Below are 115,343 nucleotides of genomic sequence, written 5' to 3' on the forward strand. Positions count from 1 at the left end.
GCTTCCAGCTTGCATGGGAACGTAACGGCGTGCGTTGGATTAACGACTCGAAAGCAACCAACGTCGGTAGCACAGAGGCGGCGCTGAACGGCTTGAAAGTGGAAGGTACATTGCACCTGTTATTGGGTGGCGATGGTAAATCTGCGGATTTCTCGTCCCTCAGCCAGTATCTGCAAGGCTCCGCAATTCGACTCTATTGTTTTGGCCGCGATGGAGCTGAACTTGCGTCACTGCGCCCTGATGTTGCCGAGCAAACTGAAACCATGGCTGAGGCGATGAAATTGATTGCCACCCGTGTCCAACCCGGTGACATGGTTCTGTTATCACCAGCATGCGCCAGCCTCGATCAGTTCAAAAACTTTGAACAGCGTGGCGACCAGTTTACTCAACTTGCGAAGGAGCTTGGCTGATGCGCTTATCTCTCCCTCGCCTGCGAATGCCACGAGTGCCAGGATTTGCCATCCTGAGCTGGCTGGCGTCGGCAGTTAAAGGCTGGGTGATGGGCACCAAAGAAGCCGACTCAAATAACATCGTAATGTATGACCGCACGATGCTATGGCTGACTTTCGGGCTGGCGGCAGTCGGTTTCATTATGGTGACTTCTGCCTCCATGCCTGTAGGGCAGCGTCTGGCGAATGATCCGTTCCTGTTTGCCAAACGTGACGGTTTGTACATCATCCTGGCGTTTGCATTAGCGATGGTCACACTGCGTTTGCCGATGGATTTCTGGCAGCGCCACAGTACTGCAATGCTGCTGTTATCCATTGCGATGTTATTGATTGTACTGGTGGTCGGTAGCTCGGTTAACGGTGCGTCGCGTTGGATTGCATTCGGCCCATTACGTATTCAGCCTGCAGAATTCACGAAGTTGTCGCTGTTCTGTTATCTCGCCAACTACCTGGTTCGTAAGGTAGATGAAGTGCGTAATAACCTACGCGGCTTCCTCAAACCGATGGGTGTGATCCTGGTATTAGCGGTGCTGCTTCTGGCGCAGCCTGACTTAGGTACGGTTGTTGTGTTGTTTGTGACGACACTGGCAATGCTGTTCCTGGCAGGGGCAAAACTTTGGCAGTTCCTGGCCATCATCGGCATGGGGATTTCTGCCGTCGTGCTGCTGATCCTCGCCGAACCGTATCGTATCCGCCGCGTAACGTCCTTCTGGAATCCGTGGGATGACCCGTTTGGCAGTGGATACCAGTTGACACAATCTCTGATGGCATTCGGTCGCGGGGAATTGTGGGGGCAGGGATTAGGTAATTCGGTTCAAAAACTCGAATATTTGCCGGAAGCACATACCGACTTCATCTTCTCTATCATCGGAGAGGAGCTCGGATATATCGGTGTGGTGCTGGCTTTATTGATGGTATTCTTCGTCGCTTTTCGTGCGATGTCCATCGGTAAACGTGCGTTAGAAATGGACCAGCGTTTTGCGGGCTTTTTGGGCTGCTCAATCGGGGTTTGGTTTAGTTTCCAGGCGCTGGTAAACGTTGGTGCGGCCGCAGGTATGTTGCCAACCAAAGGCCTGACTTTGCCGCTTATCAGTTACGGTGGTTCGAGCCTGTTAATAATGTCTACAGCAATCATGATGTTGCTGCGAATTGATTATGAAACACGTCTGGCTAAAGCTCAGGCGTTTACGAAGGGTGTGCGATGAATAATCAAACCCGGCGGTTAATGGTGATGGCGGGCGGGACTGGCGGGCATGTGTTCCCGGGTCTTGCTGTCGCGCATCACTTAATGGCTCAGGGCTGGCAAGTGCGCTGGCTCGGAACCGCCGATCGTATGGAAGCAGATTTAGTTCCGAAGCATGGAATCGAGATCGACTTTATTCGTATTTCAGGTTTGCGTGGTAAAGGCCTGAAGGCAATGTTGCTGGCTCCGGTGCGTATTTTCAACGCCTGGCGTCAGGCGCGGGCCATCATGAAAGCCTATCGCCCGGATGTGGTACTCGGAATGGGGGGTTATGTTTCAGGCCCTGGCGGCCTTGCGGCATGGTCACTCGGTATTCCGGTGGTATTGCATGAGCAAAATGGCATTGCTGGTTTAACCAATAAATGGTTGTCAAAAATTGCCAAAAAGGTCATGCAGGCGTTCCCTGGCGCCTTTCCGAATGCGGACGTAGTGGGTAATCCGGTGCGTACCGATGTATTAGCGCTGCCATTACCACAAGAACGTTTTGCGGGTCGTGAAGGCCCAGTCCGAGTTTTAGTGGTGGGTGGTTCGCAGGGCGCTCGGGTACTGAACCAGACGATGCCGCAAGTGGCGGGTCGTTTGGGCGATGCCATTACTATCTGGCACCAGTCAGGTAAAGGTGGCGAAGAGTTTGTTAAGAAAGGCTATGCAGAAGCCGGGCAGCCTCAGCACAAAGTGACCGAATTTATTGATGATATGGCTGGCGCATATGCGTGGGCTGATGTCGTGGTGTGTCGCTCCGGTGCATTAACCGTCAGCGAAGTCGCGGCCGCAGGTTTACCTGCATTGTTTGTTCCCTTCCAGCACAAAGATCGGCAGCAATACTGGAATGCGCTGCCGTTGGAAAAGGCTGGAGCGGCAAAAATACTGGAGCAACCGCAGTTTACCGTGGATGCCGTTACCCAAACTCTCGCCGGGTGGGACAGAGCGACGTTATTGGCAATGGCCAAGCGTGCGCGTGCTGCATCTATTCCTGATGCCACAGAGCGGGTAGCAAAAGAAGTGAGCGCCGCAGCACTGGCGTAATCATTGTGGGCGGACTGTTGCCCATGAATATTTGAAGTAATGGCGTTTGACGCTGCAGGTTAGAGAATGAATACACAACAACTGGCGAAACTGCGTTCTATCGTGCCCGAGATGCGTCGCGTCCGGCATATTCACTTTGTTGGCATCGGCGGCGCCGGTATGGGCGGTATTGCTGAAGTTTTAGCTAATGAAGGTTATCAAATCAGCGGGTCTGATTTGGCACCGAACCCGGTCACTCAGCAGTTGTCGGCGCTAGGCGCCACGATTTATTTCAACCATCGCCCTGAAAATGTGTTGGATGCGAGCGTTGTGGTGGTATCCACCGCAATCTCAATGGATAACCCGGAAATTGTTGCCGCTCATGAAGCGCGTATCCCGGTTATTCGTCGTGCTGAAATGCTGGCCGAGTTGATGCGTTTTCGTCACGGCATCGCTATTGCGGGTACGCACGGCAAAACAACCACTACGGCGATGGTTTCCAGTATTTATGCAGAAGCAGGGCTTGATCCTACTTTTGTGAACGGTGGCCTGGTTAAAGCCGCGGGAACCCATGCTCGCCTGGGTCACAGCCGTTACCTGATTGCTGAAGCAGATGAAAGTGATGCGTCATTCCTTCATCTGCAACCGATGGTTTCAGTGGTAACGAATATCGAAGCTGACCACATGGATACCTACCAGGGCGACTTCGAGAATTTAAAGCAGACGTTTATTAACTTCCTGCACAACCTGCCGTTTTATGGTCTGGCTGTGATGTGTGTAGACGATCCAGTTATTCGTGAATTGCTGCCACGTGTGGGCCGCAAGATCACCACTTACGGTTTCAGCGAAGATGCAGATGTTCGCATTGAAAACTACCAGCAGAAAGGGCCGCAAGGGCATTTCACGATTGTGCGTCAGGATAAACCTGCTCTGCATGTGACACTGAATGCGCCGGGTCGCCACAACGCGTTAAACGCGGCGGCAGCGGTCTCTGTTGCGACAGAAGAAGGCATTGATGATGAGGACATTCTGCGCGCGCTGGAGAGCTTCCAGGGAACCGGGCGTCGCTTTGATTTCCTCGGTGAATATCCGTTAGCGCCAGTAAATGGTAAAGAAGGCAGTGCCATGCTGGTGGATGACTACGGTCACCATCCGACAGAAGTGGATGCCACCATTAAAGCGGCTCGTGCAGGTTGGCCGGATAAAAATCTGGTGATGATCTTCCAGCCGCACCGTTATACGCGTACCCGTGATCTGTACGACGACTTTGCTAACGTATTGTCGCAAGTGGATTCCTTGTTGATGCTGGACGTTTATGCTGCGGGTGAAGCGGCTATTCCTGGCGCTGACAGCCGTTCATTGTGCCGTACTATCCGTGGACGCGGAAAAGTTGATCCCATTCTGGTGCCGGATGCGAATCAGATCGCTGATATGTTGTCTCCGATCTTGTCGGGAAATGATTTGATCCTGGTGCAAGGTGCAGGAAATGTCGGGAAAGTTGCCAGAAACCTGGCTGAATGCAAATTGCAGTCCCACACTAAGGAGGGAGACCAACATGGCTGAGAAAATCGCTGTCCTGCTGGGCGGGACTTCCGCTGAGCGTGAGGTGTCATTGCAATCAGGTGCTGCGGTACTCGCAGGCCTGCGTGAAGCTGGAATTGATGCGCACGAAGTTGACCCGAAAGACACACCAGTCACTGAGCTGAAAGCGCAGGGTTTCGACAAAGTCTTCATTGCCTTACACGGCCGTGGTGGAGAAGACGGCACCCTGCAAGGGTTGCTGGAATTTCTGAAATTGCCTTATACCGGCAGCGGCGTGATGGCTTCATCTATCTCCATGGATAAGCTGCGTACCAAATTGCTGTGGAAAGGTGCTGATTTACCTGTCGCTCCGTGGGTTGCACTCACGCGCCGTGATGTCGAAGCCGGTATTTCTGCAACCACAGTAGAACAGATTGCAGGCTTAGGGATGCCAGTCATCGTTAAGCCAAGCCGTGAAGGCTCAAGCGTGGGTATGTCTAAGGTTGATAATGTTTCAGCCCTGCCTGCAGCGCTTGAATTGGCCTTTGAACACGACGAAGAAATTCTGATCGAGAAGTGGCTCAGTGGCCCTGAGTACACGGTTGCGATTGTTGGCGAAGAAATATTACCGTCAATTCGTATCCAACCCGCTGGAATTTTCTATGATTATGAGGCGAAGTATCTCTCTGATGAGACACAATATTTCTGCCCGGGCGGTTTAATCGAGCAACGCGAGCAAGAATTACAGGCTTTAGTGCTGCAAGCCTGGCAAGTTTTGGGGTGCAGCGGTTGGGGACGCGTAGACGTCATGCTGGATAGTGACGGCCAGTTTTATTTACTGGAAGTGAACACTTCTCCGGGCATGACCAGCCACAGTCTGGTGCCAATGGCGGCACGTCAGGCTGGGATGACATTCTCGCAACTGGTAGTGCGGATTCTGGAGTTGGCAGACTGATATGTCGCAAGCAGCTCTGAATACGCGTAATCGCCAGGAAGAAGAAGAAACCAGTTCTCGTCGCAGTAACGGTGGGCGACTGGCCGGGATTATTTTCCTGAGCGCAGTACTGTTTACGGTATTTATCGGCGGCTGGATTGTGGTCGGCTGGATGGAAGATGCACAGCGGTTGCCATTGTCTAAGTTAGTGGTTACTGGTGAACGGCATTACACCCGTAACGATGATATTCGCCAGTCAATTCTGGCACTGGGGCCACCGGGCACCTTTATGACCCAGGATGTGAATATCATCCAGCAGCAAATTGAACGTTTGCCATGGATCAAGCAGGCGAGCGTGAGAAAGCAATGGCCAGACGAATTGAAGATTCATCTGGTTGAATATGTGCCTATAGCGCGCTGGAATGATCAACATATGATTGATGCGCAAGGAAATGCGTTCAGTGTTCCAGCAGAAAGAGCCACAAAGCAGACTTTACCTATGTTATCCGGGCCAGAAGGCAGTGAAGGTGAAGTCTTGCAAGGTTACCGCGCAATGGGCGACGTGCTGGCAAAGGATAAATTTACATTGAAAGAAGCGGCAATGACCGCTCGGCGCTCCTGGCAATTGACGCTAAATAATGGCATCAAACTTAATTTAGGTCGGGGCGAAACAATGAAACGCCTGAGTCGTTTTGTAGAACTTTACCCGGTTCTGCAGCAGCAAGAGCAAGCCGACAATAAAAGGATTAGTTATGTCGACCTGCGTTATGACTCCGGCGCGGCGGTAGGTTGGCAGCCCGCTCCCGTAGAGGAATCTAATCCTAATCAGCAACAGAATCAGGCACAGGCAGAATAACAATGATCAAGGCGACGGACAGAAAACTGGTAGTAGGACTGGAGATCGGTACCGCAAAGGTTGCCGCTTTAGTAGGGGAAGTTCTGCCTGACGGTATGGTCAATATTATTGGCGTGGGTAGTTGCCCATCGCGTGGTATGGACAAAGGTGGCGTAAACGATCTCGAATCAGTCGTAAAATGCGTTCAGCGCGCGATTGATCAGGCCGAATTAATGGCGGATTGCCAGATATCTTCGGTCTACCTTGCGCTGTCAGGTAAACATATTAGCTGTCAAAACGAGATTGGCATGGTGCCAATTTCCGAAGAAGAAGTGACGCAGGAAGACGTTGAGAACGTTGTTCACACCGCGAAATCAGTACGCGTACGTGACGAGCATCGTGTTTTGCACGTAATCCCGCAAGAATATGCAATTGACTACCAGGAAGGCATCAAAAATCCTGTAGGTTTATCTGGTGTGCGCATGCAGGCTAAAGTGCACTTGATTACCTGCCATAACGACATGGCTAAAAACATCGTCAAAGCTGTTGAACGATGTGGTCTGAAAGTTGACCAACTGATCTTTGCAGGACTTGCTGCAAGCTATGCAGTTTTGACTGAAGATGAGCGTGAATTAGGGGTCTGCGTAGTCGATGTCGGTGGTGGTACAATGGATATTGCGGTCTACACTGGCGGCGCGTTGCGCCACACCAAAGTTATTCCTTATGCAGGGAACGTGGTAACCAGTGATATCGCTTATGCCTTCGGCACACCGCCGAGTGATGCAGAAGCCATTAAAGTGCGTCATGGCTGCGCTCTGGGTTCGATTGTTGGTAAAGATGAAAACGTTGAAGTGCCAAGCGTAGGCGGGCGTCCGCCACGTAGCCTGCAACGTCAGACGCTCGCAGAAGTTATCGAGCCACGTTATACCGAACTTCTGAATCTGGTAAACGAAGAGATTTTGCAATTACAAGAACAACTTCGCCAGCAAGGTGTGAAGCACCACCTGGCGGCGGGGATTGTACTAACGGGCGGCGCGGCGCAAATTGAAGGGCTGGCAGCCTGTGCGCAACGTGTGTTCCATACGCAAGTTCGTATTGGACAACCGTTAAATATTACAGGCCTGACTGATTATGCCCAGGAGTCTTATTACTCCACAGCAGTCGGCTTGCTGCACTACGGGAAAGAAACACATCTCAGTGGTGAAGCAGAAGTGGAAAAACGCTCCTCTGTCGGCTCATGGATTAAGCGAATCAACAGCTGGCTGAGAAAAGAGTTTTAATTTTTATAAGAGACCAGACAAAATTAGTGGTCTCAGGCGACAGGCACAAAACGGAGAGAAACTATGTTTGAACCTATGGAACTGACCAACGACGCGGTGATTAAAGTCATCGGCGTCGGTGGTGGCGGCGGCAATGCCGTTGAACACATGGTGCGTGAACGCATCGAGGGTGTTGAATTCTTTGCAGTGAATACCGACGCTCAGGCGTTACGCAAAACTGCTGTAGGCCAGACAATCCAGATTGGTAATGGAATTACCAAAGGTCTGGGCGCTGGAGCGAACCCTGAAGTGGGTCGTACCGCTGCGGAAGAAGACCGCGACGCGTTACGTGCAGCCCTTGAAGGCGCAGACATGGTATTTATCGCCGCAGGTATGGGTGGCGGTACTGGTACAGGTGCAGCACCTGTCGTGGCTGAAGTTGCTAAAGACTTAGGCATTCTGACCGTTGCCGTCGTGACCAAGCCTTTCAACTTTGAAGGCAAGAAGCGCATGGCTTTCGCGGAGCAGGGTATTGCCGAGCTGTCTAAGCATGTTGACTCCTTGATCACCATTCCTAACGACAAATTACTGAAAGTACTGGGTCGCGGTATCTCTTTGCTTGACGCTTTTGGCGCAGCAAACGATGTACTGAAAGGCGCAGTGCAGGGTATCGCAGAGTTGATTACCCGTCCGGGTCTGATGAACGTCGACTTCGCAGACGTGCGCACCGTAATGTCCGAAATGGGTTATGCCATGATGGGCTCTGGTGTTGCAAGTGGTGAAGACCGTGCAGAAGAAGCTGCTGAAATGGCAATTTCCAGCCCGCTGTTGGAAGATATCGATCTTTCTGGCGCACGTGGTGTTCTGGTCAACATTACTGCTGGCTTCGACCTGCGTCTGGACGAGTTTGAAACTGTGGGTAACACCATCCGTGCGTTCGCATCTGATAATGCCACCGTGGTTATCGGTACTTCTCTGGACCCAGAGATGAACGACGAACTGCGTGTTACTGTTGTTGCAACCGGTATTGGTATGGACAAACGTCCAGAAATCACCCTGGTGACCAACAAACAAACTCAGCAACCTGTCATGGATCGCTACCAGCAGCACGGTATGGCTCCGCTTCAGCAAGAGCAAAAACCTGTTGCCAAAGTAGTTAACGACAACACGCCACAAACGACGAAAGAACCTGATTATCTGGATATTCCAGCGTTCCTGCGTAAGCAAGCTGATTAAGAATAAACCGGAAGTTGGGGATCTCAGCTCTTTGTGCTAAACTGGTCCACCGATTGTGATATACACTTCGGTTGGATAGGTAATTTGGCGAGATTATACGATGATCAAACAAAGGACATTAAAACGTATCGTTCAGGCGACTGGCGTCGGTTTACATACCGGCAAGAAAGTCACACTGACGTTGCGCCCTGCGCCGGCAAATACCGGGGTCATCTATCGTCGCACCGACTTGAATCCTCCGGTAGATTTTCCGGCAGATGCCAAATCTGTGCGTGATACCATGCTCTGTACTTGCCTGGTGAACGAGCACGATGTGCGGATTTCTACCGTTGAGCACCTGAACGCCGCCCTGGCTGGGTTAGGTATTGATAACATCATTATTGAAGTCAATGCCCCAGAAATCCCAATTATGGACGGTAGTGCAGCGCCATTCGTCTACCTGCTGCTTGATGCCGGGATTGACGAATTAAACTGTGCGAAGAAATTTGTACGCGTCAAAGAAACGGTTCGCGTTGAAGACGGCGACAAATGGGCTGAGTTCAAGCCGTACAATGGTTTCTCGTTGGATTTCACCATCGACTTTAACCACCCGGCGATTGATGCCAGTACTCAACGTTACAGCATGAACTTTTCTGCCGACGCATTTATGCGCCAGATCAGTCGTGCTCGTACTTTCGGTTTCATGCGTGATATCGAATATCTGCAGTCCCGTGGTTTGTGCCTGGGCGGCAGCTTCGATTGTGCCATCGTTGTTGACGATTATCGCGTACTGAACGAAGACGGTTTGCGTTTTGAAGACGAATTCGTTCGTCACAAAATGCTCGATGCGATTGGTGACTTGTTCATGTGCGGCCATAACATTATCGGCGCGTTTACCGCCTATAAGTCAGGTCATGCACTGAATAACAAATTGCTTCAGGCGGTTCTGGCGAAGCAGGAAGCCTGGGAATGGGCAACCTTCGAAGACGATGCCGAACTTCCGTTAGCGTTCAAAGCACCAAAAATGGTTCTGGCATAACACCAGAATTATTTATTGCGACTGGTTTCATTGGTACTCTCTCCGGCCAATGATGCCAGTCGTTCTATTATTGCCTTCAATTTCTCAGGGCTACGTTCAGCCACCATTCTTAATGCCTCAGCACTTTGCTGGCTCAACACTCTGTTAACCCCTTCAGTTTTTCCTTTCGCTGTCTGAATGCTGTTTTCTTGTACTGATTCTTGCCCAATTGCAGCCAGTGATGGATTAATCCTGATGTCGATTGATGTCAATGATGGTAATATTTGCGCACGTAATGCACTCAATAGTGTGGCTTGTTCATAGCGTAAGCGCATCAGCCAACTAGCATTTGCAGTTTCAAGTACGAGAATGCCTTGTCGAAAATTTGCGACCCGGCACCAGGGATGTAGTTGAGCGGGTAATATTCCTTTCACCGCCCTGTTGAGCCGAAGTAGCGCAGTGGCACGTTGTTGCACGTTTTGCAGCACGCTTTCGGCACCAGCATCATCGAACAAATGATCTAAAGATTGTGGGCGACTATCACGCATACATAATGCTCCGGCGGAAAAAGTGATTGGTATTCTAAATCGTTGGCGACAGTTTGGCAGACGTTATTTCTGGCCGCATCTCTTATTGGGGATGGTCGCGGCGAGTTTTGGCATGCCTGCGCTCAGCCAAAATACCGAACCTACAGCCCCGGCAGAAACCTCTACCAGCAGTCACGACTACCTGAACAAAGTCAGCTTTAATAGTCTGGCATTATTGCAGGAAAGTACCCGACGACCATCATTTAGTGTCGATTACTGGCATCAACATGCGATTCGTACAGTAATACGCCACCTTTCTTTTGCTATGGTGCCTCAAACACTACCGGTCGCGGAAGAGAGCTTGCCACTTCAGGCACATAAACTCGCTTTACTGGATACGCTCACCGCGTTACTCACCCAGGAAAGCAAACCGCCCGTAATTGTGCGCCACATTGCGCTTTGGCAACCGCCAGCTGTCGAGACTTTTAGTCCTGCCATCTGGATTAGCCAGGTTCACGGTATTCGCGCCGGTCCACTACGCCTCAGCTAAAACCATTCCCTTTAATTATAACGTTATTTTAGCTCTACCCTGACGGTAGGCGTTTGAGAATTTATTATGCTAATCAAATTATTAACTAAAGTTTTCGGTAGCCGTAACGACCGTACACTACGTCGTATGCGTAAAGTTGTAACTCTTATCAACAGCATGGAACCGGAAATTGAAAAGCTTTCCGATGACGAATTAAAAGCAAAAACCGGTGAATTCCGTGCGCGCCTTGAAAAAGGCGAAGTGCTGGAAAACCTGATCCCAGAAGCTTTTGCTGTGGTTCGGGAAGCAAGTAAGCGTGTGTTCGGTATGCGTCACTTCGACGTACAGCTTCTTGGCGGTATGGTACTTAATGATCGTTGTATCGCGGAAATGCGTACAGGTGAAGGTAAAACCCTGACTGCAACTCTACCTGCATACCTGAACGCATTAAGCGGTCGTGGTGTTCACGTTGTTACCGTGAACGACTATCTGGCCCAGCGTGATGCGGAAAACAACCGTCCGTTGTTTGAGTACCTTGGCCTGAGTGTCGGCATCAACTTGCCTGGCATGCCTGCACCGGCAAAACGCGAAGCGTATGCGGCAGACATTACTTACGGTACTAACAACGAATACGGTTTTGACTACCTGCGTGACAACATGGCGTTCAGCCCTGAAGAACGCGTACAGCGCAAACTGCACTATGCGTTGGTGGATGAGGTTGACTCAATCCTTATCGATGAAGCGCGTACTCCACTGATCATCTCCGGCCCGGCTGAAGATAGCTCTGAGATGTACCGCAAAGTAAACGAAATCATCCCAAGCCTGATCCGTCAGGAAAAAGAAGATTCAGATACTTTCCAGGGTGAAGGTCACTTCTCCGTTGACGAAAAATCTCGTCAGGTAAACATTACTGAACGTGGTCTGGTACTGGTTGAAGAGTTACTGGTACGCGAAGGTATCATGGAAGAAGGCGAGTCATTGTACTCCCCAACTAACATTATGCTGATGCACCACGTGACTGCCGCGCTGCGCGCACACGTATTGTTCACCCGTGACGTTGACTACATCGTAAAAGATGGCGAAGTCATCATCGTTGATGAGCACACAGGCCGTACCATGCAAGGTCGCCGTTGGTCTGATGGCCTGCACCAGGCTGTTGAAGCCAAAGAAGGTGTAGATATCCAGAACGAAAACCAGACTCTGGCCTCTATTACCTTCCAGAACTACTTCCGCCTGTATGAAAAACTGGCAGGTATGACGGGTACTGCGGACACCGAAGCCTTCGAATTCAGCTCTATCTACAAACTCGATACCATCGTTGTGCCAACTAACCGCCCAATGATTCGTAAAGACATGCCAGATTTGGTCTACATGACTGAAATGGATAAAATTGCGGCGATTATCGAAGATATTAAAGAACGTACCACTAATGGCCAGCCAGTGCTGGTGGGTACGATTTCTATCGAGAAATCGGAAGTCGTTTCTGCTGAACTGACCAAAGCGGGTATCAAGCACAACGTTCTGAACGCCAAATTCCACGCCAACGAAGCAGGCATTGTTGCTCAGGCCGGCTATCCGGCAGCCGTGACAATTGCAACTAACATGGCGGGTCGTGGTACGGATATCGTGTTGGGTGGCAGCTGGCAGTCAGAAGTGGCTGAGCTTGAGAACCCAACTCCAGAGCAAATTGCACAAATTAAAGCTGACTGGCAGATTCGTCATGACGCAGTTCTGGCATCTGGCGGTCTGCATATTATCGGTACTGAACGTCACGAATCTCGTCGTATCGATAACCAGTTGCGTGGCCGTTCTGGTCGCCAGGGGGACGCGGGTTCATCTCGTTTCTATCTGTCGATGGAAGATTCACTGATGCGTATTTTCGCATCGGATCGTGTCTCCGGCATGATGCGCAAACTGGGTATGAAACCGGGTGAAGCGATTGAACACCCATGGGTTACTAAAGCGATTGCTAACGCACAGCGTAAAGTTGAAAGCCGTAACTTTGATATCCGTAAACAACTTCTTGAATATGATGATGTGGCGAACGATCAGCGTCGTGCCATTTACACCCAGCGTAACGAATTACTGGATGTGAGCGACGTAAGCGAAACCATCAACAGCATTCGCGAAGATGTGTTCAAAGTGACTATTGATGCGCATATTCCACCACAATCCCTGGAAGAAATGTGGGATGTTGAAGGTCTGGAAGAGCGTCTGAAAAACGATTTCGATCTTGAACTGCCAATTAAAGAGTGGCTGGATAAAGAGCCTGAGCTGCACGAAGAAACACTGCGCGAGCGTATTTTGGAAAACGCTATCGAAGTGTATAAGCGTAAAGAAGAAGTGGTTGGCATTGAAATGATGCGTCACTTCGAAAAAGGCGTCATGCTGCAAACTCTTGATTCGCTTTGGAAAGAGCATTTGGCGGCCATGGATTATCTGCGTCAGGGTATTCACTTACGTGGCTACGCGCAAAAAGATCCTAAGCAAGAATACAAGCGTGAATCTTTCGCCATGTTTGCATCTATGCTCGAAGCTCTGAAATATGAAGTGATCAGTACGCTGAGCAAAGTACAGGTTCGTATGCCTGAAGAAGTAGAAGCGATGGAACAACAACGCCGAGAAGAAGCTGAGCGTTTAGCGCAGATGCAGCAACTGAGTCACCAGGATGACGAGACGATCGCCGCACAAGAGTTGGCTTCAGAAACGGGTGAACGCAAAGTGGGCCGTAACGACCCATGCCCATGTGGTTCCGGTAAAAAATACAAACAGTGTCATGGCCGTTTAAGCTAAGCACTTAATTGTCGATGAAGGCGCAGCTTGCTGCGCCTTTTTTATATGGAGTACCTGCACAAAAATGAAACAATTAGAAATCGCCGTGGGCATTATCCGTAACCCTAAGAGCGAAATTTTTATTACCCAGCGAGCCGCTGATGCTCATATGGCGAACAAGCTTGAATTTCCCGGTGGGAAAATCGAAGCGGGTGAAACGCCAGAGCAGGCGTTAGTCCGTGAACTTCAGGAAGAAACAGGTATTACAGCGACTGAATTTACGCTGTTTGAGAAACTAGCCTATCAGTTCCCGGACAGGCATATCACGTTGTGGTTTTTCCTGGTGGAAAGTTGGGAAGGCGAGCCGTGGGGTAAAGAAGGACAACCGGGTCAATGGATTGCGCAAAATGCGCTGGTGGCTGCAGATTTTCCACCAGCCAATGAACCGGTTATTACCAAACTAGTCATTGACGAACGACAGCAACGTTAACGCAGGTCTTCTTCACTCCAGCCGTCGCTGTCTGACAAATCGCCGCTGCTCGGAATTCGTTTTTCCTCGGCGGCCCATTCACCTAAATCAATCAGCTGGCAGCGTTTGCTACAAAATGGTCGGTACGGGCTAGTTTCATTCCAGATAACTGTTTTACCGCAGCCAGGGCAATTTACACTAATGGATTCAGACACGTTAGCTCCTCAGCAGCATGCAAGTTCGAAATCAAGACGTTCGGGGATGACCCCATTTTCGCTATCAAGTGGTAAGAAACGGATCGCAAAACGGCTTTTATGACCAGATACCTGCGGGTACAACTGACAAGACAAATCCAGCTTTAACCGCAACAAATCGGCGTCATCGCCGTTATCCTGATAAAAACCATTCAAGCTAGTTTGCTTACGGAATGGAGCAGAATTACGAATAATATCCAACACCAGATTCAAAGATTGTTTTAACGGCTGCAGACTCGCCAACCACTGATTAATCTGTGCATCACGCTGTGCTTGCGGGGAATACAGCCAGATATGCAATGTCGGTAAATCAAAGCTACAGCATCCGCCAGGAATGCTAAGACGCTGACGAACCAGGGCGATCAGACGATCTTCGCGCAAAGCCTGTCCTAAACGTGGCGCCGCCATTAACAGGCTGCCATGTTCTTTAAGTTGGCTACGCAGTGAGTCGATTCGCTGCATATCTACACCCGGAACTTCCGCCCAACTCAGTAATTTGCGCTGCTGGCGCTCAAGCTCTTTAAGAATATCGGTACGAATTTCACCGCGCTCAAAGACATCCAGCAGATCGCCGACGTTGCGGAAGAAGTGTAGCGCTTTGGAAGTGTTCTCTACCGGTAATGAACTTTCGAGTTGTTGAATTAAGAACTCGATACGCAGCCAGGTACGCATTTTTTCATTCAATGGGTGCTCAAAAAGAATCTGGGTGCTCATTATTCATTTTCCTGCTGTGCGGCCTGCGACGCCAATTCCAGGTACTGGCGGTGCAGACGGTCAACATGTGCGGCCACCTTTTCGGGGGCACCATCATTATTAATTACATCATCGGCAGCGTTCAAACGTGCCTCGCGTGTCGCTTGTGCAGCGATAATTTGTTGTGCATGTTCACGACTGACTTTATCGCGCGCAATAGTACGTGCGATTTGCACTTCTGGCGACACATCAACGACCAAAACGCGATCGGCTTTTTGTTGCAGATTATTTTCGACTAATAACGGAACAACCCATAGTACATAAGGAGATAGTGCCTGGTTGATTTCAGTTTGGGTTCGCTGATGAATAAGCGGGTGCAGTAAAGCATTAAGCCACTGCTTTTCCGCTGGAGAAGAAAAGATTCTTTCACGAAGAACCCGGCGATTCAGAGTGCCATCCTGAAAGAGGATCTCTGGACCGAAATGTTCAGAAATAATGTTAAGGGCAGGCTGTCCCGGCTCAACGACCTGGCGCGCAATGATATCCGCGTCGACAACGGTAATACCTAATCGGGAAAAGTTATCAGCGACAGTGCTTTTTCCGCTGCCAATCCCACCCGTTAATGCCACCGTATAAACCATAAAAACCAGACCCTAAAGCGATTACACATTTCTTAGGTAAATTTTAACGATTGTAGCGTAAAAAAGACTGTTTTCGCAGTCTTGCAGCGGTATTAATAGTGCGTATGATAGCGTCACTGGAATTGGTGTCTAAATCACCAATTGCGTTCACGCGTCCTTCGCCATTCGACCCAGGAATCTGCAACATGCGTATTGAAGAAGATTTGAAGTTAGGTTTTAAAGACGTTCTTATTCGTCCAAAACGTTCCACTCTGAAAAGCCGCTCTGATGTAGAGCTTGAGCGCCAGTTCACTTTCAAACACTCCGGTATTGCATGGTCAGGTGTTCCGATCATTGCTGCTAACATGGACACCGTTGGTACATTCGGCATGGCCAAGGCTCTGGCTTCGTTTGATATCCTCACCGCCGTTCATAAGCACTACTCTTTTGAAGAGTGGAGCGACTTCGTGAAATCCACACCAGAAAGCATCCTGAAATTTGTCATGGTTTCAACCGGTACATCAGACGCTGATTTCGAGAAAACCAAACAAATTCTGAACCTTAACCCAGCGCTGCAATTTATCTGCATCGATGTGGCAAATGGTTATTCTGAGCACTTCACTCAGTTTGTTTCCAAAGCGCGTGATGCGTGGCCAAATAAAGTTATCTGTGCAGGTAACGTTGTGACGGGTGAAATGTGCGAAGAGCTGGTTCTTTCCGGCGCGGACATCGTCAAAGTCGGTATCGGTCCGGGTTCTGTTTGTACTACTCGTGTCAAAACCGGTGTTGGCTACCCGCAGCTTTCCGCTGTTATTGAATGTGCTGATGCAGCGCATGGCCTTGGTGGCCAGATTGTTAGCGACGGCGGTTGTACTATGCCAGGCGATGTGGCTAAAGCCTTCGGTGGCGGCGCAGATTTCGTGATGCTGGGCGGTATGCTGGCAGGTCATGACGAAAGCGGCGGCACAATCGTTGAAGAAAACGGTGAGAAATTCATGCTGTTCTACGGCATGAGCTCCGAGTCTGCAATGACTCGCCACGTGGGTGGTGTTGCAAAATACCGTGCTGCTGAAGGCAAAACCGTTAAGCTGCCATTGCGTGGCCCTGTAGAAAACACCGCTCGCGACATTTTGGGCGGCCTGCGTTCTGCCTGTACTTATGTTGGTGCTTCTCGTTTGAAAGAGCTGACCAAACGCACCACGTTCATTCGTGTGAATGAGCAGGAAAACCGCGTTTTCAATAGCCTCTAAGCTATTGACGATAGTCGGCGTGGCTTCGTCCACGCCGTCATCCTGCGCTCATCGCATCTCCTAACTGGAAAATCGGCAGATACATCGCGATGACCAGCGTTCCAATGATCACTCCCACAACTAACATCATTATTGGCTCAAGAGCAGCGGCAAGGTTATCTGCCAGTTCTTCGGTATGGCTATGATGCCAGGTTGCGAGTTTTTCCAGCATCAAATCTAAAGCTCCTGATTCCTCCCCGATACGCACAAGCTGGCAGCACAAAGATGTAAAGCACCCACTCTGTGAGAGCGCATGCCAAAGCGGAATACCCTCAGTCACTTTGACGCTTATCTGCGAGATAATCTTTTTCCACATCAATTGCGTTAGGGTGTTTTCAATCGCTTCGAGGCCTTGTAATAGCGGGATCCCTGCCTGTTGAGCCAATGATAATGTGGTGTAGATTTGACTTAGGATTTGCCCTCGCCAAAGGGGGGCAACAAGAGGAATACGCAGCAATAGTTTCTGTTCATATTCTTGCCAGTGTGGTTTTTTCTTTCGCAAAAAATAACCACTTGATACGAGTGCACTACCTGCCAGAAACCACCACACTCCTTGCGTCGTTACCCAATGCGAAACAGCCATTACAGCTAGCGTAATTGCCGGTAATGGAGCATTGAAAGAGCGGTAGATATTGGCAAACTCAGGCAGTACAAAACCCATCATTCCGACAGTCACTACCAACGCGACTACCATAATAAACAGCGGGTATCGCAGTGCTTTCATCACTTTTTTGCGCAGTCGGTAAAGCTTTTCTTGCTGGTCAGCCAGCCGTTTACAGCATTCATCCAGCTTCCCTGTTAACTCACCGATATGAATCAGAGCAATAAAGAGTGCGGGGAAAATGCCCGGCCATTGCTGTAATGCTGAGGAAAAGGGAATACCGTTGGATACGCGTTGTTCCAGGTCTTTCAGCAGCGCTCGCCATTCATCGAATGGATGCTGCTGGGCTATGAGTAACAGCCCGTCAGATAATGATATTCCCGCCTGAAGCAGCGTGGCGAGTTGGCGAAAAACCTGGATTTTTTGCTGAATATGCCAGCAACCGCTGCGAACACTGGATGTTTTTCGCAGTTGCAAAAGTTGAAGATTGGCATTAAGCAATTGCTCACTAACTGAGGCAACATCATCAGCCAGCAAAGCGCCTTGTTGCATCTGGCCATGCTGATCGACGGCTTTCCAGCGCCAGAGAACAAACTTAGCCATGGGGAACACCAAGTACCCGGTACAGCTCCTCTATTGTCGTGAGTCCTTGTTCTACAGCCTCGCAGCCACGTTCGAAAAGGGTCTTCATACCGAGTTTGCGTGCCAGGGTCTCGATCTCGGTTGCAGAAATGCCCCGAGCGATCGCTGATTGTAGAGAAGGGTCGACAAGGAGTATTTCAAACAAAGCGCTTCGACCGTAGAAACCGCAATAACACCTTTTGCAGCCAACCGCCCGCCAATGGGGCAGAGCATTTCCCCAAAGTGTTGAGGGAAGAATGATGTCATCAGGGAGTTGCTGCTTGCAGTGGGGACAGAGTTTACGTACTAATCGTTGTGCCACCACGATGTTTAACGCAGAAGCCAGCATCCAGCGCTCGACGCCCATTTGTTCAAGTCGCACGACTGTTTCAGCCGTGGAATTGGTATGCAACGTTGAAAGCACCAGATGCCCGGTTTGCGCGGCTTTGATAGCTATCTCTGCGGTATCTCCATCCCGGATTTCACCCACCATGATGATATCCGGGTCCTGGCGCAGTAATGCGCGTAACACGCTCTGAAAACTCAGCCCCGCTTTACTGTTAATTTGCGTTTGATTAAGCCCATGCATCGGGATTTCTATCGGGTCTTCAACGCTACACACATTGCTCGATATCTGGTTGAGGATTTTCAAAGCGCTGTAAAGCGTGATGGTTTTTCCACTTCCTGTGGGGCCAGTGACCAGAATCATGCCTTGTGGATTGGCAAGCGCACGCTGAAATCGGGTGCAGTCGTCAGACGACATGCCCAACTGCGTTAACTCAAAAGTTTGTTCTGTCTGTGACATTAAACGTAAGACAACTTTTTCGCCGTGATAGACCGGCAAGGTTGCGATGCGAAATGAACATTTATGTTGCTCAATTTCTATCGCCATTTGCCCGTCCTGCGGAAGTCGACGCTCCGCGATATCAAGATTACCTAGAACTTTTAGCCGTGCGGTTAGTGGTGCCGCCAGATGCGTGGGCAGCAGGGGCTGCAATTGCAACACACCATCGACGCGAAAACGAATCTGATACCCTTGCTCCATGGGCTCAAAGTGAATATCTGATGCTCTCAGTTGTATCGCTTTTAGCAGCGTTTCCTCGAGCAGTTGTACCACTGGAGCCGTGTTTTCTTGCGGTTCATCCGGGCTGGTTGGCAGTCGTGAATGCCGGGCTTTTTCGAGTTGCTCAGTCGGCCAGTATTCGACGTTGACCGGTTTATCGCAGATGAAACGTAAAGCTTCAAAGAACTGAGCCGGTGGGTTAGGGGCAATAGCGATATGTAGCGCTGGATCTTCTGCAAGCAATAACGCCTGATACTGGTTACAGAGTGCGAGGATCTGCTGATTGATCATGGTTTAATTTACCGCCTGATTGTTATCAAAGCGGAACACTTCTTCGCATGCTTGTTGGAGGGAACCACCGTTGGTTGCTGCACAAGTTCGTGACCAACCTTCCACACCTTCCGCATCACTCCAGCGAGGAGTTAGCGAAACGGTGAGCCCGTTCAGACTTTCTTGTCCTGTAAGTGTGATAACGCCTTGTTCAATGCTCATACCGCTCACGTAGCGCGTGGTTTTCGGCGAGGGAATACCATTGCTGCCGGCATCGCACTCACTGATTCCCCCTCGTTCAATCGCACAAAGCTCTACCGCAGTGCGATAAGGGACAAAGGTTTGCAACATGTCGGTGAGCGCAGCTTTGCGTAAGTAACCCTGATACGCAGGAATACCAATGGCGCTAAGAATCGCAATAATGCCGATGACGACCATCAGCTCAATAAGTGTGAATCCTTGTTGTTTGTTCATGTGCCGCTCCTGATTGAGATGGCGGCACTTTGCTCCGTTTAAATCACTCAGGCGAGGGCGATTTCAGGTATCAGGAAGCAGGGTTCCAGGGGTTTTAATAGGTTTGCAGGAAGTCACAAAGAAAATGCGAGCAGTGACGAAAGAAGAAGAAAAAGGCAGAGTTTTTTTTACGTCCTCTGCCTGTCAGGAATTAGCGGAAACGCATGGAGAGATCGAGTGCGCGGATATGCTTGGTCAGTGCGCCAACCGAGATAAAATCGACGCCAGTTTCGGCAAATTTACGGATAGTTTCTTTGGTGACGTTACCGGAAACTTCCAGCTGCGCTTTACCTTGAGTGATTGCAACAGCCTGGCGCATATCCTGAACGGTGAAGTTATCGAGCATGATAATGTCCGCTCCGGCGTGCAGCGCTTGTTCCAGCTCCTCCAGCGATTCAACCTCGACTTCCACAGGAACATCCGGATGGAACCAGAAAGCCTTTTCTACTGCCTGACGGATAGAGCCGGAAGAGATGATGTGGTTTTCTTTAATCAGGAATGCATCCGATAGCCCGAGACGGTGGTTGCTTCCGCCACCGCACAATACGGCGTATTTCAGTGCAGTTCGCAGCCCTGGCAGGGTTTTTCGGGTATCAAGCAATTGCGTTTGGGTTCCTGCCAGCAAGTCGACATAAGTGCGTACTTCGCTGGCAACGCCCGAGAGTGTTTGCACAAAATTCAACGCAGTACGCTCGCCGGTTAACAGCACGCGTGACGGACCGGTCAATTCAAAAAGTGGCTGATCGGCAGTTACTGTCTGGCCATCTTCCACGTGCCAGACCACTTTTACGTCGCCTCCTAACTGAGTAAAGACCTCTTCGACCCAGCGCTTACCACAGAAAACGCCATCTTCACGGGTGATTACCACGGCATGAGAACGATGTTCAGCATCCAGCAATTGCGCGGTTATATCGTTATTGGGGTCAACATCACCACCGAGATCTTCGCGCAGAGCCTGGGAAACGGCTTCTGGAATATCAAGGTTAATACGTTCGAGAAGCTCGTCACGTCGGCGGTCAGGGTTGTAACGGCGAGGTGGCATGATAAAACTCCGAAATGGCTTAGTTAATGTCGAAACATGCTACATTGATGCGACCTCAAGTACCACTCTAAGGAGACCGCGAATGCAGCTAAAAAACGGCTGGCTGGTGGGTGTAAAGCACGTTCCTTCCCCACATTTCGATTGCCGACCGGAGGATGAAACACCTTCGCTGCTGGTGGTGCATAACATCAGTTTGCCACCAGGTGAATTTGGTGGGCCATGGATTGATGCGTTGTTTACTGGAACGCTGAACGCTGAAGCTCATCCGTACTTCGCGGGTATCGCGCATCTGCGAGTTTCAGCGCATTGTCTTATTCGCCGTGATGGTGAAATCGTGCAGTATGTTCCTTTTGATAAGCGAGCCTGGCATGCTGGTGTTTCTTTGTATCAGGGGCGCGAGCGCTGCAACGATTTTTCCATTGGTATTGAGCTGGAGGGCACCGATACGCTGCCCTATACTGATAAGCAATATCAACAGCTTACTGCGATTACTGATACCCTGGTTCGCGCGTGGCCGGCAATTGCTGATCATATGACGGGACATTGTGATATTGCACCGGAACGTAAAACTGACCCTGGTCCTGCATTTGACTGGGCGCGTTTTCGCCATTCGGTCGAGGTAACGTCAAATAAGGAGATGAAATGACGCTGTTTACATTACTGCTGGTGATGATTTGGGAGCGGCTGTTCAAGCTTGGCGAACACTGGCAGTTAGATCACCGTCTGGAAGCGCTTTTTCGGCGGGTAAAACACTTTTCGTTGATGCGCACAATCCTGATGACCGCTGTATGTATGCTGGTGGTTTTCCTGTGTATCCGCGCGCTTCAAGGCCTGTTCTTTAATGTCCCGCTATTAGTTTTCTGGATTGCGCTTGGCGTGTTGTGCATTGGCGCAGGCCAGGTACGTCTGCATTACCATGCTTATTTGCAGGCAGCGAGTCATGACGACAGCCACGCGCGCGACGCGATGGCGAGCGAACTGACGCTTATTCACGGGATCCCACCAGATTGCGACGAACGTGAATATCTGAAGGAACTGCAAAACGCGCTGCTGTGGATTAACTTCCGTTTTTATCTGGCTCCGCTTTTCTGGTTTATTGTCGGCGGTGTGTGGGGACCGGTCACGCTTACGGGCTATGCTTTCTTACGTGCGTGGCAAACCTGGCTTGCTCGCCACCATTCCCCGCAAGAACGTTTGCACTCAGGGATTGATGCCATTTTGCATATTCTGGACTGGATCCCGGTACGCCTGTTTGGCGTTGCGTATGCGTTACTTGGCCACGGTGAAAGAGCGTTGCCCGCGTGGTTTGCTTCACTGGCGGACAGGCATACCTCGCAGTATCAGGTATTAACGCAACTGGCTCAGTATTCACTCGCACGCGAACCGCATCTCGATAAAATCAAAACGCCGAAAGCCGCAGTTTCGATGGCGAAGAAAACGTCATTGGTGATTTTGGTGGTGGTGGCCTTGCTGACGATTTACGGCACTCTGGTTTAATGCTCTTTATTTAAAGGGATTCCCGGCAAGCGTTACGCCACCGGGTACCTCAAACTTAAACCTCGATAGTAAAGTGCGAATAAAAACCCACGCCAGGTTGTGCAACCGCCTGGCGTGAAGCGGCGAAAATCCCCACTTTTGCGCCAACCCATTTACCTTTTCCGGCAGCAAAACAAGGCGTGACGCTTTGCCAGTCAGTACCATTTTCGCTAAAACAGAAATGACAAATTCCGCCAGGTTTCGCATCCACCTTTAGCCAAAGTGGCGTGTTTTGCGGCCAGTCGGCAATATCACGTTGTTGTTGATGAAGTACCCCGGTATCGCTCATCCAGGCGGAGATAAAAGTAATTTTGCGTTTTCCTTCACACTGCTCAAGCGCCAGCGCCGCGTAGCGTTCGCCGTAAATTATCAGGCCGCTGAGTTCACCCGGTTGAACGAAAGCTGCCTCTAGTCTGGTGGTTGCGCTGAACTCACGTGCAGGGAATTTTTGCAGTAGCAGATTTGGCTGAGCGTACAACGCCTGCACGCCCTGGTATTCCGTCATGGTCTGGCAGGTTAGTGCCAGCATATTTGTGGCGGATTGTAGCCATTTTTGCTGAGGATGAGCCTGCCATTGCCACTGTAGTCCTGGAATTCCATCAGTAAAATCATCACTGGTTTGTGGCTGTTCAGCGCCTTGTTGCTTTGTTGCAATCGACGGGAGTGGATGTTCGATGACGGGCTGCCAGGTTTCATGCAGCGTTTGTTTTTCACCGATAGTTGGCCACCCATCATTCTGCCAGCGCATGGGTTGTAAATGTACAATGCGTCCGTAGAGGTCAGCATCCTGAAAATGGACAAACCAACATTCTCCGCTTTCAAGTTCAACAAAGCCGCCCTGATGCGGGCCATTAACATGAGTTTCTCCCTGTTGTAATACTATTTGCGTTTCCCATGGGCCTTGTAGGTTTCGCGCGCGTAGTACGCATTGCCAACCCGTTTCTACGCCACCTGCGGGAGCAAAAATGTAATACCAGCCGTTGCGTTTATAGAACTTTGGCCCCTCAAGCGTGGGCAGATCCAGTGCACCATCATAGATAATTTGCTCGTCGCTTATCAGTGAACGGCCATCTGGTGACATCTCAATAAGTTGCAATTGATGTTTTTTCCCGGAGCGACTGTGGGCAAAAGCATGAACCAGCCAGGCTCGCCCGTCTTCGTCCCAAAGCGGGCAGGGGTCAATCCAACCTTTCGCGGCTTTCACGCAGTGTGGCGCGCTCCATTCTCCATGGGGATCTTCCGTAAACGACATGAAAATGCCTTCATCTGGTGTGCTGAAAAATACCCAGAACTTACCATCGTGATAGCGAACCGACGGTGCCCAGACGCCTTTTCCCGGTTGCACGGTGTCGTAAGTATTGTTCTCAAAGCGAGAAAATACGTGGTTGATAATTTTCCAGTTTACTAAGTCTTTCGAATGCAGAATGGGAAGCGCGGGAAAATGGTTAAAACTCGATGAAACCATATAAAAATCATCGCCTGCGCGTACAATATCTGGATCTGAATAATCTGCATGGAGAATTGGGTTTTTGTAATATCCAGGGCGAGTTGTGATTTTAACCATGATTATTAGCACCTGTGGAAATTAAAGCGGGTGTAACTTCTGGGGTGTTTATTTCTTCGGCTTGTTCACGATGAGCGAGATCACGCTGAATTTGACTCATCATTTTATCATCGAGAGTATAGAAGCGGCTTAGCCAGTAAAGAATGAAATAGGAAATAGACGGGCCGATGGTTAATAAACCAATAATACCATTGGTAGCAAGCATTGTTTGCGTTGGATTACCCGCCTGATATCCAAACCATCCGAGGGAGAAACCGACAAATGCCCCAGCAACAGCCATGCCCATTTTTAATGCAAATAGGTTTCCGGAGAACGATAACCCTGTAATTCGTCGACCAAACTTCCATTCGCCGTAATCTGCCGCATTAGCCATCATGTTCCATTTGAAAGGTTGATACATCTGATGGAAGAATCCCACCAGGAAATAAAGTGGGAAAACGACGGCAAGCCAGGTTGGTGGAACAAAGAACATCACCACACCGATAACAACCAGCAATAAGTTAATATTTTTAAATAACGATACAGCACGATAGCGTTGTGCCAAATAACCTGCGGCGATGCTGCCGATAATAGTGCCAACCACACTTGTGGAAACAAATGCGGATTTCATCGCGGTTCCAGCAGCACTTTCGATACCGCCGAGCATCAGGTAAGTGGCGTAGTACAATGTTGCTGCACTGCGCATTACGCCTGCCATACTTGAGAAAAAGGTGATCACTGCCACGATACGCCACTGGTCATTCGCCAGCAAAATTCGCAGGTCATCCATCATACTACTGTTGGTTTCAACTTTTGGGCGAACACGTTCAGAGGTACTAAAGAAGCAGAAAAATAGCATGATGACGGCGAGTGTTCCCATAATCGCCATGGTTGCCTGAAAGCCGAATTGTTTATTTTCTTTACCCAGCCAGTCGACTAAAAATAATGTTGCGACAGAAACAACTAATCCGGCGAGTGATGAAATAGTGAAGCGATAAGATTGGGCTGATAAACGGTCTTTTTCATCGGTGGTAATCACGCCACCCAGTGCACAATACGGAATGTTAATAAAGGTGTAGCAAAGCATTAATAACGTATAGGTAATATAAGCATAAAGCAGCTTTCCTGATTCACCAAAATCCGGTGTGGTGAAGGTTAATACCGCCAGCACCGCATAAGGAATTGCAAACCAAATTAGCCATGGTCGGAAATGCCCCCAGCGTGTTCTCACCCGGTCAGCAACTAATCCGGTAAGTGGGTCGGTAATTGCATCAAGCACGCGGGTAACCAGGAACATTATTCCCACTGCAGCAGCGGATAGCCCGTAAATATCAGTATAGAAATACGTTAAAAACATGGTGACTGAGGAATACACTATTCCACAGGCAGCATCGCCCATACCGAAGCCAATTTTTTCGGCAACGGAGAGTTTCCTTGCTGTACTCATTTTATTTCTCCAGCATTGAGTGTGTTATTTATTCACTCTATGGACTGGTGGTTTATTACGCTATTGTGATATTTGCTCCGGGAGTTATGTTTTTTACTGATTGAGAAAGTTGTCACATAACAAGAATAAATTGGTCTAACAGAAATCACTCCAATTTTGGTTACTTCAAACCAAAAAAATCCCTTCCGTTTGGAAGGGACTGATAAAGATTTTAGCGGTTGTCTGCAGGCGGTATGCCAAACACTGGCATACCGTTTTCATCCCACTCGATTGTTTTCAGGCGTGTATGACGATTCGGGTCATACAGGGGATCGCCTTCAATTTCGGTGTAATTCCGGGCGTGATACACCAGCACATCTTTCCCATCTTTGTTTTTGGTAAAGCTGTTATGGCCTGGGCCAAATTGCTTGTTTTCATAACTGGTAGTAAAGACAGGTTGTGATGATTTATGCCAGTTTGCTGGGTCGGTTGGGTCAGCATTCAGGTTTATCCACAGCAATCCAATACAGTAATTTTCGTCGGTGGCGCTGGCTGAATAGCTGACGAAAAGTTTATCGCCGTGAACCACCACTGCTGGACCTTCGTTAACCAGAAAGCCTCTGCATTCCCAGTCTAGCTCGGGCTTACTCAACATCACAGGCGTGCCTTTGATAGCCCACGGCGTTTCCAGTTCGGCCAGATAGATATTCGAGTTACCGGCAATGTCAGGGTCTTTCTGCGCCCATAAATACCACTGCTTGCCTTGATGATTGAAGGTGGTGGCATCAAGACAGAAGCTGTCGAACTGCGTTTTCACCTGACCTTTTTCACCCCATTTCCCGGTGAGCGGGTCTGCATCGGCACACTCCAGCGCAAACATGCGGTGCTGGAACATATTTAACTTATCCAGCTCTTGCGTATGGGTCGCGGCAAAATAGATGTACCACTTGCCGTTGATATGATGCAGTTCCGGCGCCCAAATCAGTTTACTCATGGGGCCGCTTTCGGGCTTGCGCCACACCACGGAGGGCTGCGCATTGGGCAACTCATTCAATGTTGGCGCGTAACGAATCTCAAGCCTGTCATACTCCGGCACTGACGCAATAAAGTAGTAACCATCGCCATGCTGCAAAATAAACGGGTCAGCACGCTGTTCAATAAAGGGATTAGGCCATTGCTCCTGGTTCATAACGCTTCCTTAAAGTTTGGCTTCAACAGGTTTGCTGTCGTGATATTCATTCAATTCGCGGTAGTTGGTGCGACGCTTTTCAAGGTCTGCCTGAATACGTTGCATCATTTCACGGTCAACTTTTAACAGACGCACCACGCCTGCGGTAATCAGGTATCCAACGCCTGGGATGATGGTAAACAACATCACAATACCGTTAATTGATTCAGGACTTTGCTGTTTAGCTCCGGCATCGTAGCCGTACCATGAAAGCAGGAAGCCAACCATTGCGCCAGCAATCGCTAGCCCTAATTTCAGGAAGAATAAGTTACCGGAGAAGCTGATACCGGTGATGCGTTTACCAGTTTTCCACTCGCCATAGTCATCAACGTCAGCCATCAGCGACCAGTGCAGCGGCGATGGGATTTGGTGCAGGATGTTGAGCAGGAAGTACATCACCACAATCAGCGTGGTGGCATGCGGGTCGAGGAAGTAGAACCCGCTGGAGAAAATCGCCAGGACGATGTTGGTCCAGAAGAACACTTTCAGTTTGCAGATGCGGTCGGTCAGCACTTTCGCCAGCATACTGCCGCCCATCATGCCGACTACGCCGAGGCTGATAAACAAGGTGGCGAAGCTGGTGCTTTGCCCCATGACCCAGGTGACGTAGTACATGGTTGCCGCCATACGGATAAAACCAGGGCAGACGTTGCACAGCGTCAGAAGCAGGATGCGCACCCACTGATCGTTTTTCCACACATCTTTCAGATCAGCTTTCAGATCGTCATTGCTTGGTACTGCCGGACGAACACGCTCTCTGACGGTGGAGAAGCAGAACAGGAACATACACATGCCCAGTACCGCCAGAACGCCCATTGCCATCTGATAACCTTTGGCTTTGTCGCCGCCGCCAAACCAATCAACCATCGGCAACAGGGAAAGCGAAAGAATCAGCGTCGCAATGCCAACCATCACAAAGCGATACGACTGGCAGGCCACGCGTTCTTTTGGATCGTTGGTAATCACGCTTCCCAGCGAGCAATAGGGAATGTTGATTGCGGTATAGGTTAATGAGAGCAGGAAGTAAGTGACGAAGGCATAGATAACTTTGCTGCTGTAAGCCCAGTCAGGTGTGGTAAACATCAGGTAACTGAAGAAGGCAAAGGGTGCCGCCATCCATAAAATCCATGGACGAAAACGCCCCCATCGGGTCTGAGTTCTATCCGCAATAGCGCCCATAATAGGGTCGGTTATCGCATCAATCACCCTGATGGAAAGTAGCATAACCCCCACTAGCGCTGGGGCAAGTCCAAAAATATCGGTATAAAAATAGTTAACAAACAACATAATGGCGCCAAAGATGATGTTGCATCCGGCATCACCCATCCCGTAGCCAATCTTTTCTTTAATTGATAATTTGCCGCTTTCCATTGGAAATGCTCCTGACCAGTATATGGACAAGAGTATTGGCAGAATAAGTCGGAATTGCACAGCAGAGAACCGTCACAGAGATGGACGATCCTGCCGTCGAGGGTGAAATGTGAGGCAGATAACAAAGCGCCCCGATGAGCGAAGGCTCGATCGGGGCGCTTTTAGCAGAAGAGATAATTACACTTTAACGCTTTTCAGGTTCTTCTGCTTGATGAAGTAACCAATGCCGAGGATCACAACCCAAACCGGAATCAGCCATACGGAGATGGCCATGCCTGGGGTGATTGCCATGATAACCAGCACTGCTGCCATAAACAGCAGGCAGAGGTAGTTACCCATCGGGTAGAACAGCGCTGGGAAGCGAGTTTTCACGCCTTGTTGCTGTTTTGCACGACGGAACTTGATGTGCGCAAGGCTAATCATCGCCCAGTTAATCACCAGTGCAGAGACAACCAGCGCCATCAGCAGGCCAAAGGCTTCTGCTGGTGCCAGGTAGTTGATCAATACACACAACGCGGTGAACAGCGCAGAAACCAGGATGGTGTTAACTGGAACGCCACGCTTATCGACTTTCTGGAATGCTTTCGGCGCATTGCCTTGTTGAGCCAGGCCAAACAGCATACGGCTGTTGCAGTAAACACAGCTGTTATAAACGGACAGTGCGGCGGTCAGCACGACCACGTTGAGCGCGTTTGCGACAAAAGTATCACCCAGTTCATGGAAGATCAGTACGAACGGGCTGGTATCAGCGGTAACGCGAGTCCACGGCATCAGAGACAGCAGAACGGCCAGGGAGCCCACATAGAAAATCAGAATACGGTAGATAACCTGATTGGTCGCTTTAGGAATACTGACCTGCGGGTTATCGGCTTCGGCAGCAGTAATGCCCACCAGTTCCAGTCCACCGAAGGAGAACATGATAATGGCCATCATCATTACCAGCCCGGTCCAGCCATGTGGCAAGAACCCGCCTTGTTCCCAAAGGTTACGCACGGTCGCTTGTGGGCCAGCATGGCCGCCAAACAGCAACCAGGCACCAAACACAATCATGGCAACAACAGCGATGACTTTAATGATGGCAAACCAAAACTCCATCTCACCAAACACTTTTACGTTAGTCAGGTTAATGGCGTTGATCACGACAAAGAAGACAGCAGCAGAAGCCCAGGTTGGGATTTCCGGATACCAGAATTGAATGTATTTACCGACGGCGGTCAATTCTGCCATGGCAACTAATATATACAGCACCCAGTAGTTCCAGCCAGAAGCGAAACCGGCGAAACCACCCCAATATTTGTAAGCAAAGTGGCTAAATGAACCTGCCACAGGCTCTTCAACGACCATTTCGCCTAACTGGCGCATGATCAAGAAGGCAATAAAGCCTGCAATCGCATAACCAAGAATAATCCCTGGTCCGGCGGACTGGATAACAGACGCACTGCCAAGAAACAGGCCTGTCCCAATTGCTCCACCCAGCGCGATGAGCTGTATATGGCGGTTTTTAAGGCCGCGTTTAAGCGTGTCGCCTTGTTCCATCGTTTAACCTCATGTGGTCATATTCAGGGCGCTGAACGCGCCTCTGTAAGTTTGTGATTCCGTAATGTGTAGTCTTTATTTTACGGTTTTTAATTCCAGTATTTTGCAAACCAGACTTCCGCAGCGCAAAGAATAGTGGTAAGCGCCAGTGTTTGCACCTGCTTTCTATTCTTGTCGTGACGAGTTGAATAAAAAGAAATCAATCGTCAGATCGATCACGTTATTTATTTCGCATGTTATTTCTTCAATTTAAGCGAGATCGTTGAATTAATATTCATATTTTAAACTGATGAATCGGTTCAATTTGCAAGAAAAGGCACTTTTTGCTGTTTCGTAAAAGTTAAATGCGTCTGCATGTGAGTAAATGTGACATTTGTGCAAGGTTACAACTTTGAAACGTCATTTCTGTAATGTTGTTAAAATGTGCCGGGTTTAATGATTTCAATCAAAACCAATATGGACAGAAGGTGAATACTTTGTTACTTTAGCGTCAAGAATGTGAAATTGGTCATACCAATTGACTTTGCCCGAATAATTTCAAGTTTGAAGGGCATAAGCGCTAATGGCAGAAACAGGGAACACATGGCCTACAGCAAAATCCGCCAACCAAAATTATCCGATGTGATTGAGCAGCAGTTGGAGTTTCTCATCCTCGAGGGAACCTTGCGTCCCGGCGAAAAACTCCCACCAGAACGCGAATTGGCGAAACAATTCGACGTTTCTCGTCCTTCACTGCGCGAGGCCATTCAGCGTCTCGAAGCGAAAGGACTCCTGCTTCGTCGTCAGGGCGGCGGTACTTTTGTCCAGAACAGTCTTTGGCAAAGTTTAAGCGACCCGCTGGTCGAACTGCTGTCTGACCATCCTGAATCCCAGTTTGATCTGCTCGAAACCCGCCACGCACTTGAAGGTATCGCGGCGTATTACGCGGCATTGCGTGGTACGGACGAAGATCTCAAACGTATTGGCGACTGCCATTTTGCTATTCAACAAGCGCAAGAATCTGGTGACCTGGACGCTGAGTCCGATGCGGTTATGCAGTATCAAATCGCCGTGACGGAAGCCGCCCACAACGTTGTGCTACTACACTTGTTGCGCTGCATGTCACCGATGCTCGAACAAAACGTTCGTCAGAATTTTGAATTGCTCTATGCGCGCCGTGAAATGCTGGCGCAAGTGAGCAGCCATCGCGCCAGCATTTTTGCGGCGATTATGGCTCGCCAGCCGGAGCAGGCGCGCGAAGCGTCGCACCGTCACCTGGCATTTATCGAAGAAATATTGCTGGATCGCAGCCGCGAACAGAGTCGTCGAGAACGTTCTCTGCGGCGCTTACAGCAACGTAAGGAATAAGAGTCTGAAATTTCAGGTTCTCAAAAGCGCCAATTTTTAGAGCGCGGCAACTAAACGCAGAACCTGTCTTATTGTGTTTTTCCAAGGAAAGCACAATGGGACAGGTTCCAGATAATCAACGTATTAGACACAGATAAGGAATACCACCCATGTCAGAACGTTTCCCAAATGACGTGGATCCGATCGAAACTCGCGACTGGCAACAGGCGATCGAATCGGTCATCCGTGAAGAAGGTGTTGAGCGCGCACAGTACCTGATTGATCAGTTACTGAGCGAAGCCCGTAAAGGTGGAGTTAAAATCGCAGCAGGTTCTGCAGCCCGCCAGTACGTAAACTCCATCGCCGTTGAAGATGAACCGGAATACCCGGGGAATCTGGAGCTGGAACGCCGTATTCGTTCTGCTATCCGTTGGAACGCCATCATGACCGTCCTGCGTGCGTCTAAAAAAGACCTCGATCTGGGCGGCCATATGTCCTCTTTCCAGTCTTCTGCAACCGTGTATGACGTGTGTTTCAACCACTTCTTCCGCGCACGCAATGCGAAAGATGGCGGCGATCTGGTGTACTTCCAGGGCCACATCTCCCCAGGCGTTTACGCACGTGCTTTCCTTGAAGGCCGCCTGACCGAAGACCAGATGAACAATTTCCGTCAGGAAGTTCACGGTAATGGTCTGTCCTCTTATCCGCACCCGAAATTGATGCCTGAATTCTGGCAGTTCCCGACCGTATCTATGGGGCTGGGTCCAATCGGTGCAATCTATCAGGCTAAATTCCAGAAATACCTGGAACACCGTGGCCTGAAAGACACCTCCGCACAGCGCGTTTATGCGTTCCTGGGCGACGGTGAAATGGATGAGCCAGAATCTAAAGGTGCGATCACCATCGCTACCCGTGAAAAACTGGACAACCTGTGCTTCATCATCAACTGTAACTTGCAGCGTCTTGATGGCCCAGTAACCGGTAACGGCAAAATCATTAACGAACTGGAAGGTATCTTTGCGGGTGCTGGCTGGAACGTGATTAAAGTGATTTGGGGCTCTCGTTGGGACGAACTGCTGCGTAAAGATACCAGCGGCAAACTGTTGCAACTGATGGGCGAAACCGTTGACGGTGACTACCAGACCTTCAAATCCAAAAACGGTGCATACGTTCGCGAGCACTTCTTCGGTCGTTATCCAGAAACTGCTGCACTGGTTAAAGATATGTCCGACGATGAGATTTGGGCACTGAACCGTGGCGGCCACGATCCGAAGAAAATCTACGCTGCACTGCGAAATGCACAAGAAACCAAAGGCAAAGCAACTGTAATCCTTGCTCATACCGTTAAAGGTTATGGCATGGGTGAAACTGCCGAAGGTAAAAACATCGCGCACCAGGTTAAGAAAATGAACATGGACGGCGTGCGTTATGTCCGCGACCGTTTCAATGTGCCTGTTGCTGATGCTGATATCGAAAAACTGCCATACATTAAGTTCGAAGAAGGCAGCGAAGAGTACAAATATCTGCATGGTCAGCGCGAAAAACTGAACGGCTACCTGCCGACTCGTCTGCCTAAATTCACCGAGAAACTGGAACTGCCAACACTTGCAGACTTCAGCTCTCTGTTAGATGAGCAGAACAAAGAAATCTCCACCACTATCGCTTTCGTTCGTGCCCTGAACGTAATGCTGAAGAACCCGTCTATCAAAGACCGTTTGGTTCCAATCATTGCCGATGAAGCGCGTACTTTCGGTATGGAAGGTCTGTTCCGTCAGATTGGTATTTACAGCCCGAACGGCCAGCAGTACACCCCGCAGGACCGTGAGCAGGTTGCTTACTATAAAGAAGACGAGAAAGGCCAGATCCTGCAAGAAGGTATCAACGAGCTGGGCGCAGGTTCTTCCTGGCTGGCTGCTGCGACCTCTTACAGCACCAACGATCTGCCAATGATCCCGTTCTACATCTACTACTCCATGTTCGGTTTCCAGCGTATCGGCGACCTGTGCTGGGCAGCGGGTGACCAACAGGCGCGTGGCTTCCTGGTCGGCGGGACTTCCGGTCGTACGACTCTGAACGGTGAAGGTCTGCAGCATGAAGATGGCCACAGCCATATTCAGTCTCTGACTATCCCTAACTGTATCTCTTACGATCCAGCTTACGCTTACGAAGTTGCAGTCATCATGCATGACGGCCTGGTGCGTATGTATGGTGAAGCGCAAGAGAACATTTACTACTACATCACTACGCTGAACGAAAACTACCACATGCCAGCCATGCCAGAAGGCGCGGAAGAAGGCATCCGTAAAGGTATCTACAAACTGGAAACAGTTGAAGGTAGCAAAGGTAAAGTTCAGCTGATGGGCTCCGGTTCTATCCTGCGTCACGTACGTGAAGCAGCACAGATCCTGGCTAAAGATTACGGCGTTGGCTCTGATGTGTTCAGCGTAACTTCCTTCACTGAACTGGCGCGTGATGGCCAGGACTGTGAGCGCTGGAACATGTTGCACCCAACTGCAGAACCACGTGTACCGTACGTTGCTCAGATTCTGAGTGATGCACCAGCAGTGGCATCTACTGACTATATGAAACTGTTCGCTGAGCAGATCCGTAACTTCATCCCGGCAAGCGATTACCGCGTACTGGGTACTGATGGCTTCGGTCGTTCAGACAGCCGCGAAAACCTGCGTCACCACTTTGAAGTGGACGCATCTTATGTGGTTGTTGCGGCACTTGGCGAACTGGCTAAACGTGGCGAAATCGATAAGAAAGTGGTGGCAGACGCTATCACCAAATTCAACATCGATGCAGATAAAGTCAACCCGCGTCTGGCATAAGAGGTAAAGAATAAAATGGCTATCGAAATCAAGGTACCGGACATCGGTGCAGACGAAGTTGAAGTGACCGAAATCATGGTGAAAGTGGGCGACAAGGTTGAAGTTGACCAGTCCATCATCTCCGTGGAAGGTGACAAGGCTTCAATGGAAGTCCCTTCTCCGCAAGCAGGCGTGGTCAAAGAGATCAAAGTTGCGGTTGGTGACAAAGTTGAAACCGGCAAACTGGTTATGATTTTCGAATCCGCCGAAGGTGCAGCGCAAGCTGCACCAGCTCCGGCTGAAGAGAAGAAAGAAGCAGCGCCAGCGGCCGCTCCGGCAGCAGCTGCGGCTAAAGAAGTGAACGTGCCAGACATCGGCGGTGACGAAGTAGAAGTTACCGAGATTATGGTTAAAGTTGGCGACAAAGTAGAAGCAGAGCAATCTCTTATCACCGTTGAAGGTGACAAAGCTTCTATGGAAGTCCCGGCACCGTTCGCAGGCGTTGTAAAAGAAATCAAAATCAACACTGGCGACAAAGTGTCTACCGGTTCTTTGATTATGGTCTTCGAAGTAGCGGGTGCTGCACCGGCTGCTACAGAAACTAAAGCTGAAGCGGCTCCGGCTGCTGCACCTGCGGCTTCTGGCTCAAAAGAAGTTAACGTGCCAGACATCGGCGGTGACGAAGTTGAAGTGACTGAAGTGATGGTTAAAGTGGGCGACAAAGTTGCCGCTGAACAGTCACTGATCACCGTAGAAGGCGATAAAGCCTCTATGGAAGTCCCGGCTCCGTTCGCAGGCGTTGTAAAAGAAATCAAAATCAACACGGGCGACAAAGTGTCTACCGGTTCTCTGATTATGGTCTTTGAAGTGGAAGGCGCTGCACCAGCAGCTCCTGCCGCTAAGCAAGAAGCAGCAGCTCCGGCTCCTGCGGCAGCAGCTCAGAAACCAACTGCGGCACCAGCGCAGGCCTCCGGCAAAACTGAATTCGCTGAAAACGACGCATACGTTCATGCCACCCCACTGATTCGCCGTCTGGCGCGTGAGTTCGGTGTGAACCTGGCGAAAGTGAAAGGGACTGGCCGTAAAGGTCGTATCCTGCGCGAAGACGTTCAGACTTACGTGAAAGATGCTGTTAAGCGTGCAGAAACTGCACCGGCTGCGGCAACGGGCGGCGGTCTGCCTGGCATGCTGCCATGGCCGAAAGTTGACTTCAGCAAGTTTGGCGAAATCGAAGAAGTTGAACTGGGCCGTATCCAGAAAATCTCTGGTGCGAACCTGAGCCGTAACTGGGTGATGATCCCGCACGTTACGCACTTCGACAAAACGGATATCACCGATCTGGAAGCGTTCCGTAAACAGCAGAATGACGAAGCTGCCAAGCGCAAGCTGGACGTGAAGTTCACGCCTGTCGTGTTCATCATGAAAGCGGTAGCTGCTGCTCTTGAGCAAATGCCTCGCTTCAACAGCTCCCTGTCAGAAGACGGCCAGAAGCTGACGCTGAAGAAATACATCAACATCGGTGTGGCGGTTGATACGCCAAACGGTCTGGTTGTTCCGGTCTTCAAAGATGTGAACAAGAAGAGCATCTCTGAGCTGTCCCGCGAACTGATGGCTATTTCTAAGAAAGCTCGCGATGGCAAGCTGACTGCTGGCGAAATGCAGGGCGGTTGCTTCACTATCTCTAGCCTGGGCGGTATCGGGACGACTCACTTCGCGCCAATCGTTAATGCGCCGGAAGTGGCCATCCTGGGTGTCTCCAAGTCTGCTATCGAGCCGGTCTGGAATGGTAAAGAGTTCACTCCGCGTCTGATGATGCCGATGTCTCTTTCCTTCGACCACCGCGTGATTGACGGTGCTGATGGTGCACGCTTTATCACCATCATCAACAACACGCTGGCCGATATTCGCCGCCTGGTGATGTAAGCCAAAAAGCCGACCCTTCGGTCGGCTTTTTTCTGGTAATCTCGTGATGCAGTTCGAGATTATCTGATGCAAAGGACAATTCGCTTGCCGTTTTTGTTTCAAAATTGTTAACAATTTTGTAGACTGCAGGCGGAGAATAATAAAGAGGTCATGATGAGTACTGAAATCAAAACTCAGGTCGTCGTACTTGGGGCAGGCCCGGCAGGTTACTCTGCTGCTTTCCGTTGCGCTGATTTAGGTCTGGAGACCGTCATTGTAGAACGTTACAGCACCCTCGGCGGTGTTTGTCTGAACGTTGGCTGTATCCCTTCTAAAGCCCTGCTGCACGTTGCTAAAGTTATCGAAGAAGCAAAAGCTTTGGCTGAGCACGGCATTGTTTTCGGCGAACCGAAAACTGACATCGACAAAATCCGTACCTGGAAAGAAAAGGTTATCAACCAGTTGACTGGTGGCCTGTCTGGTATGGCGAAAGGTCGTAAAGTTAAAGTGGTGAATGGCCTGGGTAAATTTACCGGCGCTAACACCCTGGTTGTTGAAGGTGAAAATGGTCCAACGACTATCACTTTCGACAACGCAATTATCGCGGCGGGTTCTCGTCCGATTCAGTTGCCATTTATTCCGCATGAAGATCCACGCGTATGGGATTCTACCGACGCACTGGAACTGAAAGCCGTACCAAAACGCATGCTGGTTATGGGTGGCGGTATCATCGGTCTGGAAATGGGTACTGTGTACCATGCGCTGGGTTCAGAGATTGACGTGGTTGAAATGTTCGACCAGGTTATCCCGGCTGCCGACAAAGACGTGGTGAAAGTCTTCACTAAACGTATCAGCAAGCAATTCAACCTGATGCTGGAAACCAAAGTGACTGCCGTTGAAGCCAAAGAAGATGGCATCTACGTCACAATGGAAGGCAAAAAAGCTCCAGCTGAACCACAGCGTTACGACGCGGTTCTGGTTGCAATCGGTCGCGTACCTAACGGTAAGCTGCTGGATGCGGGTGCTGCTGGCGTTGAAGTTGACGACCGTGGTTTCATCCGTACTGACAAGCAAATGCGCACTAACGTGCCGCACATCTACGCTATCGGCGATATCGTCGGCCAGCCAATGCTTGCTCATAAAGGTGTTCACGAAGGCCACGTTGCCGCTGAAGTTATCGCGGGCATGAAGCACTACTTCGACCCGAAAGTGATTCCTTCAATCGCGTACACTGAGCCAGAAGTTGCATGGGTTGGTTTGACCGAGAAAGAAGCGAAAGAAAAAGGCATCAGCTACGAAACCGCCACCTTCCCGTGGGCTGCTTCTGGCCGTGCTATCGCTTCCGATTGCGCAGACGGTATGACCAAACTGATTTTCGACAAAGAAACTCACCGTGTTATCGGTGGTGCGATTGTCGGGACTAACGGCGGCGAGCTGTTGGGCGAAATCGGTCTGGCTATCGAAATGGGTTGTGACGCTGAAGACATCGCGCTCACCATCCACGCGCACCCGACTCTGCACGAGTCTGTAGGTCTGGCTGCTGAGATCTTTGAAGGTAGCATCACCGACCTGCCAAACCCGAAAGCGAAAAAGAAGTAATCGCCTGATGGTAAAAAACCCGCCGAGGCGGGTTTTTTATTGGGTTACTGTTGCTCTTCCTGCCAGCTTTTATCCGGATTGAATTCTTTTATTTCCTGCACTTTCTCAGCCGTCTCTTCCCCTAAATCTTTTTGATAAACCACGCCCTGGTTATTCACCATAAAGGTTGCGACGCCAGTTTCCCCATATTCAACAGGCCAGGCGATTAACGCAAAACCTTCCGTCATTTTTCCGTCGCTAATATAGTTCTTAGCACCACCCGGAGCGTCAGCCCCCTGAGCCGTCAGGATCCGGAAATGGTAGCCGTGATAGCCCATGCCAGGTTGTACCGGGCTGAAGCTTGGGCCGAGAGGGCTGGGCGCTTCACCTGGCACTGCGGGCCAGTACAATCCATCTTTCTTGCCTTCGGTGCTGACAAACTTCTGCGCGTACTGCTGGTCTAGCTGATAATAATCCTGCTGCGCCGCAACGTAGGCTTGTACGGCCTGAATGGCAGAAAGTTCGTTCAGACCGATAGTGCGGGTAAGAATTTCATCTGCCGCTCGCTGCATGTCGAAATGCCAGCCCGCCTGTGTTTTCACCATCGGAATCGGCAACTGCCAGTTTTCTTGTCCGACATTCAAATGCGCGGTTTCACCTTGTTCCTCAATGTTGTGGCTGACTTTCCAGTCACGAACAAAACGGGCGACGGCTTCAGGATCGGCTTTTTCATCGGGCAGATATTGCCGCCAGTTATCACCCAGCACTTCCGTCAGCGCCGCTTCATCCTGGCTTATCACTGCCGTGGCAAATGATTGGGCCGCTAACTCAGGTGTGTTGAATAACTGCTGTGCCTGAACGAAAGCAGGCAGCATAAGCATTACTAACGCACTTAACTTCATACGATTTTTCATGATGCCTCCTTTTAGCGGCGATTAAATTCACGATGACCGGAACTGTGTTCTCTTGACGGGCTACGTTGCTCACGATGAGCCGATGAGCGATTCAGACTTTGCTGCCCACGCTGGTTTTGCGCCTGCCAGGAAGGAGAGCGGCTGTCATTCCCACTAAACGCATTCGGACGCGATACCGCACGTTGTGTCTGGCCGAGATTGTTACTGCTGCGGTGTTGCTGAGCCGTTTCGCGACGCTGTTGTTGCTGCGGTGAAGTCTGACGATGTTCTTGCGATTTCACATTATCGCGACGCTGTTGTTGCTGTGCTGTCGGGTTGTGCAACTGAGTTTTAGCCGTGTCCCGGCGTTGCTGCTGATTCGCGGATTGGTTGAACTGTTGCTTCGCAGTATTGCGGCGTGAATCCGCATTTTGCGAATCATATCCACGGTAATTATTGCGCTGGGCAATCTGATTCAATTGTTGCGATGAAGCCTTACGTTGGGCATCACGAGAAGCTAATTGCGGCGCTGCCGCATCAATTCTCCCCTTGTTTTGCTGCAACTGTGTGGCTGCAGCTTGTCGTTGGGCATCACGGTTAACGGGCGCTCTTTGAGTGGAACTCAAACCGCCTGCGACGTTGGTCTGATGGTAGCGCTGGGCAACATTGCTGTTGTTATATGGCACACCATTTCGATAAGCCGGGTTATGTTGCCAGGCAATATTATTGCGATCCTGAATATTTTGCCCGGAGATACGGTTGAAGTTATTAACGTTGTTAATATTGATGTTATTGCCGTTGCCGCCACCATGGTAATCATCATGATGGTGATAATCGTCATCATCCCAGTCGATATTGCTGAATATCGCATAGGTGGTTGCAATACCCAGGCTGAACCCAAGGCCATTCACAAAGCTGTTGCTGAATTGTTCCCCTGGAGGTGGTGGGAGATACGTCGGCGGATAAGCGGTATTCGGCCAGGTGCCATATACCGTGGATGGATTGTAGGTCGGGACATACACCACTTGCGGGTCAGTCGGCTCGATTTTAATCACCGTCTGCGCTGGAGCTGCTGCGACGGTTTTTGATGAAGACGAAGAGGAGCCGGAACTCGCAGGCGCTGCGACCGTTGTATTCTGGTTCACCGTGACAGGCGTACTCGTGACCGTTTGTTGTGGCGTAGTTTTTAAAGCGCCGGTTTGCTGCGCCAGCAAACGCAACTTCTGCACTGAATCCATCAAATCTTGCGGCTGGGCTAAAAATGCATCCCCCAGATTTTGTACCCATTCCGGATTTTCACCCATCGAGGCCATTAACTGTGGGAAGGCGACAAGAGATTTTACGCTCGGATCCCATGGTTGATTTGCCACGGCCTGAATCGCGGCATCCCCCTCAAGTTTTGGGTTATCACGCGACCATTGCACCGCCTGAACCACGTTCGCAGGGTAAGTTGCCGCCATTAATACCTGAGACAAAAGTGGGTCAGGGTAAAGCGCTACAGGTGCAACCCATTGGTCGAGTTGAGCCGTGCTGTAGGCCGGTTGCGCGACTGCCGCTGCGGTTGGTGCAGGCGTTGTAGCTGGAGCCGTTGGTGCCGCTGGAGCCGGTTGTGTGGTCTGTGCCGCGGGTGTTGTTACAGGCGATGTCTGGCTTTTCACATACACAACGCCAGATGCCGCTAAAATTCCGACACTGCAAATGAGAGCAAGAATATGGGGCTTAAAGGGCAACTTCATTTAACTTCTCCTGGTATTCAGAAGTAGAGAGCTATGCCGTAAGGCGGCTGTGTCTGGCGAGTATAGGGAGCTGATAGTTTAATTTTTGACTTAAACGGTGATTCTTGCCGTAAATGTTGTCCGAAACCGTGAAATATTATTTCTGGCTATACAAATTCTGTACAAAACCCCGTGTCTGAACGTCGTTTTTTTGCGTCATTAGGTCATATCGAAAAGTAATGTTTTGTCCTTAACGATTCAGCAAGTATTTAATGTTGCTTTTTTGTAAACACATTCACCCCCCCTGAAAATCCTGCTATGCTGCCCGTCGCGGTACCGGGCATTTATCCTACAAACTGCTGTCTCACAGGAGCGTGAAGAGAATAGCCGGAACCGAAATGACAATGAGAGCGAGGAGAACCGTCGTGCTAGAAGAATACCGTAAGCACGTAGCCGAACGTGCTGCAGATGGGATTGTTCCAAAACCTTTAGAAGCATCCCAAATGGCCGCACTGGTCGAGCTGCTGAAATCCCCGCCAGCGGGTGAAGAAGAATTCCTTTTAGATCTTATTACCAATCGTGTTCCGCCAGGCGTTGATGAAGCCGCCTATGTTAAAGCCGGTTTCCTGGCTGCCCTCACTAAAGGTGAGGCGACCTCCCCGTTAATCTCCCCAGAGAAAGCTGTAGAACTGCTTGGCACTATGCAAGGTGGCTACAACATTCATCCGCTGATTGATGCGCTGGATAACGAAAAGCTGGCACCGATTGCCGCTAAAGCACTGTCCCACACGTTGCTGATGTTCGATAACTTCTACGATGTGGAAGAAAAAGCAAAAGCAGGTAATGCCCACGCGCAACAAGTGCTGAAATCCTGGGCTGACGCCGAATGGTTCCTGTCTCGTCCAAAACTGGCTGAGAAAATCACTGTTACCGTATTTAAAGTCACCGGCGAAACGAATACCGATGACTTGTCTCCAGCGCCTGATGCCTGGTCACGTCCGGACATTCCTCTGCACGCATTAGCGATGCTGAAAAATGCCCGTGAAGGTATCGAACCGGATCAGCCTGGAAGCGTTGGCCCGATCAAACAGATCGAAGCGTTAAACAAAAAAGGTTTCCCGCTGGCTTATGTGGGCGACGTAGTGGGTACCGGTTCTTCGCGTAAATCTGCGACTAACTCCGTGCTGTGGTTCATGGGCGATGACATCCCGAACGTGCCGAACAAGCGCGGCGGCGGTGTGGTGCTCGGCGGCAAAATTGCGCCAATCTTCTTTAACACCATGGAAGATGCGGGTGCGCTGCCAATCGAAGTTGACGTAAACGACCTGAACATGGGCGATGTCATTGATATCTATCCATACAAAGGCGAAGTGCGTAACCACGAAACCAACGACGTTATCGCAAACTTCGAGTTGAAAACTGACGTGTTGCTGGACGAAGTTCGTGCCGGTGGCCGTATTCCGCTGATCATCGGTCGCGGTCTTACGACTAAAGCACGTGAAGCGTTGGATCTGCCACGCAGCGAAGTCTTCGTGCAGGCGAAAGATGTTGTCGCCAGTACTCGCGGCTTCTCTCTGGCGCAGAAAATGGTTGGCCGCGCCTGTGGCGTGGACGGCATTCGCCCGAACCAGTACTGCGAACCAAAAATGACGTCTGTCGGTTCTCAGGACACCACCGGTCCAATGACCCGTGATGAGCTGAAAGACCTCGCGTGCCTGGGCTTCTCGGCTGACCTGGTGATGCAGTCCTTCTGCCACACTGCCGCTTATCCTAAGCCTGTGGATGTGAATACTCACCACACACTGCCTGACTTCATCATGAACCGTGGCGGCGTCTCGCTGCGTCCGGGCGATGGTGTTATCCACTCCTGGCTGAACCGTATGCTGCTGCCGGATACCGTTGGGACTGGCGGTGACTCCCACACCCGTTTCCCAATTGGTATTTCCTTCCCGGCGGGCTCTGGTCTGGTTGCGTTTGCTGCGGCAACTGGCGTGATGCCACTGGATATGCCTGAATCTGTGCTGGTGCGCTTCAAAGGCAAAATGCAGCCGGGGATTACTCTGCGCGACCTGGTTCACGCGATCCCGCTGTATGCCATTAAACAAGGCCTGCTGACCGTTGAGAAGAAAGGTAAGAAAAACATCTTCTCTGGTCGCATCCTGGAAATCGAAGGCCTGCCAACGCTGAAAGTCGAGCAGGCGTTTGAGCTGACCGATGCTTCCGCTGAACGTTCTGCTGCCGGCTGTACCATTAAGTTGGATCGCGAGCCGATCGAAGAATACCTGAGCTCTAACATTGTGCTGCTGAAGTGGATGATCGCAGAAGGTTACGGCGATCGTCGTACGCTTGAGCGCCGTATTCAGGGCATGGAAAAATGGCTGGCGGATCCTCAGTTGCTGGAAGCCGATGCCGATGCGGAATACGCAGAGATCATCGAAATTGATCTGAACGATATCAAAGAGCCAATTCTGTGTGCGCCAAACGATCCTGACGATGCACGTCTGCTGTCTGATGTTCAGGGCGAGAAAATCGACGAAGTGTTTATCGGTTCTTGCATGACTAACATCGGCCACTTCCGTGCGGCAGGTAAACTGCTCGATAGCCACAAAGGCCAGCTGCCGACTCGTCTGTGGGTTGCGCCACCAACGCGTATGGATGCCGCTCAGTTGACTGAGGAAGGCTACTACAGCGTGTTTGGTAAGAGCGGTGCGCGTATCGAAATCCCTGGCTGTTCACTGTGCATGGGTAACCAGGCGCGTGTGGCAGATGGTTCAACCGTGGTTTCAACGTCTACGCGTAATTTCCCTAACCGTTTAGGTACTGGCGCTAACGTCTACCTGGCATCCGCAGAGCTGGCCGCAGTGGCTTCACTGCTGGGCAAACTGCCAACTCCTGACGAATACCAGACCTTTATGGCGCAGGTTGATAAGACGGCTGTTGATACTTACCGTTACCTGAACTTTGACAAACTTTCTCAGTACACCGAGAAAGCAGACGGTGTGATTTTCCAGACTGCGGTATAACATTTACCCAATCTGCGACAAGGGAGGCTTAGGCCTCCCTTTTTATTTGCCACCCATGGACCTGAACGCTGTTTTTCGCCGACTTTGCTGCGATACTTACTCTATACGCTAAGGGGGACTGCATTTCCCCAGGCAAGGTAGAGGAAAACACCATGGAATATGAATTTTTGCGTGATGTCACCGGGTTGGTGAAAGTGCGTATGTCGATGGGGCACGAAGTGGTGGGCCATTGGTTTAATGAAGAAGTAAAAGACAATCTCGGGCTGCTCGACGAAGTCGAAGAGGCGGTAAATTCAGTCAAAGGTAGCGAACGCCAGTGGCAACGTGTCGGGCATGAATACACAGTGTTGCTCGATGGTGAAGAAGTGATGATTCGTGCCAATCAACTGGAAATTTCAGGTGATGAAATGGAAGAGGGGATGAACTACTACGATGAAGAAAGCTTGTCCTTCTGCGGCGTTGAAGATTTTATGCAAGTCATAGTGGCCTATCGCGAGTTTTTGAGCCAGCGATAAAAAAGCAGGCCCTTGCGGGCCTGAATGCTGAACAGTATTACTTGGTTTTTTTAATCACATCAACGACCCGGATGCTGTAAGTCATGGTGGCACCCGGTGGGATTTTCGGCGGTAATCCTTTACTGCCATAGGCAAGATCCGGTGGGACGACAACGGTAATACTACCGTGGTTGCCCAGACGTTTAAGCGGGCCGCTAAAAATTGGCGGGTAAGCGCTCAATGGCTGTGACCAGACTTTGCCTGCCGCATCCATATCGGTAATGACCGTACCGTCTGTTAGCGTCTCTTTCATTACGATAACCACGGTATCTTCTGGTTCAATCGCTTCCTGGCCTGCGTAATCAATCTTGCTGTAGACGCCTTCTTTGAACTCAACGCCTTTTTGTTTAGCAAATTTCTGCTGGTACAGTTTCCCTTCTTTAATCGACTGGCTCTCTGCTTTAGACAGGTTTTCGTACAAAGCCTGAGAGGCCGCGGCGAGAGATTTATTCCGCGTGCTTTCATCAAGTGCCAGCGTGCCTTTAAACACATCGCTTATGCCCAATAGGGCGGCATCCCGATCAACCTTCACACCCTGTGCTTCACGGGTATTTAGCTCCTGTAGAACATCATTCCCAAGCGAGACACCAATAGAGTAAGCCTGTTGTTGAGGCACGAGCTTTAAATCCACCACGGCGGATTTTTTTGCGGCTTCATCTTTGAACTGACTAAAATCGCTGGTGATTTTTGCCAGTTCGGCTTCCTTCGCTTTCACCGCCAGGCTTTCTTGATTCAACTGCTCTTGCAGGGCGCTAACTTGCGTTGAATGCTGTTGCTGATTGTCGTTGAGTTTTTGGGTCAGGGTATCAAGCTGAGTGCCTTTTTCTTTGAGTTGCGCCTCGAGTAATGCTGATTGTTTCTGCACATCTGCAAGTTCAGTATTTTGCAGCTTTTGGGCGCCAAGCTGCGTTTGTAAGGCTTTAATCTGTGTCGTCAGCTCTTCTTCTTTTTGTGAGAACGTTTCCTCTTGCGCATTTTTATCCGCAAGTTGCATCTGAAGTTGACGAATGGTGGCATCTTTTTGCGTTAGCCAACCTTGTTGCTGGGAATATTTGGTATCAAGCGAACTTTTCTTATCGCTTGCCTGGACCCGTTTCTGGGTTTTCGGAGCAACCTGGACAGATCCAGAAGAGGGTTTGCCCTGTTCTTGCTGAGCATAATTCAGAATGGCCGGGACAGAATTATCGAAATTAGAACTCGCCGTAATAACAGCTAACGGATCTTCTTCCGCATTGGCGGGGTGACTTAACCCGTACAGGAAAGTAATTGCCAACGGTACATGCAATATTAAAGAATGACGTTTCATCGGATAGCACTCTCACCGCGTTGCACTAAGCTGTCCATTAATTCCTTATCAATATCGGCACACAATTTCACACTCTTAAAGTGATACATAGAGTCAATGGCCTGGCGTGTGGTATCACCAACTTGCCCGCGCACTGCATTATATTGTGAGGCGGCGCTTACAAGGGAATTAAAGTCATTACTTAATTTACGCGCACGGTTTGGATTCACTTTCTGTAATGAATCAAGTGCCATGCGACAAAAGGTGATTTGTTCTTGTTGAGGTGTTTTCACCGTAGGCTGAGTGATGCTTTCAATATTCGGCGCGGGCTGAATAGTCTGTATTGCTTGTGTTTTTGCAATGGGCTTTGCTTGCTGTGAGGGCGAGGCACTACAACCGCTGACCAACATGAGAACCATAGTTGCAATCGCCGGGCAAAAAACGTTGATGGCGTTTTTAATTGTCATGGTCACGTCTATCCATCCTTAGGTATTATTATAAAAATTATGCAGATTCCCATAGCAGTTAATAAACTCTGGCGATGAGTTTAAATGACATGGTTTTTTATATGAATAAATAGCCTGGTGTAGGTTAGGAATGTCTTCACCTAATTAATAATTAAAAAGCACTCTGTAATATTACTCTTATTAAAATTGTCTTCAATTAACTACTTGCAAGAACAAGGATAACTCTTTTTTATTTTTACGCAATTGGCTGCATGTTTTTTAGGAAATTGTTATATATCGACGTACGGAATTGACAAAAATAGCCGCTTTAGAGCGGCTATAATTTCCTGATGCGTTTTAAAAAGACGGGTTACTTCACGTAGGCGAGCAAACTTAACGAGTCACGGGCAAGGGATTTACATTTGTTCGCGGTAGGGATGGCAATACCACTTAAGTCACGATAACTATCTTCACCGAGCGCCTTCATATTAAAGGTGTCGTAATTGCTCAAATCCCACTGGTTTTGCTGGGCAAAAAAGACCAGTGCACGACGAATTTGTCCGTTCGGCAGATTTTGGTAGCCACAATCGTTTTTCAGGAACACAAACACAGCAGTAAGATCGGCCATATCTTCTGCTTCAGACTCGCTAAGTGCCTGACTGCTGGTGGAAAAAGCCATCAACAAGCCCAGGATTAATGCCCTAACTCCCATCTTCATCACATCTACCACTTTTTATCAGATACGAAACGTTAACACAGTTAAATATGGTGCGACGAGATTTATTATCTGCCCTGCAACCCGTATAAAACTTGACCTTCCCCTAAGGGCAGAGTTTATGCTCACTATCACGCCTGCTAATGAAAGGAACTGAATATGCAACGCCGTGATTTTCTAAAATATTCTGCTGCTATTGGCGCTTTTAGCGCGCTGCCGCTCTGGAGTAAAGCGGCACTGGCTGCCGACAGACCCGCATTACCGATCCCCGGAATTCTCGCCCCTGATGCAAAGAATAGCATCCGTTTAGCCGTGCAAGCGGGCAAAAGCACTTTTAATGGCAAGACGGCCACCACGTGGGGCTATAACGGCAATTTACTTGGGCCGGCTTTGCAACTGACGCAGGGCGAAGAAGTCACGGTCGAGATTAATAACCAACTTGCTGAAGAAACTACGGTTCACTGGCATGGATTGGAAGTTCCTGGTGATGTCGATGGTGGGCCACAAGGCGTGATCGCCGCTGGTGGCAAACGCACCGTGAAATTCACTCCGCAGCAACGTGCCGCCACTTGCTGGTTCCACCCGCATCAACATGGCAAAACTGGCCATCAGGTGGCTATGGGGCTGGCGGGGCTGGTGCTGATTGACGATCCTGAAAGCCGTGCGCTGCGTTTGCCAAAACAGTGGGGCATTGACGATGTGCCATTAATTATTCAGGACAAACGTTTTGCGGCTGACGGCCAAATTGACTACCAACTGGACGTAATGAGTGCTGCGGTCGGTTGGTTTGGCGATACGTTGCTGTGCAACGGCGCGGTGTATCCGCAACATGCTAACCCGCGCGGCTGGCTGCGTTTACGTCTGCTCAATGGCTGTAATGCCCGTTCTCTGAATATTGCCGCCAGCGACAATCGCCCACTGTATGTGATTGGCAGCGACGGTGGCTTACTGGCGGAGCCGGTAAAAGTGACCGAACTGCCAATGCTGATGGGCGAGCGTTTCGAAGTGCTGGTCGATACCCGCGACGGCAAAGCGTTCGATATCGTCACACTCCCGGTTAAACAAATGGGTATGACGGTTGCGCCGTTCGACAAACCGCAGCCTGTGGTGCGTATTCAACCGCTGATTATTGCCGCATCCGGCGATATGCCTGACAAGCTGGCTAACGTTCCCGCAATTCCTGCTACGGATGGTATTACCGAGCGTTGGTTACAGCTGATGATGGACCCGATGCTGGACATGATGGGGATGCAAGCGCTGATGGACAAATATGGCCAGCAGGCGATGGCGGGCATGAACATGGCAGGGCATGGCAGCATGATGGGCAATATGGACCACGGAAAGATGGACCATGGCAAAATGAATCATGGTGGTATGAATCACGGCCAGCAGGGCTTTGACTTCCATAATGCCAATAAGATTAACGGCAAAGCATTTGATATGAACACGCCTGCGTTTGCGGTCGAGAAAGGCAAGTACGAGAAATGGACGATTTCCGGTGAAGGCGACATGATGCTGCACCCGTTCCATATTCACGGCACGCAGTTCCGCATTCTGAGCGAAAATGGTAAGTCGGTTGAGGCTCACCGTCAGGGCTGGAAAGACACGGTTCGTGTGGAAGGCGGGCGTAGTGAAGTGTTAGTGCGCTTTGAACATGCGGCTGCGAAAGAGCAGGCCTATATGGCGCATTGCCATCTGCTGGAACATGAAGATACCGGCATGATGCTTGGGTTTACGGTGGCGTAGCGATTACGCCCTCACCCTAACCCTCTCCCACAGGAGAGGGAATTGGTTTCTCCTTCTCCAGGGGGAGAAGGACGGGATGAGGGCGTAACCCACTAAATTACTTCGCGTCCGGCAAAGCGTAAGCGACGATGTAATCGCCCATCTTCGTTCCAAACGAACCATGGCCGCCCGCAGAAATGACCACGTACTGTTTGCCATTCACTTCATAAGTCATCGGCGTTGCCTGTCCACCAGCTGGCAGACGTGCTTCCCACAGCTTGTCACCGTTGCTCATATTGTACGCACGCAGGTAGTTATCTGCGGTTGCGCCAATAAACAACACGTTCCCGGCGGTAGAAATTGGGCCGCCAAGCATCGGCATCCCCATTTTAAACGGCAGTGGGAGCGGTGAGCTGTCGCGAACAGTACCGATACGTTTCTTCCACACCACTTCGTTGGTTTTCAAATCTACCGCAGAAATGTAGCCCCATGCCGGTTGCTTACACGGCAAACCAAACGGAGAGAGGAACGGATTCAGCGTCACGCCATATGGTACGCCGTACTGTGGCTGGATGCCCGTTTCAGTGCCTGAACCCTTGGCATCTTTCGGCGGCTCCATCGGGTTGCCAGGGCCGCGAGGCATCAGCCTGGAAACAAACGGCAGCGCCATTGGGTTGGCAATCGCAACCTGACGATTCGGGTCAACCGAAATCCCACCCCATTCGAACATCCCCAGGTTACCTGGGAACACAAGTGTGCCTTGCTCAGACGGTGGTGTGAAAATGCCTTCATAGCGCAGCTTGTGGAAGATAATGCGGCAGACCATCTGGTCGTACAGCGTGGCACCCCACATATCCGCACCGCTCAGGTCTTTCTTCGGACGGAAACTCAAATCCGAGAACGGCTGAGTTGGCGTCACGTAATCGCCTTTTGCAGCACCTTGTGGCACTGGTTTTTCCGGAGCTGGAACCACCAGTTTGCCGTCACGGCGGTCGAGCACAAAAATATTACCGGTTTTCGCAGGCGCGTAGATAACCGGAACGGTTTCGCCTTTAACGGTAATATCCGCAAGCGTTGGCTGCGATGGCATGTCCATATCCCACAAGTCATGGTGAACTGTTTGATAAGACCAGGCCAGTTTGCCGGTGGTGGCGTTCAGCGCCAGAATGCTGCTGGCATAACGCTCCTGTTCCGGTGTGCGGTTCCCGCCCCAGATATCTGGCGTGGTAACACCCATCGGCAGGTACACCAAATCAAGCTTCGCGTCGTAGGCCGCAGGTGCCCAGGAGTTTGGCGAGTTAATGGTGAAGTGGTGTTCATCGCCCGGAACGGTATTCGGGTCTTTCGCACCCGGGTCGAATGCCCACAGCAGCTTGCCGCTGTTCACATCAAAGCCACGAATCACACCAGACGGCTCGCGCGTCGAGTAGTTATCCGTCACAGCACCTGCAATCACGATCACTTTATCGGTGATGATTGGCGGCGAAGTCGGCTCATACATACCCGGCGTGGTGACCGGCATGTTGGTTTGCAGATTCAGAATGCCTTTGTTAGCAAAGCTTTCGCACAGCTGACCGTTATCGGCATTAATCGCAAACAGGCGGCCATCATTCACCGGAAGAATGATTCGACGTGGGCAGTCTGAAACCAAATCCGGGCTTGAGTTAGCCGCTGTCGCTTCGTGATAAGAAACGCCACGGCAGGTCACGTGCTGGAACGAAGGGTTGGTATCCAGACGCGGATCGAACTTCCACTTCTGCTTACCGGTGGCGGCATCCAGTGCAAATAATTGCTGGTGCGCAGTACACAGGTACAGCGTGTCGCGGATTTTAATCGGGGTCACTTCGTTCGTGATTTCACCCGGATCGGTAGGGCGCTTCACATCACCGGTCTGGAAGGTCCACGCTTCTTTAAGCTCACCGACGTTTTTATCGTTGATCTGCTTTAAAGGGGAGTAGCGTTGGCCTTCCTGGTTGCGACCATACGCAGGCCAGTCGGCATCCGGAATGGTGGCGCTCGCCGCCGGAGGCGTTTGAGCATCAGCACTGAGCGTGCCGTTGATCTCTTGCGGGTCGTTAAATACCGCCCAGACCAGCCCAATCACGGTGATGACTAATACCGCGCCCAATGCCGGAGCCGCACCCGCTGATGGCTTAATCAGCTGACGGTACACAAACGGCAGCAGTAGCCACACGCCGAAGAAGAACAGAACGTCTAAACGCGGGGTTAATGCCCAGAAATCGAAACCGACTTCCCAGACAGACCACGCGACGGTGCAAAGCAGTAATACGGCATAAATCCAAAGTGCCAGAGCTTTACGTTGCCAAAGTAACCATGCGGTGATGAGCATCACCGCGCCTGCAATTGGGTAGTACCAGGACCCACCAATTGCCACTAACCATATCCCGCCAATTAATAAATACAGTCCGCTCAGTACCGCAAACAGGACTGTTAAGGTTGCGATGACTCGCGAACCACTGTTATTTGTTTTCACAATTATCACGCTCTTAAAAGTTTGATAGCAATTCATTATAGTTATTAACAAGTGTGATATTCATCACATAAATGGCTTTTTTACCAATTGGGCACGGGAATGGGTTTTGCTGTTATACTGCTGGCCTGAATATTTTGTGTTGGCTGATATTTGACCGACATCGAATGATTTATTTTTAAATCATATGGTTATAACTATGAAACATACTGTTGAAGTGATGATCCCCGAAGCGGAGATCAAAGCCCGTATCGCTGAACTGGGTCGTGAGATCACTGAACATTATCGTGATAGCGGTAGTGATATGGTGCTGGTTGGCCTGCTGCGTGGCTCATTTATGTTCATGGCGGATTTGTGCCGTGAAGTGCAAGTGCCCCACGAAGTCGATTTTATGACCGCATCGAGTTACGGCAGCGGCATGTCTACCACCCGTGATGTGAAAATCCTGAAAGACCTTGATGAGGATATTCGCGGTAAAGACGTGCTGATCGTCGAAGATATTATCGACTCCGGTAATACCTTGAGCAAAGTGCGTGAGATCCTGAGCCTGCGTGAGCCAAAATCACTGGCTATTTGTACGCTGCTGGATAAACCGGAACGCCGCGAAGTAGACGTGAACGTGGAGTGGGTTGGTTTCGCCATTCCTGACGAGTTCGTAGTGGGTTATGGTATTGATTACGCTCAGCGTTATCGCCATCTGCCGTACGTCGGCAAAGTGGTTCTGCTGGACGAATAAGTCGATAGCATCCATTAAAAAAGGGCCATTAAGGCCCTTTTTGCTATCTGACTTACTGCGAAGGTGTTCTATTCTTATGGCTGATATGGGAGTTTTGCAGGTTTGAAATCCCGCTGCGGTAACCTTGCTCCAGCGATTCACGGCTGGTAGCGGTGACTTCTAAATCGCGCAGGCGACCATCGTGAATACCGTAAGCCCAACCGTGAACTGTCACTTTTTGCCCGCGTTTCCACGCGGACTGCATAATGGTGGAATGACCGAGGTTATAAACCTGTTCCATCACATTCAGCTCGCAAAGTGTGTCCAGGCGCTGCTCCGGTGGGAGTTCTCCCAGCAGCGAGCTATGCTTGAACCAGATATCGCGAATGTGCAGCAACCAGTTGTTGATAAGCCCTAAGTCCGGGTTCTCAACCGCCGCTTGTACACCGCCACATCCGTAGTGACCGCAAATAATAATGTGTTCAACTTCAAGAACATCAACCGCATACTGCACAACGGAAAGGCAATTCAAGTCCGTATGAATAACCAGGTTTGCGACATTACGGTGAACAAACAACTCGCCAGGCTCAAGCCCGGTCAGACGCTCTGCGGGTACACGACTATCAGAACAGCCAATCCATAAGAAGCGAGGCTTTTGGGCTTGAGACAAACGTTCGAAAAAGCCCGGGTCTTCGTCCTCCATCAGTTTTGACCAGACCTGGTTATTGCTGATGAGGGTATCTATGTCTTTCATGGAAGTTAACAACCTGTAACGGAAGAAGTGCGTTGAGGTAATATAGGGCAACTGATAGTGCAACTGAAATAATTTTTAAACAGCTTAACTTTTTTGTACCGGACAAGGTAACCGTATATCCATGACAATTGCATTAGAACTGGAACAGTTAACGAAAACCTATCCCGGCGGTGTTCAGGCGCTGCGTGGCATAGATCTTCGTGTTGAAGCAGGTGATTTTTATGCGCTGCTGGGGCCCAATGGCGCAGGGAAATCCACCACCATCGGTATCATCAGTTCGCTGGTTAACAAAACTTCTGGCCGGGTTCGTGTGTTTGGTTACGACCTGGAAAAAGACGTGGTTAACGCTAAACGTCAGCTCGGACTGGTGCCACAAGAATTTAACTTCAACCCGTTTGAAACCGTGCAGCAAATTGTGGTGCATCAGGCGGGTTATTACGGCGTCGAACGTGCGGATGCCATCGCGCGTAGCGAAAAGTACCTGAAACAGCTCGATCTGTGGGAAAAACGCAACGAACGTGCGCGTATGTTATCCGGCGGCATGAAGCGCCGTTTGATGATTGCCCGCGCCTTAATGCACGAGCCAAAACTGCTGATCCTCGATGAGCCAACTGCGGGTGTTGATATCGAACTTCGCCGCTCGATGTGGGGCTTCCTGAAGGATCTGAATGATAAAGGCACCACCATAATTCTGACCACTCACTATCTTGAAGAAGCAGAAATGCTGTGCCGCAATATCGGTATTATTCAAAACGGCGAGCTGGTAGAAAACACCTCGATGAAGTCATTACTTTCAAAGCTGAAATCAGAAACGTTTATTCTCGATCTTGCGCCGAAAAGCCCGTTGCCAAAACTCGATGGCTACCAGTATCGCCTGGTGGACACCTCAACACTTGAAGTGGAAGTGCTGCGTGAGCAAGGGATTAATAGCGTATTCAGCCAGTTAAGCTCGCAGGGAGTTCAGGTGTTAAGTATGCGTAACAAAGCTAACCGTCTGGAAGAGTTGTTCGTCACGCTGGTTAACGGCCCGAAAGGAGGAAAGGCATGATGCATCTCTATTGGGTCGCGTTAAAAAGTATCTGGACCAAAGAAATTCACCGTTTTACGCGTATCTGGATTCAAACTTTAGTGCCGCCAGTTATCACCATGACGTTGTATTTTATTATCTTTGGTAATCTGATTGGCTCGCAGATCGGCTCCATGCATGGTTTCACCTACATGCAATTTATCGTGCCGGGTCTGATCATGATGGCGGTGATCACCAACTCTTATGCCAACGTGGCTTCTTCATTCTTTAGCGCCAAATTCCAGCGCAATATTGAAGAGTTGCTGGTGGCTCCGGTTCCAACGCATATTATCATCGCGGGCTACGTTGGCGGTGGTGTGGCGCGTGGCCTGTGTGTCGGCATTCTGGTGACGGCTGTTTCATTGTTCTTCGTGCCATTCCAGGTTCACTCGTGGCTGTTTGTCGCGTTGACGCTGTTACTGACCGCCATTTTGTTCTCGCTGGCCGGTTTGCTTAACGCCGTGTTTGCCAAAACCTTTGACGACATCAGCCTGATTCCCACCTTCGTGCTGACTCCGCTGACCTATTTAGGCGGCGTGTTCTACTCTCTTTCATTGCTGCCACCTTTCTGGAAAGCGCTGTCTCACCTTAACCCGGTGGTGTATATGATTAGCGGCTTCCGTTATGGTTTCCTCGGCATCAATGACGTGCCGCTGTTGTTTACCGTTGCGGTGCTGGTGGGCTTTATCCTGGCCTTCTACATTCTGTGCTGGTATCTGATTCAACGCGGTCGCGGCCTGCGCAGCTAACATCTATACCCCCCGAAATGGGGGGTTATCGAAGAATTTTCTTACTCAGTTTTGATTAGCATCAGGGAGCTTACTTTTCGCTCTGGCACACTTGCGCTCTGCGAAAAGGAGAACGCCATGTTAGGTTGGGTTATTGCCGGTCATGACTACTATGCTCAGGATATGCTGGATGCAATCGAGCGACGCTTTGGCCCACAGCCGCAATGCTGCGCGGTGAATTACTGGAAAGGGCTGAGCACCAATATGCTGAGCCGGATGATGTGCGATGCGTTGTATAACTGCGATTCTGGCGACGGCGTTGTTTTTCTGACCGATCAAACCGGTGCGGCGCCATACCGTACTGCGGCACTGATGAGCCACCAACATTCTCATTGCGAGGTGATTTCTGGCGTCACGCTTCCCACGTTATTTGCGATGCGCGCCCAGCGCGAAACGCTAACCAGCGAACAATTTCGCGACCGCATTGTTGAGCAGGGTGGCGGTGATATCACCAGTCTTTGGCATCAACAACAAAAGAATCCCCCGTTCGTCCTACTCCACCAATATTGATTTGAGAGGTTGGTATTGAGTGAGCTTTTGTTAGAATGGCGACTCTTTCCGCCATTGAAACACTCAGTGCAATCAAACTCGTTATGCTAACTCGCCTTCTTTTTTCCGTGTTGATGCTAATTTGTGGCAGCAGTGCGAATGCCAGCCTGCTCAGCAGCCATCACACCCCCGCGCAATACATGCAGACCACCGAAGACGCCGATATCTGGGCGCAGGTTGGGGACAAAGTTATTTCTGTTGGCACAATTGAGGAAGGGCAGATACTGGCCGTCGTGCCAATTGCCGCGGATTATTATGAGTTTAGTTTCGGTTTTGGTACCGGTTTTATTGATAAAACCCATCTGGAACCGGTGACGGGTAAACAGCGCGTCGAAGACCGACTGGGTGATTTGAACAAGCCACTCAGTAATCAAAATCTGGTCACTTTCCGCGATGTCACCGTATACAACGCGCCCGACAACGGCAGCGCACCGTTTGGCACGCTGGCAGATAATTTGCGTTACCCGATTATTGCTAAACTGAAAGACAGGTTGAACCAGACCTGGTTTCAAATCCGAATTGGCAACCGTCTGGGGTATGTCAGCAGCCTTGATGCGCAGCCCGATAACGGCATTCCAGTGCTGACCTATCACCACATCTTGCGCGATGAAGAGAACACCCGCTTCCGTCATACCTCAACCACTACCTCGGTTGTTGCATTCAGCAACCAAATGACCTGGCTGCGCGATACGGGTTACACCACGCTCACGATGTACCAGCTTGAAGGCTATGTGCGTAACCGTATGAACCTGCCAGCGCGGGCGGTGGTGATTACGTTTGATGATGGCCTGAAATCGGTTTATCGCTACGCTTACCCGATTCTTAAAGAGTACGGCTTTAAAGCGACGTCCTTTATTATCTCGTCGCGCATAAAAGCGCACCCGCAACCCTGGAATCCAAAATCGCTGCAATTTATGAGCCTCTCGGAATTGCAGGCCAGTCAGGATGTGTTTGATATCCAGTCGCATACGCATTTTTTGCATCGCGTTGACGCCAACCGCCAGCCGACACTTCTACGCCGAACCTATCGCAATATTCTGCTCGATTTTGAGCATTCAAGACGCGCGCTGGCCCAGTTTAATCCGCATGTTTTATACCTGTCGTATCCGTTTGGCGGCTACAACGATAAAGCGGTACAAGCCGCGAATGATGCGGGTTTCCATATGGCGGTGACAACGGTGCGCGGGAAGGTGAAACCGGGAGATAATCCGTTTTTGCTAAAACGGCTTTATATTCTGCGTACTGATTCGCTGGAAACGATGTCGCGGTTGATTAGTAACGAGACGAAATAAAGGTAACGCCCTCATCCCGGCCCTCACCCTGGCCCTCTCCCTGAGGGAGAGGGCCAGGGTGAGGGCGTTTTGACGCCGATTACGCCACCTGAACCGGTACGGCTTTCGCCAGGCGTTTCATTTCGTTATCGCCATCGAAATAGGCCACTTTTGGCTGCCAGCTACGCGCTTGCTCATCCGGCATGGTGACGTAAGTCGCGATAATCAGAATGTCACCAACATCGGCACAATGTGCCGCTGCGCCATTTACCGAAATGATTTTAGAACCACGTTCGCCAGCAATAGCGTAAGTTGAAAAACGCTTACCGTTGGTGACGTTATAAATATCAATGGCTTCATATTCCAGAATGCCTGCCGCCTCAAGGAAGTCCTGATCGATGGCGCAGGAGCCTTCATAGTGCAAATCCGCCTGCGTCACTTTGACACGGTGAAGTTTGCCTTGCAGCATGGTGCGTATCATAGCTTAAACCTTCATCACTAGAGTTACGTAAGCAGCAAGCCAGAATGCTTGCCACCGGAATTTAGTCGGGCAGTATTGCCCGATTTTATGACGCTGTCTACTGCGCCAGCTCGACCTGAATATTATCAATCAAACGCGCCTGGCCCAGCCACGCGGCCATAAGCACAACCGCGCGTTTGCTCTCAACATTCAGCTCCAGCAGGGTATCGGCATCGCGAATTTGCAGGTCGTCAGAACGGAAACCTTTTTCGTTAAGCTCGGTTGCGGCGATCGCCAGCATCTCTTCGGTATCACGTTCACCGGCACGCAGTTTATCGGCAAGTGTTTGCATCACCTTATGCAAACCCGGCGCGATTTTGCGCTGCTCGGCGGTCAGATAGCCATTACGTGAACTCAGCGCCAGGCCGTCTTTTGCACGCACCGTGGGTACACCGATGATTTCAATGTCGTAGCCCATGTCCGTCACCATTTTGCGAATCACGGCGACTTGCTGGAAGTCTTTTTCGCCGAAGCAAGCGATGTCAGGCTGCACCATATTAAACAGCTTGCTGACGATGGTCGAAACGCCACGGAAATGCCCAGGGCGGCTTGCGCCTTCAAGCATTGTCGAAAGGCCAGGCACTTCGACAAAGGTCTGAGAATCCAGGCCTTGCGGGTAAATATCGGCAGGAGCAGGTGCAAATACCAAATCCACTTTGCGACGATTGAGCTTTTCGCAATCTTCCTGCAAGGTGCGCGGATACCGGGTTAAATCATCCGGACGGTCAAACTGCATCGGATTAACAAAAATAGTGGTGACCACCACATCGGCGCGGCTTTTGGCATCATCGACCAGCTTCATATGCCCGTCGTGCAGGTTGCCCATCGTCGGCACCAGCGCGATGCGTTTGCCTTCCTGGCGCCAGCGGCGAATTTGCTGACGTAACAGCGGTATGGTTTCGATAATCAACACAACCCTTCTCCTGTCAGTGGAAACTGTGTTCTTCACCTGGATAGGTGCCGGACTCAACTTCGGAAATGTACTGTCGCACCGCAGCGCGCATATCACCGGTTCCGGTGAGAAAGTTCTTCGCAAACTTTGGAATATGGCCGCCGGTAATGCCAAATGCATCATGCATCACCAGAATCTGCCCGTCAGTGACATTGCCTGCACCGATGCCGATAACCGGAATGGTCAGCGCCTCGGTGATGCGTTTCGCCAGTGCGACCGGCACACACTCAAGCACTAACAATTGTGCACCTGCGGCTTCGAGAGCAACGGCGTCATCAAACAGCGTTTGCGCAGCGGCTTCATCACGCCCCTGAATTTTATAGCCACCGAAGATGTTGACCGATTGCGGCGTCAGACCCAAATGTCCGCAAACGGGAACGGCACGCTCGGTCAGCATTTTGACAGTGTCAGCCAGCCAACGACCGCCTTCAAGCTTGACCATATTGGCACCGGCGCGCATCAGTTCGGCGGAGTTGGCAAAGGTTTGTTCAGGCGTGGCGTAAGACATAAACGGCAGATCGGCCAGCAGCAGGCAATTTGGCGCACCACGGCGCACGGCGCGTGTGTGGTAGGCAATATCTTCGACGGTGACGGGCAGAGTGGAGTCGTGGCCCTGAACGGTCATCCCTAATGAATCGCCAACCAGCAGCACGCCAATGCCTTCATCGGCAAACAGTTTTGCAAAGCTGAAATCGTAGGCGGTGATTGTCGCGAATTTGCGTTGAGCCTGTTTCCACTGGCGCAACTGAGACATAGTGGTTGGTTTCATGGCAGTCCCGGAATGATATTAATTAAATGAACACGTCCCTGGTTACCAAAAACTAATCCCATCCTGGGAGAGGTGTTTTAAAACGTCAGCCACGCGCTGTCCACCAGGGAACGCGCAATCAGGCGCAATTTCCAGCAGCGGAACCAGCATAAATGCGCGGTTTTTCATATCGTAATGCGGCACGGTAAGCGTAGGTGTTGCGATAGTCAGATTACCGAACAGCATAATATCGAGATCGAGCGTACGCGGCCCCCAACGTTCTGCTTTGCGCACACGACCATGCTCTAACTCAATACGTTGAGTATGAGTCAGTAAGTCTTCCGCAGACAGTTCAGTTTCCAGAGCGACGGCAGCATTTAAGTAATCAGGTTGGTCTTGCGGGCCGAGTGGCGGGGTGCGGTAGAAAGAGGAAATCGCAACCACCCGGCTTTGCGGAATGGTTGCAATGGCGTCAAGCGCGTGAGTCACTTGCTCAAGCGGAGACGCCTGGTTGCTGCCTAGCGCGATGTACGCAAGCGTCATGCACTTCCACCGCTGCGTGGTGCACGCTTACGCGGGCGACGATGACGGCGGCGGACGGCTGGCTCATCACCTAACACATCGAGCATATCTTTTTGCGCAGGAGGAGCCGCGACCTGGAATTCACCCCACCACTTGGTCAGGCGTTGTAATTCCTGGTTATTTTCTACTTCTGCACGCAGCGCCAGTAAATCGTACGCCGCACGGAACTTAGGATGCTCCATCAGTTTCCATGCGCGTTTGCCCTGGCGGCGCGACAGGCGAAGTTGCAAGCCCCAGATATCACGCACCAGTGTGGTAATGCGTTTTGGAATCGCCAGCGCACGGCAGGCTTCATCCAGCACTTCATTCATTGCCAGTGCGAATGCGTCCATATAAGCAAGGCCGCTTTCCTGAGTCAGCTTCTGAGCCATCTCAAGCTGCGGATACCAGAACATGGCAGAGAACAAGAAGGCCGGATTAACGCGCATATCGTTATGAATACGGTTATCGGTGTTCTTCAGCACCTGGTCGATCATGCGTTCCATCGGGCTGTCACCCTGCTCGGTAAAGTAGCGGGTGATGGATGGGAATAACGGCTGGAACAACTGGTATTCGCGCAGTAATTCGTAGGTCGCGTAACCGTGGCCAGCTTGCAGAAGTTTCAGGGATTCTTCAAACAAGCGGGCAGGGGGCACGTCATTAATCAGGGTAGCTAAACGCGGAATCGGCTCACCGGTTTCCGGGCTAATCGTCATATTCAGCTTGGCGGCGAAACGCACAGCACGCAGCATACGCACCGGGTCTTCGCGATAGCGGGTTTCAGGGTCGCCAATTAAGCGGATAACGCCGTTGCGTAAATCACGCAGGCCACCGACATAATCACGCACTGAGAAATCAGCCACGCTGTAATAGAGGCTATTGATAGTGAAATCGCGGCGCTGGGCATCTTCTTCGATAGAACCAAAGATGTTGTCGCGCAGCAGCATACCGTTCTGGCCGGTCTGGGAAGTCTGTTTATCAGACTTCTGCTCTTCGTGGTGCCCACGGAAAGTGGCGACTTCAATGATTTCCGGCCCAAACATGACGTGAGCCAGACGGAAGCGGCGGCCAACCAGGCGGCAGTTGCGGAACAGTTTACGAACCTGATCCGGTGTTGCGCTGGTGGTGACGTCAAAGTCTTTCGGGCGTTTGCCAAGCAAAAGGTCACGAACACCACCACCCACGAGGTAAGCCTCATAGCCTGCTTTGTTCAGACGATAGAGCACCTTGAGGGCATTTTCACTGATATCTTTGCGGGACAGAGCGTGCTGGTCACGCGGAATTACCGTGATTAGCGGGAGATCTTCATTCTCCTCGACCACGACATCATCGCGGTTAAGCACCTTGCGGCAAAAATTAGCGACTCGGGTAAAAATAGTACACCTCGGCAGTGTCAATCATAGGGACAAAAAAAACAGCGGCTAATCATAGCTCAGTGTGTGGCATTTGAGAACGACGTATTCACGACGAGCCTGGCACAATGGCTTTCAGCGACCAGGTTTGTACCGCTTGAGTGAGTAACTCACTCAACGTCAAATCTTGCCAATGAGCGATTTCCGGCTGATTCAAAAATGTTAGCGCAGCATGGATTACGGGACGCGGATCGCCTTGTGGAAGGGCTGGCGCGTGATTTTGCTTCGATAATTTTGCACCATGTTCATTAAGCACCAAAGGCAAATGAACGTAATCTGGAACCTTCCAGCCAAATTGTTGATACAGCGAAATTTGTCGAACGGTTGGCTCAATTAAATCGGCACCGCGCACAATTTCGCTCACGCCCTGGAAATTATCATCCACCACTACAGCAAGATTATACGCAAATAACCCATCACGACGGTGAATGATAAAATCTTCACGCGCCAGGGATTCATCAGCAATTAACGTTCCGTATAGTTTATCTTCAAAACTTAATACCGGATGGCGTTGCACAAAACGCAGTGCCGCATTATCTGACCCGTGATTTAGCGTGCGGCAATGGCCATCGTAAAACCCGCCGATTTGTTGAATTCGGCTGCGAGTACAGGTGCAGTAATAACTCAAACCTTGTTTTTGTAAAAACGAAAGGGCTTCACGATAAGCCTCATGGCGTTGTGATTGCCATAAAACCTCGCCATCCCAATGCAAACCGTAATGGTCTAATTGCTGCAATATGGTGGTCGCGGCTCCAGGCACTTCGCGCGGCGGGTCGATATCTTCGATACGCACCAGCCACTGGCCGTGTTGAGAGCGAGCTTGCAGGTAACTGCCGAGTGCGGCAATCAACGAACCGAAGTGGAGTTCACCCGAAGGCGAGGGTGCAAAGCGCCCGATGTAGTGAGATGTGGTCATTTTTCAGGGAGCTAGAAATGAATAAGGCGGGAGAGACTCCCGCCTTTGAAAGTGATGAAATCGCGAGCTGTTAGCCAGCCATTTGTTTTTCGCGGATTTCTGCCAACGTTTTGCAATCAATGCACAAATCAGCTGTCGGGCGAGCTTCGAGGCGGCGGATGCCGATTTCAACGCCACAAGATTCGCAGTAGCCGAAATCTTCGTCTTCTACTTTCTTGAGAGTCTTCTCGATTTTCTTGATCAGTTTACGTTCCCTGTCACGGTTACGCAGTTCGAGGCTGAACTCTTCTTCCTGGGCTGCACGGTCTACCGGGTCCGGGAAGTTTGCTGCTTCGTCTTGCATATGCGTCACCGTGCGATCAACTTCATCCATAAGTTGGCTACGCCAGGCTTCAAGAATAAGCTTGAAGTGCGACAGCTGGGCTTCGTTCATATACTCTTCGCCCGCTTTCTCCTGATATGGCTCCACCCCAGCGATGGCGAGGATACTCAGGGACGATGTTTTACGCTTTTGCCCTTCTTGCATGTTGTTTCTCCTTAACACGCACTATCGGTCCCCTGTTCGGGGGAAAATCAGGCCGCTATAAATAGCAGATGCTTTTCAGGATGGCAATTATATAAATTCCTCTCTTGACAACCCTGTGAAGAAAAGCGTATTTACGCGAACCGCCAGCACACAAAACAGACAAACGTTAACTGCTCTTTATTAAGAAATTATAAACAGACAGGCAACGGCGAAATTAGAGTAAGCCCTCGGGCAGAAAGTTCGGCCTTATAAGCAATTATTTCAACTCCGCACTGTTGCGCCTCGTATAACAGTTGCGCGTATTTTGCGTCGATGTGGCGTGCCGGGGAAACTTGAGTGATAGCAGAATGCAATACTGCAAACAGCAATACCGCGCGTTCGCCCTGCAAAACCACGCTCATCAATTCCCGCAAATGCTTCTGGCCACGAAGGCTGACAGCGTCTGGGAAATAGCCACATCCTTGTTGTGATAACGTGACTGATTTCACTTCAATATAGCAGTTAACCTTGCAATCTGCTTGTAACATAAAATCAATGCGGCTGCGTTCAGCGCCGTACTTTACTTCACTTTTAATTGCTGTATAGCCCATTAATTCTGAAATGCTTTCTGCATTCAACGCTTCTTTCACCACGGTATTGGCACGTAACGTATTCACACAAATAAACTCACCATTTTGCGTCTGCGTGATTTCCCAGGTGTGAGGATATTTACGTGTCGGGCTATCAGACGTGGAATACCAAACAGTGTCGCCGGGCGTTGCACAGCCGGTCATTGCCCCGGTGTTTGGGCAATGGAGCGTCAACTCTTCACCAGACGGAGTCACCACATCGGCCAGAAAACGTTTGTATCGTTTGATCAGCGTGGCCTGCTGCAACGGCGGGGTAAATTCCATTCACTCTTCCTTATTACTTAGTGTCCAGCGTTGTAATTCCTGGTAACGAGTGCGGCCCTGTCTGAATACAGACTCATACAGGGCAAATTCATCGACCTTAAACTGCCAGCGAAAATTAGGGGGTGGGATGGTGACCGCTCGCGGCGTGTTGCGATAAAGCGTGATATGCGGATGAAACGGCTGCGGGCTTTGGTAACAGCCATTACGCGCCGCCTGGGAACGTAACATATTCGCCAGTTGAATTAATCCTAAAGGTGCGTGACGTGGGCCAATCCACACAACGTTTGAGCGCAGCCATTGCCCGGCATCGTCTATCGCCAGGGTAAAACCTTTCTGTCGAATGCGCCCGGCGAGTTGGCTCAACGCTTTTTGTTTATCCGCGCTGATATCACCCAAAAAGGCCAGCGTCAGATGCAAGTTTTCGGCGGCCACCGCGCGTCCGGTATCTTCAGGGAACTGTGTGGCGCGCCAGTGGATAATCTGTTGTTGCACCTCTTTGGGTAGCTCGAGGGCAAAAAACAGACGGCGAGTCTCAGCCATATTGGTTCTCTCAATAATGTCTTGTCGTAATGCTACAATAGCGAACTTCGCATCATACCCGTTTGGAGCCGTCTGTGTCGTCATTACCGGTTGCCGCAGTGCTACCCGATATTCTTAACGCCTTACAAAACGCGCCGCAGGTTTTACTGAGCGCGCCAACGGGTGCCGGTAAATCAACCTGGTTGCCGTTGCAGATTTTACAGCAGGCAAACTTAGGTGGACGCATTTTACTGCTGGAACCTCGTCGCCTGGCGGCACGTAATGTTGCACAGCGTCTGGCAGAATTATTGGGTGAAAAGCCCGGTGAAACAGTCGGCTATCGGATGCGTGCCGAAACCTGTGTTGGGCCAAATACGCAGCTTGAAGTCGTGACCGAAGGTATTTTGACGCGCATGATTCAGCACGATCCTGAACTCACCGGGGTGGCGCTGGTTATCCTCGATGAATTCCACGAACGCAGTCTGCAAGCCGATCTGGCGCTGGCGCTGTTACTCGACGTGCAACAAGGGTTACGTGATGACCTCAAGTTGCTGATTATGTCGGCAACGCTTGATAACTCACGCTTGCAGCAATGTTTACCTCAGGCGCCGGTTATCAGTTCTGAAGGGCGGGCATTTCCAGTTGAACGCCGCTACAGCCCGCTTTCGACTCACCAACGTTTTGATGAAGCCGTCGCCATAGCGGTGGCGAATTTGCTGCGTGAAGAGTCAGGCTCGATGTTGCTGTTTTTGCCCGGTGTGAGTGAAATTCAGCGTGTTGCGCAACAACTGCAAGAGCGCGTCGCAAGCGATGTTCAGCTTTGCCCGTTATACGGCGCATTGCCTTTGGGCGAGCAGCGCAAAGCGATTTTGCCTGCGCAGAACGGCATGCGCAAAGTGGTGCTGGCGACCAATATCGCCGAAACCAGTCTGACCATCGAAGGCATTCGCCTGGTCGTGGACTGCGCGCAAGAGCGTGTCGCTCGTTTTGATGTGCGCACCGGGTTAACGCGCCTTGTCACTCAGCGCATTAGCCAGGCGTCGATGATTCAGCGTGCCGGGCGAGCAGGGCGTCTGGAGCCAGGGATTTGTTTGCATCTTATCAGCGCGGAGCAGGCTGAGCGTGCGAGCACTCAAAGCGAGCCGGAAATCCTGCAAAGTGACCTCTCCGGTTTGCTGCTCGATTTACTGCAATGGGGCTGCTCTGACCTGAATCAACTGACGTGGCTTGATACGCCGCCTGTCGCCAATATTGCGGCTGCACGCACTTTATTACGCCAGCTCAACGCGCTTGATGAGCAAAACCGGCTCACGCCCACAGGCCAGAAAATGGCGAGTCTCGGTAACGACCCGCGTTTTGCCGCCATGTTAGTCAATGCGAAAACGGCAGATGAACAGGTAACGGCTGCCCGTCTGACGGCGATTCTTGAAGAACCTCCGCGAGGCCAGGATAGCGATTTGCGGAACGCGTTTAGCCGTCGTCAGGAAAACTGGCAGCAGCGCAGCGGGCAATTGCTAAAAAGGTTGAACAGCCGTGGCGGCGAAGCCGATTTCTCTCTTGCCGCACAGTTAATGGCGCAGGCTTTCCCCGACAGAATCGCTCGCCGTCGGGGTCTGGATGGTCGTTACCAGTTAGCCAACGGCATGGGGGCGATGCTCAACCAGGACGATCCGTTAACGCGTTACGAATGGCTATTAGCACCGCTATTGTTGCAGGGAAGCAATACGCCCGACGCCCGTATTTTGCAGGCCATTCCTCTGGACATCGACGCGCTTGCGGCGCAGTGTCCGGCACTGCTAACCCAAAGCGACTCCGTGGAATGGGATGAAACGCAAGGCACGCTGAAAGCGTTTCGTCGCACGCAAATTGGCAAACTGGTGTTGAAAGTTCAGCCACTGGCAAAACCATCCGAAGACGAGCTGCATCAGGCGATGCTTAACGGCATTCGTGATAAAGGTTTGGCCGTTTTGAATTGGTCGTCTCAGGCGCAACAGTTCAGAACACGTCTGGCCTGTGCGGCAAAATGGCTGCCCGAACTGCAATGGCCTGAAGTTTCAGATAACGCCTTGCTCGGAGCGCTAGATCGCTGGTTATTACCTGAACTGCATGGTGTACACTCGCTGCGGGCATTAAAAAACATTGATGTCACACGTGCGTTACAGAACTTGCTCGACTGGAACGCGCGCGTACGTCTGGATAGTGCGCTGCCAACTCATTACACTGTGCCGACCGGAAGCCAGATAGCGATTCGCTATGACGATGAAAACCCGCCTGTTCTTGCGGTTCGTATGCAAGAAATGTTTGGCGAGGCACAAACACCGGTGATTGCCGATGGTCGTGTGCCGTTGGTTCTGGAACTGCTCTCCCCGGCGCAGCGCCCTTTGCAGATAACGCGTGATTTAACCGCATTCTGGAACGGTGCATACCGGGAAGTGCAAAAAGAGATGAAAGGACGTTATCCAAAGCACGTCTGGCCGGATTCGCCAGCAGATGCGCTGCCAACGCGGCGCACTAAAAAGTACCAATAACTTTGAGAGATTTCCTCTTTTGCGTTTAGCGAAAGAAAGGAAAATCAGGCCGTGCGCCTTATTTTGGTGGAGAAAGCAATGGCGGGGAATGACCGCGAACCTATTGGACGTAAAGGCAAACCTTCACGTCCCGCAAAAGAGAAAGTCAGCCGTCGTCGAGTCCGGGAAGAGGAATACGACGCGGATTATGACGATGATTACGATGACGAGGAACCGATGCCGCCACGTAAAGGAAAAGGCAGCGGCAATGGCCGTCCGCCACGTAAAAAGCGCCGCTGGTTGTGGTTCTTAGTAAAACTGTTTGTGGTCTTCGTGGTGCTGTTTGTGATTTACGGCGTCTACCTTGACCAGAAGATTCGCACGCGCATTGATGGCAAAGTCTGGCAGCTCCCGGCGGCAGTTTATGGCCGTATGGTGAACCTTGAGCCGGATATGCCGTACAGCAAAAAAGAGATGGTCAACCTACTGGAAGCGACTCAGTACCGTCAGGTAACTAAAATGACGCGTCCTGGTGAGTTTACGGTGCAGGGCAATAGCATCGAGATGATCCGTCGTCCGTTCGATTTCCCTGATAGTAAAGAAGGGCAGATCCGCGCACGTCTGGTGTTTGATGGCGACCATCTGGATTCTATCCAGAATATGGATAACAACCGTAGCTTCGGTTTCTTCCGTCTGGATCCGCGCCTGATCACTATGTTGTCTTCGCCGAATGGCGAGCAGCGTCTGTTTGTGCCGCGCACCGGTTTCCCGGAGCTGTTGGTTGATACCCTGATTGCCACTGAAGACCGTCATTTCTATGAGCACGATGGCATCAGCTTCTACTCTATTGGTCGTGCGGTGCTGGCTAACCTCACTGCCGGTCGTACCGTGCAGGGCGCGAGTACGCTGACGCAGCAGTTGGTTAAGAACCTGTTCCTGTCGAGCGAACGCTCTTACTGGCGTAAAGCGAACGAAGCGTACATGGCGCTGATCATGGATGCGCGTTACGGCAAAGATCGCATTCTTGAGCTGTACCTGAACGAAGTGTATCTCGGTCAGAGCGGCGATAACGAAATTCGCGGCTTCCCACTGGCGAGCCTGTACTACTTCGGTCGCCCGGTTGAAGAACTGAGCCTTGACCAGCAAGCGTTGCTGGTGGGGATGGTGAAAGGGGCGTCGATTTACAACCCATGGCGTAACCCAAAACTGGCGCTGGAACGACGTAACCTTGTGTTGCGCCTGCTGCAAGAGCAGAAGGTGATCGACCAGGAATTGTACGACATGCTGAGTGCTCGCCCGCTGGGTGTGCAACCGCGTGGTGGTGTGATTTCGCCACAGCCTGCGTTTATGCAGATGGTGCGTAACGAACTCCAGACAAAACTTGGCGATAAAGTTAAAGATCTGTCTGGCGTGAAGATCTTTACTACGTTTGACTCCGTTTCCCAGGATGCGGCAGAAAAAGCGGTGAGCGAAGGGGTTCCGGTACTGCGTGCCTCCCGTAAGCTCAAAGATCTCGAAGCGGCCATGGTGATTGTTGACCGCTCTACCGGCGAAGTTCGTGCCATGGTGGGCGGGGCAGAAACGCAATTCGCAGGCTTTAACCGTGCGATGCAGGCGCGTCGTTCCATTGGTTCTCTGGCGAAACCAGCGACGTATCTGACGGCTCTAAGCCAGCCGGATGCGTACCGACTGAATACCTGGATTGCCGATGCGCCAATCGCGTTGAAACAGCCAAACGGGCAAGTGTGGTCGCCGCAAAACGATGACCGTCGTTACAGTGAGAGTGGCAAGGTCATGCTCGTGGACGCGCTGACGCGTTCGATGAACGTGCCAACCGTCAACCTGGGTATGGCGCTGGGCTTGCCAGCGGTAACCGATACCTGGGTTAAACTTGGCGTGCCGCAGAACCAGTTGCACCCGGTTCCGGCTATGTTGCTGGGGGCGCTGAACCTGACGCCAATCGAAGTGGCTCAGGCGTTCCAGACCATTGCCAGCGGCGGTAATCGCGCAACGCTGTCGGCGTTACGCTCGGTGATTGCTGAAGACGGTACCGTGTTGTATCAAAGCTTCCCGCAGGCGGAACAAGCTGTTCCACCTCAGGCGGCGTACATGACGCTGTTTACCATGCAGCAGGTTATGGCTCGCGGTACAGGGCGTGCGTTGGGTGGCAAATATCCGAACCTGCATCTGGCAGGTAAAACGGGGACGACCAACGATAACGTCGATACCTGGTTTGCCGGTATTGATGGCAAAGAAGTGGCGATTACCTGGGTTGGGCGTGATAACAACCAGCCGACCAAGCTGTATGGCGCAAGCGGTGCGATGTCGTTGTATCAGCGCTATCTTGCTAACCAGACGCCAATTCCGTTGGTGCTCAATCCACCGGAAGATATTGTCGATATGAGTGTGGATAGCGCGGGTTACTTCCAGTGCGGCGGTGGTGGCGATCGTACGTTGCCAGTGTGGACGACGAATCCAGACGGTTTGTGTCAGCAAAGCCAGCAGGCTGAGCAAAACAACAATCCGTTTAGCCAGTCGCAGGGGCAGCCTCAACAGCAGCAGCCGCAGCAACAACAGCAACAACAACCACAGCAACAGCCAGAAAAAAGTGATGGCGTTGCTGGGTGGATTAAGGACATGTTCGGCGGTAACTAATCCTCGCTGTATTCTGAAAAAGCCTCCGTTTGTAACGGGGGCTTTTCTTTTTTGTTAAGTCCATGCAATTACTCTGGTTAATTATTATTCCCTCGCACTCGTTAGGGGTGTGATCTGCTTGCTATGCACTTTCCGTTTCGTCTATTATTCTGCGGGCATAATAATAATTATCGTTTACGTTATCATTCGTCACTTCATCAGAGAAACCATAATGGCGCGTTTAAGAACTGGACAACCAGTCAACACCTCTCTCCGTAAACTTGCATTTTTTGTTGCGGCCACCGTGAGCGGTGTGAGTGCATCAAGTTTTGCAGCAGACAACACAACAACTAAAGAAGACACCATCACGGTTTCCGCAAACGCTGCGGCTGATGAAAGCGCGTGGGGCCCGTCACCAACTATCGCGGCTAAACGCAGCGCGACCGCGACCAAAACAGATACCCCAATCGAAAAGACGCCGCAGTCTATTTCGGTTGTGACCAACGAAGAGATGCAGATGCATCAATTCCAGTCGGTGAAAGAAGCCTTAGGTTACACCCCCGGCGTGACAGTAAGCAGCCGTGGTGCTTCGAACACCTATGATTTCGTTATCATTCGTGGCTTTTCCTCTGTTGGCCTGAACCAGAACAACTATCTGGATGGCCTGAAAATGCAGGGCGATTTCTATAATGATGCTGTCATCGACCCTTATATGCTGGAACGTGTAGAACTGATGCGCGGCCCGACTTCCGTGTTGTACGGAAAAAGTAGCCCGGGCGGTATCGTTTCTATGGTCAGCAAGCGCCCGACCACAGAACCGCTTCATGAAGTTCAGTTCAAAATGGGCACAGACAGCCTGTTCCAGACGGGTTTTGATTTCAGCGACGCGCTGGACGACGATGGCGTGTATTCCTACCGCCTTACCGGTGTTGCGCGTTCTGGTAACGAACAGCAGCAGGGTGCAGAATCGCAGCGTTATGCTATCGCGCCTTCTTTCTCATGGCGTCCGGATGACAAGACTAATTTCACCTTCTTGTCCTATTTCCAGAATGAACCAGAAACCGGTTATTACGGCTGGTTGCCAAAAGAAGGGACGGTTGAACCACTGCCAGGCGGCGGTCACCTGCCAACTGATTTCAATGAAGGTGCCACGAACAACAGCTATTCCCGTAACCAGAAAATGGTCGGTTACAGCTTCGAACACGGCTTTAACGACACCTTTACCGTGCGTCAGAACCTGCGTTTCGCTGAGATGAAAGTTGATCAGCAAAGCGCATACGGCACCGGGCTGTGTAACAACAGCATGAATGCCTTCAACGTTTACTGTCAGGCAATGTCACCAGAGCAGCAGGCGCATTATTTGGGTCGTGGCACTGTTGTTGATAAAGAACGTCTGCAAAACTTTAGCGTTGATACCCAACTGCAAAGCAATTTCGCGACTGGCGCGGTTGAACACACTCTGTTAACAGGTGTGGATTACTCGCGTATGCGTAACGATATCAGCGCCTTGTTTGGTAATGCTCCTCCGCTGGATTTGAATAATCTGCCGCCAATGGAACCGGTTGATTTCGGCGAAGCTGTGCCTTATCAGATGAACGAAAGCGAGCAAACCGGTCTTTACGTTCAGGATCAGGCTGAGTGGGACAAATGGGTGCTTACACTGGGCGGCCGTTACGACTGGTCTAAGCAAGCGACCACAGTGCGCAGCGACAACGGTTACATCGAGCGTAACGACAAACAATTTACCTGGCGTGGCGGTGTGAACTACCTGTTTGATAACGGTATTTCACCATACATCAGCTACAGCCAGTCTTTCGAGCCTAACGCCTTTAGCCTGTACAGTACGCCGCGTGTCGCTTATGAACCTTCCAAAGGTGAGCAATACGAAGCGGGCGTGAAGTATGTGCCGAAAGATATGCCGGTGGTGATTACCGGTGCGGTCTATCAGCTGACCAAGTCTGATACGCTGATGACTGACCCAACGAATGCTTTCAACCAGGTTCCTGCGGGTGAAGTTCGTGCGCGTGGTGTGGAACTGGAAGCGAAAGCCGCTCTCAATGCCAACATCAACGTCACCGCGTCTTATACCTATACCGATGCGGAGTACACCAAAGACACTACTTTGCAAGGCAATACGCCTGCGCAAGTGCCAGAACACATGGCTTCGCTGTGGGGTGATTACACCTTCAACGATGGCGTGCTGAGTGGTCTGACTCTGGGGACGGGCGGCCGCTTCATTGGTTCAAGCTACGGCGATCCGGCTAACACCTTCAAAGTCGGTAGCGCAGCGGTGCTGGACGCAGTGGTCAAATATGACCTCGGTCGTTTCGGTCTGAATGGTTCAAGCATTGCGGTAAACGTGAACAACCTGCTTGACCGTGAATACGTTGCCAGCTGCTTTGAAACCTATGGTTGCTTCTGGGGCGCAGAGCGCCAGGTTGTTGCGACTGCAACATTCCGCTTCTAAGTGTATTCGGGCACGGTTCGCCGTGCCCATCAACAAAGATGGCTCCCATGCAGGACAAACACCTTCATCCCGATACCACGTTTAGCCTCACTGACGTTACTTTCCGCGTACCCGGTCGCACGCTTCTCCATCCTCTGTCGATTACCTTTCCCGTTGGAAAAGTGACGGGTCTGATTGGGCATAACGGCTCGGGGAAATCGACGCTGCTGAAAATGCTGGGCCGTCATCAGAAATCTTCTGCCGGGGAAATTAATCTTAACGACCAACCGCTGGATAGCTGGAGCAGCAAAGAATTTGCGCGCAAAGTCGCTTATTTACCGCAGCAACTTCCGGCCGCAGAAGGCATGACCGTACGTGAGCTAGTGGCGATTGGTCGCTATCCGTGGCACGGCGCGCTGGGTCGTTTTGGCGTGGCGGACAGGGAACTGGTTGAAGAGGCGATTACGCTGGTTGGCCTGAAGCCTTTTGCTCATCGCCTGGTTGATAGCCTTTCCGGCGGCGAACGCCAGCGGGCATGGATTGCGATGTTAGTCGCGCAAGACAGCCGCTGCCTGTTGTTGGATGAACCAACGTCGGCGCTGGATATTGCCCATCAGGTTGACGTCCTCGCGCTTATCCATCGCCTGAGCCAGGAACGCGGCCTGACGGTGATTGCCGTTCTGCACGATATTAATATGGCCGCCCGCTATTGCGATAACCTTGTAGCGCTGCGTGGCGGTGAAATGATTGCTCAGGGAACCCCTGCCGAATTAATGCAAAGCGAAACGCTGGAGAAGATTTACGGTATTCCTATGGGGATTCTGCCACATCCTGCGGGTGCGGCTCCCGTGAGCTTTGTTTACTAATGAGTGAATTGATTAATCCTTCAATGAGCCGTCGCCAGCTACTGGCGGCACTCGCGCTCTCGCCGTTACTGCTCAAAATGGGCAATGCTCACGCGGCTTCAATTGACCCTCATCGCATTGTGGCGCTGGAATGGTTGCCCGTTGAACTGATGCTGGCGCTGGGTGTAAAACCCTATGCGATGGCCGATATCGCCAATTATCAAGCCTGGGTCGGCGAGCCCAAATTGCCTGCTGGCATTATCGACGTTGGGCTGCGAACTGAACCCAATCTTGAGCTTCTCACCCAGCTAAAACCGTCGCTGATTCTCTATTCCGCAGGCTACGGCCCGGCACCTGAAAAAATGGCGCGCATCGCACCCGGTCTGGGTTTTAGTTTTAACGATGGCTCAGGCAAACCGCTGACCGTCGCTCGCAAGTCTCTGACAGAACTGGGCGAAAAACTGGGGATGCAGCAGGCAGCAAAAGATCACTTACTGAAATTTGACCAGTTTATCGAGCAGATGAAACCCCGCTTTGCCGGGCGTGGTGATAAACCCGTTTTACTGATGACATTATTAGATTCCCGCCATGCGCTGATTATCGGCAAAAATAGCTTGTTCCAACAGGTGATGGATTTGCTCGGAGTGAAAAATGCCTGGTCTGGTGAAACTAACTTCTGGGGCAGCGCGGTGGTTGGCCTGGAGCGTTTAGCCGAAGTGAAAGACGCCGACGTCATCTGTTTTGATCACAATAATGATGCGGAAATGGCCCGCGTGACCGCCACTCCGTTGTGGAATTCGATGCCTTTCGTGCGCCAGAATCGTTTCCAACGAGTCCCTCCGGTCTGGCTTTATGGCGCGACGCTTTCAGCTATGAGCTTCACGAACACGCTGGCGAAAGCCATAGGGAGCCAGGCGTGAAGCATCGTCATGCTTTGTTCCCGGCGATCTTGCTATCGCTGCTGTTTGTGATTGCCTGCGCGTTGACGCTGCACAATCTCAAGGCTCAGCTTCCATCTGCCCTGTGGGTATCCGCCTGGTGGCAGCCAAATATCGATGACATCAATCAGATGTTATTCCACTACAGCTTGTTGCCTCGCCTGGCCATTTCCTTATTGGTCGGGGCAGGGTTGGGGCTTGTGGGCGTGCTATTCCAACAAGTTCTGCGAAACCCGCTTGCGGAACCCACCACGCTTGGCGTGGCGAGTGGTGCGCAGCTCGGCGTTACTGTCGCTACGCTGTGGGCGCTGCCCGGTGGATTCGCGACGCAACAATTTGCGGCCTTAGTGGGCGCGGGCGTGGTCGGTTTGCTGGTGTTCGGCGTGGCGTGGGGTAAGCGTTTATCGCCGGTCACGCTGATTCTGGCCGGTCTGGTACTGAGCCTGTATTGCGGCGCGGTGAATCAATTACTCGCCATTTTCCATCACGACCAGTTGCAGAATATGTTCCTGTGGAGCACCGGTTCCTTGAACCAGCAGGACTGGGATATCGTGAATGGCCTGTGGCCGCGTCTGGTTGGCGGATTGTTATTAACGCTGTTGCTGTTGCGCCCGCTAACGCTGATGGGCCTCGACGATGGCGTGGCGCGTAATCTTGGCCTGGCGCTTTCCATGGTGCGCCTCGCGACGCTGGTTTTGGCGATTGCCATTAGCGCACTGCTGGTCAATGCGGTGGGGATTATCGGTTTTATCGGTTTGTTTGCACCGCTTCTGGCGAAAATGCTAGGGGCGCGTCGCCTGGTGGCTCGGCTATTCCTCGCGCCGCTTATCGGGGCCTTAATTCTCTGGCTGTCGGATCAATCCGTTATCTGGCTCACCAGCGCATGGCGTGAAATTTCTACCGGCACCGTGACGGCTTTGATTGGTGCGCCATTGCTGCTGTGGCTTTTGCCGCGCCTGCGAACGGTGGGTACGCCTGCCATGAATCAGGGCGATAACGTTCCGGTTGAGCGTCAGCATCTGCTCTGGTGGGTGTTGATTGGCAGCGGCGTGTTAGCGTTGGTTATCGCCACCGCATTGACGATGGGGCGCGATGTACAGGGTTGGAATTGGGTGAGTGGTTCGTTATTCCATGACCTGTTGCAGTGGCGCTGGCCGCGCGTTCTGGCCGCTCTGACTGCGGGCATGATGTTGGCCGTCGCCGGGAGCGTGATTCAGCGTTTAACCGGCAACGCAATGGCAAGTCCGGAAGTCCTGGGCATCAGTTCTGGTGCGGCATTTGGTGTGGTGGTGATGCTGTTTATTGTACCTGGAAATGCCTTTGGCTGGTTATTCCCGGCGGGCAGTCTGGGTGCTGCGGTGACGCTTCTGGTGATTATGGTCACAGCCAGTCGTGGCGGTTTTTCCCCTCAGCGCATGTTGCTGGCCGGAATGGCGCTGAGTACCGCTTTTACCATGTTGCTGATGCTGTTGATGGCAAGCGGCGATCCGCGTATGGCGGGAATACTCACCTGGATTTCCGGTTCAACGTACAACGTGACCGGCGACCAGGCTGTCAGAACGCTGATCCTGATGGTTATCTTATTCGCGCTCACGCCACTTTGTCGCCGTTGGTTGATGATTCTGCCATTAGGTGGCGCGACCGCACGGGCAATTGGTATGGCGCTGACGCCATCGCGTTTTGCTTTGCTTTTGCTGGCTGCAACGCTGACCGCAGCCGCAACGATGACCGTTGGGCCTCTGAGTTTTGTCGGTTTAATGGCACCACATATCGCACGGATGTTAGGTTTCCGGCGTGCAATGCCGCAACTGATTATGTCGGCGTTATTCGGTGGGATGCTGATGGTCGCGGCGGACTGGTGTGGGAGAATGATTTTGTTCCCGGATCAGGTTCCAGCCGGGTTGTTGGCGACGTTTATCGGTGCGCCGTATTTTGTTTATTTGCTGCGTAAACAGACCCGGTGATTTGTGTTCACCCTAACCCTAACCCTCTCCCTGAGGGAGAGGGGACGGATCGTTTTTCCCCTCTCCTGGGGGAGAGGGCCGGGGTGAGGGGCAAAAGATTACAGCTTCGCAAACACCCGACGCGCGGCGTCAATCGTCTTCTGAATATCTTCTTTCGAATGCGCAACTGACATAAAGCCTGCTTCAAATGCAGACGGTGCCAGGTAAACGCCTTCTTCCAGCATCAAATGGAAGAACTTCTTAAAGCGCTCAACGTCACACGCCATCACATCCTTATAGCTCGTCACAGACTCTGCATCGGTGAAGAACAAGCCGAACATGCCGCCGACGTTATTGACGACCAACGAAATGTTTTCTTCTTTTGCGGCTTTCAACAGCCCATGCGCCAGCATTTCAGTCAGCTCAGTCAACGTCTGGTGAATGCCAGGTTGAGAGACTTCTGTCAGGCATGCGTAACCTGCGGCCATCGCGATTGGATTACCAGAAAGCGTACCCGCCTGATAAACCGGGCCGGTTGGTGCCAGTGCGTCCATGATTTCACGGCGGCCACCGAACGCACCGACTGGCATTCCGCCACCGATGATTTTACCCAGGCACGTTAAGTCAGGTTCCACGTCGTAGTAAGACTGCGCGCCCGCCAGGGCAACACGGAAGCCAGTCATCACTTCGTCGATGATAAACAGGGCGCCAAACTCATCACATAGGGCGCGTAAGCCCGGCAGGAAATCGGCGTTTGGTGGAATGCAGTTCATGTTGCCCGCGACCGGCTCAACGATGATACAAGCGATATCCTGCGGATACTGCTCGAATGCCGCACGCACGCTGGCGAGATCGTTATAGGTGCAGGTGAGGGTGTGTTTGGCGAAATCAGCCGGAACGCCCGGTGAGTTTGGCTGGCCGAGGGTAAGTGCACCAGAACCCGCTTTGACCAGCAGGCAGTCAGCGTGGCCGTGGTAGCAGCCTTCAAATTTGATGATTTTATCGCGACCGGTGAAACCGCGAGCCAGGCGAATGGCGCTCATGGTGGCTTCAGTGCCGGAGTTCACCATGCGAACCATATCCATGGTTGGAACCAGTTCAGTCACCAGCTCTGCCATTTTCACTTCCATCTCGGTTGGCGCGCCGAAGCTCAGGCCACGTTCTACCGCTTCAATCACCGCGTTGCGGATAGCCGGATGGTTATGACCCAAAACCATTGGTCCCCATGAACCGACGTAATCGATATAGGCTTTGCCGTCAGCATCAAACAGGTAAGCCCCGTCAGCGCGTTCGATAAACAGCGGTACACCGCCGACTCCGGTAAAGGCACGAACCGGTGAGTTCACCCCGCCAGGGATGACTTTGCGTGCGGCAGCGTACAGGTTTTCAGACTTACTCATGAATCGGCTCCTGATTCGTGGAAATAGTGGCAACACGCTATTCTAAGGGAAACTCTCGAAGTTATGAAAGTTTTGCCCAAACGCGTCGAGAGAGTAGAATGCCCCCTCGATTTGTATTACCAATAAATGATTAGCCTAATGAATCACTCCCACCCCTCTTTCGAAGCACAGCAAGTTGTGCGCTTACGCAGGGGCGACATGGTGCGTCGCCTTATGAGACAGGACAAAACGCCTGTCGCTATTCTTTTCATGGCCGCGATAGTAGGGACGTTAGCCGGTTTAGTGGGGGTCGCGTTTGAAAAATCAGTGACCTGGGTACAACAGAATCGCCTTGCGATGCTGGCGCATGTGGCGGATTACAGCCTGATTGTCTGGCCGCTGGCATTCATCAGTTCAATGCTTTTGGCGATGCTCGGTTATTATCTGGTGCGTCGTTATGCACCTGAAGCGGGCGGCTCGGGTATCCCTGAAATTGAAGGTGCGCTCGAGGAGTTACGCCCGGTGCGCTGGTGGCGCGTTATCCCGGTGAAATTCATCGGCGGTATGGGAACGCTGGGCGCGGGCATGGTTTTGGGGCGCGAAGGGCCAACGGTGCAGTTGGGCGGGAATATCGGCCGCATGGTGCTGGATATTTTCCGACTGCGCGGTGCCGAAGCGCGCCATTCACTGTTGGCGACGGGTGCCGCAGCGGGTTTATCTGCCGCGTTTAACGCACCGCTGGCGGGAATTTTGTTCATCATCGAAGAGATGCGTCCGCAGTTCCGTTACAACCTGATTTCGATAAAAGCCGTGTTTATCGGCGTGATTATGTCGAGCGTGGTGTTCCGTATTTTCAACGGTGAAAGTGCCGTCATTGAAGTCGGGAAACTGGCTAGTGCACCGGTTAACACATTATGGCTATATCTGGTGTTGGGAATGGTCTTTGGCATTGTTGGCGTGTTCTTTAACGCAATGGTGTTCCGTACTCAGGATATGTTTCAGCGCTTCCACGGCGGCAATCTTAAAAAATGGGTGATTATCGGCGGCCTGTTAGGTGGGATTTGTGGCGTTTTAGGGCTGATTCAACCGGCTGCTGCTGGCGGTGGTTTCAACCTGATACCTATCGCGGCGGCGGGTAACTACACCATCGGTATGCTGCTATTTATTTTTATTGCCCGCGTGATTACTACTTTGTTGTGTTTCGCATCCGGTGCACCGGGCGGGATCTTCGCCCCCATGTTGGCATTGGGGACGTTGCTGGGAACGGCTTTCGGAGCCGCCAGTGTCGCCTGGTTCCCGGCGTATCACCTTGAAGTTGGGACATTTGCAATTGCTGGAATGGGCGCGTTGTTTGCGGCATCGGTACGTGCGCCGCTGACAGGAATTGTGCTGGTTCTGGAAATGACAGACAATTATCAGCTCATTCTGCCAATGATTATTACCTGCCTTGGCGCGACACTATTGGCACAATTTCTCGGTGGGAAACCGCTATACTCCTCGATTCTTGAGCGCACGCTGGCAAAACAAGAAGCCGAACAGCGGGCGAAAGAGCAGCAAACCCCAGCCGGGGAGAATACTTGAACGATTTACTCGGGTATTAGATAATGGCCCTAAAGATCGGGTTAAACTTTACCCGACTTCTTATTTCGTTGGGAGCAAATGATGAGTGATGACGTAGCAGTGCTGCCGTTGCAGTTTACCGAAGCAGCAGCCAATAAAGTAAAACACCTGATCGCGGATGAAGAGAACCCGAATCTGAAACTGCGCGTTTACATCACCGGTGGTGGTTGCAGCGGCTTCCAGTATGGTTTTACCTTTGACGATCAGATTAACGACGGCGATATGACTATCGAGAAGCAAGGTGTTGCTTTGGTTGTTGACCCGATGAGCCTGCAATATTTGGTTGGTGGCGCGGTGGATTACACCGAAGGTCTGGAAGGTTCGCGCTTTGTGGTGACTAACCCGAATGCGAAAAGCACCTGCGGGTGTGGTTCTTCCTTCAGCGTTTAAACCTTCATACTTCAAGCTGCAGGTGCGTTGACTGCACCCGTTCACCCCAGTCACATAGTTACCTATGCTCCTGGGGATTTACGGCTTTGTCGCGTTACTCGGCAAAGCCTCGCCCTTTCAGGGCCAGCGCAAGCGCTGTTCAAAAGACTTAAGCCTTTTGTCCTGCAGCTCGAATTATTTGGTTTAAATAGTAAAAAGATTTGTAGGCCGGATAAGCGAAAGCGTCATCCGGCTTTTTTATTTTCTATTGTCTGTCATCGAGCGCAAATGTTGGCAGTTTAAGATGCCAGCGAATCGCGGCCAGACGTATCGCCAGCGTGACGACCATGCCAATCATACTCGCTTGTTCAAGCGGCACGTGGAAGGTGTAATACGCGGTGGCGTGGACAATACCGCCGGCAATGCAGGCCGTGGCGTAGATTTCCGTACGCAGGATCATTGGGATTTCACGCGCTAAAACATCACGAATAATCCCGCCGCCAACGCCGGTCAGCACGCCCATGCAGATGGCAATCAGCGGGCTGGCACCGGCCAGAAATGCCTTGTTCACCCCAATCCCGACAAACACCGCAAGACCGACGGCATCCAATACGGGCAAAATCCATTTCGGCAGACGACGCGGCTGGCGCACCAGCACAATGGTCAGCAGACAAGTGACCATCGCCACCACTAAGTCTGTGGGATCTTTAACCCAAAATACCGGGCCATTATCCAGTGCCATATCGCGAATGGTTCCGCCGCCCACGGCGGTCACCACGCCCAGCACCAGCACGCCGAACGGGTCCATTCGAAGTTTTCCTGCCAGCAGCACGCCGGATATTGCAAAGACGGCTGTGCCAATGATGTCCAGCCAATAGACGAGCATGTGGGTGTTATCCTCATAAAAAAGGTTATTTTTCTGCCAGCTCCTCACAGAGCTGTTTTGCGGCGAGGATAATACGTGGGCCTGAGCGACTAAACCAGTCATCATTCACTGCAATAACCGGAATTTTTAGCTGGGTATTCCAAAATTGTTCAACGGGAGGAATTTGGGTGTCATCGCCGGTGATAATAATAGCCTGGGGACGGCGACTGAGCACCTGTTCACGGCTGACTTGCGGCCAGGGAACGCGGCTATCCGCGAAGATATTTTGCCCGCCACACACTTCCAGAATTTCGTTCTGAATCGAACCGCGTCCTGAGGTAAACAGCGGTTGCTGGCCGAATTGCAAAAACACTTTTTTCGGTGCGCGATGGGCGTATTTCGCTTTCAAATCTGCAAATTCTTTCGCCAGCTGATCGGCTGCGTTTTGGGCGGTTTGCGGAGTTGGGCTGTACTGGCTCAGTTGACGCAGGGCGGCAACCACACCTTCAACCGTCGTCGGGTCAAGCCAGACAACTTTTATCCCCAGCGCCTGCATCTGATTGACTTGTCGTTCTGCATTCCCACCACGCCACGCCAGCACCACATCGGGTTTCAGCGCCACGATGCGCTCAAGGTTCATCCCTTGCCAGTTTGAAACTTGCTCAATCTTTTTGGCGGCGTCCGGATAATTCGACCATGCACTGACGGCGACCGGCGTGATCCCTGCGGCGAATGCCAGTTCGGTATTGCTCGGTGACAGTGAAATCACCCGCGGCGCGGCAATGAGCAGCGCCGGGATGCAAAACAGTAGCGCGGTGAACCCGCGCCAGAGTTTCTTATTAACCAAAAGTTTCTTATTAACCACGGGCCAGTTTCTGCACCAGGTTTTCAACCATCAGCGTGGACTGTTTCGCCGCAACCGCCAGGAACTCTTCAAAGCTCAGGTGAGATTGTTGGTCAGCCACATCAGAAATAGCGCGAACCACAACAAACGGCGTGCCGAAGTTATGGCAAACATGTGCAACCGCAGTTGCTTCCATTTCTACAGCAACAGCTTGTGGGAAGTTATGGCGGATTTTTGCCAATGCCACAGAACCGTTAATGAACGCATCACCACTGACAACCAGGCCGCGTACCGCATTCAGGTTCAGCTCGGCAATGCACTCTTCAGCAGCAGCAATCAGTTTTGCATCAGCAGCAAAGCCTGCCGGGCAGCCTGGCAGTTGGCCAAATTCATAGCCAAAAGCGGTGACGTCCGCATCGTGATAACGCACTTCATCAGAAACCACGATATCACCCACTGTCAGCGTCGGCGCGAGGCCGCCTGCGGAACCGGTGTTGATAATAAAATCAGGCTTGCAGTGTTCCAGCAAAAGCGTTGCGCCCATTGCCGCAGCCACTTTACCGATGCCAGATTTCAACAACGCCACTTCAACGCCATTGAGCGTGCCGGTGTAAATTTCGCATCCGGCCAGGGTCAGAGTTTGACGGTTTTCAATTTTGTCACGCAGCAGCGTAACTTCTTCTTCCATTGCACCAATAATGCCTGCTTTCATAGTGATACTCGCTAAAGTGTTAAATCAGATGCATAGTCTATCATGGCAGGCATTAAGGATTAATCCGCTCTTAATCTGGGCGAAGGAGAAGGCATGAGTGAAATAGATTTCCGTAAGAAAATTAATTGGCACCGCCGTTTCCGTTCGCCCGAAGGGCAAAAGAATGAACATGAGATCCTGCGCATTTTTGAAAGCGATCGTGGGCGGATCGTCAATTCCCCGGCGATCCGCCGGTTACAGCAGAAAACCCAGGTCTTCCCGTTGGAGCGAAATGCCTCTGTCCGCACGCGTTTAACGCATTCCATGGAAGTGCAGCAGGTGGGGCGTTATATCGCCAAAGAAGTGTTGAGCCGCCTGAAAGAGCAGCAAGATCTCGAACGATATGGCTTGCATGAACTCACCGGTCCGTTTGAAAGTATCGTTGAAATGGCGTGTCTGATGCATGACATCGGCAACCCGCCGTTTGGTCACTTTGGGGAATCAGCTATCAATGACTGGTTTCGCCAGCGTTTGTTTCCTGGGGATGCAGGAAGCCAGCCGCGCAGTGACGATCGCTGCAAGGTAGCAGCGCTGTGTCTGCATGAAGGAGAAGATCAGTTAAATGGTTTGCGCCGTAAAGTGCGCCAGGATCTTTGCCAGTTTGAGGGCAATGCGCAGGGTATTCGTCTGGTACACAGCCTGTTGCGGATGAATCTGACCTGGGCGCAAGTGGGCTGCATTCTCAAGTATACCCGTCCTGCCTGGTTTGTTGGCGAGCCGCCTGAAAGCCACGCTTATCTGATGAAAAAGCCCGGTTACTATCTTTCTGAAGCGTCGTATATCGCTCGCTTGCGTTCAGAACTGCAACTTGGCGAGCACAGCCGTTTTCCGTTGACCTGGATTATGGAAGCGGCGGACGATATTTCTTACTGCGTGGCGGATCTGGAAGACGCTGTCGAGAAAAGTATATTCAGCGTTGAGCAGCTTTATCAGCACTTATGCGACGCCTGGGGCGAGCATTGTGACGGCGATCTTTTTGCGCAAGTGGTGAATGAAGCCTGGGAAAAATCCCGTACTAATCAGATGCGCCGCAGTACAGAAGATCAGTTCTTTATGTATTTGCGCGTCAATACGCTAAACCAATTAGTCCCCTACGCTGCCCAGCGTTTCATCGACAATATTGCTGAGATGTATAGCGGCGAGTTCAATCACGCATTGCTTGAAGATGACAGCCCTTTTGCGCGTTTGCTGGAGCTTTATAAGCAAGTGGCGTTTAAGCACGTATTTAGTCACCCGGAGGTCGAACAGCTCGAGCTACAGGGGTATCGTGTAATCAGTGGCTTACTTGATATTTACAGTCCCTTACTCCATATATCAAATGAGGATTTTGCTGAACTGGTGGAGAAAGAAAGTTTACGTCGTCTGCCAATTGAGACACGTTTATTCCATAAATTATCGACAAAACATCGGCTTGCGTACATTGAAGCTGTCAATGATTTGGATAAGTCAGCCGGTGATTATGGTGTGTGGGAATATTACTACCGCTGCCGCCTGATTCAGGATTATATCAGTGGAATGACGGACTTGTTCGCATGGGATGAGTATCGACGCCTGATGGCTGTGGAATAAGTGACTCGTTGAGTTTTGTAAAGACGGACAATAAATTTTTACTTTTTCCAGTGACTTATCGGCGGAACTTAGCGCCTCAATTGTCACTCTATATTGGCCTACACAGCAATTTTGCGTGACTTATTAACTTGAGACTTAAATCGATGAAAAAAACAACTTTAGCAATGAGCGCGCTGGCTCTTAGCCTGGGTTTGGCGCTGGGTCCTGTATCTGCAATTGCAGCTGAAACAGCGTCTTCTGCAACCGCTGCACAGCCGCTTCCAAGCCTTGCACCGATGCTGGAAAAAGTGATGCCTTCCGTGGTGAGCATTAACGTTGAAGGTAGCACCACCGTGAATACGCCGCGTATGGGGCGTAACTTCCAGCAATTCTTTGGTGATAATTCGCCATTCTGTCAGGAAGGCTCTCCGTTCCAGAGTTCTCCATTCTGCCAGGGCGGCGGCGGGGCTGATGATGGCTCTCAGGGCGGCGGCCAACAACAGAAGTTTGCCGCTCTTGGTTCCGGCGTAATTATTGACGCAGCGAAAGGCTACGTGGTGACAAACAACCACGTTGTTGATAACGCAACCAAAATTCAGGTTTCCCTGAGCGATGGCCGTAAATTTGATGCGAAAGTCGTGGGTAAAGATCCGCGCTCTGACATCGCTTTGTTGCAGTTGCAGGATCCTAAAAATCTGACCGCGATTAAAATGGCGGACTCTGACGCGCTGCGCGTCGGTGATTACACCGTGGCAATCGGCAACCCGTATGGCCTGGGTGAAACCGTGACTTCCGGTATTGTTTCGGCGTTGGGTCGTAGCGGCCTGAACATCGAAAACTATGAAAACTTTATCCAGACCGATGCGGCAATCAACCGGGGTAACTCCGGTGGCGCACTGGTTAACCTCAACGGTGAACTGATCGGGATTAACACCGCGATTCTGGCACCAGATGGCGGCAACATTGGTATCGGCTTTGCCATCCCGAGCAACATGGTGAAAAACCTCACCGCGCAAATGGTGGAGTTCGGCCAGGTTAAACGTGGCGAGCTGGGCATTATGGGTACTGAGCTGAACTCTGAGCTGGCGAAAGCGATGAAAGTCGATGCGCAACGCGGCGCATTCGTAAGCCAGGTGATGCCGAACTCTTCTGCTGCAAAAGCGGGTGTCAAAGCCGGTGATGTGGTGGTTTCGATGAACGGTAAAGCGATCAGCAGCTTCGCAGCATTGCGTGCAGAAGTCGGTTCTATGCCGGTGGGTAGCAAATTGACTCTCGGCCTGCTGCGTGATGGCAAACCGGTTTCAGTAAACCTGGAACTGCAACAGAGCAGCCAGACTCAGGTTGATTCTGCAACCATCTTTACCGGTATCGAAGGGGCTGAAATGAGCAACCGCAGCGGTAAAGGTGAGAAGGGCGTTATCGTCAATAACGTGAAAGGGAATACGCCAGCGGCGCGAATTGGCCTGAAAAAAGGTGACATCATTATCGGTGTGAACCAACAGCAGGTGAATAACATCGCTGAACTGCGCAAAATTCTTGATACTAAACCATCAGTAATGGCGCTGAACATTCAGCGTGGTGATACCACCATCTACCTGCTGATGCAGTAATCGTTACCGAGTTCATCTCAACACTATCAGGGCCGCTATTGCGGCCCTTTTTTGTGAGCCTTTCCACAACTCCATACACTTCATCCGCGCTTTGTGCATTCGCACAATGCTGAGGGGATTCATCTCGCCTATGCTAGGCCATTAGCACGATTCAGGAGGAAGCATGGCTGGCTGGCATCTTGATACCAAAATGGCGCAGGACATTGTGGCGCGTACCATGACCATCATTGATACCAACATCAACGTGATGGATGCGCGTGGGCGGATTATTGGCAGCGGCGATAAAGAACGTATTGGTGAATTGCACGAAGGTGCGCTGCTGGTGCTCTCTCAGGGACGGGTTGTAGATATTGATGATGCGGTAGCGCGACATCTTCACGGCGTGCGCCAGGGGATTAACCTGCCATTGCGCATTGAAGGGGAAATTGTCGGCGTTATTGGTTTGACCGGCGAGCCGGGATCGCTGCGTAAATATGGTGAGCTGGTGTGTATGACGGCTGAGATGATGCTTGAGCAATCACGCCTGATGCATTTACTCGCACAGGACACACGTCTGCGCGAAGAACTGGTAATGAACTTGATTCAGGCGGAAGAACAAACGCCTGCATTGAGTGAGTGGGCGCAGCGTTTGGGGATTGATCTCAACCAGCCGCGAGTCGTGGCGGTGGTGGAAGTCGATAGCGGCCAGCTTGGCGTAGACAGCGCCATGGAAGAGCTGCAACAGCTGCAAACCGCACTGACAACTCCGGAGCGCAATAATCTGATAGCGATTATTTCGTTAACGGAAATGGTGGTCCTGAAACCTGCGCTCAACCAGTTTGGCCGTTGGGATGCAGAAGATCATCGTAAACGCGTAGAGCAGCTTATTCTGCGCATGAAAGAGAATGGTCAATTACGTTTTCGTGTCGCACTCGGCAACTATTTCACCGGGCCTGGCAGTATTGCACGCTCGTATCGCACCGCTCGTACCACCATGATGGTCGGCAAACAGCGTATGCCGGAAAGTCGGGGTTATTTTTACCAGGATTTGATGTTGCCGGTATTGCTGGATAGTTTGCGCGGCGGCTGGCAGGCCAATGAGCTGGCTCGTCCGCTCGCTCGTTTAAAATCAATGGATAACAATGGCTTATTGCGTCGCACCCTTAGCGCATGGTTTCGCCATAATGTGCAACCGTTGGCAACGTCTAAGGCGTTGTTTATTCATCGCAACACGCTGGAGTACCGCCTGAATCGAATTTCAGAATTAACAGGTTTAGATTTAGGGAATTTTGACGACAGATTGCTACTGTATGTCGCGTTGCAGTTAGATGAGCAGAGATAAGAAAAGGGCCGGAGATTCCGGCCCTTTGGCATTATTTACCGCGGGTTAGTTTATCAAGATCGGATTCAATTTCACTGATCTTATGAGCAACCACAGATTCCAGATGGCGAAGATCGTCGAGGATTTTGCGTTTCAGATCGACTTCAGTGCGATCGCGCTGACACAGTTGATCCAGTTCATCAATTACATAGCGCAGATTTGGGCTGATTTCCTGCACTTCTTTGTAACCCTGGCCGACGCCATCGGCAACGACAGTTTTGCGCTGGCGTGGGTATTTAAACTTCACGCTTTTAGCGAAAAACTCGCCTTTATCCTTCTGGAAATAGATTTTCAGGATATCGTTGTTGGCTTCCTGCCGGAGGCTATAACGATCGATTTCATCAGGATTGGTAATACCCAGACTTTTCAAGTTATCGTACATAGTGTTACCTTTTTCGATACCATTAACCTATAGATAATTAACGGAAAAATCCTTTCCCGCTAGCCCGAAATGCTAAAAAGGCGGGGTGAACCGCCTTTTACACATTTTATTAATCGATAGTGCGAAGCAGCTCGTTGATTCCAACTTTGCCGCGCGTTTTCGCGTCGACTTTTTTCACGATAACAGCGCAGTACAGGCTGTATTTACCATCTTTAGACGGCAGGTTACCGGAAACGACAACCGAGCCTGCTGGTACACGGCCGTAATGGACTTCACCGGTTTCACGGTCATAAATACGCGTGCTTTGGCCGATGTAAACGCCCATGGAAATCACGGAACCTTCTTCAACGATAACGCCTTCAACCACTTCGGAACGTGCGCCGATGAAGCAGTTATCTTCGATGATAGTTGGGTTTGCCTGTAATGGCTCCAGAACACCACCGATACCGACGCCGCCAGACAGGTGAACGTTTTTACCAATCTGCGCGCAAGAGCCGACTGTTGCCCAGGTATCAACCATAGAGCCTTCATCAACGTATGCGCCGATGTTGACGTAAGAAGGCATCAGCACGGTGTTACGTGCGATGTATGCACCCTGGCGTACTGCCGCAGGTGGTACCACGCGGAAGCCTTCTTTCTGGAAACGTGCTTCGTCGTAGTTAGCGAATTTCATCGGTACTTTGTCGAAGTAGCGGCTTTCAGCGCCATCAATAACCTGGTTGTCATTGATACGGAAAGAGAGCAAAACAGCTTTCTTCAGCCACTGGTGAGTCACCCACTGGCCATCAATTTTTTCGGCAACGCGCAGCGCACCGCTGTCGAGCAGGGAGATGACCTGGTTTACCGCTTCACGAGTAACGGTATCAGCATTTGCCGGAGTGATTTCGGCGCGGCGCTCGAAAGCGGTTTCAATTACATTTTGTAGCTGCTGCATTGTTAAAGTTTTCCTGATTGTGACGAAATTAACAGACTGTTATTTATCGTTTGGATTAAGGGCCGCTGTCAACCGTTGCTGTACTTCCTGTTGCAACTCATCATTAAGAGCACGCCGGTCGGCGGTGGCTATTATAAATAAATCTTCTACTCGCTCACCAATTGTCGTAATTCTTGCCCCATAAAGCGAGATCCCAAGGTCAGCGAACACTTCCCCGACTCGTGCCAATAAGCCTGGCTGATCTAGTGCAATCAGCTCAAGGAATGTGCGCCTGTCAGTGTGAGTGGGCAGGAAATTCACTTCGGTATCGACAGTAAAATGGCGAAGTTTGGCTGACTGGCGGCGCGGTTGAGGCGTCTGCCAGCTCACCTGCGTTATGGCTTGTTCAATGCTATGGCGGATAAGATCATGCCGGTCGGCGGAAAGAGGGCTACCGTCCGGTTCGAGTACGATAAAGGTGTCCATTGCCATGCCGTCACGCGTGGTAAAGATTTGCGCGTCGTGAACACTGAGGTTGCGCCTGTCGAGTTCAGCACAAACAGCCGCGAACAGGTGAGGGCGGTCCGGGCTCCAGATAAAGATTTCAGTACCGCCGCGCGTGGCCTGCGGACTAAGCAAAATCATCGGCTTGCTGAGATCGTGTTTTAGCAAATGACGCGCATGCCAGGCGATTTGATTTGGCGTGTGGCGGACAAAATAGTTTGCCCGGCAGCGGCGCCAGATATTATGCAGCGCTTCTTCATTGATGTTATCCATACGCAGTAACGCCAGCGCCTGTAGCTGGTGGTGGCGCACGCGTTCGCGCATATCCGGGCTGTTCTGCATTCCGCGTCGCAGCTGTTTTTCAGTGGCGAAGTACAGCTCACGCAACAGGCTCTGTTTCCAGCTATTCCACAGGGTTTCGTTGGTGGCGCAGATATCGGCAACCGTCAGGCAAACCAGATAACGCAGGCGGTTTTCCGTTTGCACTTCTTCGGCAAACTGTTTAATGACTTCCGGGTCCTGAATGTCACGACGCTGTGCCGTGACAGACATCAGTAAGTGCTGACGTACCAGCCAGGCGACGAGCTGCGTTTCGCGTGAGTTCAGCCCGTGAAGCTCGGCAAATTTTAAAACGTCCTGCGCACCGAGCACCGAGTGATCGCCACCGCGACCTTTGGCGATGTCGTGGAACAGTGCGGCGATCAGGATCAGCTCCGGATGCGACAGACGCGGCCAGAGATCGACACATAATGGATGCTTTGGACGAGTTTCTTCTTTCGCGAAGCTTTCCAGTTTTTGCAGCACGCGAATGGTGTGTTCATCAACGGTATAGGCGTGGAAGAGATCGAACTGCATCTGGCCGACAATATGCGACCACTGCGGCATATATGCCCACAAAACGCTATGGCGGTGCATTGGCAGTAAAGCGCGGCTCACGGCACCGGGGTGACGTAATATCGTGAGGAACAGATCGCGCGCTTCCGGAATGTAACAGAGCGGCTGTACAAGATGGCGACGCGCATGACGCAGATGGCGTAATGTGGTCGAGTAAATTCCGCTGATGTCGCGGTTACGCACCATCATGTAAAACATGCGCAGAATTGCCTGGGGTTCGCGCATAAACAGCGTTTCGTCGCGCAGGTCAATCAAGGTGCCGCGCAGCTGGAAATCATCGTCGAGTGGACGGGGTTTTTCACTGGCGTCGAGCGCAAGAATCGCTTCGTCAAATAGTTGTAACAGCATCTGGTTAAGTTCGCCGACGCGGCGGGTCACACGATAAAAATCTTTCATCATGTGTTCCACTGGCTGATTACCTTCTCCGCTGTAATTCAGGCGCTGTGCTACGCTGAGCTGTCGGTCAAATAATAGACGATTATCGTAGCGGTTTACTTCAAGGTGCAGAGCAAAACGGATGCGCCATAACAGATGCTGGCATTCGTCCAGTTCGTTGCGTTCAGCCTCGGTTAAAAAACCAAAGCCGACCATTTCACTCATCGACGTGGCACCAAAGTGGCGACGTGCAACCCATTGCAGCGTGTGGATGTCGCGTAAACCGCCCGGGCTGCTTTTTATGTCCGGCTCGAGGTTGTAGCTGGTGCCGTGATAGCGTTGATGGCGCTCGTTTTGCTCATCAATTTTGGCGGCAAAGAATTTGGCTGATGGCCAGAAACCGTCGCTAAAAATGTGTTTCTGCAGTTCGAGGAAGAGGGCGACATCGCCAATTAATAAGCGCGATTCAATCAGGTTGGTCGCGACGGTTAAATCTGACAGGCCTTCGAGTAAACACTCTTCCAGCGTGCGTACGCTGTGGCCTACTTCCAGCTTTACGTCCCACAATAATGTGAGCAGCTCGCCAATTTTCTGTGCCTGGATTTCGGTTAAGCGCTTACGGCTCAGAATCAGCAAATCAATATCAGACAAGGGATGCAATTCGCCGCGCCCGTAGCCCCCGACAGCAACCAGTGCGGTTTCGGCGACATCTCCAAAGCCATAGCTGAGCCATAAACGTTGCAGGAGCTGGTCGATAAATTCAGTGCGCGCGTCTATCAGCTTTTCGGCGGAAATACCGTCATCAAATGCTGTTCCAAGCCATTGCTGGAACAGGTCGATACGGGCTTTTATCTGGGCACAGTTAAGATCCGAATCAGACCAGTTGACGGGGTAGTCAGGTTGCCCGGAAATCTCAGGAAGCACCGTGGTCGCGTACTGCTCGGGTAAACTCTGTGTCATGTCGCCATCCATAAAAAAAGCCGGCAATATGCCGGCTTCGATTGCTGACTTGCGCCAGGCGAATCACTCGTTATGCGAAATCACATTCGGGATGGTGTCATCTTTACGCAATGTGAGAATTTCGCAGCCGTTATCTGTCACCACAATAGTATGCTCGTATTGTGCAGACAAGCTGCGATCTTTGGTTTTCACCGTCCAACCGTCTTTCATGGTGCGAATGCGGTAATCACCGGCGTTAACCATTGGCTCAATGGTGAACGTCATACCCGGTTGCAGCACCACGCCGCCGTCATCAGCGTCATAATGCAGAACTTGCGGTTCTTCGTGGAATACACGGCCGATTCCGTGTCCACAATACTCGCGAACCACGGAAAAACCTTCTGCTTCAACGAACTTCTGGATAGCCGCGCCGAGGGTACGCAGACGGATGCCTGGTTTAACCATGCGCAGTGACAAATACAGGCTTTCCTGGGTCACACGGCACAGACGCTCACCGAGGATTGTCGGCTTGCCCACGATGAACATTTTTGACGTGTCACCATGGTATTCGTCTTTAATTACGGTGACGTCGATGTTGACGATATCACCATCTTTCAGCACTTTAGCGTCATCAGGAATACCGTGACAGACGACTTCGTTAATTGAGATGCACACGGATTTTGGGAAGCCGTGGTAGCCCAGACAAGCAGAAACAGCCTGCTGTTGGTTAACGATGTAATCATTACAAATACGGTCGAGTTCGCCAGTGGTGACGCCCGGTTTTACGTGGGATTCGATCATTTCCAGCACTTCAGCGGCAAGTCTGCCCGCAACGCGCATTTTTTCGATTTCTTCAGGTGTTTTAATTGAAATAGCCATTAATTCTGTCCGCAGGTGTCGTGATAATCGACAATAATTGAGCAGTGAGTCGGACAATGTTATCAGGGCGTACGATCGGTGCCAAATCGAGAATCAATGTCCGCACAATCTACCAACAACTATTGGAGTCCTGGTGTGTTTTATGGTATAAAGCGCGCCGGACTTGTATTCCGATTTTTCGGATACAGCCAACACTCTCACTTTGTGTAAATAACACACACGTATCGACACATATTCCGGGGTGCCCTTTGGGGTCGGTAATATGGGATACGTGGAGGCTTAACCCCATACTTTTATATAGAGGTTTTAATCATGGCAACTGTTTCCATGCGCGACATGCTCAAGGCTGGTGTTCACTTTGGTCACCAAACCCGTTACTGGAACCCGAAAATGAAGCCTTTCATCTTCGGCGCACGTAACAAAGTTCACATCATCAACCTTGAAAAAACTGTACCTATGTTCAACGAAGCTTTGGCTGAACTGAGCAAGATTTCTTCTCGTAAAGGCAAAATCCTTTTCGTTGGTACTAAGCGCGCAGCAAGCGAACCAGTAAAAGACGCTGCTCTGAGCTGCGATCAGTTCTTCGTGAACCATCGCTGGTTGGGCGGCATGCTGACTAACTGGAAAACAGTTCGTCAGTCCATCAAACGTTTGAAAGATCTGGAAATCCAGTCTCAAGACGGTACCTTCGACAAACTGACCAAGAAAGAAGCACTGATGCGTACCCGTGAGCTGGCGAAGTTGGAAAACAGCCTGGGTGGTATCAAGGATATGGGCGGTCTGCCGGATGCTCTGTTTGTAATCGACGCCGATCACGAACACATTGCAATCAAAGAAGCGAACAACCTGGGTATCCCAGTATTCTCTATCGTTGATACTAACTCCGATCCAGATGGCGTTGATTTCGTTATCCCTGGTAACGACGATGCAATCCGTGCTGTAACCCTGTACCTGGGTGCTGTAGCTGCTACCGTTCGTGAAGGCCGTTCTCAGGATCTGGCTTCTCAGGCAGAAGAAAGCTTCGTAGAAGCTGAATAATAAGGTTCGCTCTTATTTGAGCCCTTATTAACCAGGTATTGAATAGTTTGGTTAGGGGGCCTGTCTCAGGCCCCCTTTTTATTTTGAGCCAGGGTTCGTCTTTACGGTGAACCAGGGCTTATCTCTCTCTACGAGATAACCGAGGATTTTAGAATGGCTGATATTACTGCTGCTCTGGTAAAAGAACTGCGTGAACGTACTGGCGCAGGCATGATGGATTGCAAAAAAGCCCTGACTGAAGCTAATGGCGACATCGAGCTGGCAATCGAAAACATGCGTAAATCTGGTGCGATCAAAGCGGCTAAGAAAGCAGGTAACGTTGCTGCTGACGGCGTGATCAAAACTAAGATTGCTGACGGCTACGCTGTGATTCTGGAAGTTAACTGCCAGACTGACTTCGTTGCTAAAGATGCTGGTTTCCAGGCATTCGCTGACAAAGTACTGGACGCAGCTGCTGCTGGTAAAGTGACTGACGTTGAAGTTCTGAAAGCACAGTTCGAAGAAGAACGTGTTGCTCTGGTTGCTAAAATCGGTGAGAACATCAACATCCGTCGCGTTTCAGTACTTGAAGGCGACGTATTGGGTAGCTACCTGCACGGTGCTCGCATCGGCGTTCTGGTGGCAGCTAAAGGCGCTGATGAAGATCTGGTTAAGCAAATTGCAATGCACATCGCTGCAAGCAAGCCAGAATTCGTTAAACCAGAAGACGTGTCTGCTGAAGTGGTAGAGAAAGAATACCAGGTTCAGTTGGACATCGCTATGCAGTCTGGCAAGCCAAAAGAAATCGCAGAGAAAATGGTTGAAGGCCGTATGAAGAAATTCACCGGTGAAGTTTCTCTGACTGGTCAGCCTTTCGTCATCGACCCAAGCAAAACTGTTGGTCAGATTCTGAAAGAGCACAATGCCGACGTGAATGGCTTCATCCGCTTTGAAGTGGGCGAAGGCATCCAGAAAGTTGAGACTGACTTCGCAGCAGAAGTTGCTGCAATGTCCAAGCAGTCTTAATTTTTAAGGGAGCCGCCAATTGGCGGTTCCTTTTTATCTGGCTTTAAAAATCAGTCTGCTCTGATACAGAACTTGCTGATATGCGACATGATGTCGTCTGAATTAACCATCCCCATTCGTTGACTGTTCCCAGGAAAGAATCATGGCTACCAATGCAAAACCTGTCTACAAACGCATTCTGCTCAAGCTAAGCGGCGAAGCGCTGCAAGGTACCGAAGGCTTCGGTATTGATGCAAGCATCCTTGATCGTATGGCTCAGGAAATTAAAGAACTGGTTGAATTAGGTATTCAGGTCGGGGTGGTGATTGGTGGTGGCAACTTATTCCGCGGTGCGGGCCTGGCAAAAGCCGGTATGAACCGTGTTGTGGGCGACCACATGGGCATGTTGGCCACCGTCATGAACGGCCTGGCAATGCGTGATGCGCTTCATCGCGCCTATGTGAACGCCCGCTTGATGTCCGCTATTCCATTGAATGGCGTGTGTGATAACTACAGCTGGGCAGAAGCTATCAGCCTGCTGCGCAATAACCGCGTCGTTATCCTGGCGGCCGGTACCGGTAATCCATTCTTTACTACTGACTCTGCTGCGTGTTTGCGTGGTATTGAGATTGAAGCGGACGTAGTACTGAAAGCCACGAAAGTTGATGGCGTGTTTACTGCGGATCCGGTTCAAGATCCTACCGCCACGCTTTGTGAGCAACTGACCTATACCGAAGTGCTGGAAAAAGAACTGAAAGTGATGGATCTTGCGGCCTTCACCCTGGCCCGCGATCATAAAATCCCGATTCGTGTTTTCAACATGAACAAACCAGGTGCGCTTCGCCGTGTTGTGATGGGTGAAAAAGAAGGCACATTGATCACTGAATAATTTCAGTCGATGCTAAATCAGGGTAAGATTCGATTTTACTTACTCTGATTAATTGAGTAGCAGGCAACCCCAACGGGCGCCATGAATAAACAGGGCTATACTTAGCTCGCAGCGTCTGCATCGCAGCGTGAAGTGTGGTCTGCCCTAAACCAGTTTTCAAGGATTCGTAACGTGATAAGTGATATCAGAAAAGATGCCGAAGTGCGTATGGAAAAATGCGTAGAAGCATTCAAAACTCAAATCAGTAAAATCCGCACCGGCCGCGCCTCTCCATCTCTGCTGGACGGTATCATTGTGGAGTATTACGGGACACCAACTCCGCTGCGCCAGCTGGCGAGCGTAACAGTTGAAGATTCTCGCACACTGAAGATCAACGTGTTTGATCGCTCCCTGAGCCAGGCCGTTGAGAAAGCGATCATGACTTCCGACCTCGGTCTGAACCCAAGCTCTGCCGGCACTGACATTCGTGTTCCACTGCCTGCACTGACTGAAGAACGTCGTAAAGATCTGATCAAAATTGTACGTGGCGAAGCTGAAGGCGCGCGTGTTGCGGTTCGTAACGTTCGCCGTGATGCTAACGACAAAGTTAAAGCGCTGCTGAAAGATAAAGAAATCAGCGAAGATGACGATCGTCGTTCCCAGGATGACGTTCAGAAACTGACTGATGCTGCTATCAAAAAAGTAGACGCGGCTCTGGCTGAGAAAGAAGCTGAGTTGATGCAGTTCTAATCCGTTGATATGACGGGTCAAACGCCGTATGCAAGCCGTGGCTCACGCCACGATTATTGTTTACGGCGTTTTTTATTTGATTATTCATACTAAAACTCCAGAGCGCCCCATGAAGCAACTGACCATTCTTGGCTCTACCGGATCTATCGGTACCAGTACCCTTAGCGTTGTGCGTCATAACCCTGAAAAATTCTCCGTCGTGGCATTAGTTGCCGGGAAGAATGTCACGCGAATGGCTGAACAATGTCTGGAGTTCAAGCCACGTTGGGCGGTGATGGACGATGAGGTTTCTGCGAGCCAATTGCGTCGTCTGCTAAAAGAGCAGGGGAGTGCTACCGAAGTTCTGTCCGGGCAGCATGCAGCATGCGAAATGGCCGCACTGGATGACGTGAATCAAGTGATGGCCGCGATTGTTGGGGCTGCAGGGCTGTTACCTACGCTTGCTGCGATTGCTGCCGGTAAACAAGTCCTGCTGGCAAATAAAGAGTCACTGGTGACGTGTGGGCGTTTGTTTATGGACGCGGTGCAACGCAGTAAAGCTCAGTTGCTACCTATCGACAGTGAACACAACGCGATTTTTCAGAGTTTACCGGAAACAATCCAGCAAAACCTCGGGTACGCTGAACTTGAGAGTAATGGCGTTTCGTCGATTATTCTTACCGGATCAGGTGGCCCGTTCCGTGAGACGCTTTTGAGCGAGCTTGCGGGAATGACGCCGGAGCAGGCTTGTAGCCATCCGAACTGGTCGATGGGACGTAAAATCTCCGTCGACTCGGCCACCATGATGAACAAAGGTCTCGAATATATTGAAGCCCGCTGGCTATTCAATGCATCAGCTAAACAAATGGAAGTACTGATCCATCCACAGTCGGTCATCCATTCGATGGTGCGCTATCGTGATGGAAGCGTTCTGGCACAGTTAGGCGCGCCAGATATGCGTACTCCAATTGCACACGCCATGGCGTTTCCAGAGCGCGTGCAGTCAGGTGTGGAACCGCTCGATTTTTGTAAGATTGGGACTTTCACCTTCATGGAACCAGACTATCACCGCTATCCTTGTTTGAAGCTGGCGATGGAAGCGTTTGAGCAAGGACAGGCCGCGACAACCGTGCTCAATGCAGCCAATGAAGTTGTTGTTGAGGCCTTCTTGCAAGAGCAATTGCGATTCACAGACATTGCTTCCTTAAATCGTGCTGTTCTTGATAGTGTGGAACTGACGGAGCCAAAGAGCGTAGAAGAAGTGCTGGCAGTGGATGCAAAAGCGCGCGAGGTTGCCCGAAATCTGGTGACACGTATCGCAACCCGATGATTATTCATTCGGCTGATGTACCTGTATTTGTTAGCTCTGTGCTTCAGTGATATAGTCTGCGCCATCTTTCAGTCAGGAAAAACTGGCTGAATGATTGGTAAGCCGTGTTATAGCACGGCTTTTTTATGTAAAAGCTGAAATCATTTTGAGTACCGCTTAATCCATATCTGGGAATAATTACGCGTTATGTTGTCTGCAAACCAACAAATAAGCGAAACACAATCCGAGCATGGCGCGCGTCATGTTGCCATTATCATGGATGGCAATGGTCGTTGGGCAAAGCGTCAAGGGAAGATGCGAGTTTCCGGTCACAAAGCGGGAGCTAAGTCTGTTCGCCGGGCTGTGAGTTTTGCCGCAAATAATGGTATTGATGCGCTGACACTTTATGCTTTCAGTAGTGAAAACTGGAATCGCCCGGCTCAGGAAGTGAGCGCGCTGATGGAGTTGTTTGTGTGGGCTTTAGATAGCGAAGTCAAAAGCTTGCATCGTCACAATGTCCGTCTGCGCATTATCGGCGACACCAGCCGGTTCAATGCTCGCCTGCAAGAACGTATTAATAAAGCCGAAGCCTTAACCAGTACCAATACAGGTTTGACTCTCAATATCGCCGCGAACTATGGCGGACGTTGGGATATTATTCAGGGAGTGCGGCATCTCGCCGAACAGGTTCAGGAAGGTTTATTGCGTCCTGATCAGATTGATGAAGAGTTGCTGAGCAAGCAAATCTGCATGAATGAACTGGCTCCCGTAGATTTGGTAATTAGGACAGGGGGAGAACATCGTATCAGTAACTTTCTGATTTGGCAGATTGCCTACGCAGAACTTTATTTCACTGATGTTCTTTGGCCTGATTTCGATGAACAAGACTTTGAAGGTGCGCTAAATGCTTTTGCAAATCGAGAGCGTCGTTTTGGTGGCACGGCACCTGGTGGTGAGTAAGCCTGTTGGGGGTCACTTTTGCTGAAGTATCGCCTGCTTTCTGCGTTTATTTTAATCCCGGTGGTCATAGCCGCGTTATTCTGGCTTCCACCAGTAGGATTTGCCATTACAACCCTAGTGGTTTGTATGCTCGCAGCCTGGGAATGGGGACAACTAGCAGGTTTTAAAGCTCGCTCTCAGCGCGTGTGGCTTGCTGTTTTATGTGGGTTGTTATTGGCTCTGATGCTATTTGCATTACCCGAATATCAGCGTACGGTCCATATCCCGCTCATTGAAGCATCACTCTGGGCGTCTTTAGCCTGGTGGTTTGCTGCATTGCTTTTGGTGCTTTTCTATCCTGGCTCTGCATCAATCTGGCGTAACTCTAAAACGCTACGTCTGATATTCGGTGTTTTAACGATTGTGCCGTTCTTTTGGGGCATGATTGTACTGCGTAACTGGCATTATGATATCAACCATTACACTGGCTCAATCTGGCTGTTATATGTGATGGTTTTGGTCTGGGGTGCTGACTCCGGTGCATATATGTTTGGCAAAATGTTTGGTAAACATAAACTCGCGCCGAAAGTCTCACCAGGCAAAACCTGGCAGGGCTTTTTTGGCGGTCTGTTCACTTCTGCGATAATCTCACTGCTGTTTGGCATGTGGGCAAATCTGGATGTGGCGCCAGTTATCCTGTTGACTTGTTCGGTCATCGCCGCTCTGGCATCAGTGCTGGGTGATTTAACCGAAAGCATGTTTAAGCGTGAAGCAGGGATTAAAGATAGCGGTCACTTGATCCCCGGTCATGGTGGTATCCTTGACCGCATAGATAGCCTTACAGCAGCAGTACCGGTATTTGCCTGTCTGTTATTGCTGGTATTCAGGACGATTTAACGGAAGGTTATATGCTGAGCTTACTCTGGAATTTGGCTGCATTTATCGTTGCACTGGGTGTATTAATTACCGTGCATGAGTTCGGCCATTTTTGGGTTGCTCGCCGCTGTGGCGTTAAAGTAGAGCGCTTTTCCATTGGTTTTGGTAAAGCGCTCTGGCGCCGTTCTGACCGCCATGGTACAGAATTTGTCATCGCTCTGATCCCTCTGGGCGGTTATGTCAAAATGCTTGATGAACGCGTCGAGGCAGTCGCCCCGGAATTGCGTCACCAGGCCTTCAATAACAAAACCGTTTCTCAACGAGCCGCAATTATTGCTGCTGGTCCGATTGCTAACTTTATCTTCGCTGTGTTTGCCTATTGGCTTGTGTTTATTATTGGTGTCCCTGGTGTTCGTCCGGTTGTTGGTGAAATTACGCCCAACTCGATAGCGGCAGAAGCACAAATTGCACCAGGCATGGAACTTAAAGCGATAGATGGTATCGAAACGCCTGATTGGGAATCAGTTCAGCTCGCGTTGATGGCGAAGATTGGCGATGACAGTGTCAAGGTGTCAATGGCCCCGCTGGGTTCGAATTTGCGCAGTGAAAAAACTCTGGATTTGCGCCACTGGCAGTTTGAGCCAGAAAAGCAGAATCCGATTACTTCACTGGGCATCGGGCCACGCCGTCCGCAAATTGAAACGGTTTTACAAGAAGTGCAGCCAAATTCCGCTGCGAATAAAGCAGGTTTGCAAGCCGGGGACAGGATCGTTAAAGTCAACGGTGCGACTCTGAAGCAGTGGACAGAATTTGTTAGTCAGGTGCGTGACAATCCAGGTCACCCACTGGAGCTAGAAATAGAAAGACAAGGGGCGCTCTTGTCTTTAACGCTGATACCGGATACAAAACCGGGTAATGCGAAGCCTGAAGGGTTTGCGGGTGTGGTTCCAAAAGTTATCCCGCTGCCTGATGAGTATAAAACAGTACGCCAGTATGGGCCGTTTGCCGCAGTTGCAGAAGCCACGGATAAAACCTGGCAACTCATGAAGCTTACGGTCAATATGCTGGGGAAATTAATAACCGGTGACATCAAGCTAAATAACCTCAGTGGGCCAATCTCCATAGCTCAAGGTGCAGGTATGTCGGCGGAATCTGGGTTGATTTACTATCTGATGTTCCTGGCGCTGATTAGCGTCAATCTGGGGATTATCAACCTGTTTCCGTTACCCGTCCTCGACGGGGGGCACCTGCTCTTTTTGGCGATTGAAAAACTGAAAGGTGGGCCGGTTTCCGAGCGAGTTCAAGACTTTAGTTACCGCATTGGCTCTATATTGCTGGTGCTGTTGATGGGGCTTGCACTTTTCAATGATTTCTCTCGGTTTTAGAGAGAATAGGTTAGGAAGAACGCATAACAACGATGGCGATGAAAAAGTTGCTCATAGCGTCGCTGCTGTTTAGCAGCGCCACCGTATACGGTGCAGACGGGTTCGTAGTGAAGGATATTCATTTCGAAGGCCTGCAGCGAGTCGCCGTCGGTGCGGCCCTCCTCAGCATGCCGGTTCGCGTAGGCGATACCGTCTCTGACGAGGATATCAGTAATACTATTCGTTCACTGTTTGCTACCGGGAACTTCGAAGATGTCCGGGTACTTCGTGATGGCGAAACGTTAGTTGTTCAGGTGAAAGAACGCCCGACAATCGCGAGTATTACCTTCTCTGGTAACAAGTCCGTGAAGGACGACATGCTGAAACAGAACCTTGAGGCTTCTGGTGTGCGTGTCGGTGAATCTCTGGACCGAACAACCCTTGCCGATATTGAAAAAGGCCTGGAAGATTTCTACTACAGCGTTGGTAAGTACAGTGCCAGCGTTAAAGCCGTTGTTACGCCATTGCCGCGTAACCGTGTTGACCTGAAACTGGTATTCCAGGAAGGCGTTTCAGCCAAAATTCAGCAAATCAACATCGTTGGCAACCATGCGTTTACGACCGATGAACTGATCTCGCACTTCCAGTTGCGTGATGAAGTGCCTTGGTGGAACGTGGTGGGCGATCGTAAATACCAGAAGCAAAAACTAGCGGGCGATTTAGAAACCCTGCGCAGTTACTATCTGGATCGCGGTTATGCTCGCTTTAATATTGATTCTACTCAGGTAAGTCTGACTCCTGATAAGAAAAATATTTACGTTACTATCAACATCACAGAAGGCGATCAGTACAAGATTGCTGGTGTGACGGTGAATGGTAATTTGGCTGGGCATTCAGCAGAAATTGAAACGCTGACTAAACTAAAACCCGGCGAGCTTTATAACGGCACCAAAGTGACCAAAATGGAAGACGACATCAAGAAATTGTTGGGTCGTTATGGTTACGCCTACCCGCGTGTACAAACGCAGCCTGAAATCAATGATGCAGATAAGACTGTAAAACTGCATGTTAACGTTGATTCCGGTAACCGTTACTACGTGCGTAAAATTCGCTTTGAAGGTAACGACACCAGTAAAGATGCCGTTCTGCGTCGCGAAATGCGTCAGATGGAAGGCACCTGGCTTGGTAGCGACCTTGTCGATTCAGGCAAAGATCGTCTGAACCGTCTTGGCTACTTCGAAACGGTAGACGTTGATACACAGCGTGTACCAGGTAGCCCTGACCAGGTTGATGTTGTCTACAAAGTTAAAGAACGAAACACCGGTAGCTTCAACTTTGGTATCGGTTACGGTACAGAAAGTGGTATCAGCTTCCAGGTCGGTGTTCAGCAGGATAACTGGTTAGGTACGGGTTACTCTGTTGGCATCAACGGGACTAAAAACGATTATCAGACATATGCTGAATTGTCGTTAACCGACCCGTACTTTACAGTTGATGGGGTTAGCCTTGGCGGCCGTATCTTCTACAACGACTTTAAAGCAGACGATGCGGACCTTTCTGACTACACCAACACAAGTTACGGTGTGGATGGAACGCTTGGCTTCCCGGTTAACGAAAACAACACACTGCGTCTGGGCTTAGGTTATGTTCATAACGACCTGTCCAATATGCAGCCGCAGGTTGCGATGTGGCGTTATCTGGATTCTGTTGGTCAAACGGCCAGTACGAGCTCTGATGATAACGGTTTTGCCGCAGATGACTTCACGCTGAACTACGGCTGGACGTACAACAAGCTTGACCGTGGTTACTTCCCAACTGAAGGCTCCCGCGTCAACCTAAACGGTAAAGTGACCGTTCCTGGCTCTGATAACGAGTTCTATAAGGTTACGCTGGATACGGCGAGCTACTTCCCAATTGATGAAGATCATACCTGGGTAATGTTAGGTCGTACTCGCGTCGGCTACGGTGATGGCCTGGGCGGCAAAGAGATGCCGTTCTATGAAAACTTCTACGCCGGTGGTTCGAGCACCGTGCGTGGCTTCCAGTCCAACAACATCGGCCCGAAAGCGGTCTATATTGGTGGGCCAGGAAATGACAACTGTAACCAGTCTGGCGGCTATTGCTCATCTGATGATGCAGTCGGTGGTAACGCAATGGCAGTGGCAAGTTTCGAACTTATCACACCAACGCCGTTCCTGAGCGAGAAATACGCGAACTCAGTCCGTACTTCCGTGTTCATGGACATGGGTACAGTCTGGGATACAAACTGGGATAACAATACGGCTATGCAGAATGCAGGGGTACCTGATTACAGTGACCCAAGCAACATTCGTATGTCCGCAGGTATCGCATTGCAATGGATGTCGCCTCTGGGGCCGTTGGTGTTCTCTTATGCTCAACCGTTCAAGAAATACGAAGGCGACAAAGCGGAACAGTTCCAGTTTAACATTGGTAAAACCTGGTAATTGTTCTGTGCAAAGGACTGCATAAAGCAGTAAACGTTGACGCCAGTTCGCAATATGCAGAACTGGCGCACGTAAAAAAGAGTGTCTCAGGACACATACGGGATGGTAAGGAGTTTATTGTGAAAAAGTGGTTATTTGCCGCAGGTCTTGGCCTCGCTATGGCTGCATCAGCCAGCGTTCAAGCAGCTGACAGCATTGCTGTAGTAAACATGGGTAATCTGTTCCAACAGGTTGCGCAGAGCACCGGTGTGTCCAAAACTCTGGAAAATGAGTTTAAAGGCCGCGCGAGCGAATTGCAGAATATGGAAGGCGATCTGCAGTCCAAAATGCAAAAGCTGCAACGTGATGGTTCTACCATGAAAGCTGCTGACCGTAGCAAAATGGAAAAAGACCTGATGGCTCAACGTCAACAGTTCCAGACCAAAGCTCAGGCATTCGAACAAGACCGTGGTCGTCGTTCTAACGAAGAACGCGCCAAACTGGTTACTCGTATTCAGAGTGCTGTGAAGAAAGTTGCTGACGATAAAGGCTACGACGTAGTTCTGGATGCTAACACCGTTGCTTATGCTGGCAGCAGTGTTAAAGACATCACTTCAGATGTTCTGAAACAGGTTAAATAAGTAATGTCTTCAATTCGACTGGCTGATTTAGCCCAGCAGTTGGATGCAGAATTGCACGGTGATGGCGAAATTGTCATCACCGGCGTTGCATCTATGCAAACGGCCCAGGCTGGCCAAATTACGTTTATGGTTAACCCTCGTTACCGTGAGCAATTGGCTGTTTGCCAGGCTTCTGCCGTCGTAATGACTGAAGCCGATCTCCCTTTCGCACATAGCGCTGCATTGGTAGTGAAGAATCCCTACCTGACCTACGCTCGCATGGCGCAAATTCTTGATTCCACGCCGCAGCCAGCTCAAAACATCGCACCAAGTGCGGTGGTTGATGCGACAGCGATGTTGGGTACTAACGTGGCTATTGGTGCCAATGCGGTTATTGAATCTGGTGTCGTGCTGGGTGATAACGTCGTCATTGGTGCAGGCTGCTTCGTTGGTAAAAACACCAAAATTGGTTCTGGTACTCGCTTGTGGGCGAATGTGTCGATTTACCACGAAATCCAGATGGGTGAAGAGTGCCTGGTTCAATCCGGCACCGTCATTGGTTCTGACGGATTTGGTTATGCCAACGATCGCGGTAATTGGGTGAAGATCCCCCAACTCGGCCGAGTGATCATTGGCGATCGTGTTGAAATCGGTGCCTGTACCACTATCGACCGTGGTGCGCTGGACGACACGATTATCGGTAATGGTGTTATCATTGATAATCAATGCCAGATTGCACATAACGTTGTGATTGGCGACAATACTGCCGTTGCTGGTGGTGTGATTATGGCTGGTAGCCTGAAAATTGGTCGCTACTGTATGATTGGTGGTGCCAGTGTTATCAATGGTCATATGGAAATCTGCGATAAAGTCACCGTAACGGGAATGGGCATGGTCATGCGCCCAATCACAGAGCCGGGGGTTTACTCTTCAGGTATTCCGTTACAGCCGAACAAAGTGTGGCGTAAAACAGCCGCGTTGGTGATGAATATCGACGAGATCAGCAAACGCTTGAAATCCGTTGAGAAAAAAATCAATCAACAAGACTAAAAGTCACCCGCCCAAGACGCGTTAGTGCTTACTGATTTGCGGCCTGCTAGCTATCCCGAGATAGTCGCAGGCCGTGTTATTATTGTCATTTGGTACATTTAGACAGGAAGAGTATCTTGACTACCGACACTCATACTCTGCACATCGAAGAGATTTTAGAACTTCTGCCGCACCGTTACCCGTTCTTACTGGTTGATCGTGTGCTGGATTTTGAAGAAGGGCGTTTTTTACGTGCAGTAAAAAATGTCACAGTAAATGAGCCGTTTTTCCAGGGCCACTTCCCTGGTAAACCGATTTTCCCAGGTGTGCTGATTCTTGAAGCGATGGCGCAAGCCACCGGTATTCTTGCGTTTAAAAGCGTGGGCAAACTGGAACCTGGTGAGCTTTACTACTTTGCTGGTATTGATGAAGCTCGTTTCAAACGTCCAGTCGTGCCAGGCGACCAGATGATTATGGAAGTGACTTTCGAGAAAACCCGCCGTGGTCTGACGCGCTTCAAAGGCGTGGCGACCGTTGACGGTAAAATTGTCTGCGAAGCAACTATGATGTGTGCCCGCAGCCGGGAGAGCTAATACGTGATTGATAAATCCGCCTTTATTCATCCATCTGCCATTGTGGAAGACGGTGCCGTCATTGGTGCTAACGCCCATATTGGTCCGTTTTGTATTGTTGGTCCGCATGTTGAGATCGGTGAAGGTACCGTCCTGAAGTCTCATGTTGTGGTAAATGGTCATACGACTATTGGCCGTGACAACGAGATTTACCAGTTCGCGTCCATTGGTGAAGTTAACCAGGATCTTAAATATGCTGGTGAACCGACCCGTGTGGAAATTGGCGATCGCAACCGCATTCGCGAAAGCGTTACCATCCATCGCGGAACAGAGCAGGGCGGTGGTTTGACGAAGGTGGGTAGTGATAACTTGCTGATGGTTAATGCGCATGTGGCGCACGACTGCACAGTAGGTAATCGCTGTATCCTCGCAAATAACGCAACGCTTGCTGGTCACGTTTCTGTCGATGATTTCGCTATCATCGGTGGCATGACGGCGGTGCACCAGTTCTGCATTATTGGTGCACACGTTATGGTGGGCGGTTGTTCCGGCGTGGCGCAAGACGTTCCGCCATATGTTATTGCGCAGGGCAACCACGCAACGCCGTTTGGCGTGAACATCGAAGGTCTGAAGCGCCGGGGTTTCAGTAGAGAAGCCATCCACGCAGTGCGTAATGCGTACAAGATTCTCTACCGCAGCGGTAAAACCTTCGAAGAAGCCAAACCTGAGATTGCTCAAATTGCCGAGCAACATCCAGAAGTGAAAGCATTTGTTGAATTCTTCGCTCGTTCAACACGTGGTTTGATTCGCTAGATGAAATCAGGTCGCCCGCTTACGATTGCCCTGGTCGCCGGAGAAACCTCCGGCGATATTCTTGGTGCAGGTCTGATTCGTGCTCTCAAAGCCCGGATTCCTGATGCCCGCTTCGTGGGTGTCGCTGGGCCTTTGATGCAAGCTGAAGGCTGCGAAGCCTGGTACGAAATGGAAGAACTGGCAGTGATGGGCATTGTTGAAGTGCTCGGTCGTCTGCGTCGTTTACTTCACATTCGTGCGGATCTCACGCGCCGTTTCACTGAATTGCAGCCAGACGTTTTTGTCGGTATTGATGCGCCTGATTTCAATATCACCCTGGAAGGTAATCTTAAAAAGCAGGGTATTCGTACCATTCACTACGTCAGTCCATCTGTTTGGGCGTGGCGCCAAAAACGTGTTTTCAAAATTGGCAGAGCAACGGATCTGGTGCTCGCATTTCTGCCTTTCGAAAAAGCGTTTTACGATAGATTTAATGTCCCGTGCCGCTTTATCGGTCATACCATGGCTGATGCCATGCCGATTGATCCCGATAAAAATGCCGCACGCATGACACTCGGTATTTCGCCTGATGCTAAATGCCTGGCATTGTTGCCTGGTAGCCGTGGTGCAGAAGTTGAAATGCTAAGTGCTGATTTCCTTAAAACAGCGTTATTGCTACGCGAGCGTTTTCCAGGGCTTGAGATTGTGGTGCCGCTGGTTAATGCCAAACGGCGTGAACAGTTTGAGCGTATCAAAGCAGAAGTGGCACCCGATCTGACGATGCACCTGCTCAATGGGCAAGGGCGAGAAGCGATGGTTGCGAGTGATGCTGCATTGCTGGCTTCTGGCACCGCTGCACTTGAGTGCATGTTGGCAAAATGCCCGATGGTCGTGGGCTATCGCATGAAGCCGTTTACCTTCTGGCTGGCGAAGCGCCTGGTAAAAACCGATTACGTTTCACTGCCTAACTTGTTGGCAGGCCGTGAGTTGGTCAAAGAATTGTTGCAAGAAGAGTGTGAGCCGCACGCGTTGGCGAAAGCTCTGGAACCGTTGCTTGAAGACGGTGCGCAGAGCCATCAAATGCACGATACATTCCGCGACCTGCATCTGCAGATTCGTTGTAATGCTGATGAACAAGCCGCGGATGCTGTATTGGAGCTTGCCCAATGATTGAATTTATTTATCCTCACACGCGCCTGGTGGCTGGTGTTGATGAAGTTGGGCGCGGCCCTCTTGTTGGTGCGGTTGTCACTGCTGCGGTGATTCTGGATCCTACAAAACCTATTATTGGTCTTGCAGACTCCAAGAAACTCTCTGAAAAACGCCGCAACGCGCTTTACGAAGAAATCATCGAAAAAGCGCTGTCCTGGAGTCTTGGTCGTGCGGAGCCGGAAGAGATTGACCAATTAAACATTCTTCATGCCACTATGTTAGCGATGCAGCGTGCCGTTGCAGGCCTTCATGTGGTTCCTGAGTATGTATTGATTGATGGCAACCGCTGCCCTGCATTACCTATGCCTTCGCTGGCTGTGGTAAAAGGCGATAGCCGGGTTGCAGAAATTAGCGCGGCATCAATAATTGCCAAAGTGACGCGCGATCGTGAAATGGCAGAGCTTGATCTCTCCTTCCCGCAATATGGTTTTGCCCAACATAAGGGCTACCCTACCGCTTTCCATCTGGAAAAGCTGGCAGAGCATGGTGCGACTGAGCACCATCGCCGTAGTTTTGCTCCGGTCAAACGCGCTCTCGGACTGGCGTCCTGATTTGCGGACGTACGTTATACATCTAAACGGAATGAGAAATGGCTGAACCACGTTTCGTACACCTCAGGGTGCACAGTGACTATTCCATGGTTGATGGCCTGGCGAAAACCGCTCCGCTGGTAAAGAAAGCCGCGGAAATGGGGATGCCAGCTATTGCTATCACCGATTTCACCAACCTTTGCGGGCTGGTGAAGTTCTATGGTGCTGCGCATGGCGTGGGCCTCAAGCCCATTATTGGTGCTGACTTTAACGTGGCAAACGAATTGCTGGGTGATGAACTCAGCCATTTAACCGTGCTCGCTGTTGATAATGTCGGTTATCAAAATCTGACTTTGCTCATCTCAAAAGCCTATCAACGTGGTTATGGTGCTGCGGGACCGGTTATCGACCGCACCTGGCTTGCCGAGTTAAACGAAGGGCTGATCCTGCTTTCTGGCGGGCGTATGGGGGATATTGGCAAAAACTTGTTGCGTGGGAATACGGCACAGCTTGATTTGTGTCTGGAATTCTACCAGCAGTATTTTGCCGATCGCTTCTATCTGGAACTGATTCGTACCGGTCGTCCTGATGAAGAAACTTATTTGCACGCCGCCGTTGCTCTGGCGGATGAACGTGGCTTACCGGTTGTTGCAACCAACGACGTAAGGTTCATTGAGTCCACAGACTTTGACGCCCATGAAATCCGCGTGGCTATCCACGACGGGTTTACGCTGGATGACCCTAAGCGCCCCCGCAATTACTCTTCACAGCAGTACCTGCGTACCGAAGAGGAGATGTGCGAGCTGTTCTCCGATATTCCGGAAGCGTTGGAAAACAGTGTAGAAATCGCCAAGCGTTGTAACGTCACGGTGCGTCTGGGCGAATACTTCCTGCCGCAATTCCCGACGGGCGAAATGTCTACCGAAGACTTCCTGGTCATGAAATCGAAGGAAGGGCTGGAAGATCGTCTGGAGTTCTTGTTCAAAGATCCTGAAGAGCGTGCGGAAAAAAGAGTGCCGTACGATGAGCGTCTGGATATTGAGCTTAAAGTTATCAACCAGATGGGCTTTCCGGGCTACTTCCTGATCGTTATGGAATTTATCCAGTGGTCGAAAGACAACGGCGTGCCTGTTGGCCCTGGTCGTGGTTCTGGTGCCGGTTCTTTGGTGGCTTATGCCCTGAAGATCACCGACCTTGATCCCCTGGAGTTTGATCTACTTTTCGAACGTTTCCTTAACCCGGAACGTGTTTCGATGCCGGACTTCGATATCGATTTCTGTATGGAAAAACGAGATCGCGTTATCGATCACGTGGCAGAAATGTACGGGCGCGAAGCGGTATCTCAGATTATTACCTTTGGTACGATGGCGGCAAAAGCGGTTATCCGTGATGTGGGCCGTGTACTGGGGCACCCGTACGGCTTCGTCGATCGTATTTCTAAGCTTATCCCGCCCGATCCGGGTATGACGCTGGCAAAAGCATTCGAGGCCGAACCGCAGCTTCCTGAAATCTACGAAGCGGACGAAGAAGTTAAAGCGCTGATCGACATGGCGCGCAAGCTTGAAGGCGTAACACGTAACGCCGGTAAGCATGCCGGTGGTGTGGTTATTGCACCGACCAAAATTACCGATTTTGCACCGCTTTATTGTGATGACCAGGGGCAAAACCCGGTCACCCAGTTTGATAAAAACGATGTGGAATATGCAGGGCTGGTGAAGTTTGACTTCCTTGGCCTGCGTACGCTCACCATCATCGACTGGGCGCTGAAGATGATCAACCCGCGTCGGGCGAAGCAGGGTTTAGAGCCGATAGATATCGCTGCTATCCCGCTCGAGGATAAGAAAAGCTTCGACATGCTGCAACGCTCGGAAACCACTGCGGTGTTCCAGCTTGAATCTCGCGGCATGAAAGATTTGATCAAGCGTCTGCAACCCGACTGCTTCGAAGATATGATTGCATTGGTAGCGCTGTTCCGCCCTGGGCCGTTGCAATCAGGCATGGTTGATAACTTTATTGACCGTAAGCACGGGCGCGAAGCTATCTCCTATCCGGATATTCAGTGGCAGCATGAAAGCCTGAAACCGGTGCTGGAACCGACCTACGGCATTATTCTGTATCAAGAACAGGTTATGCAGATTGCACAGGTGCTGGCGGGGTACTCGCTGGGCGGTGCGGACATGTTGCGTCGTGCGATGGGTAAAAAGAACCCGGTCGAGATGGCGAAGCAGCGTGGCGGTTTTGAAGATGGCGCGAAGTCTCGTGGCATTGACGGTGAGCTGGCGATTAAAATCTTCGACCTGGTAGAAAAATTTGCCGGTTACGGATTTAACAAATCTCACTCCGCTGCGTATGCGCTGGTTTCTTACCAGACTCTATGGTTAAAAGCGCACTATCCGGCAGAATTCATGGCCGCGGTGATGACTGCGGATATGGATAACACCGAGAAAATCGTCGGCCTGGTGGATGAATGCTGGCGCATGGGCCTGAAAATCTTGCCACCGGATATTAACTCCGGGCTATACCACTTCCACGTCAATGACGACGGGGAAATTGTTTACGGCATTGGTGCGATTAAAGGTGTGGGTGAAGGCCCGATTGAAGCGATAATTGAGGCGCGTAACGAAGGCGGTTATTTCCGCGAATTGTTCGATCTCTGTGCGCGTGCTGACGTTAAAAAACTCAATAAACGTATCCTTGAAAAATTAGTGATGTCCGGGGCGTTTGACCGCCTTGGGCCGCATCGAGCAGCCCTTATGAATGCGCTGCCCGATGCGCTGAAAGCTGCCGATCAGCACGCGAAAGCCGAAGCTATCGGCCAGGTGGATATGTTCGGTGTGCTGGCTGATGAGCCGGAGCAAGTTGAACAATCCTACGCCAGCGTGACTCCGTGGCCTGAACAAGTGGTGCTGGATGGTGAACGTGAAACGTTAGGTTTATACCTGACCGGCCACCCAATCACTCAGTATCTAAAAGAAATCGAGCGCTATGTCGGTGGCATGCGCCTAAAAGAGATGCACCCGACAGAACGTGGTAAAATGACCACGGCTGCGGGTCTGGTGATTGCTTCGCGGGTGATGGTTACCAAACGTGGCAATCGCATTGGCATCTGCACTCTGGATGACCGTTCTGGTCGCCTGGAAGTGATGCTATTCACAGATGCGTTAGAAAAGTACCAGCATCTGTTGGAAAAAGACCGTATCCTGATCGTCAGCGGACAGGTCAGCTTTGATGACTTCAGCGGTGGCCTTAAAATGACCGCTCGCGAAGTTATGGACATAGACGAGGCCCGCGAAAAGTATGCGCGTGGGCTTGCTATCTCGCTGACGGACAGGCAAATTGATGACCAGCTTTTGAACCGTCTCCGTCAGTCTCTGGAACCCCATCGTTCGGGGACCATTCCAGTACATCTCTACTATCAGAGAGCGGATGCACGAGCACGTTTGCGTTTTGGCGCAGCATGGCGTGTATCTCCTAGCGATCGTTTGCTCAATGAGCTTCGCTCGCTGATAGGCCCGGAGCAGGTGGAACTGGAGTTTGACTAATACAGGAATATTATGAGTCTGAATTTCCTCGATTTTGAACAGCCGATTGCAGAGCTGGAAGCGAAAATTGATTCCCTGACTGCAGTTAGCCGTCAGGACGAAAAGTTAGATATTAATCTGGACGAAGAAGTGCAGCGTCTGCGTGAAAAAAGCGTAGAACTCACACGTAAGATCTTCTCTGATTTAGGAGCATGGCAAATTGCTCAACTGGCGCGTCACCCGCAGCGCCCGTATACGCTTGATTACCTGCGTCTCGCTTTTGATGAGTTCGATGAACTTGCAGGTGACCGTGCGTATGCTGACGATAAAGCTATTGTTGGTGGGATTGCGCGTCTCGATGGTCGTCCGGTGATGGTTATTGGCCATCAGAAAGGTCGTGAAACCAAAGAGAAGATTCGCCGTAACTTCGGTATGCCAGCACCAGAAGGCTATCGTAAAGCACTGCGTTTGATGGAAATGGCTGAGCGTTTCAATATGCCAATCATTACCTTCATCGATACCCCAGGTGCTTATCCTGGTGTGGGCGCGGAAGAGCGCGGTCAGTCAGAAGCCATCGCGCGTAACTTGCGTGAAATGTCTGGTCTGAAAGTGCCAGTCATCTGTACCGTCATCGGTGAAGGTGGTTCTGGTGGTGCTCTGGCAATTGGTGTGGGCGATAAAGTGAATATGCTGCAATACAGCACTTATTCCGTTATCTCGCCGGAAGGCTGTGCGTCGATTCTGTGGAAAAGTGCTGACAAAGCACCGATTGCCGCAGAAGCGATGGGCATCATTGCTCCACGCCTGAAAGAGCTGAAGCTGATTGATTCCGTTATCCCTGAACCTCTGGGCGGCGCACACCGTAATGTGGAAGCGATGGCTGCTTCTTTGAAAGCGCAACTGCTGGCTGACCTGGCTGATCTGGACGTGTTGAATACCGAAGAGCTGTTGGCTCGTCGTTATCATCGTCTGATGAGTTACGGCTACGCATGATAGCGTGATGCATTACGAAGAAAGGTCAGAAGAGATTCTGGCCTTTTTTATTGTCTGTGAATCATCCTTAATAGCGCACTTTAAGAAACCTTACACCTCCGCACTTGTTCTCCACCCCATTTCAATAAACTATGCTTACCTGAAGGTTTTTTGCCAGGAGGTGAGTATTGAATATTATTGCAATCATGGGAGCGCATGGCGTTTTCTATAAAGATGAGCCAATCAAAGAGCTGCATCAGGCGTTGGAAGTACAAGGTTTTCGGCTTATTTATCCCACCAACAGCAACGACTTGCTTAAACTCATCGAACATAATCCGCGTATCTGTGGAGTCATTTTTGACTGGGACGAGTACAGCCTGGATTTATGCAGTGAAATTAACGCGCTGAATGAATATTTGCCGCTGTATGCATTTATCAATACGCATTCCTCGCTGGATGTCAGTGTCAACGAAATGCGCATGGCGCTGTGGTTCTTTGAATATGCACTCAGTGCCGCCGACGATATCGCCCTGCGCATCCGCCAATACACCAATGAATATCTGGATAACATCACACCGCCGCTAACTAAAGCGTTGTTCAATTATGTCAACGAAGGGAAATATACCTTCTGCACGCCAGGCCATATGGCGGGTACTGCCTACCTGAAAAGCCCGGTAGGCTGCTTGTTCTACGACTTCTTTGGGGCGAACACGCTGAAAGCGGATGTTTCTATTTCGGTGACTGAGCTGGGATCGTTGCTGGATCACACCGGGCCGCATCTTGAAGCCGAAGAGTATATCGCCCGCACGTTCGGTGCAGAACAGAGTTACATGGTGACCAACGGGACATCCACGTCGAATAAAATCGTTGGCATGTACGCGGCTCCTTCCGGTAGCACAGTCATTATCGACCGTAACTGCCATAAATCGCTGACCCATTTGTTAATGATGACGGATCTGGTCCCAATCTGGCTCAAGCCAACGCGCAACGCGCTGGGGATTTTGGGCGGCATCCCGAAGCGTGAATTTATGCGCGCGAGTATTGAGGAGAAAGTCGCTGCGACGGAAAATGCGCAGTGGCCGGTGCATGCGGTGATCACCAACTCGACTTATGACGGTTTGCTTTATAACACCGAGTTCATCAAACAAACCCTCGATGTGCCTTCGATTCACTTCGATTCTGCCTGGGTACCCTATACCAACTTCCATCCTATTTATCAGGGGAAAAGTGGCATGAGCGGCGATCGCGTGCCGGGTAAAGTCATTTATGAAACTCAGTCCACACACAAACTTCTGGCGGCGCTGTCGCAAGCCTCTCTAATCCATATCAAAGGAGATTACGACGAGGAGACGTTCAACGAAGCCTACATGATGCACACCACCACTTCGCCTAGCTATCCGCTAGTGGCGTCTATCGAAACAGCTGCAGCCATGCTTCGGGGAAATCCGGGAAAGCGTTTGATAAACCGTTCAGTGGAGCGAGCGCTGCATTTCCGCCGTGAAGTTCAACGCTTGCGTGAAGAATCTGAGGATTGGTTCTTCGATATCTGGCAGCCGGAATATATCGACGAAGCGGCCTGCTGGCCGATTTCTCCTGGCGAAGAAGACTGGCATGGATTCAAAGATGCTGACGCCGATCATATGTATCTCGACCCGATTAAAGTCACCATTCTGACTCCGGGGATGGATGAGCTGGGTAGCATGGCAGAAGAGGGGATACCGGCGGCGCTGGTGGCAAAATTCCTCGATGAGCGTGGCGTCGTGGTCGAAAAAACGGGGCCGTATAACCTGCTGTTCCTGTTCAGTATTGGTATCGACAAAACCAAAGCATTGAGCTTACTTCGTGGTTTGACAGAGTTTAAACGCTCCTACGATCTCAACCTGCGTGTGAAAAATATGCTGCCGGATTTATACGCTGAAGACCCTGATTTTTATCGCAATATGCGTATTCAGGATTTAGCGCAGGGTATTCACAAGCTGATTAAACAGCACAATCTTTCTGACCTGATGTTGCGTGCTTTTGATGTGCTGCCGGAAATGAAAATGACCCCGCATAAAGCCTATCAGCAGCAAGTGAAAGGTAATGTTGAAACCGTTGAAATTGAACAGTTGTTGAATCGAGTGTCAGCCAACATGATTCTGCCGTATCCACCAGGCGTGCCGGTGGTCATGCCGGGTGAGATGATCACCAATGAAAGCCGCGCAGTACTCGATTTCTTGTTAATGCTGTGTTCGGTGGGTGAGCATTACCCAGGCTTTGAAACTGACATTCACGGAGCCAAACTGGGTGAGGATGGGGTTTACCGTGTACGAGTCTTAAAAACGGTTTAACGTCTTGATTTAGCGAATCCTGATAGTTACCGTGCAGAAAAGATTAAGGAGCATTTATGCTGGGTTTAAAGCAAGTTCACCATATCGCAATCATCGCGTCGGACTACCCAACCAGTAAGCATTTTTACTGTGATGTTCTCGGTTTTACGCTGCAAGCGGAAGCGTACCGTGAAGAACGAGACTCGTGGAAAGGGGATTTGGCGTTAAATGGACAATATGTCATTGAGCTGTTCTCATTTCCTTTCCCGCCAGCGCGGCCAAGTCGCCCGGAAGCTTGCGGGCTGCGTCACCTGGCGTTTAGTGTTGATGATATCGACAGTGCCATCGCGCATCTGGAAAAGCATGGCGTGAAATGTGAGCCGGTGCGTATCGATTCTTTCACGGATAAGCGTTTTACTTTCTTTAATGACCCCGATGGGCTGCCGTTAGAACTTTACCAACAGTAACGCTTGCCTCACTTCATGTTGCCCGGTAACGTTCCGGGCAAATCCTTATTTTAATTACTGACTATGCCACTTCCTTTTCTCATCAAATTACTGCAACCGCACACACATTTGCTGGTGGCGTTTAGTGGTGGCCTGGACTCCACGGTTTTGCTTCATCAACTGGTCACGCTTCGCGAGACTCATGGTGCGAATTTTCATATTCGAGCCATGCATATTCATCACGGGTTAAGCTCAAATGCCGATGAATGGGCATTGCATTGTCAGAATGTTTGCACGCAATGGAACGTGCCGCTTGAGGTAAAACACGTAAAGCTGGCTGATGACGGATTAGGGATTGAAGCCCATGCACGGGCAGCGCGTTACCAGGCATTGGCCGACACCCTACGTCCGCATGAAGTATTGCTGACTGCACAGCATCTGGACGATCAGTGCGAAACATTTTTGCTTGCCCTGAAACGGGGCAGTGGGCCAGCCGGTTTAGCGGCCATGCCAGAGCGTTTGCCTTTTGGCGAGACGGAATTGATTCGGCCTTTGTTGGGGCAAACTCGCAAAGAGCTGGAAGCGTGGGCGCAAGAACATCAGTTAACGTGGATTGAAGACGAAAGTAACCTGGACGACAGCTACGATCGCAATTTCTTGCGCCTGCAAATCCTCCCTGGAATTCAGCAGCGATGGCCGCATTTCCCACAAAGCGTAGCCCGCAGCGCGCAGTTGTGTGGTGAGCAAGAGCAACTTCTCGATGAGCTATTGGCGGAGCAACTTAATGACCTGGTTCGGGCTGACGGAGCATTACTCATTGAACCTATGCAGGCGCTCAGTGATATTCGGCGTGCAGCCTTACTGCGGCGCTGGTTTGCCCGGCAAAAGGCGCTTATGCCCTCGCGGGCCGCGTTGGTTCGTTTGTGGGATGAGGTGGCAACGAGCCGTGAAGATGCGAATCCACGCCTGAAATTTGGTGACCATGAAGTTCGTCGTTACCAGGGCGCATTATACTGGCTGCCTGTCATGCAGGGTTTAGGAGATGAAACTCTCCCGTGGCCTGCGCCTTTTAAGCCATTAACGTTGCCAGAAGGTTTAGGCATTCTGCAATTAGGTGTTGATGGGATTGAAGTGCGAGCACCGCTTGAAAACGAACCGGTAAGCGTGCGCTTTAAAGCATCCGGGCAGTTTCATATTGTGGGGCGTGATCGTGGCCGAAGCCTGAAAAAAATCTGGCAAGAATCAGGCATTCCACCCTGGGCGCGAGAAAGAACACCTCTGTTATTTTATGGCGATAAATTGATTGCCGCCCTGGGTGTTTTTGTCACTCAGGATGGAAAAGCAACGGAAAACTCATGCTGGCGTATCGACTGGCAAAAGGAGAATAAGCAATGAAGAGGATGATTATTTTAGCGGGCGTTTTATTGTGTGCCCAACCGGTACTGGCTAAGGGGGATGCCACCGCGGGTGAGCAAAAGGCCATGATGTGCGTGGCATGTCACGGTGTGGCAGGAAAAGTTTCAGTGCCAATGTACCCGAATCTTGCGGGGCAAAACGAGGCGTATCTGGAGCACTCTTTGCACGCCTATAAAAAGGGTGAGCGCAGTGGTGGCCAGGCGGAAATCATGAAAGCCTACGTTAGCGGTTTGTCAGATGAAGACATCAGCAATCTTGCTGCTTATTACGCCACAATGAAGCCATAAAAAAGGGCAGCCCAAGGCTGCCCACTTATGCGGATACTTTGCGTATCAAGACTCGCTAACTACGACAGTGCCAATTTCAGGATGGCTGAAGCTGGCTATTTTATCGAGGCGAACTTCGCGTGTGGCACCGGCGTCATCGAGAATCAAATATTCGATGTTTTTACGAGACACCAAGTCACTGGCTTTCGCCTTGAAAACTTCTCCGCTCTTTAACTCCAGCGTCAATAATAAGTGATGCTGGCAGGCGAGCTCGAGATTGTCATAATCATCACAATTGATGGGTTGATAGGCATCATTCATTGACATAATCGCTCACCAGTAAGTTCGCGGCAGCATACGCCGCCTGTTCCCTAATAGATTCTGGTTGTGCTTCGTTGGAAGCCACTTCGTTCAGCACCTTCAGGACGCAACCCAGTGCATCGGGAATGTAACCCAAATCTCCGCTGGCTATTTCCGCATAGCGCCGCCGTACTAATTCACAATACTTTTCCACACGCCCTCCTTTCAGAGTCCCGACCTCAGACTTAACTGTGGGATGCAGTTAAGCCTACGAAGATAAACTCTGTTTAGCAAGGTGACTATACCACAGGGATGAAACCGATATCAGCAGTGCAACTCTCTGGTTGAGTGAATAGATAACAGCGTTTTAGCGAGGTTTTCGTTACAATGAGCGCCTAATTGAGTTCGGAGAAGTGTGATGGCGTTAAAAGCGACAATTTATAAAGCGATGGTGAATGTTGCCGATCTCGATCGCAATCAATTCCTGGATAGCAACCTGACGCTTGCGCGCCATCCTTCGGAAACTCAGGAACGTATGATGCTGCGTTTACTGGCGTGGATTAAATATGCCAACGAGCGGCTGCAATTCAGCCGGGGTTTAAGTGCGGAAGATGAGCCAGAAATCTGGCAGCGTAACGATCACATGGGTATCGACCTGTGGATTGAGCTTGGTCTGCCAGATGAAAAACGCCTGAAAAAAGCCTGTAGCCAGTCAGGTGAAGTTGCGTTGTTTACCTATAATAGCCGCGCGGCTGAAATCTGGTGGCAGCAGCATCAAAATAAACTCAAACAATATCAGAACCTTTCAATCTGGTATCTCGATGATGAACAACTGGCAAAACTGTGTGAGTTCGGTACGCGTTCGATGAACTTACAGGCCACCATCCAGGATGGTGCTATATGGTTGTCTGATGCTGAGAATAATCTCGAAATTCACTTTACGGCCTGGCAACATCATTGATGATAGAAGTCTCCCGGGCGGTAGCAATACCGGACAATGAAGTCACTATTACGGCAATCCGCGCGCAAGGAGCGGGCGGCCAGCATGTGAATAAAACCTCAACGGCTATCCATTTACGTTTTGACATTCGAGCCTCCAGCCTGCCAGAGTATTATAAAGAGCGCTTACTGGCAGCGAGTCATCACCTGATTACGCCTGATGGCGTGGTGGTGATAAAGGCGCAGGAATATCGCAGCCAGGAAATGAATCGTGAAGCCGCAGTAGCGAGATTAGTTTCGTTGATTCAGGAATTAACCGTTGAGCAGAAAAGCCGACGAGCGACGCGCCCTACGCGAGCGTCAAAAGAGCGCCGCCTGGCCTCTAAATCCCAAAAATCCACGACGAAATCGCTTCGTGGAAAAGTTCGTCGTCCCGAATAATTAACGACAAAGAAATTGACCAGCAGAAGGAAGAGATGGTGAAAAAGATTCTATTGTCAGCTATAGCCGTGTGCAGCTTGTTCGCACTTTTTGGCTGTAATAACCGGGCTGAAGTTCAAACTTTGCAGCCAACACAAGCCGCAGAACTACAACCGATGCAGCAAAGCTATCGAGGTGTACTCCCTTGTGCGGATTGTTCAGGAATTGAAACGTCGCTGTTTTTAGAAAAAGATGGCTCGTGGGTCATGAATCAGCGCTACGAGGGCGCGAAAGAGCCAGCGGTATTAGCCTCATATGGCACCTGGGCGCGTACGGCAGATAAATTAGTGTTGACCGAAAGCAACGGTGAAAAGCTCTACTTCCGTCCGAAAGGTGATGATCTGGAAATGTTGGATCGTTCCGGCAATTCTATTGAGTCCCAACTCAATTACACCTTGAAGCCAATGAAAGCGGCGTTGCCTGCAACCCCAATGGCCATGAAAGGCATGTATAAATACATGGCTGATGCGGCGATTTTCCAGGATTGTGCCACGGGTAAAACGTTTGATGTAGCCAGCAACGCGGAACTTGAGCGTGGTTACGCAGCAGCTCGCGGTGAAGATTACCAGCCGGTGTTGCTGGTGGTAGAAGCGCACTTTACTTTGCAGGCCTCGCCAGACAGTGGGGAACTGAGAAAAACAGTTGTTACTGACCGGGCTGCAAAGTTCGAGCCGAAGAAAACCTGCCACGACTGATAAAATCTTCATAAAAAAAGCCCCGCCAGGTGACTAGCGGGGCTTTTTATTTGGTACTGCTTAAATTTTAGCGCTGGATCTGGGCCAACAGGAAATCAATGATTTCGCTG

The 115,343-nt window shown here is 50.8% G+C and carries 101 protein-coding genes and 1 pseudogene (2 of these 102 cut by a window edge); 62 read left to right on the top strand and 40 right to left on the bottom strand.

Annotated features, from left to right (window positions below):
- The 9 genes from murD to lpxC all read left to right on the top strand — a co-directional run.
- Positions 1–410, top strand: the final stretch of a protein-coding gene (murD, locus tag AC0IWZ_RS02615) for a UDP-N-acetylmuramoyl-L-alanine--D-glutamate ligase (RefSeq protein WP_471678207.1). 907 nt of this gene lie to the left of the window's left edge; only the last 410 of its 1,317 coding nucleotides appear in the window; its start codon lies beyond the left edge, outside the window; the stop codon is at positions 408–410.
- Positions 410–1,654: a cell division protein FtsW gene (gene ftsW / locus AC0IWZ_RS02620; RefSeq protein ID WP_034493362.1), complete on the top strand. Its 1,245-nt coding sequence runs from the start codon at positions 410–412 to the stop codon at positions 1,652–1,654. Before murD ends, ftsW begins: the two co-directional genes overlap by 1 nt.
- Entirely contained in the window at positions 1,651–2,718 is a 1,068-nt protein-coding gene (murG, locus tag AC0IWZ_RS02625) for an undecaprenyldiphospho-muramoylpentapeptide beta-N-acetylglucosaminyltransferase (RefSeq protein ID WP_471678206.1), read from the top strand. Before ftsW ends, murG begins: the two co-directional genes overlap by 4 nt.
- Before the next feature lie 66 nt (positions 2,719–2,784).
- Entirely contained in the window at positions 2,785–4,260 is a 1,476-nt protein-coding gene (murC, locus tag AC0IWZ_RS02630) for a UDP-N-acetylmuramate--L-alanine ligase (RefSeq protein ID WP_034493366.1), read from the top strand.
- Positions 4,253–5,173, top strand: coding sequence for a D-alanine--D-alanine ligase (locus AC0IWZ_RS02635; protein ID WP_034493368.1), 921 nt, complete (start codon positions 4,253–4,255; stop codon positions 5,171–5,173). Before murC ends, AC0IWZ_RS02635 begins: the two co-directional genes overlap by 8 nt.
- 1 nt (position 5,174) lies before the next feature.
- On the top strand, positions 5,175–6,008 hold the full coding sequence (gene ftsQ, locus AC0IWZ_RS02640) for a cell division protein FtsQ (RefSeq protein WP_410373862.1): 834 nt from the start codon (positions 5,175–5,177) through the stop codon (positions 6,006–6,008).
- A gap of 2 nt (positions 6,009–6,010) precedes the next feature.
- Complete coding sequence (gene ftsA, locus AC0IWZ_RS02645) at positions 6,011–7,267, top strand: cell division protein FtsA (protein WP_034493371.1); 1,257 nt, start codon at positions 6,011–6,013, stop codon at positions 7,265–7,267.
- Between the two features lie 63 nt (positions 7,268–7,330).
- Positions 7,331–8,482 carry a cell division protein FtsZ gene (gene ftsZ, locus AC0IWZ_RS02650; RefSeq protein WP_064539921.1) on the top strand — a complete coding sequence of 384 codons (1,152 nt, stop codon included), beginning with the start codon at positions 7,331–7,333 and terminating at the stop codon, positions 8,480–8,482.
- 100 nt (positions 8,483–8,582) lie between these two features.
- Entirely contained in the window at positions 8,583–9,500 is a 918-nt protein-coding gene (gene lpxC, locus AC0IWZ_RS02655; RefSeq protein WP_034493373.1) for a UDP-3-O-acyl-N-acetylglucosamine deacetylase, read from the top strand.
- A gap of 8 nt (positions 9,501–9,508) precedes the next feature.
- Here the strand turns inward: lpxC and AC0IWZ_RS02660 are convergent, their stop codons facing one another.
- On the bottom strand, positions 9,509–10,027 hold the full coding sequence (locus AC0IWZ_RS02660; RefSeq protein ID WP_034493375.1) for a DUF721 domain-containing protein: 519 nt from the start codon (positions 10,025–10,027) through the stop codon (positions 9,509–9,511).
- Between the two features lie 22 nt (positions 10,028–10,049).
- Here AC0IWZ_RS02660 and secM point away from each other — a divergent pair, with 22 nt between their 5' ends.
- From secM to mutT, 3 genes are all read left to right on the top strand, one after another.
- On the top strand, positions 10,050–10,556 hold the full coding sequence (gene secM / locus AC0IWZ_RS02665; protein WP_034493376.1) for a secA translation cis-regulator SecM: 507 nt from the start codon (positions 10,050–10,052) through the stop codon (positions 10,554–10,556).
- Positions 10,557–10,622: 66 nt separating this feature from the next.
- On the top strand, positions 10,623–13,328 hold the full coding sequence (gene secA, locus AC0IWZ_RS02670) for a preprotein translocase subunit SecA (protein WP_034493378.1): 2,706 nt from the start codon (positions 10,623–10,625) through the stop codon (positions 13,326–13,328).
- Between the two features lie 64 nt (positions 13,329–13,392).
- Positions 13,393–13,797: an 8-oxo-dGTP diphosphatase MutT gene (gene mutT / locus AC0IWZ_RS02675; protein ID WP_034493380.1), complete on the top strand. Its 405-nt coding sequence runs from the start codon at positions 13,393–13,395 to the stop codon at positions 13,795–13,797.
- Here the strand turns inward: mutT and yacG are convergent.
- From yacG to coaE, 3 genes are read right to left on the bottom strand one after another with little or no spacing between them, the layout of a single operon-like run.
- Positions 13,794–13,991 (bottom strand): DNA gyrase inhibitor YacG, encoded by a 198-nt coding sequence (gene yacG, locus AC0IWZ_RS02680; RefSeq protein WP_034493382.1) that lies wholly within the window; start codon positions 13,989–13,991, stop codon positions 13,794–13,796. The genes mutT and yacG overlap by 4 nt on opposite strands.
- 9 nt (positions 13,992–14,000) lie before the next feature.
- Positions 14,001–14,744 (bottom strand): cell division protein ZapD, encoded by a 744-nt coding sequence (zapD, locus tag AC0IWZ_RS02685; RefSeq protein WP_034493384.1) that lies wholly within the window; start codon positions 14,742–14,744, stop codon positions 14,001–14,003.
- Positions 14,744–15,364, bottom strand: coding sequence for a dephospho-CoA kinase (gene coaE, locus AC0IWZ_RS02690; protein ID WP_471678205.1), 621 nt, complete (start codon positions 15,362–15,364; stop codon positions 14,744–14,746). The genes zapD and coaE overlap by 1 nt, the downstream gene beginning before the upstream one ends.
- Before the next feature lie 185 nt (positions 15,365–15,549).
- Here coaE and AC0IWZ_RS02695 point away from each other — a divergent pair, with 185 nt between their 5' ends.
- Positions 15,550–16,593 carry a GMP reductase gene (locus AC0IWZ_RS02695; RefSeq protein ID WP_115630827.1) on the top strand — a complete coding sequence of 348 codons (1,044 nt, stop codon included), beginning with the start codon at positions 15,550–15,552 and terminating at the stop codon, positions 16,591–16,593.
- Positions 16,594–16,630: 37 nt separating this feature from the next.
- On the opposite strand, the gene hofC is transcribed toward AC0IWZ_RS02695, so the two are convergent.
- The 4 genes from hofC to nadC form a co-directional block, all read right to left on the bottom strand.
- Entirely contained in the window at positions 16,631–17,836 is a 1,206-nt protein-coding gene (gene hofC / locus AC0IWZ_RS02700; protein ID WP_471678204.1) for a protein transport protein HofC, read from the bottom strand.
- Entirely contained in the window at positions 17,829–19,208 is a 1,380-nt protein-coding gene (gene gspE, locus AC0IWZ_RS02705; protein ID WP_410373864.1) for a type II secretion system protein GspE, read from the bottom strand. Before gspE ends, hofC begins: the two co-directional genes overlap by 8 nt.
- A 3-nt stretch (positions 19,209–19,211) precedes the next feature.
- Positions 19,212–19,661 carry a prepilin peptidase-dependent pilin gene (gene ppdD, locus AC0IWZ_RS02710; protein ID WP_034493393.1) on the bottom strand — a complete coding sequence of 150 codons (450 nt, stop codon included), beginning with the start codon at positions 19,659–19,661 and terminating at the stop codon, positions 19,212–19,214.
- Positions 19,662–19,851: 190 nt separating this feature from the next.
- Entirely contained in the window at positions 19,852–20,742 is an 891-nt protein-coding gene (nadC, locus tag AC0IWZ_RS02715; protein ID WP_034493395.1) for a carboxylating nicotinate-nucleotide diphosphorylase, read from the bottom strand.
- Between the two features lie 82 nt (positions 20,743–20,824).
- On the opposite strand from nadC, the gene ampD reads away from it, so the two are divergent.
- Complete coding sequence (ampD, locus tag AC0IWZ_RS02720) at positions 20,825–21,388, top strand: 1,6-anhydro-N-acetylmuramyl-L-alanine amidase AmpD (protein WP_410373865.1); 564 nt, start codon at positions 20,825–20,827, stop codon at positions 21,386–21,388.
- Positions 21,385–22,239, top strand: coding sequence for a beta-lactamase regulator AmpE (gene ampE, locus AC0IWZ_RS02725; protein WP_034493399.1), 855 nt, complete (start codon positions 21,385–21,387; stop codon positions 22,237–22,239). Before ampD ends, ampE begins: the two co-directional genes overlap by 4 nt.
- A gap of 55 nt (positions 22,240–22,294) precedes the next feature.
- On the opposite strand, the gene AC0IWZ_RS02730 is transcribed toward ampE, so the two are convergent.
- The 5 genes from AC0IWZ_RS02730 to aroP form a co-directional block, all read right to left on the bottom strand.
- On the bottom strand, positions 22,295–23,842 hold the full coding sequence (locus tag AC0IWZ_RS02730; protein WP_471678203.1) for a glycoside hydrolase family 43 protein: 1,548 nt from the start codon (positions 23,840–23,842) through the stop codon (positions 22,295–22,297).
- Positions 23,835–25,268 carry a glycoside-pentoside-hexuronide (GPH):cation symporter gene (locus tag AC0IWZ_RS02735; protein ID WP_051873624.1) on the bottom strand — a complete coding sequence of 478 codons (1,434 nt, stop codon included), beginning with the start codon at positions 25,266–25,268 and terminating at the stop codon, positions 23,835–23,837. Before AC0IWZ_RS02735 ends, AC0IWZ_RS02730 begins: the two co-directional genes overlap by 8 nt.
- Before the next feature lie 211 nt (positions 25,269–25,479).
- Positions 25,480–26,436 carry a glycoside hydrolase family 43 protein gene (locus tag AC0IWZ_RS02740; RefSeq protein ID WP_410373869.1) on the bottom strand — a complete coding sequence of 319 codons (957 nt, stop codon included), beginning with the start codon at positions 26,434–26,436 and terminating at the stop codon, positions 25,480–25,482.
- A 9-nt stretch (positions 26,437–26,445) separates the two neighbouring features.
- On the bottom strand, positions 26,446–27,846 hold the full coding sequence (locus AC0IWZ_RS02745; protein WP_034493404.1) for a glycoside-pentoside-hexuronide (GPH):cation symporter: 1,401 nt from the start codon (positions 27,844–27,846) through the stop codon (positions 26,446–26,448).
- A gap of 177 nt (positions 27,847–28,023) precedes the next feature.
- Positions 28,024–29,382 (bottom strand): aromatic amino acid transporter AroP, encoded by a 1,359-nt coding sequence (gene aroP, locus AC0IWZ_RS02750; protein ID WP_471678202.1) that lies wholly within the window; start codon positions 29,380–29,382, stop codon positions 28,024–28,026.
- A 582-nt stretch (positions 29,383–29,964) separates the two neighbouring features.
- Here aroP and pdhR point away from each other — a divergent pair.
- The 4 genes from pdhR (at position 29,965) to lpdA (ending at position 37,022) form a co-directional block, all read left to right on the top strand.
- Positions 29,965–30,729 carry a pyruvate dehydrogenase complex transcriptional repressor PdhR gene (gene pdhR / locus AC0IWZ_RS02755; RefSeq protein ID WP_034493407.1) on the top strand — a complete coding sequence of 255 codons (765 nt, stop codon included), beginning with the start codon at positions 29,965–29,967 and terminating at the stop codon, positions 30,727–30,729.
- Between the two features lie 149 nt (positions 30,730–30,878).
- Complete coding sequence (gene aceE, locus AC0IWZ_RS02760; protein WP_172895521.1) at positions 30,879–33,542, top strand: pyruvate dehydrogenase (acetyl-transferring), homodimeric type; 2,664 nt, start codon at positions 30,879–30,881, stop codon at positions 33,540–33,542.
- 15 nt (positions 33,543–33,557) lie between these two features.
- Positions 33,558–35,444: a pyruvate dehydrogenase complex dihydrolipoyllysine-residue acetyltransferase gene (aceF, locus tag AC0IWZ_RS02765; protein WP_471678201.1), complete on the top strand. Its 1,887-nt coding sequence runs from the start codon at positions 33,558–33,560 to the stop codon at positions 35,442–35,444.
- A 153-nt stretch (positions 35,445–35,597) separates the two neighbouring features.
- Positions 35,598–37,022, top strand: coding sequence for a dihydrolipoyl dehydrogenase (lpdA, locus tag AC0IWZ_RS02770; protein WP_410373872.1), 1,425 nt, complete (start codon positions 35,598–35,600; stop codon positions 37,020–37,022).
- A gap of 44 nt (positions 37,023–37,066) precedes the next feature.
- On the opposite strand, the gene AC0IWZ_RS02775 is transcribed toward lpdA, so the two are convergent.
- Together AC0IWZ_RS02775 and AC0IWZ_RS02780 are read right to left on the bottom strand one after the other, a co-directional pair.
- Positions 37,067–37,915: a DUF2950 domain-containing protein gene (locus tag AC0IWZ_RS02775; protein ID WP_156104850.1), complete on the bottom strand. Its 849-nt coding sequence runs from the start codon at positions 37,913–37,915 to the stop codon at positions 37,067–37,069.
- 11 nt (positions 37,916–37,926) lie between these two features.
- Positions 37,927–39,630: a DUF3300 domain-containing protein gene (locus AC0IWZ_RS02780; RefSeq protein ID WP_471678200.1), complete on the bottom strand. Its 1,704-nt coding sequence runs from the start codon at positions 39,628–39,630 to the stop codon at positions 37,927–37,929.
- 404 nt (positions 39,631–40,034) lie between these two features.
- Between AC0IWZ_RS02780 and acnB the strand changes: the two genes are divergently transcribed.
- Together acnB and yacL are read left to right on the top strand one after the other, a co-directional pair.
- On the top strand, positions 40,035–42,632 hold the full coding sequence (acnB, locus tag AC0IWZ_RS02785) for a bifunctional aconitate hydratase 2/2-methylisocitrate dehydratase (RefSeq protein WP_156104851.1): 2,598 nt from the start codon (positions 40,035–40,037) through the stop codon (positions 42,630–42,632).
- A gap of 152 nt (positions 42,633–42,784) precedes the next feature.
- Positions 42,785–43,147 (top strand): protein YacL, encoded by a 363-nt coding sequence (gene yacL / locus AC0IWZ_RS02790; RefSeq protein WP_034493415.1) that lies wholly within the window; start codon positions 42,785–42,787, stop codon positions 43,145–43,147.
- Positions 43,148–43,184: 37 nt separating this feature from the next.
- On the opposite strand, the gene AC0IWZ_RS02795 is transcribed toward yacL, so the two are convergent.
- The 3 genes from AC0IWZ_RS02795 to AC0IWZ_RS02805 form a co-directional block, all read right to left on the bottom strand.
- Positions 43,185–44,492 (bottom strand): FKBP-type peptidyl-prolyl cis-trans isomerase N-terminal domain-containing protein, encoded by a 1,308-nt coding sequence (locus AC0IWZ_RS02795; RefSeq protein ID WP_471678199.1) that lies wholly within the window; start codon positions 44,490–44,492, stop codon positions 43,185–43,187.
- Positions 44,489–44,938, bottom strand: a complete 450-nt coding sequence (locus tag AC0IWZ_RS02800; protein ID WP_246864852.1) for a hypothetical protein — start codon at positions 44,936–44,938, stop codon at positions 44,489–44,491. Before AC0IWZ_RS02800 ends, AC0IWZ_RS02795 begins: the two co-directional genes overlap by 4 nt.
- A gap of 349 nt (positions 44,939–45,287) precedes the next feature.
- On the bottom strand, positions 45,288–45,635 hold the full coding sequence (locus AC0IWZ_RS02805; protein ID WP_034493417.1) for a YacC family pilotin-like protein: 348 nt from the start codon (positions 45,633–45,635) through the stop codon (positions 45,288–45,290).
- Between the two features lie 156 nt (positions 45,636–45,791).
- Here AC0IWZ_RS02805 and cueO point away from each other — a divergent pair, with 156 nt between their 5' ends.
- Positions 45,792–47,378: a multicopper oxidase CueO gene (gene cueO, locus AC0IWZ_RS02810; protein ID WP_034493419.1), complete on the top strand. Its 1,587-nt coding sequence runs from the start codon at positions 45,792–45,794 to the stop codon at positions 47,376–47,378.
- Between the two features lie 97 nt (positions 47,379–47,475).
- On the opposite strand, the gene AC0IWZ_RS02815 is transcribed toward cueO, so the two are convergent.
- A complete protein-coding gene (locus AC0IWZ_RS02815) occupies positions 47,476–49,887 on the bottom strand; it encodes a glucose/quinate/shikimate family membrane-bound PQQ-dependent dehydrogenase (RefSeq protein WP_471678198.1) in 2,412 nt (803 codons plus the stop codon).
- A gap of 160 nt (positions 49,888–50,047) precedes the next feature.
- Between AC0IWZ_RS02815 and hpt the strand changes: the two genes are divergently transcribed.
- On the top strand, positions 50,048–50,584 hold the full coding sequence (hpt, locus tag AC0IWZ_RS02820) for a hypoxanthine phosphoribosyltransferase (protein ID WP_034460899.1): 537 nt from the start codon (positions 50,048–50,050) through the stop codon (positions 50,582–50,584).
- A gap of 52 nt (positions 50,585–50,636) precedes the next feature.
- Here hpt and can read toward each other — a convergent pair whose 3' ends face one another.
- On the bottom strand, positions 50,637–51,317 hold the full coding sequence (can, locus tag AC0IWZ_RS02825) for a carbonate dehydratase (RefSeq protein WP_034493430.1): 681 nt from the start codon (positions 51,315–51,317) through the stop codon (positions 50,637–50,639).
- A 121-nt stretch (positions 51,318–51,438) separates the two neighbouring features.
- Between can and AC0IWZ_RS02830 the strand changes: the two genes are divergently transcribed.
- From AC0IWZ_RS02830 to AC0IWZ_RS02845, 4 genes are all read left to right on the top strand, one after another.
- A complete protein-coding gene (locus AC0IWZ_RS02830) occupies positions 51,439–52,365 on the top strand; it encodes an ABC transporter ATP-binding protein (RefSeq protein ID WP_034493432.1) in 927 nt (308 codons plus the stop codon).
- On the top strand, positions 52,362–53,132 hold the full coding sequence (locus tag AC0IWZ_RS02835) for an ABC transporter permease (RefSeq protein WP_034493435.1): 771 nt from the start codon (positions 52,362–52,364) through the stop codon (positions 53,130–53,132). Before AC0IWZ_RS02830 ends, AC0IWZ_RS02835 begins: the two co-directional genes overlap by 4 nt.
- 117 nt (positions 53,133–53,249) lie before the next feature.
- Positions 53,250–53,681: a PTS sugar transporter subunit IIA domain-containing protein gene (locus AC0IWZ_RS02840; RefSeq protein ID WP_471678197.1), complete on the top strand. Its 432-nt coding sequence runs from the start codon at positions 53,250–53,252 to the stop codon at positions 53,679–53,681.
- Between the two features lie 83 nt (positions 53,682–53,764).
- Entirely contained in the window at positions 53,765–55,012 is a 1,248-nt protein-coding gene (locus AC0IWZ_RS02845; RefSeq protein ID WP_471679094.1) for a polysaccharide deacetylase family protein, read from the top strand.
- A 79-nt stretch (positions 55,013–55,091) separates the two neighbouring features.
- Here AC0IWZ_RS02845 and panD read toward each other — a convergent pair whose 3' ends face one another.
- The 9 genes and pseudogenes from panD to thpR all read right to left on the bottom strand — a co-directional run bounded on the left by panD (position 55,092) and on the right by thpR (position 62,059).
- Complete coding sequence (gene panD / locus AC0IWZ_RS02850) at positions 55,092–55,472, bottom strand: aspartate 1-decarboxylase (RefSeq protein WP_034493438.1); 381 nt, start codon at positions 55,470–55,472, stop codon at positions 55,092–55,094.
- A 97-nt stretch (positions 55,473–55,569) separates the two neighbouring features.
- A complete protein-coding gene (panC, locus tag AC0IWZ_RS02855) occupies positions 55,570–56,424 on the bottom strand; it encodes a pantoate--beta-alanine ligase (protein WP_471678196.1) in 855 nt (284 codons plus the stop codon).
- Between the two features lie 13 nt (positions 56,425–56,437).
- The gene (gene panB / locus AC0IWZ_RS02860; protein ID WP_471678195.1) at positions 56,438–57,232 is read right to left on the bottom strand and encodes a 3-methyl-2-oxobutanoate hydroxymethyltransferase; all 795 of its coding nucleotides are present in this window, start codon (positions 57,230–57,232) and stop codon (positions 56,438–56,440) included.
- Positions 57,233–57,274: 42 nt separating this feature from the next.
- Positions 57,275–57,754, bottom strand: coding sequence for a 2-amino-4-hydroxy-6-hydroxymethyldihydropteridine diphosphokinase (gene folK / locus AC0IWZ_RS02865; protein WP_471678194.1), 480 nt, complete (start codon positions 57,752–57,754; stop codon positions 57,275–57,277).
- On the bottom strand, positions 57,751–59,148 hold the full coding sequence (gene pcnB, locus AC0IWZ_RS02870; protein WP_210434936.1) for a polynucleotide adenylyltransferase PcnB: 1,398 nt from the start codon (positions 59,146–59,148) through the stop codon (positions 57,751–57,753). The genes folK and pcnB overlap by 4 nt, the downstream gene beginning before the upstream one ends.
- A gap of 56 nt (positions 59,149–59,204) precedes the next feature.
- A pseudogene (gene gluQRS, locus AC0IWZ_RS02875) lies at positions 59,205–60,100 on the bottom strand (tRNA glutamyl-Q(34) synthetase GluQRS).
- A 70-nt stretch (positions 60,101–60,170) separates the two neighbouring features.
- Positions 60,171–60,626, bottom strand: coding sequence for an RNA polymerase-binding protein DksA (gene dksA, locus AC0IWZ_RS02880; RefSeq protein WP_034493443.1), 456 nt, complete (start codon positions 60,624–60,626; stop codon positions 60,171–60,173).
- A gap of 188 nt (positions 60,627–60,814) precedes the next feature.
- Positions 60,815–61,519: a DNA/RNA nuclease SfsA gene (sfsA, locus tag AC0IWZ_RS02885; RefSeq protein ID WP_034493444.1), complete on the bottom strand. Its 705-nt coding sequence runs from the start codon at positions 61,517–61,519 to the stop codon at positions 60,815–60,817.
- The gene (thpR, locus tag AC0IWZ_RS02890) at positions 61,520–62,059 is read right to left on the bottom strand and encodes an RNA 2',3'-cyclic phosphodiesterase (protein ID WP_471679093.1); all 540 of its coding nucleotides are present in this window, start codon (positions 62,057–62,059) and stop codon (positions 61,520–61,522) included.
- Positions 62,060–62,133: 74 nt separating this feature from the next.
- On the opposite strand from thpR, the gene hrpB reads away from it, so the two are divergent.
- The 6 genes from hrpB to fhuB all read left to right on the top strand — a co-directional run bounded on the left by hrpB (position 62,134) and on the right by fhuB (position 73,372).
- Complete coding sequence (gene hrpB, locus AC0IWZ_RS02895; protein WP_471678193.1) at positions 62,134–64,566, top strand: ATP-dependent helicase HrpB; 2,433 nt, start codon at positions 62,134–62,136, stop codon at positions 64,564–64,566.
- 78 nt (positions 64,567–64,644) lie between these two features.
- Entirely contained in the window at positions 64,645–67,200 is a 2,556-nt protein-coding gene (gene mrcB, locus AC0IWZ_RS02900; protein ID WP_034493459.1) for a bifunctional glycosyl transferase/transpeptidase, read from the top strand.
- 211 nt (positions 67,201–67,411) lie between these two features.
- On the top strand, positions 67,412–69,646 hold the full coding sequence (gene fhuA, locus AC0IWZ_RS02905) for a ferrichrome porin FhuA (RefSeq protein ID WP_471678192.1): 2,235 nt from the start codon (positions 67,412–67,414) through the stop codon (positions 69,644–69,646).
- A 47-nt stretch (positions 69,647–69,693) separates the two neighbouring features.
- Entirely contained in the window at positions 69,694–70,491 is a 798-nt protein-coding gene (gene fhuC / locus AC0IWZ_RS02910) for a Fe3+-hydroxamate ABC transporter ATP-binding protein FhuC (protein WP_034493449.1), read from the top strand.
- On the top strand, positions 70,491–71,390 hold the full coding sequence (fhuD, locus tag AC0IWZ_RS02915) for a Fe(3+)-hydroxamate ABC transporter substrate-binding protein FhuD (RefSeq protein WP_034493450.1): 900 nt from the start codon (positions 70,491–70,493) through the stop codon (positions 71,388–71,390). Before fhuC ends, fhuD begins: the two co-directional genes overlap by 1 nt.
- Positions 71,387–73,372 carry a Fe(3+)-hydroxamate ABC transporter permease FhuB gene (gene fhuB, locus AC0IWZ_RS02920; RefSeq protein WP_034493451.1) on the top strand — a complete coding sequence of 662 codons (1,986 nt, stop codon included), beginning with the start codon at positions 71,387–71,389 and terminating at the stop codon, positions 73,370–73,372. Before fhuD ends, fhuB begins: the two co-directional genes overlap by 4 nt.
- A 98-nt stretch (positions 73,373–73,470) precedes the next feature.
- On the opposite strand, the gene hemL is transcribed toward fhuB, so the two are convergent.
- A complete protein-coding gene (gene hemL / locus AC0IWZ_RS02925) occupies positions 73,471–74,751 on the bottom strand; it encodes a glutamate-1-semialdehyde 2,1-aminomutase (RefSeq protein ID WP_259268498.1) in 1,281 nt (426 codons plus the stop codon).
- A 138-nt stretch (positions 74,752–74,889) separates the two neighbouring features.
- Between hemL and clcA the strand changes: the two genes are divergently transcribed.
- Together clcA and erpA are read left to right on the top strand one after the other, a co-directional pair.
- On the top strand, positions 74,890–76,311 hold the full coding sequence (gene clcA, locus AC0IWZ_RS02930; RefSeq protein ID WP_034493469.1) for a H(+)/Cl(-) exchange transporter ClcA: 1,422 nt from the start codon (positions 74,890–74,892) through the stop codon (positions 76,309–76,311).
- Positions 76,312–76,392: 81 nt separating this feature from the next.
- On the top strand, positions 76,393–76,740 hold the full coding sequence (gene erpA / locus AC0IWZ_RS02935; protein WP_034493470.1) for an iron-sulfur cluster insertion protein ErpA: 348 nt from the start codon (positions 76,393–76,395) through the stop codon (positions 76,738–76,740).
- A 244-nt stretch (positions 76,741–76,984) separates the two neighbouring features.
- On the opposite strand, the gene AC0IWZ_RS02940 is transcribed toward erpA, so the two are convergent.
- Genes AC0IWZ_RS02940 through mtnN form a run of 3 tightly spaced genes read right to left on the bottom strand, consistent with a single transcriptional unit; the run spans position 76,985 to position 79,140 of the window.
- The gene (locus AC0IWZ_RS02940) at positions 76,985–77,605 is read right to left on the bottom strand and encodes a TRIC cation channel family protein (RefSeq protein WP_034493472.1); all 621 of its coding nucleotides are present in this window, start codon (positions 77,603–77,605) and stop codon (positions 76,985–76,987) included.
- A gap of 25 nt (positions 77,606–77,630) precedes the next feature.
- A complete protein-coding gene (gene btuF, locus AC0IWZ_RS02945) occupies positions 77,631–78,449 on the bottom strand; it encodes a vitamin B12 ABC transporter substrate-binding protein BtuF (RefSeq protein ID WP_410373885.1) in 819 nt (272 codons plus the stop codon).
- On the bottom strand, positions 78,442–79,140 hold the full coding sequence (gene mtnN, locus AC0IWZ_RS02950) for a 5'-methylthioadenosine/S-adenosylhomocysteine nucleosidase (protein WP_034493474.1): 699 nt from the start codon (positions 79,138–79,140) through the stop codon (positions 78,442–78,444). The genes btuF and mtnN overlap by 8 nt, the downstream gene beginning before the upstream one ends.
- A gap of 93 nt (positions 79,141–79,233) precedes the next feature.
- Here mtnN and dgt point away from each other — a divergent pair, with 93 nt between their 5' ends.
- The 3 genes from dgt (at position 79,234) to AC0IWZ_RS02965 (ending at position 83,658) form a co-directional block, all read left to right on the top strand.
- The gene (gene dgt / locus AC0IWZ_RS02955) at positions 79,234–80,748 is read left to right on the top strand and encodes a dGTPase (RefSeq protein WP_471678191.1); all 1,515 of its coding nucleotides are present in this window, start codon (positions 79,234–79,236) and stop codon (positions 80,746–80,748) included.
- Positions 80,749–80,891: 143 nt separating this feature from the next.
- Positions 80,892–82,337, top strand: a complete 1,446-nt coding sequence (gene degP, locus AC0IWZ_RS02960; RefSeq protein WP_172895496.1) for a serine endoprotease DegP — start codon at positions 80,892–80,894, stop codon at positions 82,335–82,337.
- A 163-nt stretch (positions 82,338–82,500) separates the two neighbouring features.
- Entirely contained in the window at positions 82,501–83,658 is a 1,158-nt protein-coding gene (locus tag AC0IWZ_RS02965; RefSeq protein WP_034493478.1) for a CdaR family transcriptional regulator, read from the top strand.
- A gap of 31 nt (positions 83,659–83,689) precedes the next feature.
- Here AC0IWZ_RS02965 and AC0IWZ_RS02970 read toward each other — a convergent pair whose 3' ends face one another.
- The 4 genes from AC0IWZ_RS02970 to map form a co-directional block, all read right to left on the bottom strand.
- Positions 83,690–84,079 carry a DUF3461 family protein gene (locus tag AC0IWZ_RS02970; protein WP_034493480.1) on the bottom strand — a complete coding sequence of 130 codons (390 nt, stop codon included), beginning with the start codon at positions 84,077–84,079 and terminating at the stop codon, positions 83,690–83,692.
- 109 nt (positions 84,080–84,188) lie between these two features.
- The gene (gene dapD, locus AC0IWZ_RS02975; protein WP_034461055.1) at positions 84,189–85,013 is read right to left on the bottom strand and encodes a 2,3,4,5-tetrahydropyridine-2,6-dicarboxylate N-succinyltransferase; all 825 of its coding nucleotides are present in this window, start codon (positions 85,011–85,013) and stop codon (positions 84,189–84,191) included.
- Between the two features lie 39 nt (positions 85,014–85,052).
- The gene (gene glnD, locus AC0IWZ_RS02980; RefSeq protein WP_034493539.1) at positions 85,053–87,725 is read right to left on the bottom strand and encodes a bifunctional uridylyltransferase/uridylyl-removing protein GlnD; all 2,673 of its coding nucleotides are present in this window, start codon (positions 87,723–87,725) and stop codon (positions 85,053–85,055) included.
- Between the two features lie 63 nt (positions 87,726–87,788).
- Positions 87,789–88,583: a type I methionyl aminopeptidase gene (gene map / locus AC0IWZ_RS02985; protein ID WP_034493481.1), complete on the bottom strand. Its 795-nt coding sequence runs from the start codon at positions 88,581–88,583 to the stop codon at positions 87,789–87,791.
- Between the two features lie 312 nt (positions 88,584–88,895).
- Here map and rpsB point away from each other — a divergent pair, with 312 nt between their 5' ends.
- From rpsB to AC0IWZ_RS03090, 21 genes are all read left to right on the top strand, one after another.
- Positions 88,896–89,621, top strand: coding sequence for a 30S ribosomal protein S2 (gene rpsB, locus AC0IWZ_RS02990; protein ID WP_034493483.1), 726 nt, complete (start codon positions 88,896–88,898; stop codon positions 89,619–89,621).
- A 153-nt stretch (positions 89,622–89,774) separates the two neighbouring features.
- Positions 89,775–90,626 (top strand): translation elongation factor Ts, encoded by an 852-nt coding sequence (tsf, locus tag AC0IWZ_RS02995; protein ID WP_115630749.1) that lies wholly within the window; start codon positions 89,775–89,777, stop codon positions 90,624–90,626.
- Between the two features lie 142 nt (positions 90,627–90,768).
- Positions 90,769–91,494, top strand: a complete 726-nt coding sequence (gene pyrH / locus AC0IWZ_RS03000) for a UMP kinase (protein ID WP_064516322.1) — start codon at positions 90,769–90,771, stop codon at positions 91,492–91,494.
- A 171-nt stretch (positions 91,495–91,665) separates the two neighbouring features.
- Positions 91,666–92,223 (top strand): ribosome recycling factor, encoded by a 558-nt coding sequence (frr, locus tag AC0IWZ_RS03005; protein ID WP_034493489.1) that lies wholly within the window; start codon positions 91,666–91,668, stop codon positions 92,221–92,223.
- Between the two features lie 109 nt (positions 92,224–92,332).
- Positions 92,333–93,532, top strand: coding sequence for a 1-deoxy-D-xylulose-5-phosphate reductoisomerase (ispC, locus tag AC0IWZ_RS03010; protein ID WP_471678190.1), 1,200 nt, complete (start codon positions 92,333–92,335; stop codon positions 93,530–93,532).
- 186 nt (positions 93,533–93,718) lie between these two features.
- On the top strand, positions 93,719–94,471 hold the full coding sequence (gene ispU, locus AC0IWZ_RS03015) for a (2E,6E)-farnesyl-diphosphate-specific ditrans,polycis-undecaprenyl-diphosphate synthase (RefSeq protein ID WP_410373888.1): 753 nt from the start codon (positions 93,719–93,721) through the stop codon (positions 94,469–94,471).
- Between the two features lie 18 nt (positions 94,472–94,489).
- Positions 94,490–95,347 carry a phosphatidate cytidylyltransferase gene (gene cdsA, locus AC0IWZ_RS03020; RefSeq protein WP_034493492.1) on the top strand — a complete coding sequence of 286 codons (858 nt, stop codon included), beginning with the start codon at positions 94,490–94,492 and terminating at the stop codon, positions 95,345–95,347.
- A gap of 11 nt (positions 95,348–95,358) precedes the next feature.
- Complete coding sequence (gene rseP, locus AC0IWZ_RS03025; protein ID WP_172895494.1) at positions 95,359–96,711, top strand: sigma E protease regulator RseP; 1,353 nt, start codon at positions 95,359–95,361, stop codon at positions 96,709–96,711.
- Between the two features lie 32 nt (positions 96,712–96,743).
- Positions 96,744–99,155 (top strand): outer membrane protein assembly factor BamA, encoded by a 2,412-nt coding sequence (gene bamA / locus AC0IWZ_RS03030; RefSeq protein ID WP_034493496.1) that lies wholly within the window; start codon positions 96,744–96,746, stop codon positions 99,153–99,155.
- A gap of 119 nt (positions 99,156–99,274) precedes the next feature.
- On the top strand, positions 99,275–99,775 hold the full coding sequence (skp, locus tag AC0IWZ_RS03035; protein WP_034493498.1) for a molecular chaperone Skp: 501 nt from the start codon (positions 99,275–99,277) through the stop codon (positions 99,773–99,775).
- Between the two features lie 3 nt (positions 99,776–99,778).
- Positions 99,779–100,804 carry a UDP-3-O-(3-hydroxymyristoyl)glucosamine N-acyltransferase gene (gene lpxD, locus AC0IWZ_RS03040; RefSeq protein ID WP_034493500.1) on the top strand — a complete coding sequence of 342 codons (1,026 nt, stop codon included), beginning with the start codon at positions 99,779–99,781 and terminating at the stop codon, positions 100,802–100,804.
- A gap of 116 nt (positions 100,805–100,920) precedes the next feature.
- Positions 100,921–101,376, top strand: a complete 456-nt coding sequence (gene fabZ / locus AC0IWZ_RS03045; protein ID WP_034460847.1) for a 3-hydroxyacyl-ACP dehydratase FabZ — start codon at positions 100,921–100,923, stop codon at positions 101,374–101,376.
- Positions 101,377–101,379: 3 nt separating this feature from the next.
- A complete protein-coding gene (gene lpxA / locus AC0IWZ_RS03050) occupies positions 101,380–102,168 on the top strand; it encodes an acyl-ACP--UDP-N-acetylglucosamine O-acyltransferase (protein WP_034493502.1) in 789 nt (262 codons plus the stop codon).
- Complete coding sequence (gene lpxB / locus AC0IWZ_RS03055) at positions 102,169–103,317, top strand: lipid-A-disaccharide synthase (protein WP_471678189.1); 1,149 nt, start codon at positions 102,169–102,171, stop codon at positions 103,315–103,317. It abuts the gene before it with no gap.
- Positions 103,314–103,910, top strand: coding sequence for a ribonuclease HII (gene rnhB / locus AC0IWZ_RS03060; protein ID WP_034493506.1), 597 nt, complete (start codon positions 103,314–103,316; stop codon positions 103,908–103,910). Before lpxB ends, rnhB begins: the two co-directional genes overlap by 4 nt.
- Before the next feature lie 38 nt (positions 103,911–103,948).
- Entirely contained in the window at positions 103,949–107,431 is a 3,483-nt protein-coding gene (dnaE, locus tag AC0IWZ_RS03065; RefSeq protein ID WP_034493508.1) for a DNA polymerase III subunit alpha, read from the top strand.
- 12 nt (positions 107,432–107,443) lie between these two features.
- Entirely contained in the window at positions 107,444–108,403 is a 960-nt protein-coding gene (gene accA / locus AC0IWZ_RS03070; RefSeq protein WP_034493510.1) for an acetyl-CoA carboxylase carboxyl transferase subunit alpha, read from the top strand.
- Between the two features lie 167 nt (positions 108,404–108,570).
- Positions 108,571–110,712, top strand: coding sequence for a lysine decarboxylase LdcC (locus AC0IWZ_RS03075; RefSeq protein WP_471678188.1), 2,142 nt, complete (start codon positions 108,571–108,573; stop codon positions 110,710–110,712).
- A 56-nt stretch (positions 110,713–110,768) separates the two neighbouring features.
- A complete protein-coding gene (locus AC0IWZ_RS03080) occupies positions 110,769–111,158 on the top strand; it encodes a VOC family protein (RefSeq protein ID WP_471678187.1) in 390 nt (129 codons plus the stop codon).
- 63 nt (positions 111,159–111,221) lie between these two features.
- Positions 111,222–112,532, top strand: a complete 1,311-nt coding sequence (gene tilS, locus AC0IWZ_RS03085; RefSeq protein WP_471678186.1) for a tRNA lysidine(34) synthetase TilS — start codon at positions 111,222–111,224, stop codon at positions 112,530–112,532.
- Positions 112,529–112,840, top strand: a complete 312-nt coding sequence (locus AC0IWZ_RS03090; RefSeq protein ID WP_410373894.1) for a c-type cytochrome — start codon at positions 112,529–112,531, stop codon at positions 112,838–112,840. The genes tilS and AC0IWZ_RS03090 overlap by 4 nt, the downstream gene beginning before the upstream one ends.
- Positions 112,841–112,885: 45 nt before the next feature.
- On the opposite strand, the gene rof is transcribed toward AC0IWZ_RS03090, so the two are convergent.
- On the bottom strand, positions 112,886–113,146 hold the full coding sequence (gene rof / locus AC0IWZ_RS03095; protein ID WP_115630721.1) for a Rho-binding antiterminator: 261 nt from the start codon (positions 113,144–113,146) through the stop codon (positions 112,886–112,888).
- Positions 113,133–113,333, bottom strand: a complete 201-nt coding sequence (locus tag AC0IWZ_RS03100) for a YaeP family protein (protein WP_034460828.1) — start codon at positions 113,331–113,333, stop codon at positions 113,133–113,135. The genes rof and AC0IWZ_RS03100 overlap by 14 nt, the downstream gene beginning before the upstream one ends.
- Positions 113,334–113,537: 204 nt before the next feature.
- On the opposite strand from AC0IWZ_RS03100, the gene AC0IWZ_RS03105 reads away from it, so the two are divergent.
- The 3 genes from AC0IWZ_RS03105 to nlpE are packed head-to-tail and all read left to right on the top strand — an operon-like array spanning position 113,538 to position 115,233.
- Positions 113,538–114,080 carry a YaeQ family protein gene (locus AC0IWZ_RS03105; protein WP_034493521.1) on the top strand — a complete coding sequence of 181 codons (543 nt, stop codon included), beginning with the start codon at positions 113,538–113,540 and terminating at the stop codon, positions 114,078–114,080.
- On the top strand, positions 114,080–114,499 hold the full coding sequence (gene arfB / locus AC0IWZ_RS03110) for an alternative ribosome rescue aminoacyl-tRNA hydrolase ArfB (protein ID WP_034493523.1): 420 nt from the start codon (positions 114,080–114,082) through the stop codon (positions 114,497–114,499). The genes AC0IWZ_RS03105 and arfB overlap by 1 nt, the downstream gene beginning before the upstream one ends.
- A 38-nt stretch (positions 114,500–114,537) precedes the next feature.
- Positions 114,538–115,233: an envelope stress response activation lipoprotein NlpE gene (nlpE, locus tag AC0IWZ_RS03115; RefSeq protein WP_471678185.1), complete on the top strand. Its 696-nt coding sequence runs from the start codon at positions 114,538–114,540 to the stop codon at positions 115,231–115,233.
- 67 nt (positions 115,234–115,300) lie between these two features.
- On the opposite strand, the gene proS is transcribed toward nlpE, so the two are convergent.
- Positions 115,301–115,343: the 3' end of a proline--tRNA ligase gene (proS, locus tag AC0IWZ_RS03120; RefSeq protein ID WP_471678184.1), read on the bottom strand. 1,676 nt of this gene lie beyond the right edge of the window; only the last 43 of its 1,719 coding nucleotides appear in the window; its start codon lies off the right edge, out of view; the stop codon is at positions 115,301–115,303.

This window comes from Buttiauxella sp. AC142 (genome assembly GCF_979253435.1).

Excerpts from the sequence above, each read along its gene's own strand:
- ftsW (WP_034493362.1), top strand. The coding sequence starts at position 410 with ATGCGCTTATCTCTCCCTCGCCTGCGAATGCCACGAGTGCCAGGATTT.
- murG (WP_471678206.1), top strand. The coding sequence starts at position 1,651 with ATGAATAATCAAACCCGGCGGTTAATGGTGATGGCGGGCGGGACTGGC.
- murC (WP_034493366.1), top strand. The coding sequence starts at position 2,785 with ATGAATACACAACAACTGGCGAAACTGCGTTCTATCGTGCCCGAGATG.
- AC0IWZ_RS02635 (WP_034493368.1), top strand. The coding sequence starts at position 4,253 with ATGGCTGAGAAAATCGCTGTCCTGCTGGGCGGGACTTCCGCTGAGCGT.
- ftsQ (WP_410373862.1), top strand. The coding sequence starts at position 5,175 with ATGTCGCAAGCAGCTCTGAATACGCGTAATCGCCAGGAAGAAGAAGAA.
- ftsA (WP_034493371.1), top strand. The coding sequence starts at position 6,011 with ATGATCAAGGCGACGGACAGAAAACTGGTAGTAGGACTGGAGATCGGT.
- ftsZ (WP_064539921.1), top strand. The coding sequence starts at position 7,331 with ATGTTTGAACCTATGGAACTGACCAACGACGCGGTGATTAAAGTCATC.
- lpxC (WP_034493373.1), top strand. The coding sequence starts at position 8,583 with ATGATCAAACAAAGGACATTAAAACGTATCGTTCAGGCGACTGGCGTC.
- AC0IWZ_RS02660 (WP_034493375.1), bottom strand. The coding sequence starts at position 10,027 with ATGCGTGATAGTCGCCCACAATCTTTAGATCATTTGTTCGATGATGCT.
- secA (WP_034493378.1), top strand. The coding sequence starts at position 10,623 with ATGCTAATCAAATTATTAACTAAAGTTTTCGGTAGCCGTAACGACCGT.
- mutT (WP_034493380.1), top strand. The coding sequence starts at position 13,393 with ATGAAACAATTAGAAATCGCCGTGGGCATTATCCGTAACCCTAAGAGC.
- zapD (WP_034493384.1), bottom strand. The coding sequence starts at position 14,744 with ATGAGCACCCAGATTCTTTTTGAGCACCCATTGAATGAAAAAATGCGT.
- coaE (WP_471678205.1), bottom strand. The coding sequence starts at position 15,364 with ATGGTTTATACGGTGGCATTAACGGGTGGGATTGGCAGCGGAAAAAGC.
- AC0IWZ_RS02695 (WP_115630827.1), top strand. The coding sequence starts at position 15,550 with ATGCGTATTGAAGAAGATTTGAAGTTAGGTTTTAAAGACGTTCTTATT.
- hofC (WP_471678204.1), bottom strand. The coding sequence starts at position 17,836 with ATGGCTAAGTTTGTTCTCTGGCGCTGGAAAGCCGTCGATCAGCATGGC.
- gspE (WP_410373864.1), bottom strand. The coding sequence starts at position 19,208 with ATGATCAATCAGCAGATCCTCGCACTCTGTAACCAGTATCAGGCGTTA.
- ppdD (WP_034493393.1), bottom strand. The coding sequence starts at position 19,661 with ATGAACAAACAACAAGGATTCACACTTATTGAGCTGATGGTCGTCATC.
- nadC (WP_034493395.1), bottom strand. The coding sequence starts at position 20,742 with ATGCCACCTCGCCGTTACAACCCTGACCGCCGACGTGACGAGCTTCTC.
- ampD (WP_410373865.1), top strand. The coding sequence starts at position 20,825 with ATGCAGCTAAAAAACGGCTGGCTGGTGGGTGTAAAGCACGTTCCTTCC.
- ampE (WP_034493399.1), top strand. The coding sequence starts at position 21,385 with ATGACGCTGTTTACATTACTGCTGGTGATGATTTGGGAGCGGCTGTTC.
- AC0IWZ_RS02730 (WP_471678203.1), bottom strand. The coding sequence starts at position 23,842 with ATGGTTAAAATCACAACTCGCCCTGGATATTACAAAAACCCAATTCTC.
- AC0IWZ_RS02735 (WP_051873624.1), bottom strand. The coding sequence starts at position 25,268 with ATGAGTACAGCAAGGAAACTCTCCGTTGCCGAAAAAATTGGCTTCGGT.
- AC0IWZ_RS02740 (WP_410373869.1), bottom strand. The coding sequence starts at position 26,436 with ATGAACCAGGAGCAATGGCCTAATCCCTTTATTGAACAGCGTGCTGAC.
- AC0IWZ_RS02745 (WP_034493404.1), bottom strand. The coding sequence starts at position 27,846 with ATGGAAAGCGGCAAATTATCAATTAAAGAAAAGATTGGCTACGGGATG.
- aroP (WP_471678202.1), bottom strand. The coding sequence starts at position 29,382 with ATGGAACAAGGCGACACGCTTAAACGCGGCCTTAAAAACCGCCATATA.
- pdhR (WP_034493407.1), top strand. The coding sequence starts at position 29,965 with ATGGCCTACAGCAAAATCCGCCAACCAAAATTATCCGATGTGATTGAG.
- aceE (WP_172895521.1), top strand. The coding sequence starts at position 30,879 with ATGTCAGAACGTTTCCCAAATGACGTGGATCCGATCGAAACTCGCGAC.
- aceF (WP_471678201.1), top strand. The coding sequence starts at position 33,558 with ATGGCTATCGAAATCAAGGTACCGGACATCGGTGCAGACGAAGTTGAA.
- lpdA (WP_410373872.1), top strand. The coding sequence starts at position 35,598 with ATGAGTACTGAAATCAAAACTCAGGTCGTCGTACTTGGGGCAGGCCCG.
- AC0IWZ_RS02775 (WP_156104850.1), bottom strand. The coding sequence starts at position 37,915 with ATGAAAAATCGTATGAAGTTAAGTGCGTTAGTAATGCTTATGCTGCCT.
- AC0IWZ_RS02780 (WP_471678200.1), bottom strand. The coding sequence starts at position 39,630 with ATGAAGTTGCCCTTTAAGCCCCATATTCTTGCTCTCATTTGCAGTGTC.
- yacL (WP_034493415.1), top strand. The coding sequence starts at position 42,785 with ATGGAATATGAATTTTTGCGTGATGTCACCGGGTTGGTGAAAGTGCGT.
- AC0IWZ_RS02795 (WP_471678199.1), bottom strand. The coding sequence starts at position 44,492 with ATGAAACGTCATTCTTTAATATTGCATGTACCGTTGGCAATTACTTTC.
- AC0IWZ_RS02800 (WP_246864852.1), bottom strand. The coding sequence starts at position 44,938 with ATGACAATTAAAAACGCCATCAACGTTTTTTGCCCGGCGATTGCAACT.
- AC0IWZ_RS02805 (WP_034493417.1), bottom strand. The coding sequence starts at position 45,635 with ATGAAGATGGGAGTTAGGGCATTAATCCTGGGCTTGTTGATGGCTTTT.
- cueO (WP_034493419.1), top strand. The coding sequence starts at position 45,792 with ATGCAACGCCGTGATTTTCTAAAATATTCTGCTGCTATTGGCGCTTTT.
- AC0IWZ_RS02815 (WP_471678198.1), bottom strand. The coding sequence starts at position 49,887 with ATGAATTGCTATCAAACTTTTAAGAGCGTGATAATTGTGAAAACAAAT.
- hpt (WP_034460899.1), top strand. The coding sequence starts at position 50,048 with ATGAAACATACTGTTGAAGTGATGATCCCCGAAGCGGAGATCAAAGCC.
- can (WP_034493430.1), bottom strand. The coding sequence starts at position 51,317 with ATGAAAGACATAGATACCCTCATCAGCAATAACCAGGTCTGGTCAAAA.
- AC0IWZ_RS02830 (WP_034493432.1), top strand. The coding sequence starts at position 51,439 with ATGACAATTGCATTAGAACTGGAACAGTTAACGAAAACCTATCCCGGC.
- AC0IWZ_RS02835 (WP_034493435.1), top strand. The coding sequence starts at position 52,362 with ATGATGCATCTCTATTGGGTCGCGTTAAAAAGTATCTGGACCAAAGAA.
- AC0IWZ_RS02840 (WP_471678197.1), top strand. The coding sequence starts at position 53,250 with ATGTTAGGTTGGGTTATTGCCGGTCATGACTACTATGCTCAGGATATG.
- AC0IWZ_RS02845 (WP_471679094.1), top strand. The coding sequence starts at position 53,765 with ATGCTAACTCGCCTTCTTTTTTCCGTGTTGATGCTAATTTGTGGCAGC.
- panD (WP_034493438.1), bottom strand. The coding sequence starts at position 55,472 with ATGATACGCACCATGCTGCAAGGCAAACTTCACCGTGTCAAAGTGACG.
- panB (WP_471678195.1), bottom strand. The coding sequence starts at position 57,232 with ATGAAACCAACCACTATGTCTCAGTTGCGCCAGTGGAAACAGGCTCAA.
- folK (WP_471678194.1), bottom strand. The coding sequence starts at position 57,754 with ATGACGCTTGCGTACATCGCGCTAGGCAGCAACCAGGCGTCTCCGCTT.
- dksA (WP_034493443.1), bottom strand. The coding sequence starts at position 60,626 with ATGCAAGAAGGGCAAAAGCGTAAAACATCGTCCCTGAGTATCCTCGCC.
- sfsA (WP_034493444.1), bottom strand. The coding sequence starts at position 61,519 with ATGGAATTTACCCCGCCGTTGCAGCAGGCCACGCTGATCAAACGATAC.
- thpR (WP_471679093.1), bottom strand. The coding sequence starts at position 62,059 with ATGGCTGAGACTCGCCGTCTGTTTTTTGCCCTCGAGCTACCCAAAGAG.
- mrcB (WP_034493459.1), top strand. The coding sequence starts at position 64,645 with ATGGCGGGGAATGACCGCGAACCTATTGGACGTAAAGGCAAACCTTCA.
- fhuA (WP_471678192.1), top strand. The coding sequence starts at position 67,412 with ATGGCGCGTTTAAGAACTGGACAACCAGTCAACACCTCTCTCCGTAAA.
- fhuC (WP_034493449.1), top strand. The coding sequence starts at position 69,694 with ATGCAGGACAAACACCTTCATCCCGATACCACGTTTAGCCTCACTGAC.
- fhuD (WP_034493450.1), top strand. The coding sequence starts at position 70,491 with ATGAGTGAATTGATTAATCCTTCAATGAGCCGTCGCCAGCTACTGGCG.
- hemL (WP_259268498.1), bottom strand. The coding sequence starts at position 74,751 with ATGAGTAAGTCTGAAAACCTGTACGCTGCCGCACGCAAAGTCATCCCT.
- clcA (WP_034493469.1), top strand. The coding sequence starts at position 74,890 with ATGAATCACTCCCACCCCTCTTTCGAAGCACAGCAAGTTGTGCGCTTA.
- erpA (WP_034493470.1), top strand. The coding sequence starts at position 76,393 with ATGAGTGATGACGTAGCAGTGCTGCCGTTGCAGTTTACCGAAGCAGCA.
- AC0IWZ_RS02940 (WP_034493472.1), bottom strand. The coding sequence starts at position 77,605 with ATGCTCGTCTATTGGCTGGACATCATTGGCACAGCCGTCTTTGCAATA.
- mtnN (WP_034493474.1), bottom strand. The coding sequence starts at position 79,140 with ATGAAAGCAGGCATTATTGGTGCAATGGAAGAAGAAGTTACGCTGCTG.
- dgt (WP_471678191.1), top strand. The coding sequence starts at position 79,234 with ATGAGTGAAATAGATTTCCGTAAGAAAATTAATTGGCACCGCCGTTTC.
- degP (WP_172895496.1), top strand. The coding sequence starts at position 80,892 with ATGAAAAAAACAACTTTAGCAATGAGCGCGCTGGCTCTTAGCCTGGGT.
- AC0IWZ_RS02965 (WP_034493478.1), top strand. The coding sequence starts at position 82,501 with ATGGCTGGCTGGCATCTTGATACCAAAATGGCGCAGGACATTGTGGCG.
- AC0IWZ_RS02970 (WP_034493480.1), bottom strand. The coding sequence starts at position 84,079 with ATGTACGATAACTTGAAAAGTCTGGGTATTACCAATCCTGATGAAATC.
- dapD (WP_034461055.1), bottom strand. The coding sequence starts at position 85,013 with ATGCAGCAGCTACAAAATGTAATTGAAACCGCTTTCGAGCGCCGCGCC.
- glnD (WP_034493539.1), bottom strand. The coding sequence starts at position 87,725 with ATGACACAGAGTTTACCCGAGCAGTACGCGACCACGGTGCTTCCTGAG.
- map (WP_034493481.1), bottom strand. The coding sequence starts at position 88,583 with ATGGCTATTTCAATTAAAACACCTGAAGAAATCGAAAAAATGCGCGTT.
- rpsB (WP_034493483.1), top strand. The coding sequence starts at position 88,896 with ATGGCAACTGTTTCCATGCGCGACATGCTCAAGGCTGGTGTTCACTTT.
- tsf (WP_115630749.1), top strand. The coding sequence starts at position 89,775 with ATGGCTGATATTACTGCTGCTCTGGTAAAAGAACTGCGTGAACGTACT.
- pyrH (WP_064516322.1), top strand. The coding sequence starts at position 90,769 with ATGGCTACCAATGCAAAACCTGTCTACAAACGCATTCTGCTCAAGCTA.
- ispC (WP_471678190.1), top strand. The coding sequence starts at position 92,333 with ATGAAGCAACTGACCATTCTTGGCTCTACCGGATCTATCGGTACCAGT.
- ispU (WP_410373888.1), top strand. The coding sequence starts at position 93,719 with ATGTTGTCTGCAAACCAACAAATAAGCGAAACACAATCCGAGCATGGC.
- rseP (WP_172895494.1), top strand. The coding sequence starts at position 95,359 with ATGCTGAGCTTACTCTGGAATTTGGCTGCATTTATCGTTGCACTGGGT.
- bamA (WP_034493496.1), top strand. The coding sequence starts at position 96,744 with ATGGCGATGAAAAAGTTGCTCATAGCGTCGCTGCTGTTTAGCAGCGCC.
- lpxD (WP_034493500.1), top strand. The coding sequence starts at position 99,779 with ATGTCTTCAATTCGACTGGCTGATTTAGCCCAGCAGTTGGATGCAGAA.
- lpxB (WP_471678189.1), top strand. The coding sequence starts at position 102,169 with ATGAAATCAGGTCGCCCGCTTACGATTGCCCTGGTCGCCGGAGAAACC.
- rnhB (WP_034493506.1), top strand. The coding sequence starts at position 103,314 with ATGATTGAATTTATTTATCCTCACACGCGCCTGGTGGCTGGTGTTGAT.
- dnaE (WP_034493508.1), top strand. The coding sequence starts at position 103,949 with ATGGCTGAACCACGTTTCGTACACCTCAGGGTGCACAGTGACTATTCC.
- accA (WP_034493510.1), top strand. The coding sequence starts at position 107,444 with ATGAGTCTGAATTTCCTCGATTTTGAACAGCCGATTGCAGAGCTGGAA.
- AC0IWZ_RS03080 (WP_471678187.1), top strand. The coding sequence starts at position 110,769 with ATGCTGGGTTTAAAGCAAGTTCACCATATCGCAATCATCGCGTCGGAC.
- tilS (WP_471678186.1), top strand. The coding sequence starts at position 111,222 with ATGCCACTTCCTTTTCTCATCAAATTACTGCAACCGCACACACATTTG.
- AC0IWZ_RS03090 (WP_410373894.1), top strand. The coding sequence starts at position 112,529 with ATGAAGAGGATGATTATTTTAGCGGGCGTTTTATTGTGTGCCCAACCG.
- rof (WP_115630721.1), bottom strand. The coding sequence starts at position 113,146 with ATGTCAATGAATGATGCCTATCAACCCATCAATTGTGATGATTATGAC.
- AC0IWZ_RS03105 (WP_034493521.1), top strand. The coding sequence starts at position 113,538 with ATGGCGTTAAAAGCGACAATTTATAAAGCGATGGTGAATGTTGCCGAT.
- arfB (WP_034493523.1), top strand. The coding sequence starts at position 114,080 with ATGATAGAAGTCTCCCGGGCGGTAGCAATACCGGACAATGAAGTCACT.